The organism is Actinomadura coerulea (assembly GCF_014208105.1).
Classification (GTDB): Bacteria; Actinomycetota; Actinomycetes; order Streptosporangiales; family Streptosporangiaceae; genus Spirillospora; species Spirillospora coerulea.
This window is the reverse complement of the sequence record NZ_JACHMQ010000001.1, coordinates 2,878,667-2,989,654: the sequence shown is the minus strand read 5'-3', so window position 1 is coordinate 2,989,654 and position 110,988 is coordinate 2,878,667. Positions and strand designations below refer to the sequence as shown.

The window sequence follows — 110,988 nt, the reverse complement described above, 5'->3', positions numbered from 1 at the left end:
CGCTCGCCTGCGCGGGCGCGCCCGGGACGCGGGGGACGCGGGCGGCGCGGCGCGGCGGGGTCGTGGTCGACTTCGGTGACGCGGTCCTGCTGGACGCGGCCGGCCTCGTGCTGATGGCGCGGGCCGAGACGCGGGCGCAGCTGCTCGGCTGCCCGCTGCGGGCGGTGGTGCCGGCCCTGTCGGCGCACGTCCGGCGGGCGCTGCACCTCACCGGGCTGGACCGGCTCGTCCCCGTGTTCGCCGACGTCGGGTCGGCGACGGCCGCGCCCGTCCCGGAGCCCGCGCGGGGGGAGGTCGACACCACGCACGTGCTCGACGCGATCCGCGCGCTGCATCCCGGGGACGCCGGCCTCACCCCGACGCCGCCCGCGCCGTCCGAGCTGATGATCACCACGGCCGAGGCCGGAGACGGCGACCACACGGTCGTCCACCTGTCGGGGGTGCTGGACGAGGTGACCGTGCCGCGGCTCGGCGAGACGCTGACCACGCTGGTCGAGGGCGACATGCGGCACCTGATGGTGCGGATGCACGACCGTCTCGGCGTCCGCTGCGACCCGCTGCCGATCCTGCTCGGCATCCGCTGGCGCGTCGCCGCCGAGGGCGGCTGCCTGGCGCTGCCGGCGATGCCGGCCAAGCTCCGCGAGATCGTCGACCGAGAGGGCCTGGGCGCGGTCTTCACCGGCTGCCGAGCGATAAGCGGAGCCGCCGGATAAACGCCGTCGACTTGCGGCGTGTTGCCCTTCTGCGAGCGCCCATAGGGGCAACACGCCGCAAGTCAACGCTTTCGAGAACCCCGCGCACCCTCGAAGGTCAGGATGTGTGCGGGGTTTTTTCGTGGGTCTAGGCGGACGTAGTTCGATCCGCGCCATGTGTAGGTGGTGCCGTCGAGTTGGTCGGTGACGGTGTGGGGTTGGTCGGGGTCGTCGGGGAGGCCGAGGGCGGGGAGGTCGAGGTGGATGGTGGCTTCGCGGGGTTGGTGGGGGTTGAGGTTGACGATGGTCAGGACGGTGTCGTCGAGGTGGCGTTTGGAGAAGGCGAGGAGTTCGGGTTGGTCGATGTGGTGGAAGTGCAGGTTGCGGAGTTGTTGGAGGGCGGGGTGGGTGTTGCGGAGTGTGTTGAGGGTGGTGATGAGGGGGGCGATGGTGGTTTCGGTGCGGTCGGCGGTTTCCCAGTCGCGGGGGCGGTACTGGTATTTCTCGGAGTCGCGGTATTCCTCGCTGCCGGGGCGTACGGGGGTGTTCTCGCAGAGTTCGTAGCCGGAGTAGATGCCCCAGGTGGGTGAGAGGAGGGCGGCGAGTACGGCGCGGATCTCGAAGGCGGGGCGGCCGCCGTGCTGGAGGTATTCGTTGAGGATGTCGGGGGTGTTGGTGAAGAGGTTGGGGCGCATGTAGGCGGCGGCGGGGCCGGTGAGTTCGCGCATGTACTCGGTGAGTTCTTCGGCGCTGTTGCGCCAGGTGAAGTAGGTGTAGGACTGGTGGAATCCGATTTTGGCGAGGGTGTGCATCATGGCGGGGCGGGTGAAGGCCTCGGCCAGGAAGAGGACGTCGGGGTCGGTGGTGTGGATGTCGGCCAGGAGCCGTTCCCAGAAGGCGACGGGTTTGGTGTGGGGGTTGTCGACTCTGAAGATGCGGACGCCGTGGTTGGTCCAGTGGTGGATGAGGTCTTTGACGGCGGTGTAGAGGCCGTCGGGGTCGTTGTCGAAGTTGAGGGGGTAGATGTCCTGGTATTTCTTGGGCGGGTTCTCGGCGTGGGCGATGGTGCCGTCGGCGCGGGTGGTGAACCATTCGGGGTGGTCGTGGACCCAGGGGTGGTCGGGGGAGCATTGCAGGGCCAGGTCGAGGGCGATTTCCAGGCCGCAGTCGCCGGCGTGGGCGACGAAGGCGTCGAAGTCGTCGAGGGTGCCCAGGTCGGGGTGGACGGCGTCGTGGCCGCCGTCGGGTGATCCGATGGCCCAGGGGGAGCCGGGGTCGTAGGGGCCGGCGTCCAGGGTGTTGTTGGGGCCTTTGCGGTGGCTGGTGCCGATGGGGTGGATGGGTGGGAGGTAGACGACGTCGAAGCCCATGTCGGCGATCGCGGGGAGGCGTTTCATCGCGGTGCGCAGGGTGCCCGAGGTCGGCCCGCGCCGTCCCAGGGGGTCGAAGGCGGCGCCTTCGGAGCGGGGGAAGAACTCGTACCAGGCCCCGTACAGGGCCCGCTGCCGGTGCACCACCAGCGGGTACCAGTCGCTGACCGTCAGCAGATCCCGCAACGGATAACGCTGCAACACGTCCAGCACGGTCGGATCCTCGGTCGCGGAGAGCCGCTCCAGGGCGTCCTCGTCCTCGTCCGACAGGAACCGGGCGACCCGGGCCAGGACACGGCGGTCCTTCGACGGCGCCTCGCGCGCCGCCCGCGTGAACAGCGCGACGCCCTCGGCGAACATGAGCTCGACGTCCTGCCCGCGCGGAACCTTGATCCGGGCGTCGTGGCGCCAGTGCGCGATCGGGTCCCCCCAGGCCTCCACCCGGAACGACCACGACCCCATCTCCGTCGGCGTCACCAGTGCCGACCACCGGTCCAGCCCCGCCCCGACCTCGCTCATCCGCCGCGGCGCCAGCTCCTCGCCCTCCGGCGTCCGCAGCACCACCGCCGCGCCCAGCCGCTCGTGCCCCTCCCGGAACACCGTCGCCGACACCTCGACGGTCTCACCCACCACCGCCTTCGCCGGCCACCGCCCGCACCCGACCACCGGCGCCACGTCGACGATCGGGATGCGGCCGAGCTCCGCCTCCAGCTTCACCTGCATGTGCCCGCTCCCGCTCGTCATGCCGTCCCGGCCCGGTCCGCCGTGACGTTCCGGCACCGGTCGCAGAGATCCATGCCCCGTTCGCAACTCACCGGCATCCGCGAAATCACAAGATCACGTAAAGAACCGCCCGACCGCGGTGCGCCCGTCCGGGTCGGGCGACCGGTGGGCGGCCGGCTCGTCGCGGCGCTAGGTTTGGGCGGAAACCGAGGATCTTGGAGGTGCCGCCGTGGCCGAGGGACCGGAGATCGACACGAACGTTCCGCATTCGGCGCGGGTCTGGAATCACCTGCTCGGCGGAAAGGACAACTACGAGGTCGACCAGCGGGCCGCCGAGCAGTTCCGGGCCATGTTCCCGCAGATCGTCGACATCGCCCTCGCCGACCGCGCGTTCCTCGGCAGGTCCGTCCGCCACCTCGCGGGCGAGGCCGGCGTCCGCCAGTTCCTCGACATCGGCACCGGCCTGCCGACCATGGACAACACCCATGAGGTCGCGCAGCGCGCGGCGCCGGACGCGCGCATCGTCTACGTGGACAACGATCCCCTGGTGCTGACCCACGCGCGGGCTCTGCTCAGCAGCAGCCCCGAGGGCGCCTGCGACTACATCCACGCCGATCTGCGCGAACCGGGCGACATCCTGGCGAAGGCCGCCGCGACGCTCGACTTCGGAGAGCCGGTGGCGATCATGCTGCTGGGCATCATGCACTTCGTCCACGACGACGGCGAGGCCCGCCGCGTCCTCGACGTGCTGCTGGACGCCGTGCCGTCCGGAAGCCACGTGGTGATGACGCACGCCACCCTGGACTTCGACGCGGGGGAGACCGCCCAGGCCGAGGCGCAGCAGGACTGGAACGAGAAGTCGGCCAATCCGATGGTGCCGCGCACGCGCGCGGCCGTCACCCGCTTCTTCGACGGCCTCGAACTCCTGGACCCCGGAGTCGTCTCCATGTCCAGGTGGCGTCCCGAGCACACTCCCTGGGGCGAGCCCGCCGAAGTGGCCGGTTACGCCGCCGTCGCCCGCAAGCCCTGACCCTTCCCGCGCGGGGAGGCGCGGGCGCCGGCGGAGGGCGCGCTAGCTAGCCGGCGGCACGGATGACCGAGGCGATGCCGCCGGACGTGGTGACGAGGCGCTGGTACTCCGGCCTGCGCAGCTCCCCGCCCATGAACGGGTACGGGTTGCGGTGCACGGCCGGGCTCGGCTCCTCGCTGAGCGCGGCGAAGTGGACCTCGCGGGCGCCGGTCTCCGCCACGACCCGCGCGACGTTGCGGTCGGTGACGCCGCCGCCGGGCATCACGATGACGCGGTCCCCGGCGTGCCGCACCAGCTCGGCGATCAGCGGGGCGCCCTCCAGCGCGCTCGCGTCCTGCCCGGACGTCAGGACGCGGGCCACGCCGAGCCCGGCGAGGACGTCCAGCGTGCCGAACGGGTCGGCGGCCATGTCGAAGGCCCGGTGGAAGGTGACGGGCAGCCCGTCCGCCGCCGCCATGAGCCGCTCGACGACGGGGAGGTCGACCGTCCCCTCGGGAGTGAGGGCGCCGATCACCACGCCGTGCGCGCCGGCCTCCCGGACCAGCGCGACGTCGTGCTCCATCGCCGCGACCTCGTGCTCGTCGAAGATGAAGTCGCCGCCGCGCGGGCGGATGATGACGTGCACCCTGATCGACGACACGGCGGCGAGCGCGGCGCGGACCGTGCCGAGGGTCGGGGTGAGCCCCCCGTCGAACAGCGCCGCGCACAGCTCGACGCGGTGGGCGCCCGCCTTCTCGGCGGCGACGGCCCCCGCGACGCTGTCGATGCAGATCTCGTAGGTGAGGCTCACGGACGTCCTTCCGGAATGGTGCGGATCTCTCCCACCGGGCGTCCGCCGCCGAGGACGGGGACGGCGCCCAGCGGGTCGGCCTGGGTGGTGTCGGCGCCGAGCGCGGCGAGCGCGCGCAGCGCGATGGCGGTGGTGGCGCGGGGGCTGCCGTCGATGACCTTCACCGCGACGGCGCGGCCCTCGGCGGTGGCGGCGACGAGCACGCCCTCGGCGCCGCCCTTGACGACCGAGCCGGGAAGCGCCCGCATGAGCTCGGTGTTGACGTGCCCCGTCCCGCCCACGTACTCGGGGTGGGCGCGCATCGCGTCGGCGACCGGGCGGGCGTCCTCGTCCAGGACGAGGGACCGCGCGGCGCGGGCCAGCCCGGTCAGGGTGAGCCCGAACAGCGGGGCGCCGCACCCGTCGATCGCGACGGGCGAGGGGTCCTCCACGGCGCAGTCGGCCATCACCTGCCGCACCAGCCGCTGCAGGGGGTGCGACGGGTCGAGGTAGGTGTCGAGCGGCCAGCCGTTGGCGGCGCACGCGGCGAGCATGGCGGCGTGCTTGCCGGAGCAGTTCATCCGCACCCGCGACTCGCCCTCGCCCGCCCTGACCAGCGCGTTCCTGGTCGCCTCGTCCTCGGGCCAGGACGGCGGGCAGCGCAGGGCGTCCACGCCGACCCCCGCGTCCGCGAGGATGCCCTCGACGGCCTCGACGTGGAAGTCCTCGCCGGTGTGGCTGCCGGCCGCGATCGCGAGGCGCTCGCCCGCCAGCGGCGCGCCCGCCTTCAGGCAGGCGAGGGCCTGGAACGGCTTGGTCGTGGAGCGCGGCAGCACGGTCTCCGCCACGGCGCCCCGCGCGTGCGCGAGGGAGCCGTCCGGGGCGAACCCGGCGACGCTGCCGTAGTGGCGGCTCTCGGCGAAGCCGTTGCGCACGACCTCGGCCAGTACTTCGTACATGTCGGTCCTCACGGTCGCGCCGCCGCGGCGGCCTCGCGGACGGCGCGGGACGGACGGGTCCGCTGCCGCGCCTCCAGCGTCCGCGCGAGCTTGGCCAGCGACGCGTTGATCACCAGGTAGATCAGTGCGATCACCAGGTAGGTCTGGATGAGCAGGTGGTTGTAGTTCGCCAGCACCTTCCCGCTGTAGAGCAGTTCGGCGTAGCTGACGACGTAGCCGAGCGAGGTGTCCTTCAGCAGCCCGGCGGACTGGCTGACCAGCGACGGCAGGACGCGCCGCGCCGCCTGCGGCAGCACGACCAGGCGCATCGCCCGCCCGCGGGTCAGGCCGAGCGCGAGGCCCGCCTCCAGCTGCCCGCGCTCCACCGACCGGATCCCCGCCCGGAAGATCTCCGCGAACGCGGCGGCGTTGGACACCGTCAGCGGGACGACGAGCTTCCAGAACAGCGGGAGGTCGAGGCCGTACTTCGGCAGCGCGAACAGCACGACGTAGACCAGCAGCAGTGCCGGGACCGTCCGGACGATCTCGACGTAGGCCGCGGACGGGACGCGCAGCCACCGCGCCGGCGACAGCCGCCCGAGGGCGAGCGCGATGCCGGCAGCCATGGCGAGGGCGATCGACACCGCCGCCGCGTAGAGCGTGGAGCGCAGTCCCTCCAGCAGGTACCGCCACATCGGCCACGTCCCGTACGGGCGCCACCGGTCGGCGGCGAGCTGGCCGTTCTCGCCGAACTGGCGCAGCGCGAGCGCCACCAGGACGGCGCCGCCGAGCAGGGTCAGCGCCGTGGCGACGCGGATGCGGCGCCGGGCGCGAGGGCCCGGCTCGTCGAACAGCAGGCGCGAGGAGCTCATCGCAGGATCGCCAGCTTCCGTTCCAGGCCGCCGGTCACCAGGCCGAAGACCGCCGACAGCGCCATGTAGGCCAGTCCCGCCGTCACGAAGATCCAGATCGGCTGCGCCTCGGCGAGGTTGACCCGGTTGGCGGCGGCGGTCAGCTCGACCACGCCGACCGCGGCGGCCAGCGCCGTGTTCATCAGCGTCATGATCGCGATGTTGCCGAGCGGCTGGACGACCGTCCGCAGCGCCTGCGGCAGGACGACCAGCCGCAGCGACTGGACGAACGTCAGCCCGAGCGCGCGGGCGGCCTCGCCCTGCCCGGCCGGCACCGCGTTGATCCCGGAGCGGATCGCCTCGGCCGTGTACGCCCCCTGGTAGAGGGCGATGACGACGGCCGAGGTGGTGAACAGCCCGGCGATCACCCCGATCTCGGGCAGCCCGAAGACGGCGATGACGAGCCACACCAGCAGCGGGATGTTCTGCAGCACCTCGACGTAGGCCATCCCGGCGGCGCGCAGTACGCGCACCGGGCTGACCCGCATCGCGGCGACCGCGGTCCCGGTCGCGAGGGCTCCGGCGAGGGCCAGCAGCGTCAGCTCGACGGTGAGCAGCAGGCCGTCGCCGAACTCCCCGAGGTGGTCGGTGATGACGTTCATGACAGGGCGGGGCCTCCGCTCACTCCGAGCCCGGGGCCGAGCCGATCGCGGGCGGCTGCGGCGCCTCGCCCTGCACGACCGTCCCGATCGAGTTCTTCCAGACCTTCGCCCACAGGCCCGACTGCTGGATCTGCTTGAGCCAGTCGTTGACGAACTGCTTCATCTGCGCGTCGCCGTGCTTGAGGCCGATGCCGTACGGGTCGCTGGTGAACGGCTTGCCCTGGATCTGGATGGACGGGTCCTGCTTGGCGGTCGCGAGCAGCACGGCCTCGTCCTGGACGTAGGCGTCGCCGCGGCCCTGCTTGAGGGCCTGCACGCACTCGGGGTCGCTGCCGAACGTGACGATCTTCGCGCCGGGGGCGGCCTTCTTGATGGCCGGGATCGCCGGGGTGTTGGCGCCCGCGATGACGGTCTTGCCCTTCAGGTCGGCCGGGGCCTTGATGCCCGTCTCGTCCTTCTTGGTGGCGATGACCAGGCCGGAGCTGTAGTACGGCCCGGCGAACGCGACCTGCTTGGCGCGTTCCGGAGTGATGCTGTAGGTCTGGAACACCACGTCCACGGTGCCGTTGGCCAGCAGCGCCTCGCGGGTCTCCGACGCCGAGTTGACGATCTTCACGTTGGGCTTGCCGATGATGTACTTGGCGAGCAGCCGGCCGAAGTCGGCGTCCAGCCCCTCGACCTTCTTGGTCGCCGGGTTCTGCTGGGAGAGCAGCGGCGCGTCCAGCGAGCCGCCCACCACCAGCTCGCCGCGCTGCTTGATCTTCTCCATGGTGGAGCCGGCGGGCAGGCTCGCGGCGACCGGGGCCGAGGCCGCCAGGTCGTCGCCCTTGCCGCCGCCGGAGCCGGGCACCGCGGAGTCGGAGTCGCCGCCGGAGCAGGCCGCCAGGCCCGTCAGCGACAGCGCGGCCACCGCGGCCACCGCCGCCCGCCGCATCCCCGCAGGGGTACGCACCATGATCATCAACCTTTCTCGGGTGGCGCGCCATGGGCGGCGCGCCGGGGTAGCACTAGTGGCTGAGGACCTTGGCCAGGAAGTCCCGGGCCCGGTCGCTGGCGGGGGAGTCGAAGAAGGCGGCCGGCGTCGCGGTCTCGACGACCTCGCCGTCCGCCATGAACACGACGCGGTCGGCGACCCGGCGGGCGAAGCCCATCTCGTGGGTGACGACCACCATCGTCATCCCGTCGCGGGCGAGGCCCGTCATCACGTCGAGGACCTCGCCGACCATCTCGGGGTCGAGCGCCGAGGTCGGCTCGTCGAACAGCATCGCCTTCGGCCGCATCGCGAGCGCGCGGGCGATCGCGGCGCGCTGCTGCTGGCCGCCGGACAGCTGCGCGGGCAGCTTGCCGGCCTGCTCGCCGATGCCGACCCGGTCGAGCAGTTCGCGCGCGGTCCGCTCGGCCTCGGAGCGCGAGACGCCGCGCACCCGGGTGGGCGCGAGCGTCAGGTTCTCCAGGACGGTCTTGTGCTGGAACAGGTTGAACGACTGGAAGACCATGCCGACGTCCGCGCGGAGGCGGGCGAGGGCGCGGCCCTCGGCGGGCAGCTCCTCGCCGTCGATGCGGATGACGCCGGCGTCCGGCGTCTCCAGCCGGTTCAGGCACCGGCAGAGCGTCGACTTGCCCGACCCGGACGGGCCGATCACCACGACGACCTCGCCGCGGGCCACGTCCAGATCGACCTCGCGCAGGGCGGTGTGGTCGCCGAAGCGCTTGTACAGGCCGCGAACCTCGATCATTCGGTCACCTACGTCCCAACTTCCTTCGATATCGAAGTCAAAGAGGACGATAGAGCGTCAAATCGACGTAAGTCAACGCGTTGCCGTACCAAGTTCGCGCATGCTATCTATCTGGGGTGCGTAACAGCAGAGACGACGGACCGGCGGCACTCGTGCGGCTGGTGGCGACCGGCCAGGCGGAGTCGCGGGCCGAGCTCGCCCGGCTCTCCGGCCTCGCCGCCTCCAGCGTCTCGCTGCGGGTCGAGCAGCTCATCGAGGCCGGCCTGTTCGCAGAGGAAGGCGCCGGGGCCTCGCGCGGGGGCCGGCGGCCCCGCCGCCTTCGGCTCGCCCGCGAGGCGGGGGTGTACCTGGTCGCCGACCTCGGCGCGCACCACGCCCGCCTCGCGGTCGCCGACCTCGCGGGGACGCCCCTCGCGCTGTCCGACCTCGCCTGCGACATCGCCCTCGGGCCCGAGGAGACGCTGGCGGCGGTCCTGCGCAGCCTGCACGCCCTCGCCCGCGAGCACGGCCTGCGGGACGTCCCCGTCCGCGGCGTCGGGATCGGGCTGCCCGGCCCGGTCGACCCGGCGACGGGCCAGGTCGTCTCGCCCTCGCGCATGCCCGGCTGGAACGACTTCCCCGTCCGCGACTACGTGGCCGGCGGCGCCGGCGTCCCGGCGCTGGTCGAGAACGACGCGAACCTCATGGCCGTCGGCGAGCACCGCGGGTCATGGCCGGGCCTCGACAACGTGATGGTCATCAAACTCGGCAGCGGCATCGGCTGCGGCGTCATCGTCGACGGGCGGCTGCACCGCGGGCGCGGCGCGGCGGGCGACATCAGCCACGTCCGGATCCTGTCCGAGGCCACCGTCGACTGCTCCTGCGGACACCCCGACTGCCTGGAGGCCCACGCCAGCGGCGCGGCTCTCGCCGCGTCCCTCGGCGCCCAGGGCATCGAGGTCGACAACCCGTCCCGGATCGTCGACCTCGTCACCGACGGCGTCCCGCAGGCGACCAGCGCGGTGCGCACGGCCGGGCGCCTCATCGGCGACGTGCTGACCGCGCTCGTGAACTTCTTCAACCCCGACGCGCTCGTCATCGGCGGCAGCCTGTCCAACGCCGAGCCGCTCGTCGCGACGATCCGGGGCGTCATCTACGAGCGCTGCCTGCCGCTCGCCACCCGCAACCTGGAGATCGCCACCTCCCGCGCGGGCCGCGACGCCAGCATCCTCGGCGCGGGCCACCTGCTCCTCGGCGTCGCGGACGAGTGGATCGACCGCGCCCTGGAGCGCTGAGGCGGCTACCCGCTCGCCGACGCCGACAGCGCCTCGCGGGCCGTCGCCACGTCCGGGGCGATCGCCACGCGGCGCTGGAGCCCCGCCACCTCCGACACCCGGCGGACGATCCCGCGCGGCGGCAGCACCACCCACATGGGCACCCCCAGCTCGGTCGCCCGCATCTGCGACCGCGTGATGACGTTCAGCCCGTTGGAGTCGCAGAAGGTGCAGCCGGTCAGGTCGAGGATCAGGGCGGGCGTCCCGTCGTCCAGGAGCCGGACGGCCTGCGCGAGGACCGCCTCGCCGTTGCTGAGGTCGACCTCGTCCGGGAACGTCAGCGTCCCGCAGGTCTCCGTGCGCTCCACGCGTCCCACTCCGAGATCCATGACTCGCCCCAAAGCCGATTTCCTCACCTGGATGACAACGGGGGGTACTTCACTGCGACTGTAAGCTCCAAAGCTGGACGAAACCTGAAAGAAAGAGTCAAGTCTAGGACCTCCCTCATCCATATCGCCGACGAACCCGTTCACTAGTGATTGATCCTGTTTTGCCGTCCTGGAGGACGCGTGCCGGAGCCGCGCCGTCCCGCCGCCGCCCAGCCGCTCCGGACACGAACTTGACGCTCGGGCCCGGGCCCCGGATGACCGCGCCGGAAATCTTTGATCAAAGCGTGCTCGTCGCCGCTCGGACGGGCGGGGAACCGGCCGCACCGCCCAGGCCGCCCCGGTCTGGACACCGCCCTTGTCACCTCAAAGCTCTATATTTCCCCCTACGCCGGAAGGCGTCGCGGAACCGGAGGTGGGAATGAGCTCGGACCCGGTCGTCATCGACGGCGGCGACCGTTCCTGCGTGCGCCTCCTGCTCGAACTGCGCGGCCGTATCGCGGACCTGGCGCCCGGTACCGTCGTCCACCTCGTCGCCGCCGATCCGGCGGCCCCCATCGACCTGCCGGCCTGGTGCCACCTCACCGGCCACGACTACCTGGGCCCCGTGGACGGCGCCGCCGCCCCCACCTACGCGCTGCGGGTGGCGGCAGACGCCCGTCCGACGTCCGCGGAATCCCCCTGGCGCCCGCGCTGACCCGGCGTGCTACCCCTCGCTCCTCGCCTTCGCCGCTTCCACCGCGTCCGCCATGGCGGTGTCGCCCTGGGCCCGGTAGCCCGCGACGACGCCCGCGATGTCGGCCTCGGGGCGGTTCTGGCTCATCTTCGCCTTGGCCTCGACGCGGGTGACGCGCAGTTCCAGACCCACGATCGCGCGCAGCTGCCCGGCGACGAACGCGGGCGGTGCGTCGTCGACGGCCCAGGACGGGGCGCGGCCCCGCTCGTGGCGGTCGGTCAGGCGGCGGACCATCGACTCCACCCACGCCGTGTCGTCGTGCACGACGAGGTGCCCGTAGACGTGGGCGGTGAGATAGTTCCACGTCGGCACGACCCGCCCGTGCTCGGCCTTGGACGCGTACCAGGACGGCGACACGTACGCGTCCGGCCCGTGGACGATCAGCAGCGACTCCCCGGCGGCGGGCTCGCGCCACTGGTCGTTGTTGCGCGCCACATGCGCCAGCATCGCGCCGTGCTCGCCCACCGACGGGTCGTACAGGACGGGCAGGTACGTCGCGACCAGCCCCCGCGGGGAGGCGGTGACGAGGTCCGCCGCCCCGCATCCGGCCAGCAGCTCCCTGACCTCGGCGTCGTCCGCCGAGAAATGCGCCGGTACGTACATGGGGGCGACGCTACCCCACGGCGTTGTCGGCGCCGCGTGCGAAGCTGGAGAGGTGAGCGCCGAAGAAGAGCGTGACGGGGTTCGGCTGACGAACCTCGACCAGCCCCTGTTCGAGGGGGCGGACGCGACGAAACGCGACCTGGTCGACTACCTGGACGCCGTCGCCGGATGCCTGGTCCCGCAACTCGAAGGCCGGCCGCTGTCGGTCAAGCGCGTGCTGCGCGGCCAGAAGCCGTTCATGCAGAAGAACACGCCGAAGTACACCCCGTCCTGGGTGCGGACGGTGGCGGTGTGGGCGGCGACCTCGCAGCGGGAGGTGTCCTACGCGCTGTGCGACGACCGCCGCACGCTGCTGTGGTTCGCGAATCAGCGCGCCGTCGAGTACCACCCGCCGCTCGTGCGCGCCGAGACGTGGGACAGGCCCACCCACCTGGTCCTCGACATCGACCCGCCCGGCGAGGACGCGTTCGCCGCCGCGGTCGCCGCCGCCCACCTGGTGCGCCGCGCGATGGACGACTCGGGCCTGCGGGGCGCCGTGAAGACCAGCGGCGCCAAGGGCGTCCACGTGTTCGTGCCCCTGGACGGCGCCACGCGCGCCGAGGACGTCGCCGCCGCGACGCGCGCCCTGGCCGCCCGCGCCGAGCGGCTCGACCCCGCCCTGGCCACCACGGCGTTCATCCGCGAGGACCGCGGCGGCAAGGTGTTCCTCGACTCCACCCGCGCGGGCGGCGCGACCGTCGTCGCCGCCTACAGCCCGCGGATCCGTCCGGGCGCGCCCGTCTCGTTCCCGGTGCCCTGGGACGAGCTCGACCGGGTCGCGCCCTCGGACTTCACGATCCGCACGGCCCCCGCCCTGCTCGCCGGCCGCGACGTCTGGACGGAGCTCATGCCGGAGCCGCAGCCGGTCCCCGCCGACCTCGTCGAGCAGGGCCGCACGATCCCGATCGCCCGGGTCCAGGCGATGCACGAGGGCAAGCGCCGGGCCCGGGCGCGCCGCGACGGCTAGCGGAGGCGCTCAGGAACCGAGCACGACCGGCAGGGCCCGGTGGCCGTTGGAGATGAACGACTCGACCGGACGCAGCTCGGCGGGGTCGACGGCGAGCGCCATGTCCGGGAAGCGGCCGAAGAGCGCCGGCAGCGCGATCTCGGCCTCCAGGCGCGCGAGGTGGGAGCCGACGCAGTAGTGCACGCCGTGCCCGAACGCGATGTGCTCCTTGTTCGCCCGCCTGACGTCGAACAGGTCGGCGTCGTCGCCGTGCAGGGCGAGGTCGCGTCCCGCGGCGGCGTAGACGGCGAGGATCGCCTCGCCCTTGCCGATCGTCACGCCGTCGACGTCGATGTCCTCCACGGCGTAGCGCAGCGGCAGGTTCGCGACCGGCGCCTGCCAGCGCAGCGCCTCCTCGATGACCTCCGTCCACGGCACCTCGCCGGACCGGACGAGCGCGTACTGGTCCGGGTGCGTCAGCAGCGCCGTGATCGCCTGGTCGAGCAGGTTCACCGTCGTCTCGTGCCCGGCGGAGATCATCAGGATCAGCGTGTCGACCAGCTCCTGCTCGCTCAGCCGCGAGCCGTCCTCGTCGCGGGAGGAGATGAGCACGCCGGCCAGGTCGTCGGCGGGCTCGCGGCGCCGGAACGCCACGAAGTCCTGGAGGATGCCGTACATCTCGGTCTGGTTGGCGAAGGCCTCCTCGGCGGTCAGCGCCGTGTTGAACACGCCGTCCACGCAGCGGCGCAGCGCGGGCCGGGTCTCGTCGGGGACGCCGAACAGCCGGCAGATCACCTCGATGGGCAGCGGGTAGGCGAACGCCTCGCGCAGGTCGGCGCGGCCTCCGGGAGAGGCGGCCAGGCCGTCCAGGAGCGACCGGGTGATCTCCTCGACGTCCGGCCGCAGCGCCTCGGTGCGGCGCGGGGTGAACGCCCGCGAGATGATCGTGCGGAGCCGCCGGTGGTCGTCGCCGTAGGCGGTGAACATGTTCCGCACCGAGACCCACAGGCTCAGCGGCCAGTCCTCGGCGATCTCGCCGTCGATCCATTTCGTCCAGTGCAGGTTCGGGTCCTTGGACACCCGCGGGTCGGCCAGCAGTCTTTTGAGCTGCTCCTGGCCGGTCACCGCCCAGGCGACGACGCCGCCGGGCAGTTCCACCGGGGTCACCGGCCCCCGCGCCCGCAGCTTCGCGGCCTCTCCCTGGACGTCGCTGCCGGCGGGGTCGATGACGAGCGGGATCTCCATTGAGGTCCTCTCCAAGCGGATATGGAACATGTCCGTAACGACATGTATGCGATGAGCGACGATGCCAACGTAAGGGGTCGTGGCGCCATACCGCCAATTCACCTGGAAACGGACGCGTCCCGCCTGTTTCGGCCTTTCCTTAAATGACCGTGCAGCAAATCCTCATTTCAGCCGGCGGTCGAGGCGAGGCCGGGAGGGGCGGCGGCGAGGGCCGCCTGGACGGCCTCGACGAGCGCCAGGGCCGATTCTTCGGTCAGCTCCACCGCGACGCGTGCGGAGGGTCCCTCCCCGGCGTTGGTGAAGTCGATGTTCACGGTGTGCTCGTGGCAGGCGTGGTACGGGTGGTCGACGTAGACCGCGCCGCCGGTCAGCGTGAACCAGCCGCTCGCGCCCTTCGCGGCGCCGTCCAGCTCCATCGTCACCGTCTGGTAGGTGCACATGGGGTCTCCTCTCAGGCGCCCAGGTGGCGGTCGAAGAAGGCGAAGATCCTCTGCCAGCCGTCCTTGGCGGCGGCGGGACGGAACGCGGGCCGTTCCACGGCGAAGAACGCGTGCCCCGCGCCGGGGTAGGTGTGGAACTCGTGCTCCTTGCCGAGCCTGGTCAGCTCGGCGTCCAGCGCGGCGACCTCCTCGGGCGCGGGGAACCGGTCCTCCTCGCCGAACAGGCCGAGCAGCGGGCACGACAGGCCGGGCGCCCTGGAGACGATCGACCGGGCGGAGGTCGGGTAGTCCTCGGGCGGGTCGTCGACGACGAAGGCGCCGTAGCAGTCGACGGCCGCGTCGAGGTCCAGCTCGCAGGCGGCGAGGAACGCGTGCCGCCCGCCCGAGCAGTGGCCGATCACACCGACGCGGCCGTTGGCGTGGTCGAGCGAGTTCAGATGCGCGGCGGCCCCGGCGACGTCGCCGACGAGCTGCTCGTCCGGGACGCCGCCCTTGGCGCGGGCGGCGGCCGCCTGGTCGTCCGGGCTGACTCCCGCGCCCTCGCGCGAGTACAGGTTCGGGGCGATCGCGGCGAACCCGTGCGCGGCGAACGTCCGGACGAACTCCTTGGTGCCGGGGTCGTAGCCGGGCATGTGGTGGATCACCACGACGCCGCCGCGCGGGGCGTCGCCCAGCGGCCGCGCCAGGTACGCCTCCAGCACGTCGTTCCCGTACCCGGTGATGGAGACCGTTCCGGCCCACATCGCGTCTTCCATGCTCGGCGCTCCGTTCCTCAGCGGGGTGAGAGCACACGCCGTGCTCCCGCCGGCGTGCGGACCGTGACAGTCTCTCCTACCCCGCGAGGCTCAGGCGTTCAACGTCCCCGCGCCGAGCAGGCCGAACAGCAGGAGGCCGACGACGATCCGGTAGACCACGAACGAGGTGAAGCTGTGCCGTGCCACGAACCGCAGCAGCCAGGCGATGGAGGCGTAGGCCACGACGAACGACACCAGCGTGCCCACCGCGAGCGGCAGGACGCCGGCGCCCGAGCCGAGCGCGGACGGCAGTTCGTAGATGCCGGCGCCGGTCAGCGCGGGGATGCCCATGAAGAACGACAGGCGGGTCGCGGCGACCCGGTCGAGGCCGAGCATGAGCCCGGTCGACATCGTCGCGCCCGACCGGGAGAAACCGGGGAACAGCAGGGCGAGGATCTGCGAGGAGCCGATCAGCATCGCGTCGGTGAGGGACGTGTCGTCCTCGCCGCGCTTGTGCTTTCCGAGCCGGTCGGCCGCGAACATCACGGCGCTGCCGCCGATCAGCGACCCGGCGACCACCCACAGGGAGGCGAGCGGGCCCTCGATGAGCGGCTTGGCCGCGACCCCGACGATCACGACCGGGATGGTGGCGTAGACGACCCACCAGGCGAACTTGTAGTCGTGGTGGTAGCGCTCGGACGGCCGGGCGATCCCGACGCCCCACGCCTTGACGATCCGGACGATGTCGGCGAAGAAGTACACCAGCACCGCCGCGATCGCGCCGACCTGGATCACCGCGGTGAACCCGACCACGGCCTTGTCGTCCACCGGGATGTCCATCAGACCCTCGGTGATCTTCAGGTGCCCGGTCGAGGAGACCGGGAGGAACTCGGTCAGGCCCTCCACGATCCCGAGGACGATCGCCTGCCCCACATTGATCACGCTCAAGGACCCGGTTCCTCTCCGACCTGCGCTGGCTTCGCGCCGAGCCTACTGCCGCGCCGCGGCCGGGTCCCGTGACGGGAACGATAACTTCACTGATCGTTAACCGGGTGGACGGACCGCGGACATGCCCGGTCCCGGGGTCTCCTGGATCACCCGGCGGCGTCCGGCGCGGCGTCCGCCGCGCCGTGCACGGCGGCGACCGCCGCGAGATCCCGCCAGGCGTCGCCGGGGCGCAGGGTCTCCTCCGGATCGCCGTTGAAGGGATCGAGGAGGACCGTGCCCGCGCCCAGCAGCCGCAACTGCTCCAGGTCGCCCGCGACCTGCTCCACGGTGCCCTCGCCGGCGAGCCGGTCAGGGCCGGTGACGGGGGAGGGCGTGAGGCGCAGGGCGATGCGGGGCTCCAGGGCGGGCACCGGACGTCCCTGCTCGTCCGCGACGGCCTTCAACCGCTCCAGCGCGCCGCGGAGCCAGGGAAGGGTGAAGCGCAGGGGGTGCCACGCGTCGCCGATGCGCACGGCCCGCCGGAGCGCGGCGTCGCTGTTGCCGCCGACCCAGAGCGGGATGCGCCCCGCGCGGTAGTCGCCCTCGTCCTCCCACGCGGCGCGGATCGCCTGGAGGTACTCGTCGGTGAGGGCGCCGCGCCGGGTGAACGGGACGCCGAGCGCCGCGAACTCCTCGCGGGCCCAGCCGACCCCGGCGCCGAGGACGAGCCGCCCGCCGCTCAGGTCGTTGAGGTTGGCGGCCATGCGGGCGACGAGCAGCGGATGCCGGTACGGGACGACCAGCACGGTGGTGCCGAGCCGCACCCGCTCCGTCACGCCGGCCAGCCAGGACAGCGTGGTGAACGGCTCGTAGAACGGGGCCGGGTACTGCGCGGCGACGTCACCCGTGATCGCGACGTGGTCGGAGACCATGAGCAGGTCGAAGCCGAGGCCCTCGACCGTCCGCGCCCACTGCCGCAGGACTCCCGGGTCGGTGCCGGGGCCGAAGTTGGGGACGTTCACACCTAGGCGCATCGACCCAGGCTATCGGCGCCGAGGACGGGCCTCCCGCCCGGTCAGGGACGGGGCCAGGGGCTTCCGGCGAGGCGCTCGATGTCGGTGTTGAAGCGCTGCAGGAAGGAGGCGAAGGCCTCGACCTCCTCCGCCGTCCACTCCGACATGATCTTGTCGATGCCCGCGGTGATCTGGCCGCGCTCGCTGTCGAGGCGGCGCTCGCCCTCGGCGGTGATGCGGAACTTGCGGGCGATGCCGCCGGCCGGGTCGGGGATGCGCTCGACGAGGCCGTCGCGCAGCATGGCCGAGGTCTGCCGGTTCAGCGTCGAGGGGTCCAGGTCGAACGCCTCGCTGAGCTGCCGGATCGACATGGGGCCCTCGATGCGGATGCGGCTGAGCAGGATGTAGGCGCTGCGCTCCAGCAGCCCGCCCTCGCGCCGGGAGCGGCGGGTGGCCAGGCTGTGCCGCCCGAGCAGCATGGTCTCGTACTCGATCAGTTCCGTGGGCTTGTGCATGCCGGTCCTTCTCCCGTGCGCGGTCCGCCCGGGTCGCTCCTGCCTCGATGCTCGCACCCCATGACTACCACAGGGATGTGCACCGTACATAAGTTGTGTATCCACCACATCGTATGTATGGTGCACAGGTTCCCCGACCCGACAGAAGGGATGTCACGTGGACGAGTCCGCGCCCGCCGTCCGACCCGGCGGGATCGTCGGCGTTCTCGCCGTGGGCGGCATCGTCGCCGCGTTCATGCAGACCCTCGTGGTGCCGCTGATCGCCGAGCTGCCGCGGCTGCTGCACACCTCGGCCTCCAACGCGACCTGGGTGGTCACCGCGACGCTGCTGGCCTCCGCGGTCGCCATGCCGATGATCGGACGGCTCGGAGACCTGTACGGCAAGCGCCGGATGCTGCTGGTCTGCATGGTGCCCCTCATCGCCGGGTCGGTGGTCTGCGCGCTGTCCGGCTCGCTGATCCCGATGGTCGTCGGCCGGGGCCTGCAGGGCGTCGGCATGGGCATGATCCCGCTCGGCATCAGCGCGCTGCGCGACCTGCTGCCGCCCGAGCGGCTCGGCTCCTCGATCGCGCTGCTGAGCTCCTCCATGGGCATCGGCGGGGCGTTCGGCCTGCCGCTGGCGGCCGTCATCGCGGACAACATGAGCTGGCGGGTGCTGTTCTGGGGCTCGGCCGCGATGAGCGCGCTCGTCGCCACGCTGATCTACCTGCTGGTGCCGGCCACCCCCGTCCAGGCCAGGGGCCGCTTCGACGCCGTGGGGGCGGTCGGACTCGGGGCCGGCCTCGTGTGCCTGCTGCTCGGCGTCTCCAAGGGCGCCGACTGGGGCTGGACGAGCGGCACGACCATCGGGCTGTTCGCCGCCACGGTCGTCGTCCTGCTGGCGTGGGGCTGGTGGGAGCTGCGGACCCGCGACCCGCTGGTCGACCTGCGCGTCACCGCGCGCACCCAGGTGCTGCTCACCAACGCCGCCTCGGTCGTCGTCGGGTTCTCGATGTACGCCCAGTCGCTGATCGTCCCGCAGCTGCTCCAGCTGCCGGAGGCGACCGGCTACGGGCTCGGCCAGTCGATGGTCGCCGCGGGCCTGTGGATGGTGCCGTCCGGCCTGCTGATGATGGCGGTGTCCCCGCTCGGCGCCCGGCTCTCGGCGGCCCGCGGGCCCAAGATCACCCTGGTCGCCGGGAGCCTGGTGATCGCGCTCGGGTACGGGTCGTCCACCCTGCTGATCGGGGCCCCGTGGGGGCTGATGATCGTCACGGCGATCTGCGGCATGGGCGTCGGCCTCGCCTACGGCGCGATGCCGGCCCTCATCATGGGCGCGGTGCCGCGGTCGGAGACCGCCTCGGCCAACAGCTTCAACACGCTGATGCGCTCGGTCGGCACCTCGGTGTCGGCGGCCGTGGTCGGGGTCGTGCTGTCCCAGATGACCATCGACCTCGGCGGGCACGTGCTGCCGTCCGAGGACGGCTTCCGCGCCGGCCTGCTGATCGGCTGCGGTGTGGCGCTGCTCGCCGGGATCATCGCGCTGGCCATCCCCGGGCGCGGGCGCTCGGTCACCGCCGCGGCCGGGCAGGCCGCCCCGGCGGAGGAGCGCGCCGCGTTCAAGGCCTGACGCCGACCGGCACGGGCGCCTGGCAACACGGCGCCTGGCAACACGGCGCCTGGCAACACGGCGCCGGTCAGGTGCGCGCCGGGGACTCGCGCCGCAGGAGGTAGGTGTCCATGATCCACCCCTTGCGGGCGCGGGCCTCGGCGCGCACGGCGCGGATCTCCTCGGCCACCTCCGCGACCGGGCCGGAGACGAGGATCTCGTCGGGGGTGCCGAGGTAGGCGCCCCAGTAGATGTGGTAGCCGTCGCCCGCCTCGGCGAACGCGCAGTGCGCGTCCAGCATGACGAGCACGTCGTCGGCGGTGGCGCCCTCGGCGGCGAGGCGGCGTCCGGTGGTGATGTGGACGGGGCGCCCCACCCGCGTGAGCCCGACGCGGTGCCGCGCGGTGAGCGCCGAGACGCTGCTGATGCCGGGGACCACCTCGCACTCGAACTCGGCCTCGACCTCCTCCAGCGCCGCGAGGGTGCTGTCGTAGACGCCCGGGTCGCCCCAGACGAGGATCGCGCCGGTCTGCCCGTCGGCCAGCTCGCCGGTGACGAACGACTCGTAGATCCGCGCGCGCCGCGACCGCCAGTCCTCCACGGCGGCGGTGTAGGCGGAGGCGTCCCGGTCGCGCTCGGGGTCGCGGGCCTCCACGACGCGGTACGGGTGCCGGCCGTGCGCCGCGATGAGGTCGTGCCGCAGCCCGGCCAGGTCGTGCTTGGCCTCGCCCTTGTCCACGACGAGGAAGGCGTCGGCGGCGGCGATGGCCTTGGCCGCCTGGAACGTCAGGTGGTCGGGGTCGCCCGCGCCGATGCCGATGATCAAAAGCCGCTTCACCGCGCCAAGTGTGCCAGAGCGCTCCTATAGGCTTGATCACCCCGTTCGACGAGGAGGCCAGTGGACGCGCGTGTCATCACCGTCGTGGGAATCGGCGCGGACGGTTGGGACGGGCTCGCGGAGGAGTCGCGCGAGGCGCTGCGGGCGGCGGAGGTCCTGTTCGGCAACCGCAGGCAGCTCGACCTCGTCCCCGGCGGCGACGGCGAGCGGGTCGCCTGGCCGTCGCCCCTGCTCCCCGCGCTGCCGGGGCTGATCGAGCGGCACGAGGGGCGCGCGATCGCCGTGCTGGCGAGCGGCGACCCCATGTTCCACGGGATCGGCTCCACCCTCGCCGGGATGCTCGGCGCCGACCGGCTCCGCGTGCTGCCTCACCCGTCGTCGGCCTCGCTCGCGTGCGCCCGGCTCGGCTGGCCGCTGGACCGGGTGGACGTCCTCAGCATCGTGGGCCGTCCCGCCGCGACGCTGAACGCGGCCATCGCCCCCGGGCGGCGGCTGGTCGTGCTCGGTGCCGGGCGGGAGGCCCCGATCATCGTCGCCGCGATGCTGTCCGGCCGCGGGTTCGGCCCGAGCCGGATGGCCGCGCTGTGCGACCTGGGTTCGGCCGAGGAGACGATCCGGCACGGCATCGCGGAGGAGTGGACCGAGCCCGCCGCCTCCGCGCTGACCCTCACCGCCGTCGAATGCGTCCCCGGCCCGGACGCGGCGCCGCTGCCCCGCACCGCCGGGCTCCGCGACGACGCCTTCGAGCACGACGGGCAGATCACCAAGAGCGAGGTCCGCGCGGTGGCGCTGTCGCGCCTCGCGCCGCTGCCCGGCGAGCTGCTCTGGGACGTCGGCGCGGGCTCCGGCAGCGTCGCGATCGAGTGGGCGCGGGCGCACCCGGCCTGCGAGGCCATCGCGATCGAGAACAGCCCCCGCCGGGCCGAGCGGATCGGCGCCAACGCGGCCGCGCTGGGCGTGCCGCGCGTGCGGGTCGTGGAGGGCGAGGCCCCGGACGTGCTGGACGGCCTCCCCGAACCGGACGCGGTCTTCATCGGCGGCGGCCTCACCGGCCCCGGGGTGCTGGAGCGCTGCTGGGACGCCCTGAAGCCGGGCGGACGCCTGGTCGCCAACGCCGTGACCCTCGAGTCCGAGGTCAGGCTGGCCGAGGCGCGCAGGTCGCGCGGCGGTGAGCTGATCCGCGTCAGCGTCGAGCGCGCCGGACCGCTCGGCGGGTTCACGGCCTGGCGTCCGGCGATGCCCGTCACGATCTGGACGGTCGGGAAGGACCCGCAATGACGGTGTACTTCGTCGGCGCGGGGCCCGGCGCCGCCGACCTCATCACGGTGCGCGGCCTGCGGGTCCTGGAGTCCGCGCCGGTCTGCCTGTACGCGGGGTCGCTGGTGCCGGCCGAGCTGCTGGAGGCGTGCCCGCCCGGCGCCCGGCTCGTCGACACCGCGGACATGACGCTGGACGGGATCGTCGCCGAGCTGACCGCCGCCCACCGGAGCGGCCTGGACGTCGCGCGGCTGCACTCCGGCGACCCGTCGGTGTTCAGCGCGGTCGCCGAGCAGATGCGCCGCCTCGACGCGGCGGGCGTGCCGTACGAGGTCGTCCCCGGCGTGCCCGCGTTCGCGGCCGCGGCGGCCTCGCTCGGCCGGGAGCTGACCGTCCCCGGCGTCGGCCAGACCGTGATCCTGACCCGCACGGCCGTCCGCGCCACCCCGATGCCCGACGGCGAGGACCTCGCCACCCTCGGCGCGAGCGGCGCCACGATGGTGCTGCACCTGGCCGTCCAGCGCATCGAGGAGGTCGCCGCCGAGCTGCTGCCCCGCTACGGCGCGGACTGCCCGGTCGCCGTCGTCGCCCGCGCCAGCCGCCCGGACGAGCTGGTCCTGCGCGGCACCCTCGCCGACATCGCGGCCCTGGTGCGCGAGGCCGGGGTGCGGCGCACCGCGGTGATCGTCGTAGGCCGCGTGCTCACCGCGTCGGCGTTCCCCGACAGCCACCTCTACAGCGCCGGGCGGGACCGGGCGTGCGGCGCGTCCTGATCCTCGGCGGGACGGCCGAGGCCCGCGCGCTCGCGGCCCGGCTGACCGGCGTGCACGTCGTCTCCTCGCTCGCCGGGAGGGTGTCGGACCCCCGCCTGCCCGCCGGCGAGGTCCACATCGGCGGGTTCGGCGGCGCCGAAGGGCTCGCCGCGTGGCTGCGCGAGCACCGGATCGACCGCCTCGTCGACGCGACGCACCCGTTCGCGGAGCGGATGACCGCCTCCGCCGCGCGCGCGTCGCGGCTGACGGGCGTGCCGCTGCTCGCGCTGCGCCGCCCCGGATGGGACGAGGAGGACGGCGACGACTGGCGGCGCGTCCCGTCCCTGCCGGACGCCGCCGCGGCGCTGCCCGGCGGCGCCCGCGTGTTCCTCACGACCGGCCGCCGCAGCCTCCCGGTGTTCGCCGGGCGGACGGACGCGTGGTTCCTCGCCCGGTCGGTGGACCCGCCGGAGCCGCCCGTCCCGCCCAACGTGCGGGTCCTGCTGGCGCGCGGCCCCTACACCGTGGACGGCGAGCACGCCCTGATCCGCGAGCACCGCCTGGACGTCCTGGTCACCAAGGACAGCGGCGGCGCGATGACCCGCGCGAAGCTCACCGCCGCCCGCGAGGCCGGGCTGCCGGTCGTGATGGTCGACCGCCCGGCCCTTCCCGAGGGCGTCCGGGCGACCGCCGACGCGGCGGCCGCCGCGGACTGGGCTCAGGGGTAGCGGCGCGGGGTGTAGACCACGCCCCGCCCGGTCACCCGGGTCGTGGACGACCCGACGATGAGCAGGCAGCGCATGTCGACGCGGCCGGGGTCCAGCTCGCCGAGCGTCGTCACCGCCACGCTCTCCTCCGGCCCGCCGACGTCCCGCCCGACCACCACCGGCGTCCCGGGGGAGCGGTGCTTGAGCAGCAGGTCGCGCGCCGCCGGGAGCTGGTCCCGGCGGCGGCTCGACGAGGGGTTGTAGAGGGCGATCACCAGGTCGGCCTCGGCGGCGGCCGCGAGCCGCCGTTCCACCACGTCCCACGGCTTGAGGATGTCCGACAGCGACAGGACGCAGAAGTCGTGCCCGAGGGGCGCGCCGGCCCGGGCGGCCACGGCGTGCGCCGCCGTCAGCCCCGGCACGACCCGCACCGGCACCTCCGCGAACTCGTCGCCGGCCGCGGCCTCCAGGACGGCCGTCGCCATCGCGAACACGCCGGGGTCGCCGGACGAGACGACGGCGACCCTCGCCCCGTCGCGCGCGAGTTCCAGCGCGTGCCGCGCCCGGTCGGCCTCCACCCGGTTCCCGGATCCGTGCCGCCGCTGCCTCGGGTTCGGCGGCACCCGGTCCAGGTAGGGGCCGTAGCCGACGAGGTCGGTCGCGGACGCCAGGACGTCCTGCGCCTCCGGGGTCAGCCACGGCCGCCCCGCGGGCCCGAGCCCGACGACCCACACCCCGCCGGCCCCCTCCGGCCGCGCCGGGGGAGGCGCCGCGAACGAGCGCTCCGCCGGGCTCGTCAGCAGCGCGAGCGCCATGTAGGGAACGTCCGCCGGATCGACGTCGGCGAGCGGGAGGACGCGCTGCCGGTCGCTGGCGGCCCGCTCGACGTACCAGCCGTCGCCCAGCCGCCCCGCGTCCTCGAACGCCTGCCTGACCTTGGGGAACGTCCGGCCGAGCTTGAGGACGGCCGCCGCGTCCGCGGTGCGCAGCCGCTCGGCCAGCTCCTCGCCCGGCAGAGTCCCGGGCAGGACGGTCAGCGTCTCCTCCCGCTCCACCAGCGGGCGCCCCGCCGCGGCCGACGCGGCGCTCAGCGACGTCACGCCCGGCACCACCTCGGCCGGGTAGTGCGGCGCGAGCCGCTTGTGCAGGTGCATGTACGACCCGTAGAACAGGGGATCGCCCTCGCTCAGCACCACGACCGTGCGCCCCGCGTCGAGGTGCGCGGCGAGCCGGGCGGCGCAGTCGGCGTAGAACTCCTCCAGCGCCCCCTGGTAGCCGCCCGGATGGTCGGTGGTCTCCGTCGTCACCGGGTAGACGAGCTGCTCCTCGATCCGCCCGTCCCGCAGGTAGGGCCCGGCGATGGCCCGGGCGATGCTGCGGCCGTGCCGCGCGCAGTGGAAGGCCACCACGTCCGCCTCGCCGATCAGCCGCGCCGCCTTCACCGTGACCAGCTCGGGGTCGCCGGGCCCGACGCCCACGCCGAACAGCCGTCCCGCCATCACTCCGCCTCACTGGCGATGGCGTTGACCGCCGCCGCCGTCATCGCGCTGCCGCCGCGCCGCCCGCGCACCACCAGGTGGTCCAGGCCGCTCGCGGCGAGCGCCTCCTTGGACTCGGCCGCCCCGATGAACCCGACCGGGGTCCCGAGGACCGCCGCCGGGCGCGGCGCGCCCTCCTCCACCAGCTCCAGGAGCCGGAACAGCGCGGTCGGCGCGTTGCCGATCGCGACGACCGCGCCGCCGAGCCGGTCGCGCCACAGCTCCAGCGCCGCCGCGCTGCGCGTCGTGCCGAGCCGCGCGGCCAGCTCGGGCACGCCCGGTTCGCCCAGGGTGCACACGACCTCGTTGCCGGCGGGCAGCCGCGCGCGGGTCACGCCGGAGGCGACCATCCGCGCGTCGCACAGCACGGGCGCGCCGGCCAGCAGCGCCGCCCGGGCCTGCGCCACGACCCCCGGCGACCAGGCCAGATCCTCGACGAGATCGGTCATGCCGCAGGCGTGGATCATGCGGACCGCGACCCGCGCCACGTCATCCGGCAGTCCCGACAGGTCGGTCTCCGCGCGGATCGTCGCGAACGACCGCCGGTAGATCTCGGCGCCGTCCCGGACGTAATCGATCACTGCTGTCCCTCCGCCGTCCTCAGCTCGACCGGGCCGCGGGGCATCCCGCAGCGCCGCTCGCATCCCGTCCAGTGGACGGGGGTCTCGGGCGCGCGGCTCAGGCCGTCCACGAAGCGCCGCGCCTCGCCCTGCACGTCGCCGCGCGACTTCGCGCATCCGGGGCTCCCGGTGCAGGCCGTCACACCGACCCAGGGGGAGGCGGGGTCGGTCGCGAAGCCCGCCGCCGCGAGCGCCGCCGACGCGCGGCCCGCCTCGTCCCGGTCCAGGTCCCGCACCACCACGCTGCGCCACGGCGTCACCCGCACCTCGTCCGCGACCGCGGCGAGCGCCTCGGCCTGCGCGCCCGACATCCTGCCGAGCGGAGGCACGGCCTCCAGCGCGGTGAGCCCGTCCCGCTGCGGGAGCAGCCCGGCGTGCGGCGGCGCGGGATCCGGGCGCGGCGGCGTGTCCCGCACGGCCGCGCCGAGCCGCCGCGCGACGAGCCGCGCGCCGTCCGGCACCTCCGCGAGCCGCCAGGCGCCGCCCCGGATCTCCAGGAACGCCTCCGCCGCCGCGAGCAGCGCCGCGACGGGATCGCCCGGGACGGTTCCGAGCCGCGTCCCGGCCAGCCGCAGGCCGTCGGGGGTGTGGGCCGCGTCGGCGTCCAGCGCGGTCGTGTCGCCGGTGCCGTCGTCGAGCGCGAACAGGAACCGCCCCGGCAGCCGGGCCAGCTCCGCACGCGCGCGGAGCGCCTCGTCCAGCGCCGTGACCAGCGGGTCCGTGGCGAGGACGCCGCGCGGGCCGCGCCCGCCGAGCGGGGACGCGACGATGTTGCGCACCCGCTCGTGGGTCGCCGACGGCAGCAGCCCGGCGGCCTCCAGCCGGGCCGCGAGGGCCGCGGTGTCGCGGACCCCGCGCACCTGGAGGTTGCCGCGGGACGTGAGTTCGATCACGTCCCGACCCAGCTCGCGGGCGGCGGCGCCGAGCACGGCGAGCTGCGCGGCCGACACCGCGCCGCCGGGGACGCGGACGCGCGCCAGCGGCCCGTCGGCGGCGTCGTGGGCGCGCAGCGCCCCGGGGCACGCGTCGGGACGGGCTCTGACATTCGGCACGGGGAGGATGTTAACCACAGTTTGCAGGGCGACCGCGCTGCCGTACTCTTCTGATCAGACGATGGCAATGGGAGGAAGCCGGTGCGAATCCGGCGCGGTCCCGCCACTGTGACCGGGGAGCGAACCCCGCTGTAGGCCACTGTCCGCGAGGACGGGAAGGCCGGGGCGAGCGTCGATCCGGGAGCCAGGAGACTCCTGCCGTCGCGACACCCGCGACCGGGGCGAGGACCCCAGGGGGAGGATGCGCCGTGCCCGAGCACAGCCGCACGGTCCTGTTGCTGTCGACGTCCGACACCGATCTGCTGAGCGCCCGCGCGTCCGGCGCCGCCTACCGGCTCGGCAACCCGGCGCGGCTCACCGCCGCCGACCTGCCCGGGCTGACCGAGGGCGCCGACCTCGTCGTGGTGCGGCTGCTCGGCGGCCGGCGCGCCTGGGAGGACGGCCTCGACGCGCTGCTCGCGGGCCCCCGGCCGGTCGTCGTCCTCGGCGGCGAGCAGGCCCCCGACGCCGAGCTGATGGAGCTGTCCACGGTCAGCGGGGGCGTGTGCGCCGAGGCGCACGCCTACCTCGCGCACGGCGGGCCCGCCAACCTCGCCGAGCTGCACGCGTTCCTGTCCGACACCGTGCTGCTGACCGGGCGCGGCTTCGCGCCGCCGGCCGCGGCGCCGGCCTGGGGGCGGCTCGACCGCGCCGCCCGCGACGGCGGCGGGCCCGTGGTCGGCGTGCTCTACTACCGCGCCCACCACATGGCGGGCAACACCGCGTTCGTGGAGGCGCTCTGCGCGGCCGTGGAGGACGCCGGCGGGCGCGCCATGCCGGTGTTCTGCTCGTCGCTGCGCACCGCCGAGCCCGACCTGCTGGACACGCTCCGCCAGGCCGACGCGCTGGTGGTGACCGTGCTCGCGGCGGGCGGGTCGCGGCCCGCGACGGCCGGGGCGGGCGGCGACGACGAGGCGTGGGACGTGGGCGCGCTCGCCGCGCTGGACGTCCCGATCCTCCAGGGCCTCTGCCTGACCACGAGCCGGTCCGACTGGGAGGGCTGCGACGACGGGCTGTCCCCGCTGGACGCGGCGTCGCAGGTCGCGATCCCCGAGTTCGACGGGCGGATCATCACCGTCCCGTTCTCGTTCAAGGAGGTCGACGAGGACGGGCTCACCGTCTACGCCGCCGACCCCGAGCGGGCGGCCCGGGTCGCCGGGATCGCCGTCCGGCACGGCCGCCTGCGGCACACCCCGGCCGCCGCCCGCCGCCTCGTCGTGATGCTGTCGGCGTACCCGACCAAGCACGCCCGCGTCGGGAACGCCGTCGGCCTCGACACCCCGGCGAGCACCGTCCGGCTGCTCGCCCGGCTCCGCGGCGCCGGGTACGACCTCGGGGAGGGCTTCCCCGGCGTCGACGAGCAGGACGGCGACGCCCTCGTCCACGCGCTCATCGCGGCGGGCGGACAGGACGAGGACTGGCTCACCGAGGAGCAGCTCGCGGGCAACCCCGTCCGCATCTCCGCCGCGTCCTACGAGCGCTGGTACCGCACCCTGCCCGCCGACCTGCGCGAGGGGATGGAGCGGCACTGGGGCCCGCCGCCGGGGGAGCTGTTCGTCCAGGACGGCGACATCGTCCTCGCGGCCCTGCGCGCCGGGAACCTCGTCGTCATGGTGCAGCCGCCGCGCGGCTTCGGGCAGAACCCCATCGCGATCTACCACGACCCCGACCTGCCGCCCAGCCACCACTACCTGGCCGCCTACCGGTGGCTGTCGGACGAGTTCGGCGCGCACGCGATCGTCCACGTCGGCAAGCACGGAAACCTGGAGTGGCTGCCCGGCAAGGCGGCGGGGATGTCGGCGTCGTGCGGCACCGACGCGGCGCTCGGCGACGTCCCGCTGGTCTACCCGTTCCTCGTCAACGACCCCGGCGAGGGCACGCAGGCCAAGCGCCGCGCGCACGCCGTCCTCGTCGACCACATGGTCCCGCCGATGGCCCGCGCCGAGACCTACGGCGACATCGCCCGCCTCGAACAGCTCCTGGACGAGCACGCGACGATCGCCGCGATGGACCCGGCGAAGCTGCCCGCGATCCGCGCCCAGATCTGGACGCTCATCCAGGCCGCCAAGCTCGACCACGACCTCGGCCTGGACGACCGCCCGCACGACACCGAGTTCGACGACTTCCTCCTGCACGTCGACGGCTGGCTGTGCGAGGTGAAGGACGCGCAGATCCGCGACGGCCTGCACGTCCTCGGCCAGGCGCCCACCGGTCCGGCCCGCGTCGACCTGGTGCTGGCCATGCTCCGCGCCCGCCAGATGTGGTCGGGGCGCGAGACGCTGCCCGGCCTGCGGGAGGCGCTCGGCCTCAGCGAGGCCGGCGGCGAGTCGCTCGCCGACGTGGACGCCGCCGAGGCCGCCGCCCGCGCCCTCGTCCAGGCCATGGAGGACGCCGGCTGGGCCGTGGACGCGGCGCGGGAGGCCGCCCGGGACGTTCCGGCGGGGAACCGCGAAGCCGTGACGCGGATCCTGGAGTTCGCCGCCGCGGAGATCGTCCCGCGGCTGGCCCGGACGACCGACGAGCTCGACCACGTCCTGCACGCCCTGGACGGCGGCTACGTCCCGGCGGGCCCGAGCGGGTCGCCGCTGCGCGGCCTCGTCAACGTCCTGCCGACCGGCCGCAACTTCTACTCGGTCGACCCGCGCGCCGTCCCGAGCCGCCTCGCCTGGGAGACCGGGCAGGCGATGGCCGACTCGCTCCTGGAGCGCTACCGCGCCGACCACGGGGAATGGCCGCGCTCGGTGGGGCTGTCGGTGTGGGGGACGAGCGCGATGCGCACCGCGGGCGACGACGTGGCCGAGGTCCTCGCGCTGCTCGGCGTCCGCCCGGCCTGGGACGAGGCGTCCCGCCGCGTCACGGCGCTGGAGCCGGTCCCGCTCGCCGATCTCGGCCGTCCGCGCATCGACGTGACCGTCCGCATCAGCGGCTTCTTCCGGGACGCGTTCCCGCACGTCGTCGCCATGCTGGACGACGCCGTCCGGCTCGTCGCCGGGCTGGACGAGCCGGACGCCGACAACCACGTCCGCGCCCACGTGCGGGCCGACCGGGAGCGGCACGGCGACGAGCGGCGCGCCACGATGCGCGTGTTCGGGTCCGCGCCGGGCGCGTACGGGGCCGGGCTGCTGCCGCTCATCGACAGCCGCAACTGGCGCGACGACGCCGACCTCGCCGAGGTGTACGCGGTGTGGGGCGGCCACGCCTACGGCCGCGACCTCGATGGGGTGCCCGCCCGCGCCGACATGGAGAGCGCCTACCGGCGGATCGCCGTCGCCGCCAAGAACGTCGACACCCGCGAGCACGACATCGCCGACTCCGACGACTACTTCCAGTACCACGGCGGCATGATCGCCACCGTCCGCGCGCTGACCGGCCGGGCCCCGGAGGCCTACGTCGGCGACAGCACCCGCCCGGACGCCGTGCGCACCCGGACCCTCTCGGAGGAGACCGCGCGGATCTTCCGGGCCCGCGTGGTGAACCCGCAGTGGCTCGCCGCCATGCGCCGGCACGGCTACAAGGGCGCGTTCGAGCTGGCCGCGACCGTGGACTACCTGTTCGGCTACGACGCCACCACCGGCGTCATGGCCGACTGGATGTACGACAGGCTCACCGCCGCCTACGTCCTGGACGAGGAGAACCGCGCGTTCATGGCGGAGTCGAACCCGTGGGCGCTGCACGGCATCGCCGAGCGGCTGCTGGAGGCGGCCGAGCGCGGCATGTGGGAGCACCCCGACCCGGCGGTCCTCCAGGGGCTCCAGGAGGTCTACCTCAAGACGGAGGGCGACCTGGAGGACGACACCAGCCGCTGAGCCGCCTGCGGGGACCCCGCCCAGTGCAGGTGCAGGTAGGAGGCGGTGATCCGGTCGTCGCCGTACCCGTCGCGGCCGTCCCGCCACCGGAACAGCGGTCCGGCATCGGTATCCAGCGCGGTCCGGTGGAACTCGTGGCCGTGGAACCGCTCGCCCGGACGGGTCAGCGGCGATTCCGCCACCGCGACCGCCTCCCGGTAGCCGAGCGTCAGCCGGGAGGTCATCCGCGCGCGGCCCGGCACCCGCCCGCACATCGCCCGCCCGTCGAGTTCCTCGCACAGGTAGAGGAGCCCGGCGCATTCGGCGGCGATCGGACCGGGGAACGCCGCGACCTCGGCGAGCATCGGCGCGTTGGCTGCCAGCTCGGCGGCGTGCACCTCCGGGAAGCCGCCCCCGATGACGAGCGCGCCCGCCCCGTCCGGCAGGGCCTCGTCCCGCAGCGGGTCGAACACGGCCACCTCGGCGCCCGCCGCGCGCAGCAGCTCCACGTGCTCGGCGTAGGAGAAGGTGAACGCCGCCCCGCCCGCCACCGCGACGACCGGCCGGCCCTCGACCGGCGCGACCTGCTCGGACGGGTCCCACGCGGGCCCCGGCAGCGGGGGAGCGGCGGCCGCCAGGCGGAGCAGGGCGTCCAGGTCGCAGGAGCGCTCCACCAGCGCGCCGAGCCGCTCCACCGCGCCGACGGCCTCCGAGCCCCGCTCGGCCGCCGGGATCAGCCCGAGGTGGCGGGACGGGGCCACGACGGCGTCGTCCCGCCGGATCGCGCCGAGCACCGGCACGCCCGTCGACTCCAGCGCGCCGCGGCACAGCTCCTCGTGCCGCTCCGACCCGACCCGGTTGAGGACGACGCCGCCGATCCGCACGCCCGGCTCGAACGTCGCGAAGCCGTGCACGAGCGCCGCCACCGACCGGCTCTGCCGCGCGGCGTCCACGACCAGCACCACCGGCGCCGCGAGCAGTCGCGCGACGTGCGCCGTGGAGGCGAACCCGGTGTCGCCACGCCCGTCGAACAGGCCCATCACGCCCTCGACCACCGCGACGTCGCAGCCGGCGGCGCCGTGCAGGAACAGCGGCGCCACCCGTTCCTCACCCGTGAGCCACGGGTCGAGGTTGCGGCCGGGCCGTCCCGCCGCGAGCGCGTGGTAGCCGGGGTCGATGTAGTCGGGGCCGACCTTGTGCGGCGACACGGCGAGGCCGCGCGCCCGCAGCGCCGCGATCAGCCCGGTCGCCACGGTCGTCTTGCCGCTGCCGGACGCCGGCGCGGCGACGACCAGCCGGGGGATCACCACTCGATGCCCCGCTGGCCCTTCTGCCCGGCGTCCATCGGATGCCGGACCTTGCCCATCTCCGTCACCAGGTCGGCGGCCTCGACCAGCCGGCCGGGCGCGTCCCGCCCGGTGACGACGACGTGCTGGGTACCCGGGCGCGCGGTGAGGGTCTCGACCACGTCGTCCAGGTCGAGCCAGCCCCACTTGAGGGGGTAGGTGAACTCGTCGAGCACATAGAAACGGTACGTCTCGGCGGCCAGGTCCCGCTTGATCTGCGCCCAGCCCTCGCGGGCGTCGGCCGCGTGGTCCTCCTCGCTGCCGGGGCGCTGGATCCACGACCAGCCCTCGCCCATCTTGTGCCAGGCGACCGGGCCGCCCTCGCCGCTCTCCCCGAGCACGCGCAGCGCCCGCTCCTCGCCGATCCGCCACTTGGCCGACTTCACGAACTGGAACACCCCGACCGGCCAGCCCTGGTTCCAGGCCCGCAGCGCCATCCCGAACGCCGCCGTCGACTTCCCCTTCCCGGGGCCGGTGTGGACGATCAGCAGGGGCCGGTTGCGGCGCTGCCGGGTGGTGAGGCCGTCCTCGGGGACGGACACGGGCTTTCCCTGGGGCATCTCAAGCCGCCTTTCCGCCGCGCCCGCGGTGGGCGCGGACGATCCCGTCGAGGTCGCCGAGCGGGACGAGCCGCGCCCCGAGCCGGGCCGCGAGCCGTCCCGCGAGGCCGAGCCGGACCGGGCCGTCCTCGCAGTCCACGACGATCCCGGCGGCGCCGGCCAGCAGCCGGGCGGCCCGGTCCACGTCGCCTTCCGCGGTCGCCCGCCCGTCGGTGACGACCACGAGCAGCGGCCGCCGCGCCGGATCGCGCAGCCGTTCGGCGCGCAGCACCTCGGCGGCGCGCGCGAGCCCGGCGGCCAGCGGCGTGCGGCCCCCGGTCGGCAGGGCCCGCAGCCGCGCCGCGCCCGCCTCGACCGACGACGTCGGCGGCAGCGCCAGCTCGGCGGTCCGCCCCCGGAAGGTGACCAGGCCGACCTTGTCGCGGCGCTGGTAGGCGTCCAGCAGCAGGCTGAGGACGGCCGTCTTCACCGTCGTCATGCGGCGCCGCGCGGCCATCGAGCCGCTGGCGTCCACGACGAACAGCACGAGGTTCCCCTCGCGGCCCTCGCGGACCGCCTCCCGCAGGTCGTCCGGGCGCAGCACGAGGCCGGCGCCGGACCGGCCGCGCGCCCGCTGCTGCGGCGCGGCGGCCAGCAGCGTCGCCACCACGTGCGGGTCGCGGACCCTCGCGGCCGGGCGCCGCGCCCCGGTGACCCGGCCCCGCGCCGTCCGCGACCGCGACCGCCGTCCCGCGGCGCCCTCGCCGACGCCCGGCACCTCCAGCAGCGGCACGGCGTGCGGCGCGGCGGCCGCCGCGACCCGCTCGCCGCCCCCGCCGCCGGGCCGCTCGTCCTGCGCCGGGCCCGCGTCCTGCTCTGGGCCCGCGTTCTGCGACGGACCCGCGTCCGGGGAGGAGCCCGCGTTCTGTTCGGGGCCCGTGTTCCGCGACGGTCCCGCGTCGTGCGGTGAGTCCGCGTTCCGCTCGGGGCTCGCGTCCTGTGACGCGGCAGGGCCCCGCCGCCCTCCGTCCTGCGGCGGGGACGGGGGCTCGCCGCCGCCCCCGCCGCCGTCCGGGGGAGGAGCATCGGGGGAGGTGCTGTCGAGCAGCTCGTCGAGCAGCGACTCGTCCAGTCCGGGGGCGTCGAACGGGTCCCGGCGGCGGCGGTGCGGCAGCGACAGGCGGGCCGCCGCGCGCACGTCCTCGCCGGCCACCTCGCCGCGTCCGTGCCAGGCGGCGTGGGCGAGCGCCGCGTTGGCCGTGACCAGGTCGGCGCGCAGACCGTCGACCTCGAAGCCCGCGCACACGGCCGCGATCTGCTCCAGCCGCTCGTCCGGCAGCCGGACCCCGGCGAGCCTCTCCCGCGCGGCCGAGATGCGCTCCGCCAGCTCCGCCTCGGCGTCCTCCCAGCGCGCGGCGAACGCGGCGGGGTCCGCCTCGAACGCCAGCCGCCGCCGCACGACCTCGGCCCGTTCCCTCGGGTCCCGCGACGCCCGCACCTCGACCGTCAGCCCGAAGCGGTCGAGGAGCTGGGGACGCAGCTCGCCCTCCTCGGGGTTCATCGTCCCGACCAGCAGGAACCGGGCCGCGTGCCGCACCGACACCGACTCGCGCTCCACGTAGCAGGTGCCGAGCGCGGCGGCGTCCAGCAGGAGGTCGACCAGATGGTCGTGCAGCAGGTTCACCTCGTCCACGTACAGGACGCCGCGATGCGCCGCCGCGAGCAGCCCCGGCTCGAACGCCTTGACGCCCTCGGTGAGGGCCCGCTCGACGTCCAGCGACCCGGCGAGCCGGTCCTCGGAGGCGCCCACCGGCAGCTCCACCAGCGCGGACGGCCGCCGCTCGGACGGGCCGCCCGGCTCGTGCGGCCCGTCCGGGCAGGACGGGTCGGGCGCCGCCGGGTCGCAGGCGAACCGGCAGCCCGGCACCGCGTCCACGGCGGGGAGCTGCGCGGCCAGGGCCCGCACGATCGTCGACTTGGCGGTTCCCTTCTCGCCGCGCACCAGCACGCCCCCGACGCGCGGCGAGACGGCGTTGAGCAGCAGCGCCAGCTTCAGATCGTCCAGCCCGACGACGGCGCTGAACGGATAGGCGGTGTTCACACCTGGACCTTCCGGTTGACATGGGCGACCCGCCAGCCGCTCCCGGCGGCGGCGAGCCTCGTGGTGGACAGCGGCGCGAGGTCGATCCGGTCGGCCGCGAGGACGCCGGCGCCGAGCGCGTGGGCGAGCGCCGCCCGGATCACGCCCGCGTCGCAGACGGCGATGCCGGACGGGCGGCCGCCGAGCCACGCCGCGACCCGCGCCGCGAGCGCGGACCGGCTCTCGCCGCCGTGGGGCGCGGCGTCGGGGTCGGTCAGCCAGGCGGCCAGCGCGTCCGGATCGGCCTCCGCGAGGCGGAGGCCCGCCCAGGAGCCGTGGTCGGCCTCGGCGAGCGCCGCGACCGGGCGGGCGTCGAGGCCGAGCGCGGCGCAGGTCTCCCGGGCGGCGCGGGCGGGCGACGTCCACGCCGCCCCGTCCGGCAGTGCACCGGCCAGGGCCCTCGCCCTCGCCAGGCCCGACGGGTCGGCGGCGGGGTCGGCGGGGAAGCGGGCCTGCCGCATCCCCGCCGACGTCGCGTGCCGGACGAACAGCACGCCGGTCAGGGCGGCCCGCTCACGCCGGCGCTGGGGCGCGGGCGGCCCGGTCGCAGAACCACCCGAACAGGGTCCCGAAGGACGCCCAGAACACCAGCTGCGTCCCGAGCGAGGTGATCCGGAACTGCCACAGCAGCGTGGCGGGGAACCCGTCCGGCACCTCGTCCACGGCCGGCAGCAGCAGCGACGCCACCGCCACCGGGACGACGAACGCCAGGACGGCCGCCGGCCACCGCGCCCACGGCCCGCCGCGCACGCCGCGCACCGTGGTCACCGCGATGGCGGTGGACAGCAGCCCGACCCCGATCATCGCCAGGTACAGCAGCGTCCGGGTGTTGATCGTCTCCGGGTCGCCCACCGCGGGCGGGTTCGCCGGATACTTCAGGAACGGCACGACGATGACGGCGGCGAAGGCCGTCCCGGCTGTGGCGAGCGCCAGCGCGGCGTCCGACCGCGGTCCGACGCGTCCCCGCAGCCCCGCGAAGGCGAGCGAGAACACGCCGCCCACCGCGAGGCCGTACAGCCCCGTGGCGAGGAAGAGCCCGGCCTTCTGCGTGCCGCGACCCACCTCGTCGCCGTGCTCGTGTGTTCCGGACTCCTTCCCGTGTGTTCCGGCCCTCTGTTCGGGTGTTCCGGTTTCGTGCCCGTGCGTTGCGGACCCGGGCTCGGCGGCCGCGCCGTGCTCGTGCACGGCGGCGGCCTTCTCCAGAGCGATGGCGTCGTCGATGCGGGGTTCGCCGACCGCGAAGGCGAAGACGCCCGCGACGAGACCGGCCAGCAGGCCCAGAAGAAGGCCCCTGACCAGCAGGGTGCGTACCATGCGGCGGTCTAGTGGCAGGGCACGCCGAGCAGGTGCCGCCCGTCGTGCATCAGCTCGTGGAGGTAGCCGCCGGTCTGCGACACGGCGCCGTTGTCCATCAGGACGAGGTAGCCGAGCAGCAGCAGCGCGGGCACCGCGAGCAGCCAGGGAACGAGGTGGGAAAGGGGGATGTGGCGAGCCGACAGCGTGCTCACGGAGCCTCCGTAGGGGATCTTGCGCGTCCCGGACAATGAGGTCGCGATCACCCGAGCGACCTGGCTCCCGGGATCGTCGTCCCGGATACAGTGGCGCGTCCGCACCGGCATCTCACCGGATTTCCCTCGGGCAACCGTGAATCAGCCGAACGCTACGGGCCCCTCGATCGCCCTGTCAACAGCGAGCCCCCGCCCCCGCACCGCCCGTGAAACCGGATACATGGCCAGCAAGGGGCCGAAATCCGGCTTGTTGCCATGAAGAGCGACTCACCTATCATGGCGATTTTCGTCTCGCGTCCCCCCGCTGTCGAGAACGACGACGTAGGAGCTCCCCGCATGATGACCCAAGAGACCGGCCCGCCCTCCTCCCTCGACGAGGTCAGGGGCTGGTTCCCGAAGATCGACCAGCTGCTCTTCACCTGGTTCCTGGAACGCCAGGAGAGGCTCGGTGAGCGCGGCGACCTGGTGGAGCTCGGCTCCTACCTCGGCAAGAGCGCCATCCTGATGGGCCGCCACCTGCGGGAGGGTGAGACCTTCACCGTGTGCGACCTGTTCGACAGCGACGCCCCGGACGACTCCAACCAGGCGGAGATGCGGGGGTCCTACTCCAGCCTCACCCGCCGGGCGTTCGAGTCGAACTACCGCGCCTTCCACGACCGGCTCCCGGAGATCGTCCAGGGCCCGACCTCGCTGATCCTGGACCACGTCCAGCCGGAGACCTGCCGGTTCGTGCACGTGGACGCGTCCCACCTGTACGAGCACGTGCACGCCGACATCCAGGCCGCCCACGTGCTGCTCCCCGCCGGCGGCCTCATCGTGTGCGACGACTACCGGTCCGAGCACACCCCCGGGGTCTCCGCCGCGGTGTGGGAGTCGGTGGCCACCGACGGCCTGCGCCCGATCTGCGTCACCACGCAGAAGCTCTACGGCACCTGGGGCGACGCCGACGCCGTCCAGGACGACCTCCTGGACTGGCTGGCGGCGCGGGACGACGCCTGGCACGAGGTCCAGCAGGTCGCGGGGCGCCGGCTCGTCCGCGTCAAGGGCAGGGGGGCGACGCGTCCGCCGAACGAGGTGGGCCGGCTCAAGGAGCGGCTCGCGCGGGCGGACAAGCGCCTCGCCCGCGCGGAGGACAGGCTGGCCCGCGCGCGCGGCGAGCTCGAGGCCGTCCGCGGCTCGGTCAGCTTCCGGCTGGGGCGGGCGGCCACCGCCCTCCCGCGCGCCCTGCGCGGCCGCCGGCCGTAGCCCGCCCTCGGCACGACGATAGAACGCGTTCTAGTATCGGCCGCATGCGACACGGCATCGTGCTCTTCACCAGTGACCGGGGCATCACGCCCGCCGCCGCCGCGCAGGCCGCAGAGGAGAACGGGTTCCACACCTTCTACGTCCCCGAGCACACGCACATCCCGGTCCGGCGCCACGCCGCGCACCCGGGGACGGGCGACGAGACGCTGCCCGACGACCGCTACACGCGCACGCTCGACCCCTGGGTCGCGCTGGCGTCCGCGGTCACCGTCACCTCGACCATCCGGCTCGCGACGGCCGTCGCGCTGCCGGTGGAGTCGGACCCGATCACGCTCGCCAAGACCGTCGCCTCGCTCGACCACCTGTCGGGCGGCCGGGTCACGGTCGGCGCGGGCTTCGGGTGGAACACCGACGAGCTCGCCGACCACAACGTGCCCGCCGACCGGCGCCGGACGGTGCTGCGCGAGTACGTGGAGGCGATGCGGGCGCTGTGGACGCAGGAGCAGGCCTCCTACGCGGGGGAGTTCGTCTCGTTCGGGCCGTCCTGGGCGTGGCCGAAGCCCGTGCAGGCCCACGTCCCGCTGCTGATCGGCGCGGGCGGCGGCCCGAAGACCCTCGCGTGGATCGCCGCCCACGCCGACGGCTGGATGACCACCCCGACCGAGCGCGACATCCTCCCCAAGGTCGCCGCCCTGCGCGCGGCCTGGGCGGACGCCGGGCGCGCGGGCCGGCCCGAGGTCTGCGTCCTGGCCGCGGCGCGCCCCTCGGCCGAGGACGTCGCCGCCTGGGAGGAGGCGGGCGTCACCGAGATCATGTGGGGGCTGCCGGACCGGCCGGCCGGCGAGGTGGTCGCCTTCCTGTCCCGCCACGCCGCCCGTCTCGGCCTGTGATGCGGGCGGAACGGCGCATTCCCGAGGGCCTTTAATCTATTTTGTCGGACTCGTCCGAAATGCCGGAGACAATGGCGCGGACGCGCCGGTCAGCGCTTTCGGCCGACCCCCGCATAGCACCATTGCCGGTCGGCGCTGGGCGGCACGGCCGTCCCCGGATCGGGGCGCCACATCGACAGGGTGGTGAGGCCGGGCTCCACGAGCTCGAAACCGTCGAACAGGCCCGTGACCTCCGCGCGGCTGCGCAGGGTGATCTGGTACGTGGCCCGCTCGTACACCGCGCCCGCGTGCCGGACCCTCCTGTCGGCGTCGAAGTCGCCGGTGACGTGCGACACCGCGAGGTGGCTGCCCGGGGCCATCGCCTCGCGCAGGCGCGCCACGATCCCCGGCGGGTCGTCGCCGTCGCCGATGAAGTGCAGCACGGCCAGCATCAGCACGGCGACGGGCCGGTCGAAGTCGATGAGCCTCTTCAGCTCGGGGTTCCCCAGGATCTCGTCCGGACGGCGGGCGTCGCCCTGGATGACGGTCACCCCCGGCGTCCCGGCCAGCAGCGCCCGCCCGTGGACCAGCACAACGGGCTCGACGTCGACGTACACGACGTGGGAGTCCGGCGCGACCTGGTGGGCGATCTCGTGCACGTTGCCCTGGGTGGGCAGGCCCGAGCCGATGTCGATGAACTGCCTGATCCCGGACTCGGCGAGGAAGCGCACCGCCCGCCGCAGGAACGCGCGGTTCTGGCGGGCCATGAAGGGGGTGTCGGGGGCGTGCTTGACGACCTCCTCCACGGCCTCCCGGTCCGCGGCGTAGTTGTCCTTTCCACCCAGAAGGTAGTCGTACATCCGCGGGACGTTCGGCGTGTGCGGATCGACGGTGTCCAGCGTCCTCTCCCCGGTTCGCGGCGTCGCGACTTCCGGCCTGGGAAATGTCGCGAAGTTACCCGGGACATGTAAGCATTGCGATCAACTCGGAAACAACCGAAACGACGATGCCGACGCGGAGGGCGCGAATGCGAAGCGACGCCGGAACCCCATCGCCGATCCCCGGTCCGCCCACGCGGGACGACGGGGCGGCGGCCATCGCGGAAGCCGGCGGGCTGCACGAGTACCAGCTGAGGCTGCACGCCGAGTACGGGCCGGTGGTGCGGTTCCCGCTGCCCGGCGCCGGGTCGGCGGTGTCGGTGGCCGACCCGGTGCTGCTGGAGGCCACCGCCAAGATCAACAAGCGGCCGGAGAAGCTGTTCGAGTTCCTCGCGCCCCTCCAGGAGTCGGGGAACCTCCAGACGATCCCGGCCGACGAGCACGGCCCCTGGCGCCGGGTCATGCTGTCGGTGCTGGCCGGCCGCCCCTCCCACGAGGCGCACTTCGCCCGCTTCACCGCGCTCGCCGCCGAGATGGCCGACCGGTGGGAGGCGCACGACGGCCCGGTCGCGCTCCAGCGGGACCTGAGCGAGCTGTCGCTGCGCATGATCTGCCAGTACGCGCTCGGCAGCGGTCTGGAGTCCCCGGACTCGGCCGCGCGGGTCGTGTCCGCGTTCGAGACCGTCCTCACCGAGTACATGGGGCAGGCCGGGGGCGAAACGGGCGGCCGCGCGCGGGAGGCCCTGGCCTACCTGCGCGCCACCGTCGACCAGGTCCTGACCGCGCACCGCGAGCGCGGCGACTCGGCGCCGGCCGGGCGCAGCGACCTGATCGCCGCACTGGCGGAGGCGGGCGAGTCCCCGGCGCGCATCCGCGACACCGTCCTGATGACGATGCTCGCCGCCCACCACACCACCGGCGTCGCCATCTCCTGGACGCTGTACCTGCTGGCCCGGCACCCGGACGCCGCCGAGCGAGTCGCCGAGGAGCTGGACCGCGAGCTCGGCGACCGGTCCGTCCCCGAGTACGGCGACCTCAGGCGGCTGACCTACCTGGACATGGTGCTCCGGGAGACCATGCGGCTGTACCCGCCGGGACCCTACGGCGCGCGGGAGGCCACCGAGGACATCGAGCTCGGCGAGTACACCGTCCCGGCCGGGACGACCGTCTTCTACCCGTTCTGGGCCGTGCACACGAACCCCGAGTACTGGCCCGACCCGCACCGGTTCGACCCCGGCCGGTTCGCGCCGGGTGCGGCGGCGGGCCGCCCGCGCCTGGCCTACATCCCCTTCGGGATCGGCCCGCGCGGCTGCGAGGGCGCCGCGCTCGCGACGGTCGAGGCGCAGCTCGTCCTGGCCGTCCTGCTCAAGCGCTTCGCCTTCCGGCCGGTCCCCGGCCAGACCGTGACGCCCATCGAGCGCTTCGTCCTCTGGGCCGCCGAGGACATCCACATGACCGTCACCCCGCGCGAGTCCGCCTGAGCCGGCGGTGGTAGAACGACCGGATGGAGTTCTTCTGCTACCACCGTGACCGTGCCGGCTCGATCGGGCTCCGCGAGGAACTGGGGGAGCAGCACTGGTCCTACATGGACCGGTACGACAAGGAGCTGATCGCCCGGGGCCCGACCTTCGTCGGCGACGTCCCCACGGGCAGCGTCCACATCGTGGACCTGCCCGACCCCGCCGCCGCCCGCGCGTTCGCCTTCGACGAGCCCAACTACCAGGCGGGCGCCTACCGGGACGTCATGGTGCGCCGGTGGCGCAACGCCCTGGGCCGCACCATGTGGGACTTCCCCGGCGGCCGGACCGGCGGCGACCGCTTCCTCGTCATCGGCCTGGGCGAGGGGGAGGCCGCCGACCTCGACGTCCCCGCGAGCGACGACCTGATCGCCTACGGCCCCCTCCTCTCCGACGACGGCGGGGCCTGGCTCGGCACGGCCGTCCTGCTCCGCGCCCCGGACGCGGGCGCGGCCCGCGCCGTGCTCACCGAGGACCGCTACGCGGCCGTCGAGGTCCACCAGTGGGAGTTCGGCGGACGCCGCTGACCCCGCCCGCCCGCGGTCAGACGTTGCGCAGGACCGACACGACGACGCCGAGGACGGCGGCCCCGTCGCCGTCGATGACGTCGTAGGCGGGGTTGCGGGGTTCGAGCAGGACGTGGCCGTCGCGGCGCCGGTAGACCTTCACGGTGGCCTCACCGTCGATCATGGCGGCGACGATCTGGCCCGAATGGGCCTCGGGCTGCCGGCGGACCACGACGATGTCGCCGTCGCAGATCGCGGCGTCGACCATCGAGTCGCCGCGCACGCGCAGGCCGAAGACGGTGCCGCGCCCGGTGAGCTCGCGGGGCAGCAGCAGCGTGTCGTCGGCGTGCTCCTCGGCCAGGATGGGGGTGCCCGCGGCGATGTCCCCGACCACGGGCACGGGCACCTGGCCGCCGGCGGACTCCCGTGCGGGGCCCTCCCGCAGGAACGCACGCACGTCGATCGGACGGGCCACCGCGTCGCCGCGCCGCAGGAAGCCCTTGTCCTCCAGGCTCGCCAGGTGGCGCGACACCGACGACGGCGACCGCAGGCCGACGGCGTCGCCGATCTGGCGGGTGCTCGGCGCGTACCCGTACCTGACCGCCCAGTCGCGGATCATGGCCAGGATCCGCTGCTGGCGCTGGGGCAGCGCGGAGGCGTCCAGGTCCCCGAACGGGTCGAGCTCGCTGTAGGCGGTCACCCACGGAATTGTAGGGGCGCGGCGGCGGGCGGAGCGGCCGGGACGCGCGGCGGTGGCGGCCCTCAGGGGCGCATGGCCGCCTCCAGCGCCGCCGCCTCGAACCCGGCGGCCAGTTCCACGACGTCCTCGGGGGCGCGGGACGGGGAGCCGGCGTCGAACGGAGGCGCCGGGTCGTACTCCGTCCAGAGCTGGACGGCCTGGGCGGTGCGCGTGTCGGTGAGGAACTCCACCAGCCGCAGCGCCATGTCGATCCCGCTGGAGACGCCGGCGGCGGTCACGATGCGGGCCTCCCGCTCGACCACCACGCGCTCCCGGGCCGGGACGGCGCCGAACAGGGGGAGCTTGTCCAGGTGCCGGTAGTGGGTGGTCGCGCGCAGCCCGTCGATCAGGCCCGCGGCGCCGAGGACGAGGGACCCGGAGCACACCGAGGTCGTCCAGCGGGTGGAGGGATGGACGTCGCGCAGCCAGGCCGGGAGCGCACCCTCCAGCACGTGCACGGTCCCGGGCCCGCCGGGGACGACCACCACGTCCGGGCGCGGCGCCTCGTCGAGGCCCACGGCGGTCAGCCGGAGGGTGCGGCAGTCGTCGAGCACCGGGCCTGCCCGCTCGGCGGCGAGCACCACCCGGATGCCGGGCGTGAGGGCCAGCATCTGGTACGGGCCGATGACGTCCAGGGCGGTGAAGCGGTCGTAGAGCGGGATGACGACCGTGGTCTCGTGAGAAGTCATGACGGCGGCTCAGTGGCAGTACTCGCGGCGGCGCCGGAGCAGCACGGCGAGCATCGCGACCATCATCAGCACGTGCGCGGCCGTCATGAACGCCATCCCGCTCATGACGCCGGCCCACACGAGCGGGACCAGCGCCGCCGGCACGTACATCGCGGCGCACATCTCCAGCGTGCAGGCCCAGCCGTGGCGGCGCAGGCGCATCCAGGCGGCCATGCCGACCGCCATGTCGGTGGCCATCAGCAGGTAGCTGGCGCCGGGATGCGCGTCGAACGCGACCGTGAGCCCGGCGAGCGCCCGGAGGCCGCCGAAGACGAGCATCCCGGCGAACATGGCGAGCACCATCTCGACGTAGTGCAGGGTGAGCCGCCGCCAAGCGGTGCGCGGCCGCGCGGGGGCCTGGGGATCGGGGTCCAGAGTGCGGGACGTGGTAGCCATGGCATCACTCTCGGCGCGCCGGGACCCGTCCGCCAGCCCCGGACGCGGACAGGTCCGAAATCTTGGGGTGACGGTCTATCGGACATAGGTGATAGGCGCCGTACCGCGCACTACCGTGACGGTATGCACGAAATGCGTCGCGTCCTCGTGGTGGGCTACCCGGCGGCCGAACTGCTGGACATCGCCTGCGTCGTCTCGGCGCTCCAGGTGGCCAACTTCCTGAACGGGCGCGGCGTGTACGAGGTCTCGCTGGCCTCGCCCGGCGGCAGGCCGATCCACACCGGGACGGGCCTGACGCTGCAGGCGCAGCGGTCGCTGGAGCGCACCGCCGGGCCGCTCGACACGCTGGTGGTGTCGGGCGGTATCGGCTTCGTCGACGCGATGGAGGACGAGCGGCTGGTCGCGCACGTGCGCAGGCTCGGCCTGGAGTCCCGCCGCGTGGCGTCGGTGTGCACCGGCGCCGGGGTCCTCGCCGCGGCCGGTCTCCTGGACGGCCGGCGGGCGTCGACCCACTGGGAGCACGCCGGCTTCCTGGCGCGGCGGTTCCCGGCCGTCGACTTCGACAGCGGGCCCATCTTCGTGTCCGACGGGAAGGTCTGCACGTCCGCCGGCGTGACCGCCGCTCTGGACCTCACCCTGTCGTTCATCGAGGCCGACGTGAGCCCGGACCTGGCCCGGGGCGTGTCGCGGCAGCTGGTGACGTACCTGCAGCGGCCCGGCAACCAGGCGCAGATGAGCATGTTCACCGCGCCCTCGGCGCGCAACTCGCTGGTCCGGGACGCCGCCGCGCACATCGCCGGGAACCCGGCCGCGGACCTGTCGACGGCGGCGCTGGCGGCCCGCGCGGGCGTCAGCCAGCGCCACCTGGCGCGGCTGTTCCTGGCCGAGCTCGGCATGACCCCGGGCCGGTTCGTGCGCCGGGCGCGCGGCGAGGCGGCGGCGCACCTGCTGACCGGCACGGCGCTGACCGTGGAGACGATCGCGGCCCGCTGCGGCTTCGGCAGCGAGGAGGCGCTGCGCCAGGCGTTCCGCGGCCTGTACGGCGTCTCCCCGTCCCACTACCGCGCCACGCAGAGCACCACGGGGTGAGCCGGTTCCGCGTCCGCGGGTTCGCGCGATCGAGCACCCCCGGGACCAGGGGAATGTTTAGATCGAGGCCGGCGCGGTAGCGAGCGGACCGATTGCTCCGGTCGCCTCGGGAGACGAGACATGCCACTTTCAGACCAGCCCCCCCGCGACCAGGCACGCCCGCCCGAGGACCCGGCCGGCGACCAGGCGGCCGAGCCCCCGCCCCACACCGCCGCCCGCTACGCCTCCTTCACCGCGGCGACCTCGGCCACGCCGGCCGCGCGCTCGCCGCTCACCGCGTCCGCCCCCTCCTGACCCTCACCGCTCGCTCCGCGTCGCGTCGCCGGCGGTGCCGCTCGCGCCCGTCCCGAGGTGGCGGACGCGCCGTTCGACGTCCCTGCGCGCGCCGCCGGTGTCGGGCGCCGGATCCGACCCGAGGGTCCCGGCGGCCTGGCTCGCGCCCGTCCCCACGCCCCGGACGCGCCGCTCGACATCGGCGTGCGCCCGCTCGCCCGCCGACTCCGGCGCGCGGTCGCCGACGGCGCCGTGCCCGCCCGTCCCGAGGTGCCGGACGCGCTCGCGCACGTCGGTCCCGGCCTCGCCCCCGCCGGGCCCGGCCTCGGTCTCGAGCATCCCCGGCCGGTCGCTCGCGCCGGTGCCGACGCGCTGGACGCGCCGCTCGACGTCCGTCTCGGCGTCCATGCCACTGGTCTCCTCGTGCACGGCTTCCCCCCGGCGTCCGTCCCGGCCTCATGTCCCGAAGACTGCTGATACCCGCTCTGACCAGGCAACAAGCCCTCCGCCGAGCAAAGACGCCGCGCGAGCGCGCGGACCTCGGCGGGCCGCGCTGCTCTGGGCGGATCCGCCCACAGCAGCACAGGCTGTGAGCGGTGCGCGGGCGGGCGCAGAGTGAAGGGCATGAGCGAGGAACAGACAATCCCGTTGTTCAACGAACGAGTGCGGCGCGAGCTCTACCAGCAGCGCGTCCTCGTCCTCGACGGCCCGCTGGACGACGACAACGGCACGCTGCTGGCGACCCAGCTGATGATCCTGGCGAGGGAGGACGCCTCGACCGACATCGCGCTGTGGATCCATTCGCCCGGCGGGTCGGTGCCGTCGATGCTGGCGATCCGCGACGTCATGCGGCTGATCCCGTGCGACGTGTCCACGCTGGTGCTCGGCATCGCCTACAGCGCCGGCCAGTTCCTGCTGTCGTCCGGCACGCCCGGCAAGCGCCGCGCCATGCCGCACGCCCGCGTGCTGATGCACCAGGGCTCCGCCGGGATCGCGGGCGCCGCCGTCGACATCGAACTGCAGGCGAACGACCTGCGCCACACCCGCGACACGGTGCTCGGGCTCATCGCCGAGGACACCGGCCAGCCCATCGAGCAGGTCTTCGAGGACTCGCTGCACGACCGCTGGTACACGGCGCGCGAAGCGCTCGACTACGGCTTCGTCGACGCGATCGTCAGCACGTTCGACGAGGTCATGCCCGCCCGCCGCCGGCCCGTGGGGCTCGGCGCCCCGTCCGGAGGAACCGCACGATGAGCACCTACACGATCCCGAACGTCATCGCGCAGCACCCCCGCGGCGAGCGCGTCATGGACGTCTACTCGCACCTGCTGACGGAGCGGATCATCTACCTCGGCACCGCCATCGACGCGGGCGTCGCGAACGCCCTCGTCGCGCAGCTGCTGTACCTGGAGTCCGACAGCCCCGAGCGCGACATCCAGCTGTACATCAACTGCGAGGGGGGAGACCCGAGCGCGATGCTCGCCGTGTACGACACGCTGCGCTACATCCGCCCGCAGGTCGCGACGACGTGCGTGGGGCAGGCGGTCGCCGTCGGCGCCGTCCTGCTCGCCGCGGGCACTCCCGGCAAACGCGCGGCGCTGCCCCACACCCGCGTCGTCCTGCACCAGCCGATGGGGCAGGGCCGCGGAGCGATCCCGGACCTCATCCTCCAGGCGGACGAGGTCGTCCGGGTGCGCGCCGACATCGAGAGCATCCTGTCCCGGCACACCGGGCAGGACGTCGCGACCCTGCGCGCCGACACCGACCGCGACCGCGTCTTCACCGCGAACACGGCGCTGGACTACGGCCTCATCGACCACGTGATCGAGGAGCGGCAGCCGATGCCCGCGTAGCGGGCCGCCTACGCGGCCAGGGCGTACGCCGCCCGGCAGGTCGGGCCGGCCGGAGCCGCGCCGGCCGGCACGGCCAGCAGGGTCGTCGCGATCGCGAGGGTCAGGTCGCCGAGCGTCACGTCCAGGGCGCCGGCGACGGCGGCGATCATCTCGCTCGACGGCTCCTTGACGCCGCGCTCCATCTCCGAGAGGTACTGCGGCGAGACCCCGGCGCGGCGGGCGGTCTCCACCAGTATCTCGCCGCGTTCGAGGCGCAGCCGCCGCAGGGACCGGCCGAGCGCGTCGCGCCACAAGGGCTCGGCCGGGCGCGCCGCCGCCGGCTCGCGGGACGCCTCGTCGGCGGGCATGTCGTCGGCGGGCATGTCATCGGCAGGCGTGAGCTGTCGCGCGGTCTCGGCCATGCGCACATCGTAGATCGGCCTCGCCGCCGGACCCCAGGGATTCCGCCCACCGCAGAACGGCCGGGGCGGGGCGGCTGCCATCCTGGGAGCGTGCGCGTACTGGTCGTGGGAGCAGGGATCATCGGGGCCGCGCTGGCGGACCGGCTCACCCGCCCGGCGTCCGGCGCCCCCGTCCGCGTCACCGTGGTGGAGGCGGAGGCGCCCGGTGCCGGGACGTCCGGCACGAGCTACGCCTGGATCAACGCCAACGACCCCGCGGACCCGGCCTACCACCGGTTCCGGACGGCGGCGATGTCGGCCTGGCGCGACCTGGCGGCCGGCTTCGGCGACCCGGCCTGGTACCGGCCGTCGGGCAACGTCACCTGGGCCGCCGACGACGGCGCCAGGGAGCGGCTGGCCGGCCGGGTCGCCCGCCTGTCCGGCCTCGGCTACGCCGCCGACCTGATCACTTCCGACCGCTTCCGCCGGCTGGAACCGCACGCCGCCGCCCCACCGGACGCGCTCATCGCGCACTACCCGGGCGAGGCCCACCTGCACGGAGGCCCCGCCGCGCGGGCGCTGGCCCTGCGCGCCCGCGACTCCGGCGCCGAGCTGGTGACGGGCCGCCGCGCGGTGCGCCTCAACACCGGCGGCGACCGCGTGACCGGCGTGCGGCTCGACGACGGCCGCGACCTGGACGCCGACCTGACGGTCTGCGCGGCGGGCCGGCACAGCCCCGCACTCCTGGCCACCGCCGGGGTCGGACTCCCGGTGGTCGACCCGTCCGAACCCGGCTCGGCCGCACCGTGCCTCGTCGCCACCACCTCGCCGGCACAGGGCGCCCTGAACGGCCTCGTCCACGCCCCCGGCCTGTCCGCCCGGCCCGCGGAGAACGGGGGACTGGTCCTGGAAGCCGACGATCTGGACGCCGGAATCGACGAGTCGGCCTCCCCGGCGCTCATCCAGGAGGCCGGCCGCGAGCTGCTCGCCCGCGCGCGGGCGCTCGTCCCCGCCCTGACCGCGGAGGTCGCCGAGGTGCGGCGATGCGTCCGCCCGCTGCCGGTGGACGGCTACCCGCTCATCGGCTTCCAGCGCCCCGGCCTGTACACCGCCGTCACCCACAGCGGGATCACACTCGCCCCCCACCTCGCCGCCCTGGTCGCTGAGGAGATCGCCGGGAGACCGTCCCCCGAACTCGCCCCCTACCGCCCGGACCGCCCGGACCCGGCGCTCTAGAGAGTTCGCGCCAGACTTACCGTGTACGGACAGGGTGCGCCGGGAGGAAGATCCATGAGTTCACGGACCGACGCGGACGAGGCGGACGAGCGGGCCCGCGTCCCGCTGAGCCGCGGGCGGGTGCTGCGGGCGGCCGTGCGCCTCGCCGACCGCGACGGCCTCGAAGCGCTGACCATGCGCCGGCTCGCGCAGGAGGTCGGGGTCGAGGCGATGTCGCTTTACCACCACGTCGCGGGCAAGGAGGCCGTCCTCGACGGCGTGGTCGAGGTGGTCCTCGACGAGATCATGAAGGCGGTGGAGGAGGCCGAGGCCCCGCCCCCCGAGCGGGACTGGCGCGGGGCGCTGCGCGCGCGGGTCCTGGCGGCCCGGGCCGTTCTTCTCCGCCACCGCTGGGCCCCGGGCCTGCTCGGCGCCCGCAGCACCGTGAACCCGGCCGTCATCGCGTACTACGACCAGGTCGTCGGCCTGCTCCGCGCGGGCGGCCTCTCGTTCGACCTGGCCCACCGCGCCCTGCACGTCCTGGGCAGCCGCGCCCTCGGGTTCGCCCAGGAGCTGTTCCAGCCCGGCGAGACCCCGGCCGCCGGCGACCCCGCCCTGATGGAGCAGATGGCCGGCCTGTTCCCCAACCTCGCCGGGATGCTGGCGGACGCCGTCCACGACGATCCGGACGGCACCCTGGGTTTCTGCGACGACCAGTTCGAGTTCGAGTTCGCCCTCGACCTGATCCTCGAAGGGCTGGAGAGGCGCCGCGCCGCCGGTAGGTGACCCTCCGGCCTTCCGCGAGCGCACCGGACCCCCCCAAGGCCCGGTCCGGCGACCCCCTTGACCGCCTTACGGCGTACGACTACCTTACGACGTATGAGAACCTTACGGCGTACGCTGGACGCCTCCTCCGCCCTCTCTCACCCCGGGGCCGCCATGAAGGCCTGGACCTGGGACAGCTACGGCCCGCCCGACGTGCTGGCCCTCAAGGACGTCGACGAACCCGGCATCGGCCCTGACGAGGTGCTCGTCCGGGTGCGTGCGGCGGCCGTCAACCCCTACGACTGGCGCCACCTGCGGGCCGATCCCAAGCTGGTGCGGCTCAGCTGCGGCCTGCGCCGGCCGAGGCCGGGCCTCGTCCTCGGCGCCGACCTCGCCGGCGTCGTGGAGCGGACGGGCGGCGCGGTGACGGGGCTGCGTCCCGGCGACGAGGTCTTCGGGGAGGTCCGCCTCGGCTCGTTCGCCGAGGCCGCCGCCGTCCCGCGGGACCGGCTGGCCGTCAAGCCGGCCCGCCTCACCTTCGAGCAGGCGGCGTCGGTGTCGATGGCCGCGCACACCGCGCTGCAGGGGCTGCGGGACACGGGGAGGGTCTGCGCCGGGCAGCGGGTCCTCGTCAACGGAGCCTCCGGCGGCATCGGGACGTTCGCCGTCCAGCTCGCCAAGGTGTTCGGAGCCGAGGTCACCGGCGTGTGCGGCACCCGCAACCTCGAACTGGTCCGCTCCCTGGGCGCGGACCATGTCGTGGACTACACCCGCGAGGACTTCACGCAGCGGAAGGGACGGTACGACCTGCTCATGGACATCGTGGGCGACCGGCCGCTCGCCGAACTGCGGCGCTGCCTGACGCCCCGCGGCACGCTGGTGATCGTGGGCGGGATCGCCTCGCCGCGCGGCGGGCTGCTCGGCCCCGCCGGGCAGATCGTCCGCGGCGCTCTGGCCTCCCCCTTCGTCAGCCAGCGCATCGGCCACGTCGGCTGGAAGCCCAACGCCGCGGACCTGCGGTTCCTGGCCGGCCTGATGGAGCAGGAGCGGGTCACGCCCGTCATCGACCGGACCTACCCGTTCGCCGAACTCCCCGACGCCCTCCGCTACGTCGAGCGCGGCCACGCCCGGGGCAAGGTCGCCATCGCCCTCTGACCGCGGCCGGGGGAGTCAGGCCATCGCGATGGCGGCGATCCCGGCCAGCACCACGACCGAGCCCGCCAGGCGGCGGACGGCGTTCGCCTCGCCCAGCACCCGCCACGCGGCCAGTCCGCCGAGCACGATGCTCAGCTCGCGGGCGGGAGCGACCAGGCTGACCGGCGCGATCCGGAGCGCGAAGAGCACGAGCAGGTACGCCACCGGCGACAGCAGGCCGATGATGAGCACCTCGCGCCGGTGGCCGCGCCACAGCCGGGCGACCCGCGCCCTGTCGCGCAGCGCGTACGGCGCGAGGAGCAGGCTCTGGGCGAGCGCGCCGGAGCCGAAGTAGACCAGCGGCGGGACCGCCAGTTCCGTGACCGAATGCGCGTCCCACAGCGTGTAGCCCGCGATCACGGCCCCGGTGAGCACCCCGTAGAGGACGCCCGCGCGCCGCCGCGCCGGGGAGGCGCCGTCCTCCGCCGGTGCGCCGCCGCTGACGACCAGGACGCCGACGATCACCAGGAGGGCGCCGGCCAGGCCCGGCGGGCCGGGGTCCTCTCCGAGGAAGAGCACCGCCACCAGAACCGACAGCAGCGGCCCGGTACCCCTGGCCAGGGGATAGACCACCGACAGGTCGCCGACGGCGTACCCGCGCTGGAGCACGATTCCGTACGCCACGTGCAGGACCGCTGTCACCAGTGCCGCGAGCAGCCATGTCCATTGCGGACGCTGAGCGTCCAGCACCAGGAAGACGGCCGCCGCCGGAGCGAACACAACGGCCGAAACGGTGTAGTAGAGGAAGACGAAGGGCGCCCCTCCGTCACCGACCCGCTTCGCGGAGAAGTTCCAGAACGCGTGCACCACGGCGGCGACCAGAACGAGCGCGAGGGCCCAGCCGTTCACAAAGAGACCTTCCCCCAATACTTCGCGCCGGCGGAACCCCTGGGCAATGCGGCGCCATCGTACTCGCGCCGGCGCGGGGGAAGCGGTGACCGGTTGTGGACCTTGAAGGGTCCCGTATCGCCGCTAGATTGAACATGAATTTCGCTCAAATTTCGTGATTCGTGGGGCCGCAGGCCGAGCGGGCGCTCGGCGGAGGCTTCCGGGACGAGGGTCGACTGATGGGCAGACGGTTTCTCGGCAGGCTCTGGCTGGTCGTCGCCACCGCGTCCGGGCTGGTCCTCGGGCTGATGGTGAGCGCGGACGCGCACATCGAACGTCCCTCCTACTGGCCGCTGCCCGGCCCGGACTGCTCGGTCAGCCCGTGCGCGGGCGGCGCGGTGCCCAAGGCCAGGAGCCTGGCCTCGTCGCTCACGGCGACCAGGGGCTCCACGACCCGCGTGGTGTGCCGCCCCGACTCGCTCAAGCGGCTGGAGGCCTCGATCCGGCGGGCGCGGAAGTCGGGCTACGACATCCGGCCGCACGACCACCGGCGGTTCAGCGCCGCGGAGGCGCGGGAGCTCACGCGGATCAACCGGGCGCTGGCCTCGCGGTGCCGGTACGGCGAGATCCAGCCCGCGGTGACCGACTCGGGCAACAACGACAGGGTCGTGGTCCTGCCGGGCATCTACACCGAGCCCACCTCGCGCGCGAAGCCCACCCACGACAAGGCGTGCGACCCGTACAAGCTGAGCACGGGGGCCTACTCCTACCTCGGCGAGTTCAAGTGCCAGAACGACGCCAACCTGATCGCCGTCCTGGGCCGCTCGCCCGGTTCCGGCAAGGACCCGGACCCGCCGCTGGTCGACCGGCACGGCATCCCCAACCGGGGCGCGTGCGTGCGCTGCAACCTCCAGCTCGAGGGGTCCGGCGTCAGCGCGGACGACGTGGTGGTGGAGGCGGGCGACCCCTCGTCCGGCAACGGCGGCCCGCGCCGCTCGGTGAAGGACGTGGGCATCCGCGCCGACCGGGCCGACGGCTTCGTCCTGCGGAACGTGACCGTCCGGCACGCCGAGGAGCACGACATCTACGTGCTGGAGAGCAACGGGTACCTGCTCGACCGCTTCAAGACCTTCTACGCGGGCGAGTACGGCGTGCTCACCTTCGTCGAGGACCACGGCGTGATGCAGAACTGCGAGGCGGCGGGCAACGGCGACTCCGGGCTCTACCCCGGGTCGGGTGCCAAGACGTCGGCCGGCCGCGACCCGAAGGTCTATCCCACGGCGCGCTACAGCCAGGAGATCCGCTACTGCGACTCCCACCACAACACCAGCGGCTACTCCGGGACGGACGGCAGCGGCACCTGGCTGCACCACAACAACTTCTACGGCAACGCGCTCGGCTTCACGACCGACGTGTTCACCGCGGCGGGGCATCCCGGCTTCCCGCAGCAGGGCGACCTGATCGAGAAGAACGACTTCTACTCCAACAACTTCAACCCCTACCTGCCCGGCAGCGACGTGGTGCCGACCGTGCCGGTCCCCGTCGGGACCGGCATGTGGATCGCGGGCGGCGACGACAACGTCGTCCGCGACAACCGGTTCCGTGACAACGACAGGCGCGGCGCCATGCTGTTCGCCGTTCCCGACGCCTTCGTCTGCGGGCCCGGGAACGGCCCCATCACCGGCTGCGACCCGCTGAAGCTGTCCACGTCGCACCGCAACTCGTTCCACGGCAACACGATGTCCGGCAACGGCGTCGACTTCTGGTGGGACGCCTTCCCGGGCAACGTGGGCAACTGCTGGTACTCCAACGGCGACGCGACCGGCTCCCCGAAGAACCTGCCCGACTGCCTGAACGGCAAGGTCCCCTGGCTGAGCATCGGTCTCGGCAACCTGGAGAACGAGGCCGAGCTGTTCGTCTGCATGTCCGACCTGAAGCCCGGCGGCCCGTGCCCCTGGTTCAAGTCCCCGGCCGCCGGGAAGGCGGCGCCCGCCGGCGGCCACGACCACGGCGCGGCGGGAGAGCTCGACGACGCGCTGCTCGCGGCGGTGACGTGCCGCTCCTGGCAGGGGATGGACACCGATCAGCGCGATCACATGCTGACCAGGATGCAGGTGTTCATGGGCGGCCAGATCGACCACCCCGGGGCGCGCGGCACGACCCTCAGCAACCGGAAGGCGACCAGCGTCCTCGACAACGCCTGCGGCCTCTCCTTCGCCGGAGAGTTCAAGCTGTACAAGCTCTACGCCCGCGCGGCGGCGTTCACCCCGCAACTACGACGCTGAGGCGCCCGAGAAAATACGTCGACCATCGCGGCGACCTCTGGAAAGGTGGGGGACCGTCCACCCCGGAGGAACGCCCATGCCGCGTGCCGTCACGCTGATCCGCTCTGCGTCGCTGTCCTCCGTCGCCGAGTACGCCTACGCGGCGACCGCCCCGGCGGATGCCCGCCTCATCTTCCTCGCCGGTTCGTGCCCGCTGGACGAGGACGGCTCCACCGCCGCGATCGGCGACTACGCCGGGCAGGCGGCCAAGGCCCTGGAGAACATGCGGACCGCTCTGGCGGACGCCGGGGCGTCACTCGACGACGTCATCAGTACCCGCGTACTAGTCGCGTCCTCTCGGCAGGAGGACCTGGGGGCGGCCTGGAAAGTGGTCCGGGACGCGTTCGGCGATCACGACGTCCCGAGCACGCTGATGGGCGTCACCGTCCTCGGCTACCACGACCAGCTCGTGGAGATCGAAGCCGTCGCCGCCGTCCTCGACTCCTGACCACGGCCGTCAGTTCCCCGGGCCGCTCAACCACGGCCAGGGGAGGGGGAGATCGCTAAGCCCAGCCACGTGAGTCCCAAGGACGCGCCAGACAGCTCAGCCCGCACGCAGGGGGCGTGGGGGACGGAGTCCCCCACATCGGGGGTCTGGGGGTCGCCCCCAGAAAAGCATTGCGGGCCATCGGGGAAGGCGCAAAGCGCCGACCACGACAGCCCGACTCGTGGGCGATACTGGGATTGAACCAGTGGCCTCTACCGTGTCAAGGTAGCGCTCTCCCACTGAGCTAATCGCCCTTGCGTGTGCTGCGAGGTGGAGACGGGATTTGAACCCGTGTACACGGCTTTGCAGGCCGTTGCCTCGCCTCTCGGCCACTCCACCAGAGCGAGGCCTGACGGGGGCCTCTCAGAGCGGACGACGGGATTCGAACCCGCGACCCTCACCTTGGCAAGGTGATGCTCTACCAACTGAGCCACGTCCGCGTGCCGGTCCGGGGGTCGCCCCCCGGGCTCGCACGAACAACTCTAGCGGAATCCTGGAGTGCTTGCGTACCGGTCGGATTCGGAGTCGGTGAGCTCGGCGTGCAGGGTGTTCCAGAAGTCGAGTTCGCCGTCCTCTTCGAGGTGGGCGATGCGGCCCCAGAACTCGCGGTCCTCGGCGGCGTGGGCGGCGGCGAGCGAGATGGCGGGCATCAGGGTGGTGCCGGCGTCGGCGGCGTCGAGGTCGGCGGGGGTGACGTCGGCCGGGAGGGCGACGGGGGTCGCGGGGCGGTGGTGCTTGCCGCGCTTGCGGACGCGGATGGGCGGGGACGTGGGGGCCTTCGCGGCGGCGGCGCGGCCGGCGGCGAGGGCCACGGTGCCGCACAGGACGAAGGCGAGGATTCCGCCGAGGACGACTTCCTGGGCGGGGACGTGCTCAGGGGCGGGCGCGGGCGCGGGGGTGTGCTGCTCGTGGGTGCGCGTCGCGGCGGCGGGGGCGCCGACCTGGTCGACGGTGGGGGCGGGGGCGGCGTGCTTCGGCGTGTACTTCGCCTCGACCTTGATCTTGGACGGGTAGCCGAAGCCGACGACGGAGTCCATGTCGCGGGTCTTGCGCATGAGCTTGTAGCCGTCGGCGTTGCCCTCGATGGTGTGGAGCGTGCGGCCGTCGACCTTCTCGACGATGCCGACGTGGTCGATCTGGTCGATGTCGCCGGAGCCGTTCCAGTCGTAGAAGACGATGGCGCCGGGTTCGGGGTCGTGGCCCCAGGCGTCGTTCTTCTTGAACCACTTGGCGTGGTCGACGGTGGAGGCGAACTGCCCGGCCTGGCCGGTGACGTCGGCCTTGTCGGCGGCCCAGGCGAGGAACATGTCGCACCAGGGCGCCGTCGTGAAGTACTCGTCGTGGTCGCCGTCGATGTTCTTGCGGTACCACTCGCCGAACTTGGTGTAGCCGTCGCCCTTCTCGGTGTACCCGAGCTCCTTGGTGGCGATGTCGAGCAGCTTCTTGCCGATCGGGTCCATCTCGCTCCTGACGCGCCTCGCTCGTTCGGGCGAGGTGGCGCCCGACCGGGGGACGGAACGCGCCCCGGTCGAAGGTCACGTTCCGATCTCGACGGAATGTAGCCGAGGTAAACGGTGGGCGGCAAGCTGTTCCGTGGAACCGGTCAAAAGGGACTACTCAGTAGTAGCCTCGCGGGAGGACGGCGACCGGACAGGGCGCCGCGCGCAGGACCTTGAGAGCCACCTCGCCGAGGAAGACGCGGTGGGCGGCCGCGTCCTCGCTGGACGCGCAGACGAGCAGCTCGCCCTCGGGCCAGTCCACGTCCTCCAGCGCGTCCGCGACGTCGTCGCCCTCGGCCACCTCGGCGGTGACGTCCTCGGGGACCAGGTCCGCGGAGTCCACGGCGAGCCGGATGGCGAGGGCGAGGTCGTCGCGGAGCGGCTCGGGGTTGACGTCGCCGATGGCCAGGGTGACCAGCCGGAGCGGCACCTCCAGGCGCTCGGCGGCCTGGGCGGCGCGGATCACCGCCTCGTCGCACTGGGGCCGCCGCACGTACATGACCGTGATCCGGGCCAGCTCGTCGGGCGGCCGGTGGCCGGACGGGGCGAGCATCACGGCCTCGGTCGCCGAGTGGAGCAGGTGGTCGGCGGCGGCGCCGACGCCGATCCGGCCGCGGGCGCCGCCCTCGGGGGAGCCGACGACGATCAGGTCGGCGCCGATCCGGCTGGCGAGCACGGTCAGGCCGCGCCCGACGCTGCGGCCCTCCTGGACGAGCAGGTCCGCGGGCTCCCCGTCCAGGAGGCCGGCCACCTGCTCCAGGAGGGCGCGGGCCTCGCCGGCCGCGGCGGGCAGGTCCGGCGGATGGACGGTCGCCACGCTCAGCCGGCCGCCGGTCAGCGCGACGATCCCGCGGGCGAGGTCGAGTGCCTCCCGGCCGCCCGCGTCGGGGACGTATCCGGCGAGCACGTGTTCACCGATCATGTCCGAAGCATTCCCCCTCCGGGCCCGGACAGACCAGAGTGACTTTTGGGGTACTTTTGCCGAGTTATCTAACTTATGGGGGGATTGATGGGTGGCGAGGTACCCGACCTCGAAGCCGGCCGCTGGACCATCGACCCGGTCCACTCCGAGATCACCTTCTCGGTCCGGCACCTGATGACGACGGTTCGCGGCTCGTTCCCGGACTTCGAGGGGGAGGTCGTGGTCGGGAGGGACCCGCTGGAGTCCACCGCCCGCGCGGAGATCCGGATGGGCTCGATCGACACCCGCAGCAGCGAGCGGGACGAGCACGTCCGCTCGGCCGACTTCCTGGACGTGCGCCGCCACCCGGTGATGAGCTTCACCGGTACCGGTGTGGAACGCGCCGCGATCGGCCGCCGGGCCCGCACGCCCCGCTACCACCTGCACGGCGACCTGACGATCAAGAACGTGACCCGTCCGGTCCGGCTGCTGACCGAGTTCCACGGCGTCGGCCCCGACCCGTGGGGCGGCCTCCGCGCGGGCTTCACCGCGACCGCCTCCATCAGCCGCCGCGACTTCGGCATCGAGTTCAACATCCCGCTCCAGGGCGACCGGGTCATGCTCGGCGACGAGATCGCGATCGCGCTGGAGATCCAGGCCGTGTTCGCCGCCGTCGAGGTCCCCTCCCCGGGCGCCGAGGTCCCGCTCGACCGCTGACCGCCCGCCCGAGCGGCCCGGCCCGCCGCGGCTAGCCGCCGGCGCGGGAGGCGCGGGTCAGGCCCAGGAGCTCGCGGGCGGGACCGGCGGGGCGCCGGCCCGCCGGCCAGACCGCGCGCAGCGGGCGTGCGAGGTCCAGTTCGGGGACGGGGACGCAGACCAGCCGCCCGGCGGCCACCTCGTCGGCGACCGCCAGATCGCTCACCACGACCGGCCCGGCGCCGGAGACGGCCGCCGCCTTGAGCGCGGTGGTGGAGGCGAGTTGCAGCATCGGCGGCGCCGTCCCGCCGTGCGCGGCCAGCGCCCGGTCCAGGACCTCGCGCGTCCCCGAGCCCTCCTCGCGCAGGACGAGGGGCGTCCGCGCGAGCTCGGCGGCCGGGACCCCGGAGCGCCGCCGCGCCCAGGGGTGGCCCGGGCCGACCACGACGACCAGCCGGTCGGTGGCGACGACGGTGCCGTGCAGTCCGGCCGGCGTGCGCGCCCCCTCCACGAACCCGAGGTCCGCGGCGCCGCCGCGCACCTGCTCGGCCACCACGGTCGAGTTGGCGGTGCGCAGGGTCACCGCGACGCCGGGGCGGACGGTCCTGAGGGTCACCAGCCAGCCCGGCATCAGGTACTCGGCGACCGTGAGGCTCGCCACCACGCGCAGCCGCCCGTCGCGCCGCTCGCGCAGCGCGTCGAGCCCCGCGTCGAGCGCCTCCGCCGCCGCGACCACCTGCCGGGCCCACTCGGCGACCAGCGCGCCCTCCTCGGTGGGACGGGAGCCGCGCGGCGACCGTTCGAGCAGCGCCACGCCGATCAGTCGCTCCATCGAGCGGATCCGGGCGCTGGCGGCGGGCTGGGTGACGCCGAGCTCGGCCGCCGCGCGCCCGACGCTGCCCAGGCGGACGACGGCGAGCAGCAGTTCGAGGGCGCCGAGGTCGGGGACGCGGTGCGAGACGGCCATGACCGCGATTCTACGGACCCATAGGGCCACTTTATGACCCCATAGAGCCATGACCTCTACTGATGACGGTCAATGCGGTGGAACCTGGACATCATGAGCCTCCCCACCCCGAACCGCGCCCTGCTGGGCGCGCTCGACCGCCCGACCGAGGCGTTCCGGCATCTCGGTCCGAACTGGTACGCGGCCGTCATGGGCACGTCGATCGTTGCGAACGGGGCGAACGCGCTGCCGGTGGACGTCCCCGGCCTGCACGCCTTCGCCGTGGTCGTGTGGGCGGGCTCGCTGCTGATGCTCCTCGCGCTCATGGCGGCGCGCGCCGTCCACTTCGTCCGGCACGCGGACGTGGCGCGGTTCCAGCTGCTGGACAACCCCGCCACGGCCGTGTTCTACGGCTGCCCGCCGATGGCGATGCTCGCCGTCGGCTACGGGACGCTCATGCTCGGCCCCGAGGTGATCGGAACCCAGGCGGCGATCGCCCTGGACGCCGTCCTCTGGACGCTCGGGACCCTCTACGCGGTGCTGGCCGCCGCCGGCGTCCCCTACCTCATGATCACCCGGCACGATCCGGGGCCCGCGAACCCGACCTGGCTGCTGCCCGTCGTCGCCCCGATGGTGGCCGCGGCGCTCGGCCCCGCGCTCGTCCCGCACCTGCCGGAGGGGCAGGCCCGCGCCACCATGCTGTTCGGCTGCTACGGCCTGTTCGGCGCGAGCCTGCTGGCCACGCTGGTCCTGCTGCCCGGGATCTGGTCGCGGCTCGCCGGCGGCCCGTCCTCGCCGGTCGCCCTCACCCCGACGCTGTTCCTCGTGCTCGGGCCGCTCGGGCAGTCCACCACGGCCGTCGTGCAGATCGCGAACGCGGCGGGGCAGGCCGCTCCCGGATACGCGGCGGCGGCGCGCGCGTTCGCCGTCCTCTACGGCGCGCCGGTGATGGGCTTCGCGCTGCTCTGGCTGGTCATCGCGGCGACCGCGAACCTGCGGGCGCTGCGCGGCGGCATGCCGTTCGCGATGACGTGGTGGGCGTTCACCTTCCCGGTCGGCACGTGCGTGACCGGCGCGTCCGGCCTGTCGCGGATCACGGGTCTGGACGCGCTGACCGACGTGGCCGTGCTCCTCTACCTCCTCCTCGTCGCGGCCTGGGCCGTGGCCGGCGTCCAGACGGTCCGGGGCGCGCTCAGCGGGCGCCTCTTCCTGCCCGCCGTCCCGCGCCCGGCGCCGCTGCGACCGGTTCCCGCCGCCTAGGAGGCGGTGCGCGCGACCGGAGGTCCGGCGGGGGCCGATCGCCGCCTCCCCCCGGCCCGCCTGGCGTCCTCGCCCCCCGGGAGGGGCAGGAATACCCGCCGGCGGGCCGGGGTTCGGTAGGATGATTGAAAGTTCTACTATTTGGAGGCCGGCATGCAGTTCGGGATATTCACGGTCGGCGACGTCACCCCCGACCCGACCGACGGCCGCGTCCCGACCGAGGCCGAGCGGATCAAGGCCATGGTGGCGATCGCGCTCAAGGCCGAGGAGGCCGGCCTGGACGTCTTCGCGACCGGCGAGCACCACAACCCCCCGTTCGTGCCGTCCTCCCCGACCACGATGCTCGGCTACATCGCGGCGCGCACCGAGCGGCTGATCCTGTCCACCGCGACCACGCTGATCACCACCAACGACCCGGTGAAGATCGCCGAGGACTTCGCGATGCTCCAGCACCTCGCCGACGGCCGGGTGGACCTGATGATGGGGCGCGGCAACACCGGACCCGTCTACCCCTGGTTCGGCAAGGACATCCGCGACGGCATCCCGCTCGCCATCGAGAACTACCACCTCCTGCACCGGCTGTGGCGCCAGGACGTCGTCGACTGGGAGGGCAAGTACCGCACGCCGCTCCAGTCGTTCACCTCGACGCCGCGGCCGCTGGACGGGGTCCCGCCGTTCGTCTGGCACGGCTCGATCCGCAGCCCGGAGATCGCCGAGCAGGCCGCCTTCTACGGCGACGGCTTCTTCGCCAACCACATCTTCTGGCCGACGGACCACTTCCAGCGCCTGATCGGCCTGTACCGGCGCCGCTACGAGCACTACGGGCACGGCTCCGCCGACCAGGCGATCGTCGGCCTCGGCGGGCAGGTGTTCATGCGCAGGAACTCCCAGGACGCCGTCCGCGAGTTCCGCCCGTACTTCGACAACGCGCCCGTCTACGGGCACGGGCCCTCGCTGGAGGAGTTCTCCTCGGAGACGCCCCTCACGGTCGGCAGCCCGCAGCAGGTCATCGACAAGACGCTGACGTTCCGCGACCACTTCGGCGACTACCAGCGCCAGCTGTTCCTGATGGACCACGCGGGGCTGCCGCTGAAGACGGTCCTGGAGCAGATCGACATGCTGGGGGAGGAGGTCGTGCCCGTGCTGCGCAAGGAGTTCGAGTCGCTGCGCCCGGCGCACGTCCCGGCGACCGCCCCGACCCACGCTTCCCGTCTCGCCGAGGGGGTCCGATGACCACGCTCGCCGTCGTCTCCGCCGGGCTCGGGCAGCCCTCGTCCACCCGGCTCCTGGCCGACCGCCTCGCCGAGGCGGCGGCCGGCGCCCTCCGCGGGGACGCGACCGTCGAGACGATCGAGCTGCGCGACCACGCGCACGCCATGGTCGACGCGACCCTGACCGGCTTCCCGTCCGGGACGTTCCGCGCCGCCGCCGAGACGGTGGCGAACGCCGACGGCCTCATCGCCGTGACACCGGTCTTCAACGCGTCCTTCAGCGGGCTGTTCAAGACGTTCTTCGACGTCCTGGAACGCGGCTCCCTGGAGGGCACGCCGGTGCTGCTCGGCGCGACCGGCGGCACCGCCCGGCACTCCCTGGCGATCGATTACACGATGCGGCCCCTGTTCGCGTACCTGCGCGCTAGCGTCGTCCCGACCGGCGTCTACGCGGCGTCCGAGGACTGGGGGAGCGCCGAGACCGCCCTGCCCGAGCGCGTCGCCCGGGCCGGCGCCGAACTGGCCGCCCTGGTGGAGGCCCGTCCGGCCCCGGCGAAGGACGACCCGTACGAGGCGCCCGTTCCGTTCGAGCGGCTTCTCGCGGGATACTGAACTTGAGATTTGGCTTATATAAGCCGAGCCTGTAACTTGGGTTACGTGCACGCGTTTCTTGTGGTGGGCGACCCCGTCCGGCGCCGGATCCTCGAGCTGCTCGCCGAGGGCGAGCGCTCGTCCGGCGAGGTGACGGCGGTCGTCCGGCAGGAGTTCGGGATCTCCCAGCCCGCCGTGTCCCAGCACCTGAAGGTGCTGCGCGACAGCGGATTCGCCGTCGTGCGGGCGGAGCGGACGCGCCGGCTCTACGCTGTCGACTCAGCACCGCTGCAGGAGTTGGACGCGTGGCTCGAACGCTTCCGCCGGCCCTGGACGCCGCGTCTGGACGCCCTGGCGACCGAGATCGCCCGCGGGAAGCGCGCACACCGCACGCATCAGGACGACCCAGGGAGCGAGACATGATCGAAGTCACCGGCCAGATCAACACGGTCACCCGCACGGTGGGCGAGAAGGCGCTGGAGTCCGGCACCGCGAGGACCGCGACGATCACCAGGGTCTACGACACCGGCGTCGACGACCTGTGGAACGCCGTCACCGACCCCGAGCGGATCTCCCGCTGGTTCCTGCCGGTCTCCGGCGACCTGCGGCTCGGCGGCCGCTTCCATCTGGAGGGCAACGCCAGCGGGACGATCGAGCGCTGCGACCCGCCGAAGGGGTTCGCGGCGACGTGGGAGTACGGCGGCCAGACCACCTGGATCGAGGTCCGGCTGACCCCCGAGGCGGACGGCCGGACCCGGTTCGAACTGGAGCACACCGCCCTCGTCGACCCTTCGCAGAACCAGTTCGGCCCGGGCGTCGTCGGCATCGGCTGGGACATGGGGCTCCTCGGCCTCACCATCCACGTGGAGTCCGGCGAGGACGCCCGGGCCAAGCTCGGCGACTCCTGGGCCATGTCCGAGGAGGGCCGCGAGTTCGCGCGGCAGGCCGGCGAGGGCTGGTACGCCGCCGACGTCGCGGCCGGCGCCGACGAGGCCACCGCCCGCACCGCGGCGGACTTCACCATCGCCATGTACACCGGGGAGCAGTGACCTCCGGCGCCGAACACGCCCGGCGTCCGCCCCGCCTTTCGCGGAGTCGTCGTTGAGACACGCCCTGTAGCCGCCTTCGGTCGCCGACGGTGATCGGGAAGGCAGAATGGCGGGGTGGACGTCAGGGTCGGTGTCCGCGTCGAGGGGGTCGTGCAGGGCGTCGGTTTCCGGCCGTTCGTGCACGGTCTCGCGACCGGCCTCGGGCTGTCGGGGCTGGTCGGCAACGACGCGGGCGGCGTTTTCATCGAGGTCGAGGGCGACCCCGACGAGGTCGGGCGGTTCCTGGACGGGCTGCGCACGCGCCCGCCCCGGCTCGCCCTCGTCGAGCGCGTCACCACACGGGAGCTGGACGCCGTGGGGCGCGGCGGCTTCGCCATCGTGGGCAGCGACGCGTCGGGCGAGCGCCGGGCCCTCGTGTCGTGGGACGCCGCCACCTGCGACGACTGCCTGCGCGAGATGCGCGATCCGGGCGACCGGCGCCACCGGTATCCGTTCATCAACTGCACCGGCTGCGGGCCGCGCTTCACGATCGTCACGGGCGTTCCCTACGACCGTCCGAACACCACCATGGCGGGCTTCGCGATGTGCGGACCGTGCGCCGCCGAATACGGGGACCCGGCCGACCGCAGGTTCCACGCCCAGCCGGTGTGCTGCCCGGCCTGCGGCCCGTCCCTCGCCCTGCGCCCCCACGCCGACGTGCCCCTGGAGGCCGCGCGGACGATGCTGGCGCAGGGCGGGGTCCTCGCGGTCAAGGGCCTCGGCGGCTACCACCTCGCGGCGCGGGCGGCGGACGCCGGTGCGGTCGCCGCGCTGCGCTCCCGCAAGCACCGCGAGGCCAAGCCGTTCGCCGTGATGGTCCCCGACCTGGAGGCGGCCCGGGGCCTGTGCGAACTCTCGGAGGCCGAGGAGGACCTGCTCACCGGGCCGCGGCGCCCGATCGTGCTCGCGCGACGCCGGCCGGACGCCGCCCTCGCGGACGCGGTCGCACCGGGCAACGGGTCCGTCGGCCTCATGCTGCCCTACACCCCGCTGCACCACCTGCTCGTCACCGAGCCCACCGTCCTGACCAGCGGGAACGTCTCCGACGAGCCGATCGCCTACCGCGACGAGGACGCCGTCGAGCGGCTCGCCGGCATCGCCGACGCCTTCCTCCTGCACGACCGCCCCATCCACACCCGCACCGACGACTCCGTGATGCGGACGTTCCGCGGCCGGCCGCTCCCCGTCCGCCGGTCCCGCGGCTACGCGCCGGAGCCGATCCCCGTCCCCGTGGGTCGCCCGGTGCTGGCGTGCGGCGCGGAGCTGAAGAACACGTTCTGCCTGACCCGCGACGGCCGGGCGTTCGTCTCCCACCACATCGGCGACCTGGAGAACCACGAGACGCTCCGCGCCTTCGAGGAGGGCATCGGCCACTTCCGGCGGCTGTTCGGCATCGCGCCCGAACTGATCGCCTACGACCCGCACCCGGAGTACCTGTCCACCAAGTACGCGCTCGACCAGGACCTGCCGGGGATCGCCGTCCAGCACCACCACGCGCACATCGCCTCCTGCCTCGCCGACAACGGCGCGACCGGCCCGGTGATCGGCGTCGCGTTCGACGGCACCGGGTACGGGACCGACGGCACCCTGTGGGGCGGCGAGTTCCTGGTCGCCGACCTGCGCGGCTTCGAGCGCGCCGGGCATCTGGAACCGGTTCCGCTGCCCGGCGGCGCCGCGGCGATCCGCGAGCCGTGGCGCATGGCGGCGGCCTACGGGGTCCCGGACGACCTGCCGGTGGCCCGCCGCCCCGGCTGGGCCGCGGTGACCGCCATGGCCCGGCACGGCGTCAACGCTCCGCCGACCTCCAGCATGGGCCGCCTCTTCGACGCGGTCGCCGCCGTCCTCGGCGTCCGCGACCGCGTCGACTACGAGGGGCAGGCCGCCATCGAACTGGAGCAGTGCGCCGATCCCGCCGAGACCGGTGTCTACCCGGCGACCCTGAGCGGCACGGCCGGCTTCACGGTCCCGGGCGGCGAGATCGTGGACGCGGTGGTGAGCGACCTCAGGGCCGGCGTCCCCGTCCCGGTGATCGCCGCGCGGTTCCACAACGGCGTCGCGGCTCTGGTCGTCGACGCCGCCTCCCGCATCAGGTCGGAGACGGGCATCGGCACGGTCGCGCTCTCCGGTGGGGTGTTCCAGAACATGCTCCTGCTCGACCGCGCCGTCTCCGGCCTGACCGACGCGGGCTTCGACGTGCTGACGCACCACCGCGTCCCGCCCAACGACGGCGGCATCAGCCTCGGCCAGGCGGCCGTCGCCACCGCCCGCGGCTGACGCGGGGACCGGGCTGGCCGGATCCGGATGTGCCGCCGCTTGCACCGGCGACACCTCACCGATGGACCGTGCCCACCAGGCGCGCGGCACCGGAGGCCGGGACGGTGTCAGAGGTTGCCCAGGACCCGGGTCGGGGTGATCTCGATGACGACGCGGTTCGGGTTCGGGCGCGGGGGCTTGTAGCGGGCGGTGTAGAGCTCCTCCGCGCGGGCCACCGAGGCGGGGTCGGTCCGCAGGACGGCGCGGCCCTCGATGGTCGACCAGCGGCGGCCGTCCACCTGCGTGACCGCGACGGGCAGGCCGGACGCGCCGGCGTCGCGGACGTGGCGGGCCTTCGCCGAGGAGGCCGAGGTGATCACGCGCACGGTTCCGGCGTCCAGCGTCGCCCCGACGGGGACCGAGTGCGGGGTGCCGTCCGGGCGGAGGGTGACGAGGGTGCACACATGGCGTTCCCGCCAGAAGGCGATGAGGCGCTCGTCGGCGAGGTCCAGCCGGTGTCGTCCGTCCACCGGAGTAAGCCTATCCAGACTGGCCGGTTTCGACGGGTTTATGATTAGTTAGCGTAAGAAACTATCTGATACGGGGGAGGGTGCGGCGTGCCGTCCAAGCACTATCCGTGGATCGCGCTGAGCAACACGACGCTCGGCATGCTGCTGGCCACGCTCAACTCCTCGATCGTGATCATCTCGCTGCCGGCGATCTTCCGCGGCATCCATCTGAACCCCCTGGAACCGGGCAACGTCAGCTACCTGCTGTGGATGCTGATGGGCTACATGCTCGTCTCGGCGGTGCTGGTGGTGACGCTCGGGCGGCTCGGGGACATGTTCGGGCGCGTCCGGATGTACAACGCCGGGTTCGCGGTCTTCACGGTCGGGACGCTCGTGCTGGCGCTGGACCCGCTGCACGGGGGAGCCGGGGCGCTCTGGCTCATCGGCTGGCGGGTCTTCCAGGGGATCGGAGGCGCCATGCTCATGGCGAACTCGGCCGCGATCCTCACCGACGCGTTCCCCGCCCACCGGCGCGGCATGGCGATGGGGGTCAACCAGGTCGCGGGCATCGCCGGGACGTTCATCGGCCTGGTCGCCGGCGGGCTGCTGAGCGAGATCAACTGGCGGCTGGTGTTCTTCGCCTCCGCGCCCATCGGGATCCTCGGGACCGTCTGGGCGTACCGGAGCCTGGTCGAGACCGCCAAGCGGGCGGTCGGCGCGAGGATCGACTGGCTCGGCAACGTGACGTTCGCGGTCGGGCTGACCGCGCTGCTCGCCGCGATCACCTATGGGATCCAGCCCTACGGCGGTCACGACATGGGCTGGACGAACCCCTGGGTGCTCGCCGGGATGATCGGCGGCGCCGCCGTCCTGGCGCTGTTCTGCTGGATCGAGACCAGGGTCGAGCAGCCGATGTTCCACCTGAGCCTGTTCCGCGTCCGGGCGTTCGCGGCCGGCAACCTGGCCGGGCTGCTCGCCGCGATCTCGCGCGGCGGGATGCAGTTCATGCTGATCATCTGGCTGCAGGGCATCTGGCTGCCGCTGCACGGCTACGACTACGAGGCCACCCCGCTGTGGGCGGGCATCTACCTGCTGCCGCTCACCGCCGGCTTCCTGGTCGCCGGGCCGATCTCGGGACACCTGTCGGACTGGCACGGCGCCCGCGCGTTCGCCTCCGGCGGCCTGGTGCTGTCGGCGCTGGCGTTCGCCGGGCTGCTGGTGATCCCGACCGACTTCGGGTACACCACCTTCGCGCTGCTGATCTTCCTCAACGGGATCGGCTCCGGGCTGTTCGCCGCCCCCAACACCACCGCGATCATGAACTCGGTCCCGGCGGACCAGCGCGGCGTGGCCTCCGGGATGCGCGCCACCTTCATGAACGCCGGCATGGTGCTGTCGATCGGCGTGTTCTTCTCACTGATGATCGCGGGGCTGGCGGACACGCTGCCGAGGACGCTGACGCGGGGCCTGACCGAGCACGGCGTCCCCGCCGGGCCGGCCGCGCAGGTGGGGCAGCTGCCACCGGTCGGCACGCTGTTCGCCGCGTTCCTCGGCTACAACCCGATCCAGAACCTGCTCGCGCCGTTCCACGTGCTCGGCGGGCTCGCGCCGGACGACGTGGCCACGCTCACGGGCCGCTCGTACTTCCCGCACCTGATCTCCGAGCCGTTCCACCACGGCCTGGTCATCGTGTTCGGCATGGCGATCGCGATGTCGCTGGTCGCGGCGCTGGTGTCGCTGCTGCGCGGGCGCCGGTACGTGCATGACGACGACGCCGGCGAGCCCGCCCTGCAGAAGGCGGGCCGCGGCACCGCCTGACCCCGGCCCCGGCCGAAGGCCTCCCGCTAACGCGGAACGGCCGCCCGCGGTGGCGGGCGGCCGTTCCGGAACGCGCGGAAGAGCGCGGCGTCAGACGCGCCAGGACTGGACGAGCGCGTCCAGCGTCACCTGGTCGTAGACGATGCCCTGGGCCTTCAGCTCCTGGGCGACCAGCTCACCGTCGCCGTGGTGCTTGGCCAGAAGCCGGTACACCGCGTACGGGAACCAGTGGTTGTCGCTGATCCGCTGGATCTCCGCCTCGTCGCAGCGGTAGCCCTCGGCCCTGACCTCGGCGAGCGTCGCGGCGACGTCGCCGTGGCGGCGTTCGAGGATGTCGATGACGAGGGACCGCAGGTTCTCCGGCGCGGGCCCTGCGGGCACGTCCTCCTCGGGGACGGTGCCGTAGGAGCTGCGCCCGTTGAGGCTGCCGCGCGACGCCGCGCTGACCACCGCCAGCTCCGGCTCCGGCTCGGGGGCCGGGGCCGGGGCGGGCTCGGGGGCCGCGGTCGCGGCGGGAGCCGCGGCCGGAGCGGAGGCGGCCGGTGCGGCCGGAGCCCGTGCCGCCTCGCCCGCGGGCGCGCCCTTGGCCTCGGCGGACCTGCCCGCGGTCCCGGACTCGATCGCCTTGCCGGAGTACCCGGGCACCTGGATCTGCGGGAACGGGCCGGTGTTGCGCAGCGGCATCAGAGTGATCTGGTTCAGCGTGACCGGCCCGGCGATCGCGCGCGTCTGCGGCTCGGGCTGCTTGGCCTCCTCCTCCTCTGTCCGCTGCGACACGTACCGGTGCAGCGTCCGCAACAGGACGAACAGGCCGAGCATCGACACGATCGGCGGGACCGCGGCCGTCGCCTGGAAGGAGAAGGTCTTGTGGCCGACATGGCCGACGTTGAAGATGAGGCTGGCCGTCCAGCCCGCGAGGGCGATGGTCAGCGGCAGGCAGAAGTCGAGCCAGCTCATCAGGGCCCGGCGCTTGATGACGAAGGCGTCTATGGCCAGCAGGAACAGCCCGAGTTCCCCGACGATGATGAACAGGTCGACCAGCAGGGGGAACGACTCGGCCTTCCAGCCCCGCAGGCCGTGTTCGAGGGCCCAGTGGTAGAGACCGGCATAGGACTGGGCGAAGCCACCGGCGGTGGCGGTCAGGACCGCGGCCGCCATGAAGGCGATGGCCCCCCACCGTGTGATGACCTGTGCCCGGTTGGCAGCGCTCATGTGGCGTGTGCTCCCAGATTCCTTACACAACCAAAAGTGATCGGTGGGAGACTATCCATTCCTTTGCCGTTTCGTGGGCGAATCGCATCACGTCTCGGTCCCGTTCCCCGCGAAACGGCGCGGCGCGCCGGGGGAACCTCACGAAAAGCCGCAGGCGGGGGCCCCGCGGTCACATGGGCGGGAGCCCCCGCCAAGGCGCGCCGGTGCCTTGGCGGGGGCGGGATTCCGCGGGAGCGGTGACGGAATCCGGCCGCGGAACCCCCGGTCAGGGAACCTGGAGGACGAAGTCGAACTTCGCGGTGCGTCCGCTGGGACCGGTCTGGACCTTCATGAGCAGCGCCGGGTCGTAGAGCATGTCGGAGCTGTTCCGGGGCTCGTTCGGGAAGTACAGCTGCGTCGTCAGGATCTGCTGGTAGGGGGCCTGGGCCTTGACGTGGATGTGCCGGGTGCGGCCGGGGTAGAGGCCCGGAACGATCGTCGTGAGGGTGAATCGTCCCGCCGCGTCCGTGTATTGATGCCCACGGAGCTTGTAGCCGTAGTTGTCGTAATTGCCGTAATAATCCGCCTGCCAGAAGTCGAGCAGGGCGTGGGCCACCGGCGTGCACGACATCGAGTAGACGATCCCGGACACCGTGAGGGGGGTCCCCGGCATGCCGGGCGTCACGATCGACGCGCGCTCGGGGGAGCCGGGCTTGAAGTAGGGGCCCTCCATCTGCGAGTGCGTCGGGGTGTCGTCCCCGTCGTCGCACTTGGGCGTCGGGGTGAGCGGCCGCTGCCCGGTGCGGGCCTGCGCGGGCGCGGTCACCGCGGACACGGCGGTGGGCAGCGCGAGCGCGCCGATGCCCGCCGCGCCCGCGGCGACGATGAAGTTCTTGCGGCTGATGCCGTTGTCCTGGCCGCCGGTGCCGGGTTCGCGGCCGGTGCCGGTTTCCTGCTCGTCCGCTGGCATGGGGGTTCCTCTCGGGGGTCGTCCGGGATCTTCCGGTTGGCGGGGCTCCCTGGGAGTCGGTCCGCGACATGTATAAGCCGCCGGGGAAGGGGCGGTCTTGCCCCTGCGTGCCGTGACTTTGGCGCCGAGTGCCAAAGCCCGCCCGAAGCGTCGTGCTGACTCGCTCATTGACCTTCCTGACGCGCCGTAGAAGCCTTGCGGGTGGCGTCCGAGACCCGCCCGCCGACCGGAGGAGCGTCATGCCCACGCTCGTTGACACCTCGGACCACCCTGCCCGCGACCAGGCGGACCTCTGGCGCCACATGATCAGTTCGGCCTTCGGGCCGTTCCACGTGCAGCCGCGCCTGCCCGGCGGGTTCGCCGCCCGGCTGATCGGCCGGGCGCTGGGCCCGGTGGAGGCCGGCGACGTGCGCGCGCCCGCGCACGCGGTCCGGCGCAGCGCCCCGCAGATCGCCCGTGACACCCGCGAGTGCTACAAGCTCGGCCTGGTGCTGCGCGGCTCGTGCGTGCTGCGGCAGAACGGCCGCCGGGCCGTGGTCGGGGCGGGAGACGTGGTGTTCTACGACCTCACCCGCCCGGTCGAGATCTCCTTCGACGCCCACCACATCTTCACCGTGGTGATCCCGCACAGCGCCGTCCCGCTGCCGCGGGAGCGCCTCGCCGCGTTCGGCGGCACCCTGCTCGGCGGGCGGGGCCGGACCGGGCGGCTCGTGTCCTCCTTCCTCGGCGCCCTGGCCGAGAGCGGCGCCGAGGACGAGGAGCGGGGCGCCGCCGGACCGGCCGCGGGGTGCGGGACCGCGGCCGGCGCGTTCGGCGGGGCGGCCGACGAGATCTACGCCCACCACCTCGGCGGCGCCCTGGTCGAGCTGGTCACCGGCGCGGCCAGCGAGTGGCTGGGCGCGCCGGCGTCCCCGTCGCCGGAGGGAGCGGAGATGCTGCGGGCGATCGAGGAGTGGATCGAGGCGCGCCTGCACGACCCGTCGCTGAGCCCCGCCGCGATCGCGGCCGCGCACCACATCTCCGTCCGCCAGCTCTACCGGGTGTTCGCGCCGACCGGGACGACCGTCGCCCGGTACGTCCGGACGCGCCGCCTGGAGCACTGCCGCCGCGAACTCGGCGACCCGTTCCTCGGCACGCAGCGGATCGGCGCGATCGCCAACCGCTGGGGCCTGCCGGACGCCGCCGCGTTCAGCCGCGCGTTCCGCGCCGCCTACGGCCAGACCCCCAGCGACTACCGCGCCCGCACCACCGGCATCAGGCGGGACGGCTAGCGCCCCCGAATCCCCGCCGGCGTGAATCGATTCCCGGATCCCGGGAAGGCGAAGAAGAGGACCTGGAACGCGATGGAGGACGCGGAGGGGGACGCGCCATGCGAGGTCGGGAGGGCCGCGCCGCCGCCGACGTGCGCGGAGCCGCGCTGCCGCTGGAGTACGCGGAGGATCTGGACCCGCTCCTCGACCGGATCGGGGACGCCCGGTGCGTGCTGGTCGGCGAGGCCAGCCACGGGACCCACGAGTACTACGCGTGGCGGGCGGCGCTGACCAGGCGGTTGATCGCCGAACGCGGGTTCGGGTTCGTCGCCGTCGAGGGCGACTGGCCCGACTGCCGCCGGGTCGGCCGCTGCGTGACGCTGGCGCCGGGCGCGCCGGGGGACCCGCGGGACGCCCTGAACGCCTACGAGCGCTGGCCGACGTGGATGTGGGCCAACGAGGAGACCGTCCGGTTCTGCCGGTGGCTGCGCGACCGCAACGCGGGCCTTCCGCCGGGCGAGCGGGCCGGCTTCCACGGCCTGGACGTCTACAGCCTCTGGGAGTCGCTGCGGGCGGTCGTCGACCACCTGGCGGAGCATCGCCCCGAGTACCTGGACACGGCGCTGAAGGCGTACCGCTGCTTCGAGCCGCACAGCGGCGACCCGCGGTCCTACGGATGGAACACGGCACTGGTCCCCGAAGGGTGCGCGGCCGAGGTCGGGGAACTGCTGGCCGCGCTGCGCCGCCCGGCGCGCTCGGGGGAGGCGGGCGACGCGGAGGAGGAGTTCGACGCCCTGCAGAACGCCGAGGTGGCGGCGGGCGCCGAGCACTACTACCGCACCATGCTCGACGGCGGGCCGGAGCCGTGGAACGTCCGGGACACCCACATGGCCGACACGCTGGACCGGTTGATGGGATTCCACGGCGGAAAGGCCGTCGTGTGGGCGCACAACACCCACGTGGGGGACGCGCGGGCGACCAGCATGGCGGGCGCCGGGATGGTCAACCTCGGCCAGCTCGCCAGGGAGCGCCACGGGGACGACGCCGTCGTGCTGGTCGGTTTCGCGGGCGGCCCGGGCGAGGTCGTCGCGGCACCGGCCTGGGGCGCGCCGATGGAGGTCATGCACGTCCCGCCGCCCGCGCACGGCTCGCTGGAGCAGGTGCTGGCGGAGTCGGAGCTGCACCGGGCGATGTTCGTCGTGCCTCCGGAGCGGGACAAGCCCGCCTTCTTCACCGACACGCTCGGGCACCGCGCGATCGGCGTCGTCTACGACCCGGACCGGGACCCGCGCCAGTACGTTCCGACACGGCTCGCCGAGCGCTACGACGCGCTGTGCTGGTTCCGCGCCACCTCGGCGCTCCAGCCGCTGCATCTGGAGGCCGCGCGCCGTGGTGAACTGGAGACGATGCCGACCGGTGTCTAGTAGTCAGGCAGTCCGAGGAGCCGCGCCATGTCCTTGACCAAGCAGCCGGGCCCGCTCGCCGGTTCGCCCGGAGACGAGGTCAACTTCACGATCGACGGGCCGGCGCACCGGCTGTTCATGCACGAATTCCCGCGCCGGGTGCGCGCCCGCTTCGCGGGGGAGACGGTGCTGGACACCGAGCGCGGGAGGCTCCTGCACGAGACCGGGCTGCTGCCCGTCCTCTACGTCCCCGAGGAGGACGTGCGCACCGACCTGCTGGAGAAGACCGCCCACTCGACGCACTGCCCGTTCAAGGGCGACGCCGCGTACTGGACGGTGCGGGTGGGCGACCGGGCGGCCGAGAACGCGGTGTGGGGCTACCCGGAGCCGAAGCCGGAGGCGGCGTGGCTGCGCGGGCACATGGCCTTCTACTGGGGCCGTATGGACGCCTGGTTCGACGAGGACGAGGAGGTCCACGGCCATCTGCGCGACCCGTTCCACCGCGTCGACGTCCGCGCCACGTCGCGGCGCGTGCGGGTGCTGCTCGGCGGCGAGGTGGTCGCCGAGACGGGGCGGCCGATGCTGCTCTCGGAGACGGGGCTGCCCAACCGCTACTACATCCCGGCCGAGGACGTCCGCCGCGACCTGCTGACCCGCGGCGAGAAGCGGACGTTCTGCCCCTACAAGGGCGAGGCGACGTACTGGTCGCTGGCCGGCGCCGAGGACGCCGCCTGGTCGTACGAGAGCCCCCTGGAGGACGCGGGGAAGATCGCCGGGTACCTGTCGTTCGACCACGAGGCCCTGACGGTCGAGGCCCAGCCGCCCCCGGCCGCCTGACCTCCGCCTGCCGCCCGCCCGGTGACGCGGCCGCGGGCGCGTATTGCGCTCGCGGGGCGGCGGCCTCCTGCCGCATGATTTCGGCATGGTTGACACCTCCCTTTATGCGGCGTTCGTTGTCGCCGCCCTGGCGCTCTGCGTCACCCCCGGACCCGACATGATGTTCATCGTCGCGATGGGCGGGCGCGGCGGCCCGGTCACGGGCCTCATGGCGGCGGCGGGCGTCGCCACCGGCGCCCTGACGCACGCCGTCGCGGCGACGCTCGGCCTCTCGGCCCTGTTCACGGCGCTGCCAGCGCTGTACCACGTGCTGCGCTGGGCGGGCGCCGCCTACCTCCTCTTCCTCGCCGTCAAGTCGTTCCGGGACCGCGGCGAAACCGGCGAGGAGGGCGCGGCCCCCGTCGGCCCGGGGCGGCTCCGCGCGTTCTGGCAGGGCGTCGTCACGAACCTGCTGAACCCCAAGGTGATCCTCTTCAACATCGCCTTCCTGCCGCAGTTCGTGAACCCCTCCATGGGGCACCCGATGCTGCAGCTGCTCGTGCTGGGCGTCACGCTCGTCCTGATCGGCCTGGTCGTCGACGGAGGCGTCGGCCTGCTGTCCGGCCGCCTCGCGAACCTGCTGCGGCGCAGCCGCCGCGTCGCCCGCGGGCTGAACATCTTCAGCGGCACCGTCTTCACGGGGCTCGCCGTGCGCCTTATGGCCGTCCCCAAGTAAGGGCCTGCGGGTTTACAGTTCTGGTAACCCCGAGCAAAGGAGGCGGCTGTTGGTACCGTACGCGGCGTCCTCTCCGCCTTCCGCGTTCTGGTCGGCGCTCGAACCCGCGCAGCGGACCGCGCTGCGCGACGCCGCGCGTCCCCGCACGTTCCCGGTCAAGGCGCCGCTGGTGTACCAGGGCGACGAGTCCGACCATGTGATCATCATCGAGCGGGGCTGGGCGAAGGTGACCTCCGCGACCGAGGACGGCCACGACGTGGTGCTGGCCGTCCGCGGCCCCGGCGACCTGCTCGCCGAGAGCGCGGTGCTCGGCGGGCGGCCGCGCGCCGCGACCGTCACCGCGCTGTCCCCGATCCGCGCCCTGGTCGTGCCCGCGGCCCGCTTCACCGGGTTCCTCGACGCGCACCCGGACGTGTGGATGCTCGTCACCGGTACCTTCGTCCAGCGCATGGACGACTCCGACCGGCGGCTGACCGCCCACATCACGAGCCGGGGACCGGAGCGCCTGGCGGCCCTGCTCGCCGACCTGGCCGAGCGCTCGGCCCAGCACGCCCCGCCCGCGGCGGACGGGTCGATCGAGATCGGGCCGCCGCTGTCGCAGGAGGAGCTCGGCAGCTGGATGGACGCCTCCCGGGAGACGGTCGCCCGCGCGCTCAGCGGGCTGCGCCGCGAGGGCCTGATCCGCACCGGCTGGCGCAGGATCACCGTGGTGGACCTGGCCCGCCTCCGCGCGTTCGCCAAGGAGCACGACTGACCGGCCGCCCGTCCCCCCGCTCTAGGATTCCGGTCATGAGCGGCGACGGCTACCACCACGGCAACCTGAGGCGGGCCGTGCTCGACGCCGCGATCGAGGCGATCGCCGAGGCGGGCCCGGCGACGTGGAGCCTGCGCGAGCTGGCGCGCCGCGCCGGGGTGTCGCACGCGGCGCCCGCGCACCACTTCGGCGACAAGACCGGCGTGCTGACGGCCGTCGCCGCCGAGGGGTACGCGCTGTTCGCCGACGCGCTGGAGGCCGCCGGGAGCGACCTTTACGGCGTCGGGCTCGCCTACGTGCGGTTCGCCGTCGAGCACCGGGTGCACTTCGAGGTCATGTTCGCGCCCGCGCTCTACCGCCCCGACGACCCGGAGGTGGCCGCCGCGCGCGAGCGCGCCGGCCGCGTCCTCGCCGAGGGCGTCCGCGGCGCCGTGCCCGGCCGTCCCGCCGACGACCGGACGGCCGGGATCGCCGCCTGGTCGATCGTGCACGGCTTCGCCCACCTGTGGCTGAGCGGCGCCCTGCGCGACCTCGGCGACGACCCCGTCGAGGCCGCAGGCCCGGTCATCCGCCTCCTGTTCGAGCGCTCCGGGTCAGTGTGACGCGGCCTTCTCCTCGACCGCCGGCCGCTCGCCGTCCGGTTCGGCCGGGCCTCGTTCGGGGACGACGGCCAGGTCGGCGCGGAAACGGCGGTTGAGAGCGGCCCGCACGCGTCCCCTGGCGGTGCGGCCGCGGGGGCTGTCGACGTCGTCCACGGGCGGCGGGACGTCCAGGTCGGCGGCGGGCGCGGGGCGCGGATCGGTGATCGCGGCGATCTCCTCGTCCGGGAGCGGGCGCTCGACCTCGCTGAACCCGCCGTCCGGCGACTGGCGGATGACGCCGGTCTCCAGCCCGTGGTGGGCCAGGCCGAGGTCGCGGCGTTGCAGGCCGACGCAGATCCGGTAGGTGACGGCGTAGGCCAGGACCGGTCCGAGGATGATGAGGAACCGGAAGAACCACGTCGTCCAGAACAGCGAGACGTCGAACTTGTCGGAGAGGACGTCGTTGCCGCCCGCGAGCCACAGCCCCCCGTAGAAGACCACGCCGCCGACGCCGATGCCGGTGCGGGCCGGGACGTCGCGCGGCCTGTCCAGCAGGTGGTGGATCTGCGAGTCGCCGGTCACCCAGCGTTCCAGGAACGGGTAGACGGCCAGCCCGGTGAACAGCAGCCCGGGCACCACGAGGGCCGGGACGACCACGCTCATCGCGACGGTGTGGCCCCAGACGCTGATCTCCCAGGACGGCATGATCCGCAGCGCGCCCTCCAGCCAGCCCATGTACCAGTCGGGCTGCGACCCGGAGCTGATCGCGCCGGGGTCGTAGGGCCCGAACAGCCAGATCGGGTTGATCTGGAAGAACGCGGCCAGCAGGGTCGTCACGCCCAGCACCCACAGGAAGAACGCCGTCGTCTTGGCGATGAAGACGGGGAAGAACGGGTAGCCGCGGACGGTCGTGTTCGAGCTGCCCTTGCCCGGGAACTGCGTGTGCGTCTGCCGCCAGGTCAGCACGACGGCGTGCAGCGGGATCAGCGCCGCCAGGATCCCGGGGATCAGCAGCACGTGGATGACGTACAGGCGGGGGATGATGTCGGTGCCCGGGTACTCGCCGCCGAACAGGAACATCACCGCGTACGAGCCGACCAGCGGGAGCGACGCGAGCACGCCCTCCAGGATGCGCAGGCCCGTGCCGGAGAGCAGGTCGTCCGGAAGCGAGTAGCCGAACAGGCCGTTCAGCATCACGAGCATGAACATGGCGATGCCGATCAGCCAGTTCAGCTCGCGGGGCTTGCGGAACGCCCCGGTGAAGAAGTTCCGCAGCATGTGCACGAGGATCGCGCCCATGAAGATGAGCGTGGACCAGTGGTGGATCTGCCGGACGAGCAGCCCGCCCCGCACGTCGAAGCTGATCTTGAGAGCGGAGGCGTACGCCTCGCTCATCTCCACGCCCTTCAGCTTCGTGTACGAGCCGTTGTAGACGACCTCGTGCATGCTCGGCTTGAAGAACAGCGTCAGGTACACCCCGGTCAGCAGAATGATCACGAACGAGTACATCGCGATCTCGCCGAGCAGGAAGGTCCACTGGTCCGGGAAGGCCTTGCGCAGCGCCTTGCGCGCGAAGCCGGTGGTGCCGAACCGCTCGTCCAGCGCCCGTACCGTGACGTCCAGTCCCCTGGGCGGCCTCCGCGTGCCGGCCCGCGCCCCGCCGGGCGCCCTCGTTCCCGCCATCGTCCGCATCCCTCCGTCGCGCTCTGGGCAGTCGCGCTTCCGGGCATGAGACCGACCCTGGGCCGCGAATGTGACATTCCGGGATGTGGGCCGCGTCACATGACGAGACGGTCATGCGGGGTTCTCGGCGGGCGGGCTCAGCGCCCTCGGGCGGCGAGCCCGCCGCGGCGCAGGTAGCGCGGACGCCAGCGCGCCCGGTAGCAGAGCCGGATCGGCGGCGGCAGCAGCCCCAGCACGGCGCGGCGGGTACCGTCCGGGGCGCCGTCGAGCAGCCAGGGCAGGAACACCCCGAGCCCGCGCAGCCCCAGCCCGCGGCGGAGCTCCACGTCGAAGGCGCCCCATTCGAACGGGGTGAGGGTCTCCTGGATCAGGGGCAGGACGTTGGACTCCTTGAAGTCCAGCAGCGCGTCCACCGAAACCCGCAGATCGCGCGCGTACCGGGCGAACGCGCCGCGGTCGCGGTGCTCCAGCGCCGCCTCCAGGCCGTCGATCAGCGGGACGGCCTTCAGGGCCAGCGACGCCATGGCGTCGAGGACCACGCCGACCCGTCCGGGCCCGTCGGCGTCCTTGGCGTACATGACGGTCCAGAGGGCGTTCTTCTCGGCGCGGTCCTGAAGGCTCCAGTGGGCGGTGAACAGGGTCCAGCCGTCCGCGGCCCGGGCCCACCCGAAGGCGGAACCGGGCCGGGCCGCGACCTCCAACCGGGCGGTGTCGCGGCGGAAGGCGTCGTAGGCGGCGTACAGCATCGTCAAATCGAACTTCCTCGCCACGCTGTCCATGCCGCCTCCCAAGCTCTCCGCGCCCGTACCGCTCACAGAGAAAGATGGACCGGACGCACCCGAATGTGACGCGATGCGGAGCCTGACCTTCTGTGATCTGCCCCACGGGCGGCGCGATATGCGAGGGAGGAGACGGCCCGGCGGTCGGCGCGCCGGTGCCCGGCGATACGGAGAGCGTTGAGGAAGGCCGCGCCCTGGTTGGAAGTCGCACACACAGCGCTGAGCACCCGCCCGGTCCGGTACGTTACTGGGCGTTTCCAGCGCACGAGGAAGGGGCCGGGCATGGCTGTGGACGCGGCGGGGATCGACATCGCCTCCCTTCTCCTGCGGGTGTCCGTCGGAGGCACCCTCGTGGCGCACGGCTGGAACCACGCGTTCGGCGGGGGGAGGATCGAGGGCACGGCGGGCTGGTTCGAGTCGATGGGGCTGCGGCCGGGGCGGCTGCACGCGCTGATGGCGACGGGCACCGAACTGGGCGCGGGCCTCCTGCTGCTGCTCGGCCTGCTCACACCGCTGGCCGCCGCGGGCGCGGTGGGCACGATGGCCGTCGCGCTCATCACCGCGCACCTGCGGAACGGCTTCTTCATCTTCCGCCCCGGGCAGGGCTACGAGTACGTGGTCATGATCATCATGGTGGCGTGCGCGGTGGGCGCGCTCGGCGGCGGCGCGGCGTCCCTGGACCGCGTCCTCGGGCTCGACGCCGACCTGTCGGGGTGGACGGGGCTGGCCGTCACCGCCCTGGCCGGGGGCCTCGGCGCCGCCCTCCTGCTGGCCGCCTTCTGGCGCCCCGGCAGGCGCCCCGCCCCGGCGCCGGAGGACTGAACGCGCGCGGCGCCCGCCCGGCCGGACCGCGCCCGGGTCGGATAACGTCACGAGCGTGCGACCCTCCATCTCCGAAGAGCCCGAAGCCCGGCTGGAGTCCCTCCATTCCGTCCTGGACCTGCTGGACCTGGAGGAACTCGACCGGGACCTCTACCGGGGCGCCCTCGTCTTCGACGACCCGTACCCGCTGTACGGCGGGCAGGTCGCGGCGCAGGCGCTGCGCGCGGCGGGCGGCACCGTCCCGGAGGGGCGGCTGCCGCACTCGCTGCACGGCTACTTCCTGCGCGGCGGCGACGCGGCACGGCCGACGATCTTCCGGGTGGACCGGGACCGCGACGGCCGCTCGTTCTCGGCGCGCCGCGTGGTGGCGCTGCAGGGCGGCGAGGTCATCTTCAGCATGTCGGTGTCGTTCCAGCGGCCCGCCGACGACGAGGACCGGCAGGTGCACCCGGCGCCCCGGGTCCCCGGGCCGGAGAACCTCCCGGCGTCGCCGGTCCCGCGGCTCTTCTCCATGGAGAGCCGCGTGCCGCCGCAGCCCTACGAGGCGGCCGACTTCCCGACGCGGCTGTGGTCGCGCTGCACCGCGCCGCTGCCGGACGACGACCTGCTCCACGCGTGCGTGCTGACCTACCTGTCCGACATCTCCAGCGGGCTGATCGCGCTGCACGACGGCGCGGCCCGGTCGGGGTCCAGCCTCGATCACGCCGTCTGGTTCCACCGGCCGGTCCGCATGGACGACTGGGTGCTGATGGACCTCGTCCCGCAGACGGTCGCCGCGGGGCGCGGCTGGTACACCGGAACGATCCACGCCGGGGACGGCGTGCTCGTCGCCAGCCTCACCCAGGAGACCCTCTTCCGCACGCCGCGCTCCTGACATGGGCCGGGCCGGCCCCGCACACGGGAGGCCGGCCCGCGGCCGGGCTACCGCCAGGCGTCGTTGGTGGTGCGGCTCGACGTGCCGGTTGTGTAGGTGCGGTTGGCTCCGCTCTCCCACGTCACGGCTCCCGCGTCGGTCCGGGACCGCGCGCCGCGAGGCGTTCCCGCTGGGGAACGACGGTGTACTTGGGGTCCTCGGCCGACTGCACGCCCGCGTGGAAGACGCCGAAACGCGTGCAGGCCGAACTCGCCAGAAGCGCCGCCCCGCTCAGCGCCGCCGCGGCCCGGCTGCGCCCGCCGAGCAGCACGCAGCCCGCGGTGCCCGCGGCCGAGAGGACCTCGCCCGCGCGCATGTAGGCTCCGGCCCTGCCCCGCCGGTAAGGTTCGGCGGCCAGCCCGGCCCGGCGCTCCAGCACCGCGGCCGCGGCCAGTTCCAGGCCGGCGCCGAACACGGCGGCGGTGCGCATCGGGGCGTTCTCCCGGACGGGGGCGGCGACCAGCGCCATGCCGGCCGCCGCGGCGGCGGCCGAGCCGACGAAGACGAACGGAAGCTCGCGGTGCGCCTCGTGCCAGGCGGGGACGGCGGTGTCGGCGGCGAGTACCGCGGTGTAGGCGGCGACGGCCGGGCCGAGCACGGCGGCCCCGGCGGTGGCGGCGCGGCCGAGGCGCGGGAGCAGCCCGGTCACCTCCAGCGCGGCGGCGGCGCCCGCGGCGGGGCCGTAGGCGGCCAGCAGCCAGGAGCCGACGCTCATCGGCGACGTCGGCTTCATGACGCGCAGCATGTTGTAGAACCGCTCCGGCCGCCCGAGGTCGTGGACCAGCGCGGCCGTGGACCCGCCGATGGCGGCCAGCGAGGAGATCTTCAGCGCCCGCGCGGCCGCCGTGCGCCCGGTCAGCTGCGCGCCGGCGGCGAGCACCGACCCCGCGCCGGCCAGCCCGCCGAGGAAGAAGTACCCCGCGATGTCCAGGGACTTCCACACCGGCGGGTTCAGGATGGGCTTGCCGTAGTAGGAGGTGAACTCCGCCTCCGGCACCATGGCCTTCTCGCCGCGCCCGCCCCGGCGCCGTCCCCGGCCGCGCAGGCCCTTGCCGATCTGGGCCTCCCGGCCGGGCCGCTCCCCGCGCACGCCCTCCTTGCCGACCTCCGACGAGCTCATCGCGCGCCCCCCTCGCGGCCGTGCGCGGCGAAGACGGTGGCGAGCCCGCCGAGCAGCGCGGCGGCGGCGACCCCGGCGTGCCGCCACATGGACGGCAGGTCGCGGGTGGTGACGACCGGATCCGGCGGCAGCCCGTACACCTCCGGCTCGTCCAGCAGGAGGAAGAAGGCGCCGTCGCCGCCGACGCCGTCGTCCGGGTCCTGCCCGTAGAGGCGGGCGTCCTCGACGCCGAGGCCGTGGAGCTGGTCCACGCGCATCGCGGCCCGCTCGCGCAGCTCGTCCAGCGGGCCGAACTGGATCGAGTCGGTCGGGCACGCCTTCGCGCACGCGGGCTCCTGCCCCACGCCGATCCGGTCGTAGCACAGGGTGCACTTCCAGGCCCGCCCGTCGCCCTTGCGCTGGTCGATGACCCCGTATGGGCAGGCGGGCACGCAGTAGCCGCAGCCGTTGCAGATGTCCTCCTGGACGACCACCGTGCCGAACTCGGTGCGGAACAGCGACCCGGTCGGGCACACGTCGAGGCACGCGGCGTGCGTGCAGTGCTTGCACACGTCGGAGGCCATCAGCCAGCGCATGCCGCCCGCGCCCGCCGCCGCCCCCTGGTCGGCGGCCCCGTGGTCGACGCCGGTCTCGTTCTGGCCGATCGGCTTGCTCTGCTCGATGAACGCGACGTGCCGCCAGGTGTCGGCGCCGAGGCCCTGCGTGTTGTCGTAGGACATGCCGGTGAACTCGAGGCCGTCCTCGGGGACGGCGTTCCACTCCTTGCACGCCACCTCGCACGCCTTGCAGCCGATGCACACCGACGTGTCGGTGAAGAAGCCCATACGCGGCGGGTGGTCGGCGTAGCCGGAGTCGGCGGCGACATCAGGATCCGCGCCGGCGAGCAGGTTCCGTCCTATCAAGCTGCCCATTTCCACGACTCCCATCGACGACACCGGCCCCTACCCGACTTCCCGGGGAGGCGCCGCCTACACACCGCCCGCCGTCAGGCGTTCATCGCCTTCCACTGGCGGTCGGCGACGGGGCGCCAGGTGTCGTGCCGCTCGTGGAAGAGCGCCCGCCTCTAACCGGCGGCCCCCCCGAGCCGGGGCCGCGTCCTGCCCGCGGCGGGGAAGAGGCGCAGCCAGGCGTCGCCGGGCCCTGGCCCGCGTACCTCGACGGGCTCGAACTCCGGTCCGGCCCCGGCGATCCCCCGGTGCACGGGCGCGGAGACGATCAAGCCGAGGGCGGCCGCGACGCCCGCGAGCCGCCGCCGCAGGACGTCCGACTCCAGCAGCCGGGCGGCGCGGGCGAGCGCCGCCCCGCTGACCCCCTCCGGCCCCGCGTGCACCGGTCCCGCGTCGACCGCGACCCGCACCTGGAAGCGCCGCCCCTCGGCCGCGTCCCCGTTGTGCCGGTCGACGCGCTCGGCGAGCGCCCGCACCAGCGGATCCGCCGGGGCGCTCACCGGGACCCCGGGCGGGACCACGATCAGCACCCCGTCCCCGCGGTCCTCGCGGTGGCAGGCCGCCCAGGAGACGTCGGCGGCGGCGAAGGACTCCTCAAGCGACCGGAACAGCACCCGCCGGATGGCCGCCCGGTCCGCCTCGGTCCTGTCCGGGGAGCCGAACCCCACCACGTCGGCGAACACGACCGTGCAGTCCTGCCCCGTGAGGAACGGGGAGCCGGACACGGCCGGCGGGCGGGACTCGCCGCCCGCCGTGAGCCGCTCCAGCCGGACCGGGTCGAGGACGTCGATCGTGCCGTCCCCGGCGTGGACGAGTCCCGCGCCGTCCCACTCGTTGAGCACGCTGGCCACCGCCGCGGGCGTCGAGGACGTCCAGCCCGCCAGCTCGGTCCCGGTCAGCGGGAGCGCCCCGTCCCGCGCCCGCGACAGCGTGGTGAACAGCGCGGCCAGCCGGCGCTCGGTGTCGGCGAGCTCGGTGCCGGAGGTGCGGGCCGCGGCCTCGACGGTGCGGTCGTGCGCCTGCTTCTCCAGCACCGACTGCACCCCCGCGCGGCGCTCCACGACGCGCCGGAAGTCCGACGCGGCGACGACGAGCGCCTCCACGGTGTCGAGCGCGATGACCGTCGCCGTCCAGGCCTCGCCCTCGAACAGCGCCCGCTCGCCGATGAGATCGCCGGGGCCGCGGACCGCCACGATCCGCTCCTCGCCCGCCCGGTCGACGCGGACCTTCGTCCACCCCGACAGCAGGACGACGACGTAGTCGGCCGGATACCCCTGCCGCAGGATCGGCGCGCCCGGCCCGAAGGCGCGCGGGCGCGCGGCGCCGCGGACGGCGTCGCGGTCCTCGGAGCCCAGCGCGTGCCAGAAGCTGTCGCGGAGATTCCCGGCCCGGGCGGCGGAGCGCTCGCGGACCCCCTGCGCCCGGGCCGCCGCGGCCCCGGCGCGCGCGGACGCGGCCAGCGGCGCCACGAACAGGGCCAGGACGGCGAACGTGAACCCGGCGAGCAGCGCCGCCGCGGACGTCCCGGTCTCCGCGGCCGCCCATGCCGTGCACACCGCCCCGAGGGCGCCGAACGCCACGGCCCCCCGCGCGAGCGCCCGCCCCGGATCCGCCGCGGGGGAGTGCGCGGGCCCGGCCCTGTCCGCGGCGAAGGCGGGCGAGGCGTCGGAGAACGCCTCCAGCAGCCGCCGCGTCCGGCCCGCACCGCCCGGCGGCGCCGCGCTCGGCCCGCCGGTGGCCGGCGCGTCCGAGAACGCCTCCAGCAGCCCGCGCCAGCCGCGATCAGGACTCGGCATCGCTTCCCCCGCTCATCCGGCCCGGCCGGGCCCGTCGTCTTCGCCGTCGCCGCCCGGGCCCGGCGGCAGCGCCCAGAGCGCGTACCGGCCGAGCTTCGCCATGACCGCCGGTGCGCTCGCGCCGCACGCGAACGCGAGCCACGGCGCGTCGACCAGGTCGCTTGCCGCGGCCGCCGACGTCACCATCGCGGCGAGCGCGCAGTGCAGCGCGCAGGCGAACAGGTAGTACCGGCCGCCCGGCCCCTTGGGGTAGCGCCACGGAGGCCCCTTCACGCGCCGGTTCGCCTCAAGGAACGCCAGCGTGCGGTTGGCCGCGGCCCCCATGACCCCCCACACGACGAACTGCCACATGACCCGACGGTAGGGTCCGGGCCGACGGCAGACCGTGACACGCCGCACAAAACAACACAGAACCCACTACAGGGTCTCGCGGCGGCGGGTCCGCTACGCTGCGCCGCATGGGTCCTGAGGAAGCCGGCGCGAAGGTCAAGCTCGCCACCACCCGGTACGAAGACCTCGCGGCGCAGGTCGAGGCCGCGAGGGAGGACCTGTTCGACGCCTACGCGGCCGCGGCCCGCGAGGGCCTCGGTCCCGAGGAGCTGGCCGACGGATCCCCGTTCACCGCCGACCGCATCGCCCGCGCGCTGCGGGAGCGCGGCGTCGGGCCCGGCTAGCTGTGCAGCTAGCGGGCGAGGTGGCGGGAGATCACCAGGCGCTGGATCTGGTTGGTGCCCTCGAAGATCTGCATGACCTTGGCCTCCCGCATGAAGCGTTCGACCGGGAAGTCGCGGGTGTAGCCGGCGCCGCCCAGGACCTGGACGGCGTCCGTGGTGACCCTCATGGCGTTGTCGGTGGCGACCAGCTTGGCGACGGACGCCTCGCGGCCGTAGGGGCGGCCCGCGTCCCTGAGCCGGGCGGCGGCGAGGTAGGTGGCGCGCGCGGACCCGACGGCGGCGGCCATGTCGGCCAGGACGAAGGCGAGCCCCTGGTGGTCGATGATCGCCTTGCCGAAGGCCTCGCGCTCCTTGGCGTAGGCGACGGCGGTGTCGAGCGCGCCCTGGGCGAGGCCGGTGGCGACGGCGGCGATGCCGAGGCGGCCGGCGTCGAGGCCGGCGAGGGCGATGGACAGCCCCTGGCCCTCGTGGCCGATCAGGTGGTCCGCGGGGACGCGCGCGTCCACCAGGCGGACGGTCGCGGTGGTGGAGCCCATCAGGCCCATCTTGTCCTCGGGCTCGTCGAACTCCAGCCCGGGGGTGTCGGCGGGGACGTGGAAGCACGAGATGCCTCGTGACTTCTCCTGCGACGTGCGCGCCATGACGGTGTAGAAGTCGGCCTTGCCGCCGTGGGTCGTCCACGCCTTGGCGCCGTTGAGGACGTAGGAGTCGCCGTCGCGGACGGCCCTGGCGCGCATCGCGGCGGGGTCGGAGCCCGCGTGCGCCTCCGAGAGGCAGTAGGCGCCGAGGCTCTCGCCGGAGAGCATGCCGGGCAGCCACCGCGCGCGCTGCTCGTCGGTGCCGAAGGCGAAGAGGGGGAAGCAGGACAGCGCGTGGACGCTGACGCCGACGCCGACGCTCGCCCAGGCCGTCCCGATCTCCTCCAGGACCTGGAGGTAGATCTCGTAGGGCTGGGCGCCGCCGCCGAACTCCTCCGGGTACGGCAGCGTCAGCAGGCCCGCCCGGCCCAGCGTCGTGAACACCTCCCGGGGGAACGTCCCGGTGCGCTCGGCGTCCGCGGCGCGCGGCGCGAGCTCCTTGGCCGCGATCTCGCGGGTGAGCGCGATCAGGTCCTCGGACTCGGCGTTCGGCAGGTGCCGGGTGGCGGGCATGGGCGGTCTCCTTTCGGCACCGCCAACCGTACCAAAGGCGGTACCGGCGAACCCGTTTTGGTACTGTCGCCGTCATGACCTCGGTGGACGAGCGGGTGACCCGGGCCTCGCGGCGGCGCGAGACGCTGATCGACCGGCTCATGGACCTCTTCCTGGAGCGCGGGTTCGCCGAGCTGGGCGTCGCGGACCTGGCCGCGCTGCTGCGCTGCTCCAAGAGCACGCTCTACTCGGTCGCGGCGAGCCGGGAGCAGATCATCACGGCCGTCGTGCGGGCGTTCTTCCGCCGCGCCACCGAGCGCGTGGAGGCCGCGCTCGACGGAAGTGCCGACCCGCGCGAGCGGGTCGGCGCCTACCTGCGGGCGATCTCGGTCGAGCTGGCCCCCGCGTCCGCCGCGTTCTTCGCCGACCTGGACGCGTTCGCCCCCGCGCGGGAGATCTACAAGAGCAACACCCGGTACGCGGTGCGCCGCGTGCAGGGCCTCGTGCGGGAGGCGGCGCCGGGCGGCGACGCCGCGTTCGTCGGCGCCGTCGCCGGGCAGGTGATGGAGTCCATCCACCGCGGCGAGATCAAGGCGCAGACCGGGATGGACGACTCGGCCGCCTACGCTGCGCTCGCGTCCCTCATCGTGGCCCGGATGGCGGCCGGCTAGCTCCGGGCCGTCTGCAGGGCGTGCTCGACGAGCGCCACCAGCACGCCCCGCGCCACCTCCCGGCTCCGCACGTCGCACATCATGACCGGCACCTCCGGATCGACGTCGAGGGCGTCGCGGATCTCCTCCACGCCGTAGCGGCGGGCGCCCTCGAACCGGTTCGCCGCGATGACGAACGGGATCTCCCGCTGCTCGAAGAAGTCGATGGCCGCGAAGCTCGTGCTGAGCCGGCGGGTGTCGACCAGCACGATGGCGCCGACGGCGCCGTAGGCGATCTGGTCCCACATGAACCAGAACCGCTCCTGGCCCGGCGTGCCGAACAGGTACAGCCGGACGCCGCCGGAGAACGTCAGGCGCCCGAAGTCCATCGCCACGGTGGTGGTGGTCTTGCCTTCCACTCCGCCGAGGTCGTCGACGCCGACGGACGCGTCGGTGAGGACCTCCTCGGTGCGCAGCGGGCGGACCTCGCTCACCGCGCTCACCAGCGTCGTCTTGCCGACGCCGAAGCCGCCGGCCACCAGGACCTTCAGGGTGTGGAGCGGGACGTCGTCGTCGCGCCCGTGCGCGGTGGCGGCCGGGTCAGAGGCGGCGGAGTTCATCGAGCACTCTCATGAGGATGCGGGGGTCGGGGCGTTCGGTCTGCGCGGCCTGCGGCATCTCCTCGATCAGGCCGTACTGGTGCAGGTCCTCCAGCAGGATCTGCACGACCCGCAGCGGCAGGTCGGTCTCCGAGGCGAGGTCGGCGGGCGTGGAGGGCCGCCCGCACAGCTCCAGCAGCCGCCGCTGCTCGCGCGACAGCCAGACCCGGTCGGCCGGGGTCCGCCCGGTCGCGACGAGGACGGTCACCAGGTCCAGGACGAGCCCGCGGGGGCGGGTGCGCCCGCGGGTGACCGCGTAGGGCCGGACGACGGGGCCGGCGTCCGACCCGACCCAGCGCTCTCTCGGGCTCTCCACGGCCGGCTCTAGCCTGACGCGCCCGAGCGCACCGGCGGATCCTGCGACTCGGCGCCGCGCGGCTGGGCGGCCAGCGTCCGCCGCACCCGCTTGATCAGCATGGTCGTCTCGTAGGCGACCAGCCCCGCGTTGCCGCCGGCGTCGCTCAGTACGGCCAGGCAGCTCCCGTTGCCCGCGGGCATGACGAAGAACAGCATGCCGTCCAGCTCGACGACGGTCTGCCGCACCTGCTTGGCCTGGAAGTGCTCGCGGGCGCCGTTGGCCAGGCTGTGGAAGCCCGACGACAGCGCCGCGAGGAACTCGGCGTCCTTGCGGGTGACGTCCCCCGAGGCGCCCATGACCAGGCCGTCCCTGGACAGCAGGACGGCTTGGCGGACCTCCCCGACCCGCTGCACCAGATCGTCGAGCAGCCAGTCGAGCTCGCCGGTGGCGTTGCCCTGCCGCATCATGACTCCCCCCATTCATCGCGTGGATCCAGCTCGCCCGGTTCGTCGTCGACCCTGCCGCGCAGCCATCCCGACTGCAACGACGCCATCAGGTCGCGGCTGAGCTCCGGGCTCGGTTCTTCGAAATCGTCCTCGTCCGCCGCGGCGGCGGGCCTGCCGGGCCGCGGCGCGGAACGCCCGCGCAGCTGCGGGGCCAGGGAACGCTGCCGCACCCGGCGCGGAAGCCGTCCCGTGACCTCGCTGTCCTCCCGCGGGTCCGGCGGCGGGTCGAGCGGCGGGTCGGAGGGCGGCGCCGGCGGCGGCACCGCGCCCGGCCCGGCGGGCAGGCCGGCGAGCTCCTCGGACGGCCGCTCCCGGACGATCCGGCCGGGCAGCGCCGGACGCGCCGGGCGGCCGAGCCGTGCCTGCACTCCGCCCCCGCCCGCGTGCGCGGCCGAGCCGACCGGCTGCGGCGTTCCGGGCGCGTGGCCGCGCGCCGTGCGCCAGTCGTCGTCGAGGACGACCAGTGCGTGCGGCACGAGGACGATCGCGGTCGTGCCGCCGTACGGGGACGGCAGGAGCGAGACCTGGATGCCGTGCCGGGCGGCGAGGCGCGCGACGACGAACAGGCCGAGCCGCTCGGTGTCGACCAGGTCGAACTCGACGGCGCTGCCGAGCCGCCGGTTCAGTTCCTCCAGCTCGTCGGGCTCCAGGCCGACGCCCCGGTCGACGACCTCGACGGCCAGCCCGTTGGCGACCGTCTCGACCTTGACGGTGACCTCCGTGGTCGGCGGGGAGAACGACGCCGCGTTCTCGATCAGCTCCGCCAGCAGGTGGATGACGTCGGCGACGACGTCGCCGCTGACCGCGGCCGAGGACGCGCCGGTCACCTCCACCCGCGTGTAGTCCTCCACCTCGGCGATCGCGGCGCGCACCACGTCCTCGGCGGCGACCGGGTGGTCCCAGGCGCGGACGGTCGGCGACCCGGACAGGATGACCAGGCCCTCGGCGTGCCGCCGCATGCGGGTGGTCAGGTGGTCGAGGCGGAACAGGTCGTCGAGCTCCTCGGGGCTGGACGCGCGCCGCTCCATCTGGTCCAGCAGCCGCAGCTGCCGGTGCAGCAGCGACTGGCTGCGCCACGACAGGTTGATGAAGACCCGGTTGATGCTGGCGCGCAGCTCGGCCTCGCCGACCGCGGTGCCGACGGCCGTGCGCTGGACGGCGTCGAACGCGTCGGCCACCCGGGCGATCTCCCTCGTCCGCCCCCGCTCCGGGCGCGGCGCCTCGGCGTCGACGTCGACCTTCTCGCCGCGCCGCAGCCGGGCCACGACCGCGGGCAGCCGCTCGTGCGCGAGCCGCTGCGCGAACGCCTGCAGGTCCCGCAGCTCCCGCGCGAGCCTCCGGGCGAACAGCACCGAGAGCGTGACCGAGGCGGCCACGATCAGCAGGCCCACGACGCAGACCAGGAAGAACCGGAGCATGATCCGGTGCCCGGCGGGCTCGACGACGTCGTCGTTCAGGACGTCGCCGAGGCGGGCGGAGGAGGTGAACCACAGCGGGCTCAGCTCCTGCGTGGCCGTCCGCCACTGCCGGACGCCGGGGTTGAGGCCCTGCCAGCGGATCTGGGTCTCGATCAAGGTGAAGCTGCCGTAGGCGGTCGAGGTGGCCAGGTCCTCGACGACCCGGGACAGCTCGCCGGTCACCTCGACGCGGGCGAGCGAGAAGAACTGCTCGCGGTTGCCGGCCCAGCCCGCGAAGGCCATGCGCTCGGCCGCGGTCAGCCGGCGCGCCCCGACCGCGGACATCAGGGCGTCCTCGCGCAGCATGAAGTCGCTCGCCCACGAGAAGTGGGTGATCCCGGCGCTCTGCCGGTACACCGCCGTGTCGTTGACGCTGATGAAGGTCGTCAGCAGCCGGAACGTCGAGTCGGAGAAGCCGCTGTAGGCGTCGATGGCCTGCACCGTGCTGGCCGCGTGCTGGGTGATCTGGGTCCGCAGCGGTTCGAGCTGGTCGAGGCTGTCGTCCAGCGCCTCCATGCGCTCCCAGAGCTCCGGGCCCATCGCGTCCTTGAGGCGGGGCTTGAAGGCCGCCGAGCGGAAGGCCGCCACGGCGGTGTCGGTCTTGCCCGCGAGGTCCTCGTAGGCCCGCCCGTCGGCGGCGGTCCGGGCCGTCAGGACGGCCACGGCGGCGGCGCGCTCGCGCTGGAGCGCGCCGATGACGCTTCCGGCCGGCAGCCCGACGTCCTTGTACATCCGTGTGAACTCCGACCGCTCCAGTGCGGCCGACAGCGTCGTCCCCGCCGAGAACACCCACAGCGACACCAGAGCGGCGAGCGGGATGGCGAGGAGCATCGCGATCCGCCGGCCGACCGGCTGCGTGCGCCGCCGCTCATGGGAGCCATGAAGCTGCTCGGCCTTCGTCACCGGCCCACACTCCTGATCGTCTTCGAACCGGCCGTCCCCGACCGACCTGGCGGGACCGGAGCATACTTAGTTCGATTTGCCGGGGACCAGAGGTCTCACCTGCGGCGACTTGTGACCTTTCGCGTGCACCGCGTTAACGGTTGCGCTTCGGGCGGGTATGCAGCGGTTCGCTGGCGCCGTGCAGGGCACGGCCCTTCCGGCCGCGCCCTGTCCGCCCCTTGTGAGCGTCATCGCAGGTCAGTCCATTGGCCGCAATTAATGATCTTGTAATGGGCGGTCCTTGGGCGGCCTCTCGATCGCGTCGGTGGAACGCGGTGAAGGGCCCGCGGGGGTAATCGGCGGGGCCATGTCAACCGTGTTAACCCGGTGAAGAACGAGGCCAATATTGGCCGTTTCGATGCTGAGTCGTGTCTTGTTGCGAGAAATGACTGGTGTCAGGCTTCGGTTTACTTTGTCCCCCCATCAACGGAGACCGAGCATGCGCAGAGCCGCGCTAGCCGTCCTCGTCGGGCTGTCGCTCGCCGCCACCACCGTGGCCGCGGCGCCCGCCCAAGCCGCCGGCCCGGCCCAGTCCAGGCTGGCCCAGCTCGTCAAGCTGAGCGACGTGCGGCACCACCAGCTGAACCTGCAGAAGATCTCGGACGCCAACGGCGGCAACCGGGCCGCTGGACTGCCCGGCAACAAGATCACCATCAGGTACATCGCGGACCAGCTCAAGCGGGCCGGATACGCGCCGGTGGTCCAGAACTTCGAGTTCGACTTCTGGCAGGAGGTGTCGGAGCCGGTCCTCGCCGAGACCGCGCCCGAGCCGAAGACGTTCACGCCGCACGGCGACTTCGAGACGCTCCAGTACTCCGGGTCGGGTGACGTCACCGCCCCCGCGACCCCCGTCGACCCGGGGGCCACCGGCTCCGGCAGCGGGTGCGAGGCGGGCGACTTCGCCGGGTTCCCGAAGGGCCACATCGCGCTGATCCAGCGCGGCGGCTGCTTCTTCTCCCTGAAGACCGACAACGCCGTCGCCGCCGGCGCGGCCGCCGTCGTCATCTACCAGCTGCCCGACCAGCCGGGCCCGGTCGGGGGGACGCTGACCACGCCCTACGGACTCCCGGTGGTCGGACCGACGAACGCGGTCGGCAGGGCCCTCGTCCAGCAGGCGCAGAACGGCGGCGTCACGCTCCGGGTCAAGACCGACACCCTGAACCAGAAGCGCCAGGCCGCGAACGTCATCGCCGACACCAGGCGCGGCAGGGCCGACAACGTCGTGGTGGTGGGCGCGCACAACGACAGCGTCACCGCCGGGCCCGGCATCAACGACGACGGCTCGGGCACCGCGACGCTGCTGGAGATGGCCAAGCAGATCAACAAGCTCGGCTCCAAGGTCCGCAACAAGGTGCGGTTCGCCTTCTGGGGCGCCGAGGAAGAGGGACTCCTCGGCTCGCAGTACTACGTCGACGACCTGCCGCAGGCCGAGCGCGACAAGGTCGCGCTGATGCTCGACTTCGACATGCTCGCCTCGCCCAACTACGTGAACTTCGTCTACGACGGCGACAACAGCGCGGGCGGGAACAACGTCGAGGCCCCCGCCGGGTCCGGCGCGATCGAGAAGGCGTTCGTCGACTACTTCGGCAAACGGAGGCTGCCCACCGACCCGACCCCGTTCAACGGGCGCTCGGACTACAACGCCTTCATCACCGTCGGCATCCCCGCCGGCGGCCTGTTCACCGGCGCCGAGGGCATCAAGACCCCCGAGCAGGCGAAGCTGTACGGCGGCACCGCGGGCCTCGCCTACGACCCGTGCTACCACCAGGCCTGCGACCGCTACGACAACGTGAACCTGAAGGGCTTCGACCAGATGATCGACGGCACCGCCGCGGTCACGGAGCTGTTCGCGCACAGCACCCTGACGGTCAACGGGAACGAGCTCGCCCGCGGGCGGGCGCGGTCCGGCCAGCGCGTGACGCCGGACGTCGTCGGCAACCGCGCGACCCGGTAGGACCCGTCACACCGGGGGACGCGCCCGGCCCCGGGCGCGTCCCCCGCCATGTCCGCCCGGCGGTGGCGGGGGCGCCGTCAGAATGAGCGGTCCGGTCAGAGCAGCGCCTCGGCGATCGACCGCAGGGCGGGACGGGGGTCGCCGCCGGACTCGGTCAGCACCTGGACGGCGACGTTGTCGGCGCCGGCCTCCAGATGGGCGGCCGGCCGCGCGGAGACCGCCGCCGCGTCGCCGTGCGCGACGAGCGCGTCCACGAGCGCGTCGCTGCCGCCGCCGGCGAAGTCGTCGGCGGTGAACCCCAGCCGCTCGAAACTGGCGACGTAGTTGCGCAGGGCGAGGTAGCGACCGAGGGTCTCCCTGGCGATCGCGCGGGCGCGCACCGGATCGGGTTCGAGCACGACCTTCTGCTCCGGCGCCAGCAGCGGGCCCGTCCCCAGGATCTCCCGGGCCGACCGGGTGTGCTCGGGCGTGGTCAGGTACGGGTGGGCGCCCGCGGCGCGCTCGGCCGCCAGCCGCAGCACCTTCGGCCCCAGCGCGGCGAGGACCCGGCCCTCCACGGGGACGTTCCCGGCGTCCAGCCGGTCGAGGTAGTCCACGATCGTCTCGTACGGGCTGCGGTACTCCTGGTCCCGCTCCCGGTGCCCGATGCCGGCGCCGAGCAGGAACCGGCCGCCGTGCAGGTCGTTCAGCCGGTGGTAGGCCGCGGCCGCCTCCTCGGCGGGCGTGCTCCACATGTTCACGATGCCGGTGGCGACCACGATGCGGCCGGTCGCGGCCAGGAGCCGCCCGGCGATGTCCGGATCGGCCGGCGAGCCTCCGATCCAGACCGTGCCGTAGCCGAGTTCCTCGACGTCCCGAGCCAGTTCCGGGGTCAGCTGGGGCCAGGGGAGCCAGATCCCGAGCCGTCCAAGTTCGATCTTGGTCATGCCGTCCCCAACACCTCCGCCGCCGGTTTCATGCCTCCTGCCCCGGCTGCCAGGATGTGACACATGACGGACCGGCCACGCCTGCTGCTCCTGGACGGCCACTCGCTGGCCTACCGGGCGTTCTACGCGCTGCCGGTCGAGAACTTCACCACCACCTCCGGGCAGCCGACCAACGTCGTGTACGGCTTCGCGAACATGCTCGCCAACGTGCTGCGGGACGAGCGCCCCACGCACGCGGCCGTCGCGTTCGACGTCTCCCGGCAGACGTTCCGCACCGAGGCGTTCCCCGAGTACAAGGCCACCCGGGCGAGGTCGCCGGGGGAGTTCGGTGCCCAGCTGCCAATCCTGGACCGGCTGCTCGCCGCGATGAGCGTGCCGGTGCTGCGGGCGCCCGGCTACGAGGCCGACGACGTCATCGCGACTTTGGCGACGGCGGCGGAGGCGGACGGCATGGACGTGCTGATCGTCACCGGCGACCGGGACGTGCTCCAGCTCGTCAGCGACGACGTCACGGTCCTGTACTTCTACCGGACGGCGTCGGAGATGATCCGCTACACGCCCGGCGCGGTGCGCGAGCGGTACGGGCTCACCCCGGCGCAGTACCCCGACTTCGCGGCGCTGCGCGGCGACCCGTCCGACAACCTGCCGAGCATCCCCGGCATCGGGGAGAAGACGGCCGCCAGGTGGGTCCGCGAGTACGGGTCGCTGGACGCCCTGCTGGAACACGCCGGCGAGGTCAAGGGCAAGGCGGGGGAGAAGCTGCGCGCCGCGGCCGCCACGGTCGCGCTGAACCGGCGGCTGACCGAGCTCGTCCGCGACCTGGACCTCCCGGTGGCGCCCGCCGACCTGCGGCGGCGCCCGTACGACCTGGCGGCCTTCACCGCCCTGCTGGACGAGCTGGAGTTCCGCAACGCCAGCCTCAGGCAGCGCCTGTTCGCGGCCGACCCGGGCGGCGGACGCCCCCCGCGCGACGCCGGGCCGGAACCCGTCCAGGGGCGGGAGCTCGGGCCCGGCGAGCTGGCCGGCTGGCTGGGGTCGCACGCGACCGGCCTGACCGGGCTGGCCGCCGACCACACCTGGACGCGCGGCGCGGGAGGCATCGAGCGGATCGCGCTGGCCGCCGGCGACGGGAACGCGGCGTCGTTCGAGCCGTCCGCCCTCACCACGGCGGACGAGCGGGCCTTCACCGCCTGGCTCGCCGACCCCGGCCGCCCCAAGGCGCTGCACGACGTGAAGTCGCTGCTGCGCGTGTTCGCCGAGCGCGGCTGGCGGCTCGAAGGGGTCGCCACCGACACCGCGATGGCCGCCTACCTCCTGCTGCCGGGCCTGGCCGCCTACGGGATCGCCGACCTCGCGGGCCGCCATCTCGGGCGCCGCCCGACCGCCGAGGGCGCGGCGGGGCTGATGCTGGGTGCCCGCGCCGTCCTCGACCTCGCCGGCGTGTTCGCCGCCGACCTGGCGTCCACGGGCATGGACGAGGTCATGCGGGACGTCGAGCTGCCGCTCTCACGCCTGCTCGCCCGCGCCGAACGCGCCGGCGTGCACGTCGACGCGGACCTGCTGCACGAGCTGGAGCGGTACTTCTCCGACGGGATGGAGCGCGCGGCCGACGAGGCCGCGGAGATCGCCGGGCACCGCTTCAACCCCGCCTCGACCAAGCAGCTCCAGGAGGTGCTGTTCGGCGAGCTCGACCTGCCCCGGACCAAGAAGATCAAGTCGGGGTACTCCACCGATCTGGACGCGCTGACCTGGCTCGCCGCCCGGACCGGCAACGGCCTGCCGCAGGTGCTGCTGCGCCACCGCGACCAGGCGCGGCTGCGCTCCACGGTCACCGGGCTCATCCGCGAGATCGGCGCCGACGGCCGCATCCACACCGACTTCCAGCAGACCGTCGCCGCGACCGGCCGGCTCACCTCCGCCGACCCGAACCTCCAGGTCATCCCCATCCGGACGGAGGAGGGGCGGCGCATCCGCCGCGCCTTCACGCCCGGCGGCGGCTACGAGTCGCTGATGACGGCCGACTACGGCCAGCTCGAACTGCGCGTCATGGCGCACCTGTCGCAGGACCCCACGCTCCTGGCGGCGTTCGAGTCCGGCGAGGACCTGCACACCACGATGGCCGCGCGGGTCTTCGGCGCCCGCCCGCAGGACGTCACCCCGGACATGCGCCGGAAGATCAAGGCGATGTCGTACGGGCTGGCCTACGGGCTGTCGGCGTTCGGCCTGGCCAGGCAGCTCGGCGTCCCGGTGGCCGAGGCGCGCCCGCTGATGGACGCCTACTTCGAGCGGCTCGGCGGCGTCCGCGACTACCTCGACCACGTCGTCGCCGAGGCCCGGGCCACCGGTTACACCCGGACGATCCTCGGCCGCCGCCGCTACCTGCCCCACCTGAACAGCGACGACCGGCGGCGCCGCGAGACGGCCGAGCGGATGGCGCTCAACGCCCCGGTCCAGGGCTCCGCCGCGGACATCGTCAAGATCGCGATGTTGCGGGTGGACGAGGCCCTCACCGCCGCCGGGCTGGCCAGCCGCCTGCTGCTCCAGGTGCACGACGAGATCGTCCTGGAGGTGGCGCCCGGCGAGGCCGGCGTGGTGCGGGAGATCGTCCGCACCGGGATGACGACGGCCTACCCGCTCGCGGTCGGCCTGGAGGTCGCCATCGGCTCCGGCCCCGACTGGAACGCCGCCGCCCACTGACGTGGCGCGGCGGTTCGTGGGTAGTGCTCCCCTGGGGAGGGATTCATGGAGATCGACATGATCGTCGAGATCCCCCGGGGATCGCGCAACAAGTACGAGATGGACCAGCGGCTCGGCCGCATCCGGCTCGACCGGATGCTGTTCACCTCGACGCAGTACCCGGTGGACTACGGCTACATCCCGGACACGTGGGCCGAGGACGGGAGCCCGCTGGACGCGATGGTGATGCTGGAGGAGCCCACCTTCCCCGGGTGCGTGGTCAGGGTGCGCAGCGTCGGGGTGTTCTGGATGCACGACGAGGGCGGCCCCGACGCCAAGATCCTCACCGTGCCGGCCGGAGACGTCCGCTACGCCGGGATCCGCGACCTGAGGGACGTCCACCAGCACGTCCTCGACGAGATCGCCCACTTCTTCGACATCTACAAGAGCCTGGAGCCCGGCAAGGGCACCGACGTGCGCGGCTGGCAGGACCGGGAGGTCGCCGACCGGACGATCGAGCGGGCCGCCGAGCGCGCCCGGGAGGTGGCCGGGAACGCCGCGACGTGATCGGGTGGACGCGTGAGGGAGAGCGAACCGGTCGTCGTCGTCGGCGCGGGGCCCGTCGGCCTCGTCGCGGCGCTGCTGCTGGCGCGGCACGGCGTGCCGTCCGTGGTGCTGGAGGCCGCCGCCCGCCGCGACCCGTCCGGATCCCGGGCCATCTGCTTCCAGCGCGACGTGCTCGACGTGCTCGACCGCGTCGGGTGCGCCGAGGCGATGATCGCGCGCGGTGTGACGTGGACGACCGGCCGCACCTACCACCGCGGGGACGAGTTGTTCGCCGTCTCCTTCGCCGACGCCGGGCACGGCGCCGTGCCGCCCTGGATCAACATCTCCCAGGCGGAGGTCGAGGCGCGGCTGCGGGACCTGGCGGCGGCCGAACCGCTGGTGGAGGTCCGGTACGGGCATCGCGTCACAGGACTCCGCCAGGACGGCGACGGCGTCGAGGCACGCTGCGAAGGAGCCGGAGGGGCCGTGCGCGGCACCCATCTGGTCGGCGCGGACGGCGGGCACAGCGCCGTCCGGGAGCTGCTCGGCATCGGCTTCCCCGGCCGCACCTTCACCGACCGGTTCCTCATCTGCGACATCCGTGCGGACCTGCCGTTCCCGAGCGAGCGGCGGTTCTTCTTCGACCCCGAATGGAACCCCGGGCGCCAGGTCCTCGTGCATCAGTGCCCGGACCGGACGTGGCGCATCGACTGGCAGGTCCCCGCCGATCACGACCTCGACGCCGAGCGCGGGTCCGGCGCGCTGGACGCCCGCATCCGCCGGATCACCGGGGACGTCCCGTACGAGATCGTCTGGGCCACCGTGTACCGGTTCCACGAGCGGGTCGCGGCGGCGTTCGCGTCCGGCCGCGCTTTCCTCGCCGGGGACGCCGCCCACCTCTACGCGCCGTTCGGCGCCCGCGGCCTGAACTCCGGCGTGCAGGACGCGGAGAACCTCGCCTGGAAGCTCGCGTTCGTCCGGCACGGCTGGGCCCCGCCCGCGCTGCTGCGCAGCTACGACGCCGAGCGCCGGGCCGCCGCCGGGGAGAACCTGCGGGTGACCACCCGCACGATGGAGTTCCTCGTCCCGCGGACCCCGCGCCAGCGGGCCAGGCGGCTGGCGGCCCTGGAGGCCGCCCGGACGCACCCGGACCCCCGCACGATCGTCGACTCCGGCAGGCTCGCCGAGCCGTTCTGGTACCTGGACTCGCCGCTGACGACCCCGGCCGGGCCGGTGGAGGACTTCCCGCGCGCTCCCGGGGCCGACCGCCCGCCGCTGCCGGGCGTCCTGTGCCCGGACGGCCCGTGCGTCGTGGACGGCGAGCCGACCCGCCTGCGCCGCCTGTTCGGCACCCGGTTCGTGATCCTCACCCAGGGCGGGCCCGCCGGAAGGCTGCCGACCGACGTCCCGCACCAGGTCCACGCCCTGGAGGCGATCGACACCAGCGGGGAGCTGCGGGCGGCGCTGAACGCGGGCCCGGAAACGGTGCACATCGTCCGCCCGGACGGTCATCTGGCCGCCGTACTGCCGGCCTACGACCCCGACGCGGCCGTCGCCGCCCTGCGCCGCGCCTGCGGGCGCTCCTAGCCCGCGTCCAGGACGGCGCGGGCCGCGTTGTGGCCCGGGATCCCGCTGACGCCTCCGCCCCGCCTGGCGCCCGCCCCGCACACCAGCACGCGCGGGTGCTCGGTCTCGACGCCCCACCGCCCGCGTTCCCCGGCGGCCTCCGCGAACGGCCACGACAGGTCGCGGTGGAAGATGTGGCCGCCCGGGAGGCCGACCGCGTCCTCCAGGTCGACGGGCGTCTTGGCCTCCAGGCACGGCGCGCCGTCCGGGGCGCGCAGGAGGCAGTCCTCGATCGGCTCGGCGAGCACCGCGTCGAAGGACGCCAGCGTCGCGCGCAGCGCCGCCGCGCGCGAGCCTTCGGGGTCCGCGCGGAACAGCCGCGCGGGCATGTGCAGGCCGAACAGCGTCAGCGTGTGGGCCCCGGCCTCCCGCAGTTCCGGTCCGAGGATGGACGGATCGGTCAGCGAATGGCAGTACACCTCGGCGGGCGGGACGGACGGGATGCGGCCGCCGAGGGCCTCGCGGTAGGCGCTGTCGATCTGCTCCCGGCCCTCGTTGATGTGGAAGGTGCCCGCGAACGCCTCCTCCGGCCGGACGGACGGGTCGCGCAGCCGCGGCAGCCGCGAGAGCACCATGTTCACCTTCAGCTGCGACCCCTCGGCCGAACCCTCCCGGGGCATGTTGACCAGCACCCACCTGGCCGAGACGGCGTGCTCGGCGCCGTCGGCGTCCCGGAACGTCACCTCCCCGGCGGGGTCGACGTGCAGGACCTCCATCCCGGAGCGCAGCTCGGCCCCGGCCGCGCGGGCGGCGTCGGCCAGGGCCCCGGTCACCGCGCCCATGCCGCCGACGGGCACGTTCCAGTCGCCGGTCCCGTTCCCGATGACGTGGTAGAGGAAGCACCGGTTCGCCAGCAGCGAGGGATCGCCGGTGTCGGCGAACGTGCCGATCAGCGCGTCGGTGAGGACGACGCCGCGCACGGTGTCGTCGGTGAAGCGCTCGTCCACGACGTCCCCGATGGGCCGCTCGAACAGGTCGCGCCACGCCTCCGCGTCGTCCACCGCGTCCCGGAGTTCCGCGCGGTCGCGCAGCGGCTCCAGCAGGGTCGGCGCGACGCGTCCGGCGACATGCCCGGCCATCGCGTAGAAGCGCCGCCAGGCGCCGGCGTCGGCCCGCAGGGACGCCGCCGTCCGCGCGGGATCCCCGTTGTCGATCAGCAGGCCGCCGTCGCCGACCGGCGTGTACGAGGCGAACCGCCGTCCGCGCAGCTCGACGCCCAGCCCGAGGTCCCGGACGATCCGCGACGGCAGCAGGCTCACCAGGTAGGAGTACCGCGAGAGCCGCGCGTCCACGCCGGGGAAGACGCGCGCCGAGACCGCCAGCCCGCCGAAGTGCCCGAGCCGTTCCAGCACCAGCACGCGCCTGCCGGCGCGTGCCAGGTAGGCGGCCGCGACCAGGCCGTTGTGCCCGCCGCCCGCGATGATCACGTCGTACATGACCACAGGGAACCACACGGGCCGCCGGACACGCGGAATCCTGTTGGCCGGTGCGGGCCGCGGGAGGATGATGGGGCGAGTGAAGATCCGGCTTTCTGGGGGTGTGGTGGCGTCCGGGCGCCATGCCTGGATCGCCCGCCCCTCCGGCCCGCAGAGGCTCCTGGACGGGGCGGCCGCCCACCCGGGGAAGCCCGTGGCTCTGGGGCCCGAGGAGGCTCCGGCGGATGAGGTGGCGAACGCCGTCCGGGAGCTGTCGCTGCTCGTCGCCGACGGGGGCGCCGTCGCGGCGGGAGCGGGCGTCGACCTCGGCGCCGGGTTCCGCTCCGCGCGGCTGGAGGGGGCACGCGGAGACCAGCGGGACGCCGTCCTGGCCGCGCTCCGGGCGGTCGGCCTCCACGGCGCGCACCGCCTCGGCGAGCGGGCCGGCGTGCTCGTCGCGCTCTTCGGGCCCGCGGTCACCAAGCGGGTCGGCGCGGCCGCCGGGCGTGCCGCCGAGGAGGGGCGCTGGGCGGCGCTGCACCTGGCGTCCGCGGCCAGCGACGTCCTCGGCCCCGAGCAGATCGAGCGGGTGCTCGCCCTGGAGGCGCCCGGAGGCGTCGACCTCACCCCGGGCGGATCGCCGTCCGTGCTCGCGGGGTACCTGCGGCAGGTGCTCGGGCCGGTGCCCGCGCCCCGCAGGCTCGCGCTGGTCCTGGACCTGTGGGAGCGGGTCGCCGAGCACCGGGCCGGGCTGGCCCGCCGGGAGGCGCGGTTGGCCACGCAGAGCCGCCGCGACCGGCTCGAGGACCTGCGCGCGCGCCGCCGCCACCACGACGACGAGCACATCGTGTGGCAGGTCCGCATGGACCTGAGCGACGAGAACCCCTCGCTCGCCGACATCGCCCGCTGGACCCCCGGCCGCTGGTACTGGCACGAGCGCCTCCAGCGCGCCTTCGCGGACGCGATCGCCGCCACCGCGCTGCTCCGGACGGCCGTGGCCGTCGCCGACCACGGCCTGGAGGACGGCCTCGAGCGGTCGGCCCCGGTGCTGCGCGCGGCCGCGTCCCTCATGCCCGACTGGGCCGCCGGGAAGGCGGCGCGGCGCGTGCCGGGGCTCACCGGCCTCCCCGCGCGTCCCGGCGCCTACGTCCGCGACCTCGCGCACAGGCTCGCCGCCGGCAGGCCGATGGACGCCAAGACCGTCGGCTATGTCAGGCCGCGCCTGGCCTGCGCCCGCGACTTCGCGCTCATCGTCTTCGAGGACATCGGGCGCCTGATGGGTGACATGGTCGGGACCCACGACGACCTTCTGCGCGAGTGGTCGCCCAGTCTGGAGAGCTGGCGCGAGGCGGCCGGGTACGACCGTCCTCCGGCCGAATGGGACGGCATTCCGCAGTGGAGCGGGCCGATGCTGGGCGACGCCGAGCCGCTGCGCCGCAGGCTCGCTCCCGGGCAGGACCCGGCGACCGTGGAGACCGCCGCCGACCTCCTCTGGTACACCGACCTGATCGACGCCCTCGCCCGGCTGCACGGGCACGAGCGGGCGCAGCCCACCCCCGGCACCGGCGATCCCTGGTTCGACCACGACCCGCCGCCGGCCGGCGAGCCGCTGACCCCGCGCCTCGACTCGCTCATGGCCGCCGTCTCCGGCGCGGCGCAGCTGGTCGCGCTCGGCGGTGTCCCGCCCCGGGCGCCCCGGACCTGGGAGGCCCTCACCGCGGGTCTGATGTCGGCCACCGCGATCGCCGAGGCCCTCACCGGCGACTTCGCCGTCCCGACGCCGCTCGCCGCCCTGGACGGCGCGACCGTCCCCGGGACCCGCCTCCGGCTCAAGATCGCCCACAGCGCCCGGGAGGTCGCCGAATGGGCGGACCACATGGGCAACTGCATCGCCGGACCGGCCTACGTCGAGGAGGCCAAGGAGGGCCGGAGCGGTCTCGCGGGCCTCTACGACGCCGACGGCCTGCTGGTCGTGAACGCCGAACTGATGCCGCTTCGGCCCGCCTCCCGCGGCTGGCGGGTCAGCGAGATCGCGGCGAGGTTCAACGACGCGCCGGACGAGACCCTCGAACGGCGTTTCCGCGACTGGGTCGCCGCGATCCCCGGTCCCGCCGAGGACGAGGCCGCGCCGGTGCCGGAGGAACTCCCGCCGCCGCGTCCGGCCCGGCGGCGCCCCGCGCCCCGCCTCGTCGAGGAGGCCGGGCCCGCCCTCGGCGGGCTCGCGCTCCGGTCGTACGCGGGGTCCGCCCCGGAGGCGCTCGGCGCCCTCGCCGCCGTGGCCGGGACCGGGCCGGACGCCGCGCTCGCCCGGCTGCGCCGCTTCGGCGGCCCGCAGCTCACGGGGGCCGTCGGCCGCGCCCTGGACGAGGGCGCCGCCGATCTGGTCCGGCTCTGGACGGCCTCCGGTCACCGCCCCCTGCGGTCCGCGCTCGACGCCCTCGAACCGGCGCTGCGCGACCGCTACGACCAGCTCCCGCTCCTGCTCGGCGAGCCGCCGCTGCCGAAGACGCTGCGCAGGCTCGTCAAGCGCCCCGACGTCGCCGACGCCTACTCGCTCGACCTGGTGGCGCGCCGCGTCCGCCGTGCGATCGGCGCCCTCGCGCTCCAGGACGCCCCGGTCATCGCCCGCGCCTTCGCCAAGCCGACGGCGGAGGAGCCGCTGTGCGCGCTCGCCGTCGCCACCACCTGCGCCGCGCCGGACATCGGCCTCGTGCCCGTCATGCCGCCGCGCACCACCACCGTCCCCGGCTTCCCGGCCACGACCCTGGAGGACGAGGAGGGCCCCTGGCAGCGCGCCCTGCCCGCCGCCCGTGACCTGGGCGCTGACACCGCCGTGTTCTGGGACGAGATCGCCGAGCACGGTCTCCGCGTCCCGGCGTCCTGGCTGGCGCACGGCGGCTGGGCGGCGCTCTGGTCCCGCGCCCACACCCGCCGCCGCTGACCCGGCGGCCCGGGGAAGGCGCTACGGGCGCGGAGCGGGCCGGCGGAAGATGGTGACGGAGTGCCCGACCTCGTCGATCGGCTCGCTGGTGCGGATCAGGGGCGTCAGCCGCGGGTCGTTCTTGACGAGCCAGCTGTCGGAGACGACCAGCAGCCCGCGCACGTCGCCGGGCGGCGCGGTGAGCGGGTCCCGCGCGCGGATGCCGTAGGCGGACGGGACGCCGCTGCCCTTGAACACCAGCCAGACCGGCTCGCCCGGGTACCGCTCCCGGAGGCGGTCGGCGAGCCGCCCGAGGTCCTGTCCCCAGTCGACGTTGGAGTCGTGCAGGCGCAGGTGGGTCCTGGACGGTCCGCCGAACGCCTCGTTGGAGTACGGCAGGTAGTAGGGGAAGGTGCGCAGCGAGCTGACCGCGACGAACATCAGCAGTGCCACCGTCGCGGCCCTGGCCCACCGCCACGGGTAGAGGACCGCTCCGCCCGCCGCCACCGCCAGAAAGACCGGGACGACGATGGCGTAGCGGACGCCGAGGTCGCGGGACCCGGTCATCGCCACCGCCAGCAGGACGGCCGTGGGCGCGAGAAGGTACGGCGCGGCCGGACGCAGCCGGGGCAGCGCCGCCGTCGCGGCGACGCCCGCCGCCCACAGGACGAGCATCCCCAGGGGCGTCTTCACCAGCAGCGCGGCCGGCAGGTAGTACCAGCGGGAGCCCCGGTAGACGTCACCGAACAGGAAGCCGGTCCACCGCATGTCCTCGAAACCGAACTGCGCGCGCATCCCGTCCTGGAAGGGCCGGGGGAACGGCAGCCAGCCGACGGCGAGGCCGCGCGGCCCGCCGACGGACGGCAGGTCGGCGGGCGCGGCCCAGCGCAGGCGCGGGTCCACCGCGAGGTAGCTCGCCCACACCACCGCGACGGCCAGGACGCCGACGCCGGCCGCCGACAGCACGGCGGTCGCCACGGGACGGCGCGGCGGGCGGGACGTCCAGACCGACACCGCCGCCAGGACGAGCAGGACCGGCAGCGCGGGCAGCGCGCTCATCTTGGTCGCCACGGCCCCGCCGAGCGCCGCCCCGGCGAGCGGCAGGCAGAGCCGCGGCCCGCGCCTCGCGCGCCAGAGCAGCCACACCGACGTCAGCAGGAGACCGGCCGTGGGGACGTCCAGCGTGGCCAGCGACCCGTGCGCGATGACGTCGGGGGAGAAGGCGTAGAGGGCCAGTGCGGTCAGGCCGCCGGCCGGCCCGGCGAGGTCGCGGGCGAACGCGAACACGACCAGCCCGAACAGCAGGGTCAGCGCGATGACGGGGAGCCGCCCCGCGAGCAGCATCCGCTGAGGGTCGTTGCCCCACCGGTACAGGAACTGCCTTCCGAGCCTGTAGTCGCTGCCGGTGAAGGAGGCGCGCAGGTGCGGCCCGGCGAGCACCGCGCCCGCCCCGATGACCAGCTTGCCGAGCGGCGGGTGCTCGGCGTTGTGGCGCAAGTCGTGCTCGCGCAGGTACACCACGCCCGTGCTGATGTAGACGGGCTCGTCGACGGTCGGGCTCTGCTGCACGGCGGTCGTGACCATCGCGGCGCCCATCTGGGCGAGCAGTACTGAGACGACCGCCGCGAGCAGCCACCGCCGGCGCAGTGCGCCGAACCGGCCCGGCGCCGCCTCCGCCGTAGGCGCCGCGGGCCGTCCGGGCTCCGCGGACAGCGAGGTCACGCCGCCACCCCTTCCCGAAGAGCGTCCGCCCGATCTCCGTTCAGCCTCCGAACGCGGTCAAGAAACGGTCGCGGAACGCGCTCATCGGCCATACCGGGGTCTCCCTGCCGGGGCGCAGGCCGTCCTGCCAGCCCCATCCGGAGATCCTGTCAAGGACGGCGCCGTCCTTCGCCACGATGGTGATCGGGACGTCCCGGCTCGCGCCCGGGCCCGTGATGAGCGGCGCGGGCTGGTGGTCGCCGAGGAAGACCAGCACGGTGTCCTTGTCGCCGTAGGTCTCCAGGTAGGAGACAAGCGTGTTCAGCGTGTACTCGATCGATGCCCGGTACTCGGCGCGGATGCGGCCGGGCGCGGGCCATGGCGCGTCGTAGCCCTTGCCCATCCCGTTGAAGACGGAGCCGTCGCCGACCTGCTCCCACGGGACGAGCCGCGGCACGGACGCCCACGGGGCGTGGCTCGACACCAGCGCCGTCTCCGCCATCACCGGCGCCCGGTCGTCCTTCGCCAGCTCGGTGCGCTGGAGCGTCGACAGGGTGTACTGGTCGGGCATCGTGGCGAAGCTGAAGCGCGGGCCGCGGTAGCCGAGGTTCCGGTCGTCGTAGACCTTGTCGTACCCGTAGAAGGACGCCTCCGGCCAGGCCCGGGTGATCGCCGGCATGAGCGCGACCGTCCGGGAGTCCGCGCGGTGGAACGCCCCGTTCAGCGTCAGCCGGTCGCTGTTCACCAGGGCGCGGTACCGCTGCTGGTTGTTGACCCACAGCCCCGACAGCAGCGTGGCGTGCGCCAGCCAGCTTCCGCCGCCCGCCGTGGAGGACGTGAGCCAGCCGCTGCGCGCGAAGAACCCCGCCTTGCCGAGCCGCCGGGTCCCCTCGTCGAGGACCGCCCCGACCTGCGGCGCGTACTCCGGGCTCTCCACCGCCGACCGCCCGTAGCTCTCCACGAACGCCAGGACGACGTCCTTGCCGCGCAGCCCGGTCAGCAGCTTGCCGGACGGCGTGCCGCGGAACCTGTCCACGGCGGCGGCCCTGGCGAACTCCTCCCGGTCGTTCAGGCTCGTCCGGACCTGGCGCGCGTGGTCGTAGGCGAGGACCGCCGCGCTCCTGGACGCCACCGGCACACCGTGGACGAACTGCGCCCCGAGGGCGGCGCAGGCGAGCCAGACGGTCCCCAGCACACCGGCGGCACAGGACGCCGAGCGCCGGTGCCGGACGGCCACGCCGCTCAGGCGCAGCGTCGACAGCGCCGTCAGCACGACCGCACCGACCGCCAGCACCACCGCCAGCACGGCGGCCGCGACCGCCCCCGCCTGCCCGGACGACTCCTTGACGAACTCCACGGCCGGCCCCAGCAGCGGCCAGTCCAGCACCAGGTCGAACGGCCGGACGAGCACCGCGTCGAACCCGATGTCCAGCACCTTCAGCACGAGCAGCAGCCCGAGGACCGCCCCCGCCGCCCCTGCCGCGTACCGCCTCGCCCTGGCCGGGAGCACGAGGATCAGCGCGACGCCGGCGACGCCCTCGATCGGGACGCGCACGAACGCTCCCGGAGCAAGCCGGGCGAACTCGGCCGGCGCGACCAGCGCGACCAGCACGAGCAGGAACGCGGCGCCGGTCACCGCCCGCGCCGCCGCACGCCGCCGTCTCGGCCGCTCGCCGGCCTCGCCCGCACCGGTGGGTTCTGTGATCCGCTCCAGGCGGCTGTCGGTGGTCAGGTCGTCCTCCCAGGTTCGGCCCCCGCCGCGTACGCGACACCCCACAGCACGTCCGCCCCGCGGCCGCCGGTTCAAAAAGATCTCATTTCGGCGGGCCCGGGATGTAGAGAACGCGGGCACGGCTCCGATCCACTGGTGAGAGGCGCCGCAGGGGCGCCCGGCCAAGGAGGCACCGCAATGGGCAAAGTCACCTGTGACATCGGGATATCGGTCGACGGTTTCGTCGCGGGCCCGGACCAGTGCCTGGACAAGCCGCTCGGCGAAGGAGGCGAGCGGCTGCACCGGTGGATGTTCGAGGAGGCCGAGGCCAGCGCCGAGGAGATCGCGAAGATCACGTCGGCCGGGGCCTACATCATGGGCCGCCACATGTTCGGCCCCGACCGCGGGCCGTCGTGGAACCCGGACTGGACGGGCTGGTGGGGCGAGGAGCCGCCCTACCACGCGCCGGTGTTCGTGCTGACGCACCACCCGCGCGAGAGCGTCGTGATGAAGGGCGGCACGACGTTCCACTTCGTCACCGACGGGATCGAGTCGGCGCTGGCACGGGCGCGGGACGCCGCGGGGGACCGGGACGTCTCGATCGCCGGGGGAGCGAGCACCGTGAACCAGTACCTCGCGGCGGGCCGGATCGAGGAACTCCGCCTGCACGTCGCCCCCGTCGTCCTCGGGGTCGGGGAGCGGCTGTTCGAGGACGTCGGCGACCTGGCGCTGGAGCCGGTGGGCGTGACCCAGACGCCCATGGTCACCCACGTCACCTACCGGGTCGGACGCCCGCGCGGATGACGTGCAGGAGGCGGGCGACCTCGGCGGCGACCGCGTCGCGGCCGGCGGAGACGTAGCGGCGCGGGTCGACCAGGCCGGGATCGGCGGCGAGCCGGTCCCGGACGGCGGCGGTGAACACCTTGTTCAGCTGCGTCGCGACGTTGATCTTGGTCATGCCGTGCTCGACGGCGGCGGCGAGCCCGTCGTCGGGCACCCCGGACGACCCGTGCAGGACCAGCGGGACGGGCACCGCCGCGCGCAGCCGGGCGACGAGCGCGAGATCGAGGACGGTGTCGCGGGTCAGCATCGCGTGGGACGTGCCGACCGCGACCGCCAGGGCGTCCACGCCCGTGGCGGCCACGTACTCCGCGGCCTCCCGCGGGTCGGTGCGGGCGTGCGGTGCGTGCACGCCGTCCTTCCCGCCGATCTCGCCGAGCTCCGCCTCGACCCACACCCCCTCGGCCCGGCAGCGGGCGGCGACCTCGGCGGTGCCCGCCACGTTCGCCTCGTGCGGGAGGCCGGACGCGTCGAACATCACCGACCCGAACCCGAGGGCGACCGCCTCGCGGACGAGGTCCGCCGAGGTGGCGTGGTCCAGGTGGACGACGACCGGGACGGACGCGGCGCGGCCGAGCGCCAGCACCGCCCGCCCGATCGGGGCGAGCGCGCCGTGGTAGGCGACGCAGTTCTCGCTGATCTGGAGCACCACGGGCGCGCCCGCCCGCTCCGCGCCGGCGACGATCGCCTCGGCGTGCTCCAGCTGGATCACGTTGAACGCGCCCAGCCCGCGGCCCTGCGCGGCCGGTGCGGCGACGACGTCACTCATGGGGGCGAGCGGCATGGTTCTCCTCGGTCCGGAGGGTGACACGGGGCAGCAGCGCGGGGAGCCCGGCGGGGTCGATCTCGCCGGCGACGGGGGAGCGGACCGCGCAGGCGGCCAGCGCGACGGAGCGGCGGAGGCGGTCCGGCCAGGGCAGGCCGGCGGCCAGGCCCGCCGCCAGCCCCGCCACGAGCGCGTCCCCGGCGCCCGTCGGGTTGCCCGGGACGGGGCGGTCGAGCGCGGCGCGCAGGACGCCGTCCGGGGTCGCGGCGAGGACGCCGTCGGCGCCGAGCGAGGCGACCACCGCGCCCGCGCCCGCCTCGCGGAGCGCGCGGATCCCCGCGGCCGTGTCGCCGGTGCCGCTCGCGCGGGCCAGCTCCTCGGCGTTCGGCTTCACGATGCCGGGCCCGCCGGCGAGCCCGAGGCGCAGCGCCTCCCCGTCCGCGTCCAGGATCACCGGGGCGGGCGCGATGCGGGCGAGCAGCGCGTAGGCGTCCGGGGGGACGCCCGGCGGCAGGCTGCCCGACAGGACGACCACCGCGGCGTCCCGGGCCAGGGACTCGAAGGCGGCGCGGAACGCCGCCCACTCCGCGCCGGTCACCCGCGGACCGGGCTCGCAGAACATCGTCGCCTCGGCGCCGACGACGGTGACCGTCCGGCGCGACTCGGCGGCGACCGGCGTGAACGCGGCGGGCACGCCGAGGGAGCCGAGGCCCTCCTCGATGCGCCGCCCCGCGTGGCCGCCGGCCAGGCCGGCGGCCACGACCTCGTGCCCGAGGGCGTGCAGCACCCGGGCCACGTTGACGCCCTTGCCGCCGGGCCGCGAGTGCACCGCGGCGACCCGGTGGACCGCGCCGAGCCGCGCGTCCGGCACCTCGTAGGTGTCGTCGAGCGCGGCGTTCAGCGTGACCGTGAGGATCATGCCGCCGGACCGCCGGGCGCGGCGTCCAGGACGACCGAGCGGGTCAGGTGGCGGGGGCGCTCCGGGTCCAGGCCGGCGGCGTCCGCCCGCGCGACCGCGAGCCGCTGCACCCGGACCAGCTCGGCGAGCGGGTCGGCGGCCTCGGCGCGCAGCAGCCCGCCCGTCGCGGCGACCTCCTCGCCGAGGCCGTCCGGGAGCCCGCCGAGCATCCACACCGCCCGGCCGGGGCCGGTGATGCTGATCGGCCCGTGCCGGTACTCCATCGCGGGGTAGGCCTCGGTCCAGAAGCACGCGGCCTCGCGCATCTTCAGGGCGGCCTCCCGCGCGAGGCCGACCGTCCAGCCGCGGCCGAGGAAGGTGATCTGCTCGACCTCCAGCAGGCCGGGCGGGAGCGGGTCGGCCACCGCGGCCTCGGCGGCGGCGATCGCGGACGCCAGGTCCTCGCCGAGGTGCGCGCGCAGCAGCGCCAGCTGGGTGGTGGCGAACCGGGTCTGCACGACCGACTCCTCGTCGGCGAAGTCGAGCACGACCAGCCGGTCGGCGCTGCCGGCCACCGGGGTGTCCGGGTCGGCGGTGATCGCGGTCGTCGGGACCGAGCCGCCGAGCCGGTCCAGGACGGCGAGGACCTCGGTCGTCGTCCCGGACCTGGTGAGCGCCAGCACCCGGTCGTAGCGGCGGCCGGGCGGCATCTCCGAGGCGGCGAACGCGTCGGTCTCCCCGTGCCCGGCGCCCTCGCGCAGAGCCGCGTACGCCTGCGCCATGAACAGGGAGGTGCCGCATCCGACGACCGCCACCCGCTCACCGGGGGCCGGCAGCGCGTCGCGCAGCCCCTCGGCCAGCCCGGCGGCCCGCCGCCAGCACTCCGGCTGTGCGGAGATCTCGGTCATGATGCGGTTACCGGCCATGAGTCCTCCCGAAGTCCGATCTTTCGGGCACCTTATGCTCACTTGTGCTCGGAAATGAAGACTAGAGAGCAGAAAACATCATTAACGGGCGGAGGGGTGCAGCCGCACCCCGCGGACGAAGCGCACGTCCAGGTCGTCGCCCGCGCCCGTCGCGATCCGGAAGTCGGTACCGCCAGCGAGGCCGTTCGCGAACGCGGGCCGGGGGAGCCGGAACGTCGCGGTCTTCCATGCGCCGTCGCCCGTGCGGCGCACCGCCGGCCCTGAGACGCTGCCCGACCTCGTCCACCACCTCTGACCCGCGGGGCGAAGTTAGTTCATGACATGATTTAAGGTCGAATTTATGGATCTGGCCGAGTGCCTTCTTTGTCGGGTTTGACGTTTCGTCCTGACAAAGCTCCGAGACGCCTCGGACGCTCCGTCCGCGACGCCTGTGGAACGTTCCGGAACCTCGACAGCGTCCGCTGACTCCACCGGTGTCCTGACCGGGTCCGCGCACGTCAGAGAAGTGAATGACGGACTTCGCGCAGGTTTCCGCCGGGGTGATGACGGATGTCGCGCAGCGGTGTTACGTTCCACCGCGTGACATCGAGCATCCGACGGGCGCAGATCGTGTCGTCCCTGCGTGCCAAGGGCGCCGCCTCCGTGCGGGAGCTGGCCGAGACCCTTCAGGTCAGCGAGTCAACGATCCGCCGCGACCTCGACGTGCTCGACCGCAACGGCGAGCTGCTGCGCACCTACGGGGGAGCGGCGCTGTCCCCGCGCCCGGCGGCGCCGGAGATCTCCTTCGCGGCGTCGGCCGAGCACGACAGCGCCGAGAAGGCGGCGGTCGCCGAGCGGGCGGCGAGGCTGGTGGAGGACGACATGGTCGTGGTCCTCGACATCGGCACCAGCACCCGGCTCCTGGCCCGGCACCTGCGCGGCCGGCCCGTCACCGTCATCACCGCCAACCTGGCGGTGCTGGACGAACTGCGCGACGACGACGCCGTCCGGCTGTGCCTGCTCGGCGGCGTGGTGCGGCGCAACTACCTCTCGCTCGTCGGCTCGCTCACCGAGACCGCGCTCCGCCAGGTCCGCGCCGACCTGGTGTTCCTGAGCTGCACCGGGGTGCGGCCCGACGGTCATGTCATGGACGACATGGAGGTCGAGACGCCGATCAAGCAGGCGATGCTGGAGTCGGCGGACCGGGTGGTGCTGGTCGCCTCCGAGGCCAAGTTCCCCGGCACCGGCTCCCTGCGCGTGTGCTCGCTCGACCGTGTCGACGCGCTCGTCACGACGGCCGGGGCCGACCCCCGGACTCTGGAGGTCTGCCGGGAGGCGGGCGGAAAGGTGTACATCGCATGAAGCTGGCCATTCTCGGCGGTGGCGGGTTCCGGGTGCCCTACGTGTACCAGGCCCTGCTGCGCGACCCAGGCTCCCCGCGCATCGAGGAGGTCTGGCTGCAAGACTCCGACGCCGGCCGCCTGGCGGGTATGGCCGAAGTCCTCGCGGCGCTCGCCGGCGGCGCCGAGGACGCCCCGCGCGTGTTCACCAGCACGGGGCTCGACGAGGCCCTGGAGGGCGCCGACTTCGTCTTCGCCGCCGTCCGGGTGGGCGGCCTGCGGGGACGGGTGTGCGACGAGCGCGTGGCGCTGGACCTGAACGTGCTCGGCCAGGAGACCACCGGCCCCGGCGGGATCGCCTACGGGCTGCGCACCATCCCCGTGATGCTCGACGTCGCGCGTCGCGTGAAGGCCCTCGCGCCGGACGCCTACGTCATCAACTTCACCAACCCCGCCGGGATGATCACCGAGGCGATGCAGGGCGTGCTCGGCGACCGGGTGCTCGGGATCTGCGACACCCCGTCCGGCCTCGGCATGCGGGTGGCCGCCGCGCTCGGCCTGGACCCGGACCGGATCCGGCTCGACTACGTCGGCCTGAACCACCTCGGCTGGATGCGCCGCGTCCTGCATGACGGAGTGGACGTCCTGCCCCGCCTGCTGGCCGACGACGACCTGCTCGGGACGCTGGAGGAGGGTGTGGTCTTCGGCCGCGAGTGGCTGCGCGACCTCGGCCTCATCCCCAACGAGTACCTGTACTACTACTACTTCAACCGGGAGGCGGTCCGCGCCACCCTGGACGCGCCGCAGACGCGCGGCGAGTTCCTGCTCAAGCAGCAGGAGGCGTTCTACGAGCGGATCGCGGCGGCGTCCGGCGGCGCGGCCATGGAGCTGTGGCGCGAGACGGTCGCCTCCCGCAGCGCGAGCTACATGGCCGAGATGAAGGGCGCGCGGACCGGCGAGGCGCTCGACGACCACTCCGGCGTCGACCCCGCCGAGGAGGGCTACGCCAGGGTCGCGCTGAACGTGATGGCCGCGATCAGCCGCGACGAGCCCGCCTCCATGATCCTCAACGTGCGGAACGGCGCGACCGTCACCGCGCTGCCCCCGGACGCGGTCGTCGAGGTGCCCGTCACCGTCGACGCCCGCGGCGTCCACCCGCTCCCGCTCGACCAGCCCGACCTGCACCAGGCCGGGCTGATGCAGCAGGTCAAGGCCGTCGAGCGGCTGACCGTCGGCGCGGCCGTGACCGGCTCCCGGACCGAGGCCGCCAAGGCCTTCGCCCTGCACCCCCTGGTCGACTCGGCGCGGATCGGCCGGCAGCTGCTCGACGGCTACATCGACCGGATCCCCGAGGTCGCCGCCGTCTTCTCCCGTGAGGAGTCGTCATGACAGTGGAAATCCTGGACGGGAGCCCGCCCGCGGACCACCCCGCGACGGGCGGGGCCGCCGCCCCCGGGCAGCCGCCCGAGCCCTCCATGGCCGACCCGTGCACCGAGCGCGTCCCGGCGGGCGAGCTGCTGCGCGGCGGGGACGGCCCCGGCCCGGCGCCCGAGCTGGACGTCTTCCTGAGCGGCCAGGTCTTCATGGACATGATCTTCACCGGGCTGCCGGGACTGCCGCCGCCCGGCACCGAGATCTTCACCGAGGGGCTCGGCTCGGCGCCCGGCGGCGCCGCCAACATCGCGGTGGCGATGAGCCGGCTCGGCCTGCGGGTCGGGCTCGCGGCCCCGTTCGGCGACGACATGTTCGGCTCCTACCTGTGGCGGACGCTCGCCGAGCAGGAGGGCATCGACCTCGGGCACTCCCGCCGCATCAAGAGCTGGCCCACCCCCGTCACGGTGTCGCTGGCCTACGACTCCGACCGCAGCATGGTCACCTACGCCAGGCCCCTGCCGGACCTCGATCCCGGCGAGCCGGGCGACGCGGAGGCGGTGCTCGGCTCCCCGCCGCCTGCCGCGCGCGCCTGCTTCGTCGACATCGAGCATCCGGTGCCGGGCTGGGCGAGGGAGATGCGGCGGGCGGGCGCCTCGGTGTTCGCCGACATCGGCTGGGACGCGACCGAGACGTGGTCCAGTGAGGTCCTCGACCGGCTGGAGCACGTGGACGTGTTCCTGCCCAACGCCGTCGAGGCCATGGCCTACACCCGCACGACCACGCCGGAGGACGCCGCCCGCGCCCTGTCCGAGCGGGTCCCGGTCGTCGTCGTCAAGCGCGGCGGCGCGGGAGCCATCGCGATCGACTCGGCGACCGGCGAGGTCGCCGAGACCGACGCGCTGCCGGTGCGGCCGCTCGACGCGACCGGCGCCGGCGACGTGTTCGGCGCCGGGTTCCTGTTCGGGACGCTCGCCGGCCTGCCGCTTCTGGAGCGGCTGCGGTTCGCCAACCTGTGCGCGGGCCTGTCGGTCCGGCACCGCAGCGGATCGCTCGGCGCACCGTGCTGGGGGGAGATCGCCGCGTTCGGCGAGTCCGGCGAGGTGCCCGAGTCCGTCCTCGAACCGTACGCCTTCGTCGTCGACTTCATCCCCGACTCGGCGACCGACACCGTCGTCCGGGCCGAGCCCACCCTCCGGGCCGACCACTAGCGCGCCGTCCCCGACCGGCGCGGACGCAGCAGGACAGAGAGCAATAGGGAGCCGTAAGAATGCCGACACTGACGAGACGAGGGGCGGCCGCGGCGGTCGCGGCCCTCGCGACCATGCTCGCGGCGGCGTGCGCCCCGGGCTCGTCCGGCGACGAGCCGGAGAGCAAGGCGCCCGCCGCGGTGAGCACCGACGTGGCCAAGGCCGGGAACGTCACGCTCACCGTCTGGGACCAGGAGGTCCAGGGCGGGCAGAAGAAGCAGATCGAGGAGCTGAACAAGCGCTTCGAGGCCAAGTACCCCAACGTGAAGATCAAGCGGGTGTCGCGGTCGTTCAGCGACCTGCAGAAGACGCTCCGGCTCGCGCTGTCGGGCGGCAGCCCGCCCGACGTCGTGGAGGCCAACCAGGGGTACGCGTCCATGGCGCAGTACGTCAAGGCCGGGATGCTCCTCCCGCTCGACTCCTACGACCAGGTCTACGGGTGGCGCAAGCGCTACCCCAAGGGCCTGACGGACCTGAACAGCGTCACCAAGGACGGCAAGCTCATCGGGTCCGGGAGCCTGTACGGCGTCTCGCTGAACGGTGAGATCGTCGGGCTCTACTACAACAAGGAGAAGCTCGCCAAGCTCGGCGTGCAGCCGCCGAAGAGCTGGGCGGAGTTCGACCAGGCGCTCGCCACGGCCAAGGGCAAGGGCGAGGTCCCGATCGCGTTCGGCAACCTGGAGAAGCTGCC

108 protein-coding genes, 3 tRNA genes and 1 riboswitch (2 of these 112 only partly in view) are annotated in these 110,988 nt (G+C 74.0%); of the genes, 51 read left to right on the top strand and 60 right to left on the bottom strand.

Translation table 11 applies throughout. The features are described from left to right. Window positions 1–713: the 3' portion of an STAS domain-containing protein gene (locus BKA00_RS13910; RefSeq protein WP_185025290.1), read on the top strand. The gene continues 127 nt to the left of window position 1, outside the view; 713 of the gene's 840 nt are visible here — the last part of the coding sequence; the start codon falls outside the window, past its left edge; its stop codon occupies window positions 711–713. 62 nt (window positions 714–775) lie between these two features. On the opposite strand, the gene BKA00_RS13905 is transcribed toward BKA00_RS13910, so the two are convergent. Beyond that, complete coding sequence (locus BKA00_RS13905; RefSeq protein ID WP_185025289.1) at window positions 776–2,785, bottom strand: alpha-1,4-glucan--maltose-1-phosphate maltosyltransferase; 2,010 nt, start codon at window positions 2,783–2,785, stop codon at window positions 776–778. Window positions 2,786–3,014: 229 nt separating this feature from the next. On the opposite strand from BKA00_RS13905, the gene BKA00_RS13900 reads away from it, so the two are divergent. Further along, window positions 3,015–3,815, top strand: coding sequence for an SAM-dependent methyltransferase (locus BKA00_RS13900; RefSeq protein WP_230299033.1), 801 nt, complete (start codon window positions 3,015–3,017; stop codon window positions 3,813–3,815). A gap of 46 nt (window positions 3,816–3,861) precedes the next feature. Here BKA00_RS13900 and BKA00_RS13895 read toward each other — a convergent pair whose 3' ends face one another. From BKA00_RS13895 to BKA00_RS13870, 6 genes are read right to left on the bottom strand one after another with little or no spacing between them, the layout of a single operon-like run. Continuing rightward, window positions 3,862–4,605 carry a copper homeostasis protein CutC gene (locus BKA00_RS13895; protein ID WP_185025288.1) on the bottom strand — a complete coding sequence of 248 codons (744 nt, stop codon included), beginning with the start codon at window positions 4,603–4,605 and terminating at the stop codon, window positions 3,862–3,864. Continuing rightward, window positions 4,602–5,543: an asparaginase gene (locus tag BKA00_RS13890; RefSeq protein ID WP_185025287.1), complete on the bottom strand. Its 942-nt coding sequence runs from the start codon at window positions 5,541–5,543 to the stop codon at window positions 4,602–4,604. The genes BKA00_RS13895 and BKA00_RS13890 overlap by 4 nt, the downstream gene beginning before the upstream one ends. A gap of 8 nt (window positions 5,544–5,551) precedes the next feature. Continuing rightward, on the bottom strand, window positions 5,552–6,394 hold the full coding sequence (locus BKA00_RS13885; RefSeq protein ID WP_185025286.1) for an amino acid ABC transporter permease: 843 nt from the start codon (window positions 6,392–6,394) through the stop codon (window positions 5,552–5,554). Continuing rightward, window positions 6,391–7,035, bottom strand: coding sequence for an amino acid ABC transporter permease (locus tag BKA00_RS13880; RefSeq protein ID WP_185025285.1), 645 nt, complete (start codon window positions 7,033–7,035; stop codon window positions 6,391–6,393). The genes BKA00_RS13885 and BKA00_RS13880 overlap by 4 nt, the downstream gene beginning before the upstream one ends. Window positions 7,036–7,054: 19 nt before the next feature. Then, on the bottom strand, window positions 7,055–7,990 hold the full coding sequence (locus BKA00_RS13875) for a glutamate ABC transporter substrate-binding protein (protein WP_185025284.1): 936 nt from the start codon (window positions 7,988–7,990) through the stop codon (window positions 7,055–7,057). A 52-nt stretch (window positions 7,991–8,042) separates the two neighbouring features. After that, on the bottom strand, window positions 8,043–8,771 hold the full coding sequence (locus BKA00_RS13870; protein ID WP_185025283.1) for an amino acid ABC transporter ATP-binding protein: 729 nt from the start codon (window positions 8,769–8,771) through the stop codon (window positions 8,043–8,045). A 116-nt stretch (window positions 8,772–8,887) separates the two neighbouring features. On the opposite strand from BKA00_RS13870, the gene BKA00_RS13865 reads away from it, so the two are divergent. Beyond that, window positions 8,888–10,045, top strand: a complete 1,158-nt coding sequence (locus BKA00_RS13865; protein WP_230299032.1) for an ROK family protein — start codon at window positions 8,888–8,890, stop codon at window positions 10,043–10,045. 5 nt (window positions 10,046–10,050) lie between these two features. On the opposite strand, the gene BKA00_RS13860 is transcribed toward BKA00_RS13865, so the two are convergent. After that, the gene (locus tag BKA00_RS13860; RefSeq protein WP_185025282.1) at window positions 10,051–10,413 is read right to left on the bottom strand and encodes an STAS domain-containing protein; all 363 of its coding nucleotides are present in this window, start codon (window positions 10,411–10,413) and stop codon (window positions 10,051–10,053) included. Between the two features lie 418 nt (window positions 10,414–10,831). On the opposite strand from BKA00_RS13860, the gene BKA00_RS13855 reads away from it, so the two are divergent. Continuing rightward, entirely contained in the window at window positions 10,832–11,107 is a 276-nt protein-coding gene (locus BKA00_RS13855; protein WP_185025281.1) for a sulfurtransferase TusA family protein, read from the top strand. Between the two features lie 9 nt (window positions 11,108–11,116). On the opposite strand, the gene BKA00_RS13850 is transcribed toward BKA00_RS13855, so the two are convergent. Further along, window positions 11,117–11,749 carry an FMN-binding negative transcriptional regulator gene (locus tag BKA00_RS13850; protein ID WP_185025280.1) on the bottom strand — a complete coding sequence of 211 codons (633 nt, stop codon included), beginning with the start codon at window positions 11,747–11,749 and terminating at the stop codon, window positions 11,117–11,119. Window positions 11,750–11,801: 52 nt separating this feature from the next. Here BKA00_RS13850 and ligD point away from each other — a divergent pair, with 52 nt between their 5' ends. Beyond that, window positions 11,802–12,755 (top strand): non-homologous end-joining DNA ligase, encoded by a 954-nt coding sequence (ligD, locus tag BKA00_RS13845; protein WP_185025279.1) that lies wholly within the window; start codon window positions 11,802–11,804, stop codon window positions 12,753–12,755. 9 nt (window positions 12,756–12,764) lie between these two features. Here ligD and BKA00_RS13840 read toward each other — a convergent pair whose 3' ends face one another. From BKA00_RS13840 to BKA00_RS13815, 6 genes are all read right to left on the bottom strand, one after another. Next, window positions 12,765–13,994 (bottom strand): cytochrome P450 family protein, encoded by a 1,230-nt coding sequence (locus BKA00_RS13840; RefSeq protein ID WP_230299031.1) that lies wholly within the window; start codon window positions 13,992–13,994, stop codon window positions 12,765–12,767. Window positions 13,995–14,146: 152 nt separating this feature from the next. Further along, entirely contained in the window at window positions 14,147–14,419 is a 273-nt protein-coding gene (locus BKA00_RS13835; RefSeq protein WP_185025278.1) for a DUF6295 family protein, read from the bottom strand. Window positions 14,420–14,430: 11 nt separating this feature from the next. Next, window positions 14,431–15,174: a dienelactone hydrolase family protein gene (locus BKA00_RS13830; protein ID WP_185025277.1), complete on the bottom strand. Its 744-nt coding sequence runs from the start codon at window positions 15,172–15,174 to the stop codon at window positions 14,431–14,433. Window positions 15,175–15,264: 90 nt separating this feature from the next. Further along, the gene (locus BKA00_RS13825; protein WP_230299040.1) at window positions 15,265–16,095 is read right to left on the bottom strand and encodes an undecaprenyl-diphosphate phosphatase; all 831 of its coding nucleotides are present in this window, start codon (window positions 16,093–16,095) and stop codon (window positions 15,265–15,267) included. Window positions 16,096–16,247: 152 nt separating this feature from the next. After that, entirely contained in the window at window positions 16,248–17,114 is an 867-nt protein-coding gene (locus BKA00_RS13820) for an LLM class flavin-dependent oxidoreductase (RefSeq protein WP_185025275.1), read from the bottom strand. A 41-nt stretch (window positions 17,115–17,155) separates the two neighbouring features. Continuing rightward, a complete protein-coding gene (locus BKA00_RS13815; protein ID WP_185025274.1) occupies window positions 17,156–17,608 on the bottom strand; it encodes a MarR family winged helix-turn-helix transcriptional regulator in 453 nt (150 codons plus the stop codon). A 157-nt stretch (window positions 17,609–17,765) separates the two neighbouring features. On the opposite strand from BKA00_RS13815, the gene BKA00_RS13810 reads away from it, so the two are divergent. Further along, the gene (locus BKA00_RS13810) at window positions 17,766–19,217 is read left to right on the top strand and encodes an MFS transporter (protein ID WP_185025273.1); all 1,452 of its coding nucleotides are present in this window, start codon (window positions 17,766–17,768) and stop codon (window positions 19,215–19,217) included. Window positions 19,218–19,284: 67 nt separating this feature from the next. Here the strand turns inward: BKA00_RS13810 and cobF are convergent, their stop codons facing one another. Continuing rightward, window positions 19,285–20,034: a precorrin-6A synthase (deacetylating) gene (gene cobF, locus BKA00_RS13805; RefSeq protein ID WP_185025272.1), complete on the bottom strand. Its 750-nt coding sequence runs from the start codon at window positions 20,032–20,034 to the stop codon at window positions 19,285–19,287. 60 nt (window positions 20,035–20,094) lie between these two features. On the opposite strand from cobF, the gene cbiE reads away from it, so the two are divergent. From cbiE to BKA00_RS13790, 3 genes are read left to right on the top strand one after another with little or no spacing between them, the layout of a single operon-like run. Beyond that, window positions 20,095–21,312 (top strand): precorrin-6y C5,15-methyltransferase (decarboxylating) subunit CbiE, encoded by a 1,218-nt coding sequence (cbiE, locus tag BKA00_RS13800; RefSeq protein ID WP_185025271.1) that lies wholly within the window; start codon window positions 20,095–20,097, stop codon window positions 21,310–21,312. After that, entirely contained in the window at window positions 21,309–22,064 is a 756-nt protein-coding gene (cobM, locus tag BKA00_RS13795) for a precorrin-4 C(11)-methyltransferase (RefSeq protein ID WP_185025270.1), read from the top strand. The genes cbiE and cobM overlap by 4 nt, the downstream gene beginning before the upstream one ends. Next, complete coding sequence (locus tag BKA00_RS13790) at window positions 22,049–22,771, top strand: cobalt-precorrin-6A reductase (RefSeq protein WP_185025269.1); 723 nt, start codon at window positions 22,049–22,051, stop codon at window positions 22,769–22,771. The genes cobM and BKA00_RS13790 overlap by 16 nt, the downstream gene beginning before the upstream one ends. Here BKA00_RS13790 and BKA00_RS13785 read toward each other — a convergent pair. Genes BKA00_RS13785 through cobG form a run of 3 tightly spaced genes read right to left on the bottom strand, consistent with a single transcriptional unit; the run spans window position 22,762 to window position 25,960 of the window. After that, complete coding sequence (locus BKA00_RS13785; RefSeq protein ID WP_185025268.1) at window positions 22,762–24,249, bottom strand: precorrin-2 C(20)-methyltransferase; 1,488 nt, start codon at window positions 24,247–24,249, stop codon at window positions 22,762–22,764. The two genes, BKA00_RS13790 and BKA00_RS13785, sit on opposite strands and share 10 nt — an antisense overlap. Continuing rightward, window positions 24,249–24,869, bottom strand: coding sequence for a precorrin-8X methylmutase (locus BKA00_RS13780; RefSeq protein ID WP_230299030.1), 621 nt, complete (start codon window positions 24,867–24,869; stop codon window positions 24,249–24,251). The genes BKA00_RS13785 and BKA00_RS13780 overlap by 1 nt, the downstream gene beginning before the upstream one ends. Continuing rightward, window positions 24,866–25,960: a precorrin-3B synthase gene (gene cobG, locus BKA00_RS13775; RefSeq protein ID WP_185025266.1), complete on the bottom strand. Its 1,095-nt coding sequence runs from the start codon at window positions 25,958–25,960 to the stop codon at window positions 24,866–24,868. The genes BKA00_RS13780 and cobG overlap by 4 nt, the downstream gene beginning before the upstream one ends. A gap of 45 nt (window positions 25,961–26,005) precedes the next feature. After that, window positions 26,006–26,177: riboswitch (cobalamin riboswitch) on the top strand. Window positions 26,178–26,208: 31 nt separating this feature from the next. On the opposite strand from cobG, the gene cobN reads away from it, so the two are divergent. Continuing rightward, entirely contained in the window at window positions 26,209–29,805 is a 3,597-nt protein-coding gene (gene cobN / locus BKA00_RS13770; RefSeq protein ID WP_230299029.1) for a cobaltochelatase subunit CobN, read from the top strand. Here the strand turns inward: cobN and BKA00_RS13765 are convergent. The 6 genes from BKA00_RS13765 to BKA00_RS13740 are packed head-to-tail and all read right to left on the bottom strand — an operon-like array spanning window position 29,760 to window position 35,317. After that, window positions 29,760–31,091 (bottom strand): cobyrinic acid a,c-diamide synthase CobB, encoded by a 1,332-nt coding sequence (locus BKA00_RS13765; protein WP_230299039.1) that lies wholly within the window; start codon window positions 31,089–31,091, stop codon window positions 29,760–29,762. The genes cobN and BKA00_RS13765 overlap by 46 nt on opposite strands. After that, complete coding sequence (gene cobO / locus BKA00_RS13760; protein ID WP_185025265.1) at window positions 31,088–31,690, bottom strand: cob(I)yrinic acid a,c-diamide adenosyltransferase; 603 nt, start codon at window positions 31,688–31,690, stop codon at window positions 31,088–31,090. The genes BKA00_RS13765 and cobO overlap by 4 nt, the downstream gene beginning before the upstream one ends. Before the next feature lies 1 nt (window position 31,691). Further along, a complete protein-coding gene (locus BKA00_RS13755; RefSeq protein WP_185025264.1) occupies window positions 31,692–33,770 on the bottom strand; it encodes a VWA domain-containing protein in 2,079 nt (692 codons plus the stop codon). Further along, the gene (locus BKA00_RS13750; RefSeq protein WP_221493146.1) at window positions 33,767–34,303 is read right to left on the bottom strand and encodes a histidine phosphatase family protein; all 537 of its coding nucleotides are present in this window, start codon (window positions 34,301–34,303) and stop codon (window positions 33,767–33,769) included. The genes BKA00_RS13755 and BKA00_RS13750 overlap by 4 nt, the downstream gene beginning before the upstream one ends. A gap of 19 nt (window positions 34,304–34,322) precedes the next feature. Then, complete coding sequence (locus BKA00_RS13745; RefSeq protein WP_185025263.1) at window positions 34,323–35,123, bottom strand: CbtA family protein; 801 nt, start codon at window positions 35,121–35,123, stop codon at window positions 34,323–34,325. 8 nt (window positions 35,124–35,131) lie between these two features. Further along, the gene (locus tag BKA00_RS13740) at window positions 35,132–35,317 is read right to left on the bottom strand and encodes a CbtB domain-containing protein (RefSeq protein ID WP_179835852.1); all 186 of its coding nucleotides are present in this window, start codon (window positions 35,315–35,317) and stop codon (window positions 35,132–35,134) included. A gap of 336 nt (window positions 35,318–35,653) precedes the next feature. On the opposite strand from BKA00_RS13740, the gene BKA00_RS13735 reads away from it, so the two are divergent. Then, entirely contained in the window at window positions 35,654–36,562 is a 909-nt protein-coding gene (locus BKA00_RS13735) for a class I SAM-dependent methyltransferase (RefSeq protein WP_185025262.1), read from the top strand. 44 nt (window positions 36,563–36,606) lie between these two features. Next, window positions 36,607–37,452: an LLM class F420-dependent oxidoreductase gene (locus BKA00_RS13730; RefSeq protein WP_185025261.1), complete on the top strand. Its 846-nt coding sequence runs from the start codon at window positions 36,607–36,609 to the stop codon at window positions 37,450–37,452. A gap of 89 nt (window positions 37,453–37,541) precedes the next feature. Here the strand turns inward: BKA00_RS13730 and BKA00_RS13725 are convergent, their stop codons facing one another. Beyond that, the gene (locus tag BKA00_RS13725; RefSeq protein ID WP_268248237.1) at window positions 37,542–38,330 is read right to left on the bottom strand and encodes an SAM-dependent methyltransferase; all 789 of its coding nucleotides are present in this window, start codon (window positions 38,328–38,330) and stop codon (window positions 37,542–37,544) included. A 128-nt stretch (window positions 38,331–38,458) separates the two neighbouring features. Here BKA00_RS13725 and BKA00_RS13720 point away from each other — a divergent pair, with 128 nt between their 5' ends. Both BKA00_RS13720 and BKA00_RS13715 read left to right on the top strand, forming a co-directional pair. Further along, a complete protein-coding gene (locus BKA00_RS13720; RefSeq protein WP_185025259.1) occupies window positions 38,459–39,790 on the top strand; it encodes a cytochrome P450 in 1,332 nt (443 codons plus the stop codon). A gap of 23 nt (window positions 39,791–39,813) precedes the next feature. Next, window positions 39,814–40,353 (top strand): YciI family protein, encoded by a 540-nt coding sequence (locus BKA00_RS13715; RefSeq protein ID WP_185025258.1) that lies wholly within the window; start codon window positions 39,814–39,816, stop codon window positions 40,351–40,353. A 16-nt stretch (window positions 40,354–40,369) separates the two neighbouring features. Here BKA00_RS13715 and lexA read toward each other — a convergent pair whose 3' ends face one another. From lexA to BKA00_RS13700, 3 genes are all read right to left on the bottom strand, one after another. After that, on the bottom strand, window positions 40,370–41,032 hold the full coding sequence (gene lexA / locus BKA00_RS13710; RefSeq protein WP_185025257.1) for a transcriptional repressor LexA: 663 nt from the start codon (window positions 41,030–41,032) through the stop codon (window positions 40,370–40,372). A gap of 62 nt (window positions 41,033–41,094) precedes the next feature. Continuing rightward, the gene (locus BKA00_RS13705) at window positions 41,095–41,760 is read right to left on the bottom strand and encodes a DJ-1/PfpI family protein (RefSeq protein ID WP_185025256.1); all 666 of its coding nucleotides are present in this window, start codon (window positions 41,758–41,760) and stop codon (window positions 41,095–41,097) included. A gap of 9 nt (window positions 41,761–41,769) precedes the next feature. Then, the gene (locus tag BKA00_RS13700; protein WP_230299028.1) at window positions 41,770–42,195 is read right to left on the bottom strand and encodes an LPXTG cell wall anchor domain-containing protein; all 426 of its coding nucleotides are present in this window, start codon (window positions 42,193–42,195) and stop codon (window positions 41,770–41,772) included. Between the two features lie 123 nt (window positions 42,196–42,318). Here BKA00_RS13700 and BKA00_RS13695 point away from each other — a divergent pair, with 123 nt between their 5' ends. Then, window positions 42,319–43,284, top strand: coding sequence for a GlxA family transcriptional regulator (locus BKA00_RS13695; RefSeq protein ID WP_185025255.1), 966 nt, complete (start codon window positions 42,319–42,321; stop codon window positions 43,282–43,284). Window positions 43,285–43,404: 120 nt separating this feature from the next. Then, a complete protein-coding gene (locus tag BKA00_RS13690) occupies window positions 43,405–43,578 on the top strand; it encodes a hypothetical protein (protein ID WP_185025254.1) in 174 nt (57 codons plus the stop codon). Window positions 43,579–43,581: 3 nt separating this feature from the next. Here BKA00_RS13690 and BKA00_RS13685 read toward each other — a convergent pair whose 3' ends face one another. Further along, entirely contained in the window at window positions 43,582–43,965 is a 384-nt protein-coding gene (locus BKA00_RS13685) for a hypothetical protein (protein WP_185025253.1), read from the bottom strand. Window positions 43,966–44,181: 216 nt separating this feature from the next. Between BKA00_RS13685 and BKA00_RS13680 the strand changes: the two genes are divergently transcribed. Next, window positions 44,182–44,811, top strand: coding sequence for a ClpP family protease (locus tag BKA00_RS13680; RefSeq protein WP_185025252.1), 630 nt, complete (start codon window positions 44,182–44,184; stop codon window positions 44,809–44,811). Further along, complete coding sequence (locus BKA00_RS13675) at window positions 44,808–45,410, top strand: ClpP family protease (RefSeq protein ID WP_185025251.1); 603 nt, start codon at window positions 44,808–44,810, stop codon at window positions 45,408–45,410. Before BKA00_RS13680 ends, BKA00_RS13675 begins: the two co-directional genes overlap by 4 nt. 8 nt (window positions 45,411–45,418) lie before the next feature. On the opposite strand, the gene BKA00_RS13670 is transcribed toward BKA00_RS13675, so the two are convergent. After that, window positions 45,419–45,811 (bottom strand): helix-turn-helix domain-containing protein, encoded by a 393-nt coding sequence (locus BKA00_RS13670; RefSeq protein ID WP_230299027.1) that lies wholly within the window; start codon window positions 45,809–45,811, stop codon window positions 45,419–45,421. A 90-nt stretch (window positions 45,812–45,901) separates the two neighbouring features. On the opposite strand from BKA00_RS13670, the gene BKA00_RS13665 reads away from it, so the two are divergent. From BKA00_RS13665 to BKA00_RS13655, 3 genes are all read left to right on the top strand, one after another. Further along, window positions 45,902–47,026, top strand: a complete 1,125-nt coding sequence (locus BKA00_RS13665; protein WP_185025250.1) for an NAD(P)/FAD-dependent oxidoreductase — start codon at window positions 45,902–45,904, stop codon at window positions 47,024–47,026. Between the two features lie 54 nt (window positions 47,027–47,080). Next, window positions 47,081–47,791, top strand: a complete 711-nt coding sequence (locus BKA00_RS13660; protein ID WP_185025249.1) for a TetR/AcrR family transcriptional regulator — start codon at window positions 47,081–47,083, stop codon at window positions 47,789–47,791. Between the two features lie 153 nt (window positions 47,792–47,944). Continuing rightward, complete coding sequence (locus BKA00_RS13655; RefSeq protein WP_185025248.1) at window positions 47,945–48,925, top strand: NAD(P)-dependent alcohol dehydrogenase; 981 nt, start codon at window positions 47,945–47,947, stop codon at window positions 48,923–48,925. Between the two features lie 15 nt (window positions 48,926–48,940). Here BKA00_RS13655 and BKA00_RS13650 read toward each other — a convergent pair whose 3' ends face one another. Further along, window positions 48,941–49,813: a DMT family transporter gene (locus tag BKA00_RS13650; RefSeq protein WP_185025247.1), complete on the bottom strand. Its 873-nt coding sequence runs from the start codon at window positions 49,811–49,813 to the stop codon at window positions 48,941–48,943. A gap of 218 nt (window positions 49,814–50,031) precedes the next feature. Here BKA00_RS13650 and BKA00_RS13645 point away from each other — a divergent pair, with 218 nt between their 5' ends. Continuing rightward, a complete protein-coding gene (locus BKA00_RS13645; protein WP_185025246.1) occupies window positions 50,032–52,077 on the top strand; it encodes a right-handed parallel beta-helix repeat-containing protein in 2,046 nt (681 codons plus the stop codon). 76 nt (window positions 52,078–52,153) lie between these two features. After that, window positions 52,154–52,564 carry a RidA family protein gene (locus BKA00_RS13640; RefSeq protein WP_185025245.1) on the top strand — a complete coding sequence of 137 codons (411 nt, stop codon included), beginning with the start codon at window positions 52,154–52,156 and terminating at the stop codon, window positions 52,562–52,564. Window positions 52,565–52,785: 221 nt separating this feature from the next. On the opposite strand, the gene BKA00_RS13635 is transcribed toward BKA00_RS13640, so the two are convergent. The 5 genes from BKA00_RS13635 to BKA00_RS13615 form a co-directional block, all read right to left on the bottom strand. Beyond that, window positions 52,786–52,857: transfer RNA gene (locus tag BKA00_RS13635), tRNA-Val, on the bottom strand. A gap of 14 nt (window positions 52,858–52,871) precedes the next feature. Then, window positions 52,872–52,942 (bottom strand) — tRNA-Cys (locus BKA00_RS13630). A gap of 28 nt (window positions 52,943–52,970) precedes the next feature. Then, window positions 52,971–53,043 (bottom strand) — tRNA-Gly (locus tag BKA00_RS13625). Between the two features lie 42 nt (window positions 53,044–53,085). After that, the gene (locus BKA00_RS13620) at window positions 53,086–54,063 is read right to left on the bottom strand and encodes a CHAP domain-containing protein (RefSeq protein WP_185025244.1); all 978 of its coding nucleotides are present in this window, start codon (window positions 54,061–54,063) and stop codon (window positions 53,086–53,088) included. Between the two features lie 157 nt (window positions 54,064–54,220). Next, a complete protein-coding gene (locus BKA00_RS13615; protein ID WP_185025243.1) occupies window positions 54,221–55,024 on the bottom strand; it encodes a universal stress protein in 804 nt (267 codons plus the stop codon). A gap of 87 nt (window positions 55,025–55,111) precedes the next feature. Between BKA00_RS13615 and BKA00_RS13610 the strand changes: the two genes are divergently transcribed. Continuing rightward, a complete protein-coding gene (locus BKA00_RS13610; RefSeq protein ID WP_185025242.1) occupies window positions 55,112–55,720 on the top strand; it encodes a YceI family protein in 609 nt (202 codons plus the stop codon). Window positions 55,721–55,751: 31 nt separating this feature from the next. On the opposite strand, the gene BKA00_RS13605 is transcribed toward BKA00_RS13610, so the two are convergent. After that, window positions 55,752–56,666 (bottom strand): LysR family transcriptional regulator, encoded by a 915-nt coding sequence (locus tag BKA00_RS13605; protein ID WP_185025241.1) that lies wholly within the window; start codon window positions 56,664–56,666, stop codon window positions 55,752–55,754. Between the two features lie 93 nt (window positions 56,667–56,759). Here BKA00_RS13605 and BKA00_RS13600 point away from each other — a divergent pair, with 93 nt between their 5' ends. The 6 genes from BKA00_RS13600 (at window position 56,760) to hypF (ending at window position 63,069) form a co-directional block, all read left to right on the top strand. Continuing rightward, window positions 56,760–57,905, top strand: a complete 1,146-nt coding sequence (locus BKA00_RS13600; RefSeq protein WP_185025240.1) for a TDT family transporter — start codon at window positions 56,760–56,762, stop codon at window positions 57,903–57,905. 153 nt (window positions 57,906–58,058) lie between these two features. Beyond that, window positions 58,059–59,138, top strand: coding sequence for an LLM class flavin-dependent oxidoreductase (locus BKA00_RS13595; protein WP_185025239.1), 1,080 nt, complete (start codon window positions 58,059–58,061; stop codon window positions 59,136–59,138). After that, complete coding sequence (locus tag BKA00_RS13590) at window positions 59,135–59,728, top strand: FMN reductase (protein WP_185025238.1); 594 nt, start codon at window positions 59,135–59,137, stop codon at window positions 59,726–59,728. Before BKA00_RS13595 ends, BKA00_RS13590 begins: the two co-directional genes overlap by 4 nt. Window positions 59,729–59,773: 45 nt before the next feature. Then, window positions 59,774–60,130, top strand: a complete 357-nt coding sequence (locus BKA00_RS13585; protein ID WP_185025237.1) for a metalloregulator ArsR/SmtB family transcription factor — start codon at window positions 59,774–59,776, stop codon at window positions 60,128–60,130. After that, window positions 60,127–60,756, top strand: a complete 630-nt coding sequence (locus BKA00_RS13580) for an SRPBCC family protein (RefSeq protein WP_185025236.1) — start codon at window positions 60,127–60,129, stop codon at window positions 60,754–60,756. Before BKA00_RS13585 ends, BKA00_RS13580 begins: the two co-directional genes overlap by 4 nt. A gap of 114 nt (window positions 60,757–60,870) precedes the next feature. Next, window positions 60,871–63,069, top strand: coding sequence for a carbamoyltransferase HypF (gene hypF / locus BKA00_RS13575; protein ID WP_185025235.1), 2,199 nt, complete (start codon window positions 60,871–60,873; stop codon window positions 63,067–63,069). 107 nt (window positions 63,070–63,176) lie between these two features. On the opposite strand, the gene BKA00_RS13570 is transcribed toward hypF, so the two are convergent. Next, window positions 63,177–63,578: a pyridoxamine 5'-phosphate oxidase family protein gene (locus BKA00_RS13570; protein WP_185025234.1), complete on the bottom strand. Its 402-nt coding sequence runs from the start codon at window positions 63,576–63,578 to the stop codon at window positions 63,177–63,179. A gap of 87 nt (window positions 63,579–63,665) precedes the next feature. Here BKA00_RS13570 and BKA00_RS13565 point away from each other — a divergent pair, with 87 nt between their 5' ends. Beyond that, a complete protein-coding gene (locus tag BKA00_RS13565) occupies window positions 63,666–65,375 on the top strand; it encodes an MFS transporter (protein ID WP_230299025.1) in 1,710 nt (569 codons plus the stop codon). A 90-nt stretch (window positions 65,376–65,465) separates the two neighbouring features. Here BKA00_RS13565 and BKA00_RS13560 read toward each other — a convergent pair whose 3' ends face one another. Together BKA00_RS13560 and BKA00_RS13555 are read right to left on the bottom strand one after the other, a co-directional pair. Then, window positions 65,466–66,587 (bottom strand): DUF2637 domain-containing protein, encoded by a 1,122-nt coding sequence (locus tag BKA00_RS13560; RefSeq protein WP_185025233.1) that lies wholly within the window; start codon window positions 66,585–66,587, stop codon window positions 65,466–65,468. A 265-nt stretch (window positions 66,588–66,852) separates the two neighbouring features. Then, window positions 66,853–67,536 carry a dioxygenase family protein gene (locus BKA00_RS13555; protein WP_185025232.1) on the bottom strand — a complete coding sequence of 228 codons (684 nt, stop codon included), beginning with the start codon at window positions 67,534–67,536 and terminating at the stop codon, window positions 66,853–66,855. A 239-nt stretch (window positions 67,537–67,775) separates the two neighbouring features. On the opposite strand from BKA00_RS13555, the gene BKA00_RS13550 reads away from it, so the two are divergent. From BKA00_RS13550 to BKA00_RS13525, 6 genes are all read left to right on the top strand, one after another. Beyond that, window positions 67,776–68,807, top strand: a complete 1,032-nt coding sequence (locus BKA00_RS13550) for an AraC-like ligand-binding domain-containing protein (protein ID WP_185025231.1) — start codon at window positions 67,776–67,778, stop codon at window positions 68,805–68,807. 98 nt (window positions 68,808–68,905) lie between these two features. Further along, the gene (locus tag BKA00_RS13545) at window positions 68,906–70,210 is read left to right on the top strand and encodes an erythromycin esterase family protein (RefSeq protein ID WP_185025230.1); all 1,305 of its coding nucleotides are present in this window, start codon (window positions 68,906–68,908) and stop codon (window positions 70,208–70,210) included. Window positions 70,211–70,237: 27 nt separating this feature from the next. Next, the gene (locus tag BKA00_RS13540) at window positions 70,238–71,026 is read left to right on the top strand and encodes a DUF427 domain-containing protein (RefSeq protein ID WP_185025229.1); all 789 of its coding nucleotides are present in this window, start codon (window positions 70,238–70,240) and stop codon (window positions 71,024–71,026) included. Between the two features lie 85 nt (window positions 71,027–71,111). Next, window positions 71,112–71,741: a LysE family translocator gene (locus tag BKA00_RS13535; protein ID WP_185025228.1), complete on the top strand. Its 630-nt coding sequence runs from the start codon at window positions 71,112–71,114 to the stop codon at window positions 71,739–71,741. A gap of 49 nt (window positions 71,742–71,790) precedes the next feature. Next, window positions 71,791–72,495, top strand: a complete 705-nt coding sequence (locus tag BKA00_RS13530; protein ID WP_230299024.1) for a Crp/Fnr family transcriptional regulator — start codon at window positions 71,791–71,793, stop codon at window positions 72,493–72,495. A 35-nt stretch (window positions 72,496–72,530) separates the two neighbouring features. Then, window positions 72,531–73,097, top strand: coding sequence for a TetR/AcrR family transcriptional regulator (locus BKA00_RS13525; RefSeq protein WP_185025227.1), 567 nt, complete (start codon window positions 72,531–72,533; stop codon window positions 73,095–73,097). Here BKA00_RS13525 and qcrB read toward each other — a convergent pair. Together qcrB and BKA00_RS13515 are read right to left on the bottom strand one after the other, a co-directional pair. After that, window positions 73,089–74,759, bottom strand: a complete 1,671-nt coding sequence (gene qcrB, locus BKA00_RS13520) for a cytochrome bc1 complex cytochrome b subunit (RefSeq protein ID WP_185025226.1) — start codon at window positions 74,757–74,759, stop codon at window positions 73,089–73,091. The two genes, BKA00_RS13525 and qcrB, sit on opposite strands and share 9 nt — an antisense overlap. Window positions 74,760–74,896: 137 nt before the next feature. Next, complete coding sequence (locus BKA00_RS13515; protein WP_185025225.1) at window positions 74,897–75,538, bottom strand: hypothetical protein; 642 nt, start codon at window positions 75,536–75,538, stop codon at window positions 74,897–74,899. A 282-nt stretch (window positions 75,539–75,820) separates the two neighbouring features. On the opposite strand from BKA00_RS13515, the gene BKA00_RS13510 reads away from it, so the two are divergent. Both BKA00_RS13510 and BKA00_RS13505 read left to right on the top strand, forming a co-directional pair. Further along, window positions 75,821–76,360, top strand: coding sequence for a DoxX family protein (locus tag BKA00_RS13510; protein ID WP_185025224.1), 540 nt, complete (start codon window positions 75,821–75,823; stop codon window positions 76,358–76,360). A gap of 55 nt (window positions 76,361–76,415) precedes the next feature. Continuing rightward, a complete protein-coding gene (locus BKA00_RS13505) occupies window positions 76,416–77,234 on the top strand; it encodes an acyl-CoA thioesterase (RefSeq protein ID WP_230299023.1) in 819 nt (272 codons plus the stop codon). A gap of 121 nt (window positions 77,235–77,355) precedes the next feature. On the opposite strand, the gene nrfD is transcribed toward BKA00_RS13505, so the two are convergent. The 4 genes from nrfD to BKA00_RS13485 all read right to left on the bottom strand — a co-directional run bounded on the left by nrfD (window position 77,356) and on the right by BKA00_RS13485 (window position 81,487). Further along, window positions 77,356–78,393 (bottom strand): NrfD/PsrC family molybdoenzyme membrane anchor subunit, encoded by a 1,038-nt coding sequence (nrfD, locus tag BKA00_RS13500; protein ID WP_185025223.1) that lies wholly within the window; start codon window positions 78,391–78,393, stop codon window positions 77,356–77,358. Then, entirely contained in the window at window positions 78,390–79,217 is an 828-nt protein-coding gene (locus tag BKA00_RS13495) for a 4Fe-4S dicluster domain-containing protein (RefSeq protein ID WP_230299038.1), read from the bottom strand. The genes nrfD and BKA00_RS13495 overlap by 4 nt, the downstream gene beginning before the upstream one ends. A gap of 239 nt (window positions 79,218–79,456) precedes the next feature. Next, entirely contained in the window at window positions 79,457–81,136 is a 1,680-nt protein-coding gene (locus tag BKA00_RS13490) for a cyclic nucleotide-binding domain-containing protein (RefSeq protein ID WP_185025221.1), read from the bottom strand. 12 nt (window positions 81,137–81,148) lie between these two features. Next, the gene (locus BKA00_RS13485; protein WP_185025220.1) at window positions 81,149–81,487 is read right to left on the bottom strand and encodes a hypothetical protein; all 339 of its coding nucleotides are present in this window, start codon (window positions 81,485–81,487) and stop codon (window positions 81,149–81,151) included. Between the two features lie 107 nt (window positions 81,488–81,594). On the opposite strand from BKA00_RS13485, the gene BKA00_RS13480 reads away from it, so the two are divergent. Further along, window positions 81,595–81,810, top strand: a complete 216-nt coding sequence (locus BKA00_RS13480; protein ID WP_185025219.1) for a hypothetical protein — start codon at window positions 81,595–81,597, stop codon at window positions 81,808–81,810. Between the two features lie 8 nt (window positions 81,811–81,818). On the opposite strand, the gene BKA00_RS13475 is transcribed toward BKA00_RS13480, so the two are convergent. Then, entirely contained in the window at window positions 81,819–82,961 is a 1,143-nt protein-coding gene (locus BKA00_RS13475) for an acyl-CoA dehydrogenase family protein (protein WP_185025218.1), read from the bottom strand. 74 nt (window positions 82,962–83,035) lie between these two features. Between BKA00_RS13475 and BKA00_RS13470 the strand changes: the two genes are divergently transcribed. Then, complete coding sequence (locus BKA00_RS13470; protein ID WP_185025217.1) at window positions 83,036–83,611, top strand: TetR/AcrR family transcriptional regulator; 576 nt, start codon at window positions 83,036–83,038, stop codon at window positions 83,609–83,611. Here the strand turns inward: BKA00_RS13470 and BKA00_RS13465 are convergent. The 4 genes from BKA00_RS13465 to BKA00_RS13450 are packed head-to-tail and all read right to left on the bottom strand — an operon-like array spanning window position 83,608 to window position 87,413. Then, window positions 83,608–84,210, bottom strand: coding sequence for a GTP-binding protein (locus BKA00_RS13465; protein ID WP_185025216.1), 603 nt, complete (start codon window positions 84,208–84,210; stop codon window positions 83,608–83,610). The two genes, BKA00_RS13470 and BKA00_RS13465, sit on opposite strands and share 4 nt — an antisense overlap. Beyond that, complete coding sequence (locus tag BKA00_RS13460) at window positions 84,191–84,565, bottom strand: DUF742 domain-containing protein (protein ID WP_185025215.1); 375 nt, start codon at window positions 84,563–84,565, stop codon at window positions 84,191–84,193. Before BKA00_RS13460 ends, BKA00_RS13465 begins: the two co-directional genes overlap by 20 nt. A gap of 8 nt (window positions 84,566–84,573) precedes the next feature. Next, window positions 84,574–85,014 carry a roadblock/LC7 domain-containing protein gene (locus BKA00_RS13455; protein WP_338072124.1) on the bottom strand — a complete coding sequence of 147 codons (441 nt, stop codon included), beginning with the start codon at window positions 85,012–85,014 and terminating at the stop codon, window positions 84,574–84,576. Continuing rightward, window positions 85,011–87,413 carry a sensor histidine kinase gene (locus BKA00_RS13450; protein WP_185025214.1) on the bottom strand — a complete coding sequence of 801 codons (2,403 nt, stop codon included), beginning with the start codon at window positions 87,411–87,413 and terminating at the stop codon, window positions 85,011–85,013. Before BKA00_RS13450 ends, BKA00_RS13455 begins: the two co-directional genes overlap by 4 nt. A 478-nt stretch (window positions 87,414–87,891) precedes the next feature. On the opposite strand from BKA00_RS13450, the gene BKA00_RS13445 reads away from it, so the two are divergent. Next, complete coding sequence (locus tag BKA00_RS13445) at window positions 87,892–89,406, top strand: M20/M25/M40 family metallo-hydrolase (RefSeq protein WP_185025213.1); 1,515 nt, start codon at window positions 87,892–87,894, stop codon at window positions 89,404–89,406. A gap of 95 nt (window positions 89,407–89,501) precedes the next feature. On the opposite strand, the gene BKA00_RS13440 is transcribed toward BKA00_RS13445, so the two are convergent. Continuing rightward, window positions 89,502–90,332: an LLM class F420-dependent oxidoreductase gene (locus tag BKA00_RS13440; RefSeq protein WP_185025212.1), complete on the bottom strand. Its 831-nt coding sequence runs from the start codon at window positions 90,330–90,332 to the stop codon at window positions 89,502–89,504. A gap of 63 nt (window positions 90,333–90,395) precedes the next feature. On the opposite strand from BKA00_RS13440, the gene polA reads away from it, so the two are divergent. Genes polA through BKA00_RS13425 form a run of 3 tightly spaced genes read left to right on the top strand, consistent with a single transcriptional unit; the run spans window position 90,396 to window position 95,141 of the window. Continuing rightward, entirely contained in the window at window positions 90,396–93,029 is a 2,634-nt protein-coding gene (gene polA, locus BKA00_RS13435) for a DNA polymerase I (protein WP_185025211.1), read from the top strand. A gap of 45 nt (window positions 93,030–93,074) precedes the next feature. Further along, window positions 93,075–93,575, top strand: a complete 501-nt coding sequence (locus BKA00_RS13430) for an inorganic diphosphatase (protein WP_185025210.1) — start codon at window positions 93,075–93,077, stop codon at window positions 93,573–93,575. Window positions 93,576–93,587: 12 nt separating this feature from the next. Next, window positions 93,588–95,141, top strand: a complete 1,554-nt coding sequence (locus BKA00_RS13425) for an FAD-dependent monooxygenase (protein ID WP_185025209.1) — start codon at window positions 93,588–93,590, stop codon at window positions 95,139–95,141. Here the strand turns inward: BKA00_RS13425 and BKA00_RS13420 are convergent. After that, window positions 95,138–96,616 (bottom strand): phytoene desaturase family protein, encoded by a 1,479-nt coding sequence (locus BKA00_RS13420; protein ID WP_185025208.1) that lies wholly within the window; start codon window positions 96,614–96,616, stop codon window positions 95,138–95,140. The two genes, BKA00_RS13425 and BKA00_RS13420, sit on opposite strands and share 4 nt — an antisense overlap. Before the next feature lie 79 nt (window positions 96,617–96,695). On the opposite strand from BKA00_RS13420, the gene BKA00_RS13415 reads away from it, so the two are divergent. Next, on the top strand, window positions 96,696–99,536 hold the full coding sequence (locus BKA00_RS13415; RefSeq protein WP_185025207.1) for a hypothetical protein: 2,841 nt from the start codon (window positions 96,696–96,698) through the stop codon (window positions 99,534–99,536). A gap of 21 nt (window positions 99,537–99,557) precedes the next feature. Here BKA00_RS13415 and BKA00_RS13410 read toward each other — a convergent pair whose 3' ends face one another. Both BKA00_RS13410 and BKA00_RS13405 read right to left on the bottom strand, forming a co-directional pair. Beyond that, window positions 99,558–101,237 carry an ArnT family glycosyltransferase gene (locus tag BKA00_RS13410; RefSeq protein ID WP_221493144.1) on the bottom strand — a complete coding sequence of 560 codons (1,680 nt, stop codon included), beginning with the start codon at window positions 101,235–101,237 and terminating at the stop codon, window positions 99,558–99,560. 40 nt (window positions 101,238–101,277) lie between these two features. Continuing rightward, the gene (locus tag BKA00_RS13405) at window positions 101,278–102,993 is read right to left on the bottom strand and encodes an alkaline phosphatase family protein (protein ID WP_221493143.1); all 1,716 of its coding nucleotides are present in this window, start codon (window positions 102,991–102,993) and stop codon (window positions 101,278–101,280) included. A gap of 132 nt (window positions 102,994–103,125) precedes the next feature. Between BKA00_RS13405 and BKA00_RS13400 the strand changes: the two genes are divergently transcribed. Then, on the top strand, window positions 103,126–103,731 hold the full coding sequence (locus tag BKA00_RS13400; RefSeq protein ID WP_185025206.1) for a dihydrofolate reductase family protein: 606 nt from the start codon (window positions 103,126–103,128) through the stop codon (window positions 103,729–103,731). Here the strand turns inward: BKA00_RS13400 and BKA00_RS13395 are convergent. From BKA00_RS13395 to BKA00_RS13380, 4 genes are all read right to left on the bottom strand, one after another. Continuing rightward, window positions 103,700–104,551 carry a class II fructose-bisphosphate aldolase gene (locus tag BKA00_RS13395; RefSeq protein ID WP_185025205.1) on the bottom strand — a complete coding sequence of 284 codons (852 nt, stop codon included), beginning with the start codon at window positions 104,549–104,551 and terminating at the stop codon, window positions 103,700–103,702. The genes BKA00_RS13400 and BKA00_RS13395 overlap by 32 nt on opposite strands. Next, window positions 104,529–105,452, bottom strand: a complete 924-nt coding sequence (locus tag BKA00_RS13390; RefSeq protein ID WP_185025204.1) for a 1-phosphofructokinase family hexose kinase — start codon at window positions 105,450–105,452, stop codon at window positions 104,529–104,531. Before BKA00_RS13390 ends, BKA00_RS13395 begins: the two co-directional genes overlap by 23 nt. Then, window positions 105,449–106,357 carry an SIS domain-containing protein gene (locus BKA00_RS13385; protein ID WP_221493142.1) on the bottom strand — a complete coding sequence of 303 codons (909 nt, stop codon included), beginning with the start codon at window positions 106,355–106,357 and terminating at the stop codon, window positions 105,449–105,451. The genes BKA00_RS13390 and BKA00_RS13385 overlap by 4 nt, the downstream gene beginning before the upstream one ends. A gap of 81 nt (window positions 106,358–106,438) precedes the next feature. Further along, window positions 106,439–106,609 carry a hypothetical protein gene (locus BKA00_RS13380; protein ID WP_185025203.1) on the bottom strand — a complete coding sequence of 57 codons (171 nt, stop codon included), beginning with the start codon at window positions 106,607–106,609 and terminating at the stop codon, window positions 106,439–106,441. A 327-nt stretch (window positions 106,610–106,936) separates the two neighbouring features. Between BKA00_RS13380 and BKA00_RS13375 the strand changes: the two genes are divergently transcribed. The 4 genes in view from BKA00_RS13375 to BKA00_RS13360 are tightly spaced (at most 59 nt apart) and all read left to right on the top strand, a layout consistent with a single transcriptional unit that may run on beyond the window. Next, window positions 106,937–107,698, top strand: a complete 762-nt coding sequence (locus BKA00_RS13375; RefSeq protein ID WP_230299021.1) for a DeoR family transcriptional regulator — start codon at window positions 106,937–106,939, stop codon at window positions 107,696–107,698. Then, on the top strand, window positions 107,695–109,065 hold the full coding sequence (locus tag BKA00_RS13370) for a 6-phospho-beta-glucosidase (protein ID WP_185025201.1): 1,371 nt from the start codon (window positions 107,695–107,697) through the stop codon (window positions 109,063–109,065). The genes BKA00_RS13375 and BKA00_RS13370 overlap by 4 nt, the downstream gene beginning before the upstream one ends. Then, entirely contained in the window at window positions 109,062–110,258 is a 1,197-nt protein-coding gene (locus BKA00_RS13365; protein ID WP_230299020.1) for a carbohydrate kinase family protein, read from the top strand. The genes BKA00_RS13370 and BKA00_RS13365 overlap by 4 nt, the downstream gene beginning before the upstream one ends. A 59-nt stretch (window positions 110,259–110,317) precedes the next feature. Then, window positions 110,318–110,988 carry the start of an extracellular solute-binding protein gene (locus tag BKA00_RS13360; protein WP_185025200.1) on the top strand. Its footprint extends 688 nt past the window's final position, so 671 of the gene's 1,359 nt are visible here — the first part of the coding sequence; it begins with the start codon at window positions 110,318–110,320; its stop codon lies beyond the right edge, outside the window.

What these genes read in the sequence shown, in the direction of transcription:
- BKA00_RS13730 (WP_185025261.1), top strand. Translation starts at nt 36,607, where the DNA reads ATGCGACACGGCATCGTGCTCTTCACCAGTGACCGGGGCATCACGCCC.
- BKA00_RS13885 (WP_185025286.1), bottom strand. Translation starts at nt 6,394, where the DNA reads ATGAGCTCCTCGCGCCTGCTGTTCGACGAGCCGGGCCCTCGCGCCCGG.
- BKA00_RS13560 (WP_185025233.1), bottom strand. Translation starts at nt 66,587, where the DNA reads ATGAGCGCTGCCAACCGGGCACAGGTCATCACACGGTGGGGGGCCATC.
- BKA00_RS13715 (WP_185025258.1), top strand. Translation starts at nt 39,814, where the DNA reads ATGGAGTTCTTCTGCTACCACCGTGACCGTGCCGGCTCGATCGGGCTC.
- BKA00_RS13555 (WP_185025232.1), bottom strand. Translation starts at nt 67,536, where the DNA reads ATGCCAGCGGACGAGCAGGAAACCGGCACCGGCCGCGAACCCGGCACC.
- BKA00_RS13690 (WP_185025254.1), top strand. Translation starts at nt 43,405, where the DNA reads ATGCCACTTTCAGACCAGCCCCCCCGCGACCAGGCACGCCCGCCCGAG.
- BKA00_RS13420 (WP_185025208.1), bottom strand. Translation starts at nt 96,616, where the DNA reads ATGTACGACGTGATCATCGCGGGCGGCGGGCACAACGGCCTGGTCGCG.
- BKA00_RS13515 (WP_185025225.1), bottom strand. Translation starts at nt 75,538, where the DNA reads ATGGACAGCGTGGCGAGGAAGTTCGATTTGACGATGCTGTACGCCGCC.
- BKA00_RS13705 (WP_185025256.1), bottom strand. Translation starts at nt 41,760, where the DNA reads ATGACTTCTCACGAGACCACGGTCGTCATCCCGCTCTACGACCGCTTC.
- BKA00_RS13620 (WP_185025244.1), bottom strand. Translation starts at nt 54,063, where the DNA reads ATGGACCCGATCGGCAAGAAGCTGCTCGACATCGCCACCAAGGAGCTC.
- BKA00_RS13700 (WP_230299028.1), bottom strand. Translation starts at nt 42,195, where the DNA reads ATGGCTACCACGTCCCGCACTCTGGACCCCGATCCCCAGGCCCCCGCG.
- BKA00_RS13850 (WP_185025280.1), bottom strand. Translation starts at nt 11,749, where the DNA reads ATGTACGTACCGGCGCATTTCTCGGCGGACGACGCCGAGGTCAGGGAG.
- BKA00_RS13680 (WP_185025252.1), top strand. Translation starts at nt 44,182, where the DNA reads ATGAGCGAGGAACAGACAATCCCGTTGTTCAACGAACGAGTGCGGCGC.
- BKA00_RS13510 (WP_185025224.1), top strand. Translation starts at nt 75,821, where the DNA reads ATGGCTGTGGACGCGGCGGGGATCGACATCGCCTCCCTTCTCCTGCGG.
- BKA00_RS13385 (WP_221493142.1), bottom strand. Translation starts at nt 106,357, where the DNA reads ATGGCCGGTAACCGCATCATGACCGAGATCTCCGCACAGCCGGAGTGC.
- qcrB (WP_185025226.1), bottom strand. Translation starts at nt 74,759, where the DNA reads ATGGCGGGAACGAGGGCGCCCGGCGGGGCGCGGGCCGGCACGCGGAGG.
- BKA00_RS13475 (WP_185025218.1), bottom strand. Translation starts at nt 82,961, where the DNA reads ATGCCCGCCACCCGGCACCTGCCGAACGCCGAGTCCGAGGACCTGATC.
- BKA00_RS13660 (WP_185025249.1), top strand. Translation starts at nt 47,081, where the DNA reads ATGAGTTCACGGACCGACGCGGACGAGGCGGACGAGCGGGCCCGCGTC.
- BKA00_RS13905 (WP_185025289.1), bottom strand. Translation starts at nt 2,785, where the DNA reads ATGCAGGTGAAGCTGGAGGCGGAGCTCGGCCGCATCCCGATCGTCGAC.
- BKA00_RS13465 (WP_185025216.1), bottom strand. Translation starts at nt 84,210, where the DNA reads ATGAACTCCGCCGCCTCTGACCCGGCCGCCACCGCGCACGGGCGCGAC.
- BKA00_RS13835 (WP_185025278.1), bottom strand. Translation starts at nt 14,419, where the DNA reads ATGTGCACCTACCAGACGGTGACGATGGAGCTGGACGGCGCCGCGAAG.
- BKA00_RS13615 (WP_185025243.1), bottom strand. Translation starts at nt 55,024, where the DNA reads ATGATCGGTGAACACGTGCTCGCCGGATACGTCCCCGACGCGGGCGGC.
- BKA00_RS13870 (WP_185025283.1), bottom strand. Translation starts at nt 8,771, where the DNA reads ATGATCGAGGTTCGCGGCCTGTACAAGCGCTTCGGCGACCACACCGCC.
- BKA00_RS13490 (WP_185025221.1), bottom strand. Translation starts at nt 81,136, where the DNA reads ATGCCGAGTCCTGATCGCGGCTGGCGCGGGCTGCTGGAGGCGTTCTCG.
- BKA00_RS13695 (WP_185025255.1), top strand. Translation starts at nt 42,319, where the DNA reads ATGCACGAAATGCGTCGCGTCCTCGTGGTGGGCTACCCGGCGGCCGAA.
- BKA00_RS13525 (WP_185025227.1), top strand. Translation starts at nt 72,531, where the DNA reads ATGAGCGGCGACGGCTACCACCACGGCAACCTGAGGCGGGCCGTGCTC.
- BKA00_RS13610 (WP_185025242.1), top strand. Translation starts at nt 55,112, where the DNA reads ATGGGTGGCGAGGTACCCGACCTCGAAGCCGGCCGCTGGACCATCGAC.
- BKA00_RS13580 (WP_185025236.1), top strand. Translation starts at nt 60,127, where the DNA reads ATGATCGAAGTCACCGGCCAGATCAACACGGTCACCCGCACGGTGGGC.
- BKA00_RS13815 (WP_185025274.1), bottom strand. Translation starts at nt 17,608, where the DNA reads ATGCACAAGCCCACGGAACTGATCGAGTACGAGACCATGCTGCTCGGG.
- BKA00_RS13890 (WP_185025287.1), bottom strand. Translation starts at nt 5,543, where the DNA reads ATGTACGAAGTACTGGCCGAGGTCGTGCGCAACGGCTTCGCCGAGAGC.
- BKA00_RS13590 (WP_185025238.1), top strand. Translation starts at nt 59,135, where the DNA reads ATGACCACGCTCGCCGTCGTCTCCGCCGGGCTCGGGCAGCCCTCGTCC.
- BKA00_RS13545 (WP_185025230.1), top strand. Translation starts at nt 68,906, where the DNA reads ATGCGAGGTCGGGAGGGCCGCGCCGCCGCCGACGTGCGCGGAGCCGCG.
- BKA00_RS13495 (WP_230299038.1), bottom strand. Translation starts at nt 79,217, where the DNA reads ATGGGCTTCTTCACCGACACGTCGGTGTGCATCGGCTGCAAGGCGTGC.
- BKA00_RS13400 (WP_185025206.1), top strand. Translation starts at nt 103,126, where the DNA reads ATGGGCAAAGTCACCTGTGACATCGGGATATCGGTCGACGGTTTCGTC.
- BKA00_RS13365 (WP_230299020.1), top strand. Translation starts at nt 109,062, where the DNA reads ATGACAGTGGAAATCCTGGACGGGAGCCCGCCCGCGGACCACCCCGCG.
- cobM (WP_185025270.1), top strand. Translation starts at nt 21,309, where the DNA reads ATGACGGTGTACTTCGTCGGCGCGGGGCCCGGCGCCGCCGACCTCATC.
- BKA00_RS13430 (WP_185025210.1), top strand. Translation starts at nt 93,075, where the DNA reads ATGGAGATCGACATGATCGTCGAGATCCCCCGGGGATCGCGCAACAAG.
- BKA00_RS13655 (WP_185025248.1), top strand. Translation starts at nt 47,945, where the DNA reads ATGAAGGCCTGGACCTGGGACAGCTACGGCCCGCCCGACGTGCTGGCC.
- BKA00_RS13860 (WP_185025282.1), bottom strand. Translation starts at nt 10,413, where the DNA reads ATGGATCTCGGAGTGGGACGCGTGGAGCGCACGGAGACCTGCGGGACG.
- BKA00_RS13595 (WP_185025239.1), top strand. Translation starts at nt 58,059, where the DNA reads ATGCAGTTCGGGATATTCACGGTCGGCGACGTCACCCCCGACCCGACC.
- nrfD (WP_185025223.1), bottom strand. Translation starts at nt 78,393, where the DNA reads ATGAGCTCGTCGGAGGTCGGCAAGGAGGGCGTGCGCGGGGAGCGGCCC.
- BKA00_RS13855 (WP_185025281.1), top strand. Translation starts at nt 10,832, where the DNA reads ATGAGCTCGGACCCGGTCGTCATCGACGGCGGCGACCGTTCCTGCGTG.
- BKA00_RS13880 (WP_185025285.1), bottom strand. Translation starts at nt 7,035, where the DNA reads ATGAACGTCATCACCGACCACCTCGGGGAGTTCGGCGACGGCCTGCTG.
- BKA00_RS13480 (WP_185025219.1), top strand. Translation starts at nt 81,595, where the DNA reads ATGGGTCCTGAGGAAGCCGGCGCGAAGGTCAAGCTCGCCACCACCCGG.
- BKA00_RS13830 (WP_185025277.1), bottom strand. Translation starts at nt 15,174, where the DNA reads ATGGAAGACGCGATGTGGGCCGGAACGGTCTCCATCACCGGGTACGGG.
- BKA00_RS13735 (WP_185025262.1), top strand. Translation starts at nt 35,654, where the DNA reads ATGATGACCCAAGAGACCGGCCCGCCCTCCTCCCTCGACGAGGTCAGG.
- BKA00_RS13390 (WP_185025204.1), bottom strand. Translation starts at nt 105,452, where the DNA reads ATGATCCTCACGGTCACGCTGAACGCCGCGCTCGACGACACCTACGAG.
- polA (WP_185025211.1), top strand. Translation starts at nt 90,396, where the DNA reads ATGACGGACCGGCCACGCCTGCTGCTCCTGGACGGCCACTCGCTGGCC.
- BKA00_RS13445 (WP_185025213.1), top strand. Translation starts at nt 87,892, where the DNA reads ATGCGCAGAGCCGCGCTAGCCGTCCTCGTCGGGCTGTCGCTCGCCGCC.
- BKA00_RS13675 (WP_185025251.1), top strand. Translation starts at nt 44,808, where the DNA reads ATGAGCACCTACACGATCCCGAACGTCATCGCGCAGCACCCCCGCGGC.
- BKA00_RS13455 (WP_338072124.1), bottom strand. Translation starts at nt 85,014, where the DNA reads ATGATGCGGCAGGGCAACGCCACCGGCGAGCTCGACTGGCTGCTCGAC.
- BKA00_RS13440 (WP_185025212.1), bottom strand. Translation starts at nt 90,332, where the DNA reads ATGACCAAGATCGAACTTGGACGGCTCGGGATCTGGCTCCCCTGGCCC.
- BKA00_RS13550 (WP_185025231.1), top strand. Translation starts at nt 67,776, where the DNA reads ATGCCCACGCTCGTTGACACCTCGGACCACCCTGCCCGCGACCAGGCG.
- BKA00_RS13745 (WP_185025263.1), bottom strand. Translation starts at nt 35,123, where the DNA reads ATGGTACGCACCCTGCTGGTCAGGGGCCTTCTTCTGGGCCTGCTGGCC.
- BKA00_RS13535 (WP_185025228.1), top strand. Translation starts at nt 71,112, where the DNA reads ATGGTTGACACCTCCCTTTATGCGGCGTTCGTTGTCGCCGCCCTGGCG.
- BKA00_RS13640 (WP_185025245.1), top strand. Translation starts at nt 52,154, where the DNA reads ATGCCGCGTGCCGTCACGCTGATCCGCTCTGCGTCGCTGTCCTCCGTC.
- cobO (WP_185025265.1), bottom strand. Translation starts at nt 31,690, where the DNA reads ATGCCCCAGGGAAAGCCCGTGTCCGTCCCCGAGGACGGCCTCACCACC.
- BKA00_RS13605 (WP_185025241.1), bottom strand. Translation starts at nt 56,666, where the DNA reads ATGGCCGTCTCGCACCGCGTCCCCGACCTCGGCGCCCTCGAACTGCTG.
- BKA00_RS13485 (WP_185025220.1), bottom strand. Translation starts at nt 81,487, where the DNA reads ATGTGGCAGTTCGTCGTGTGGGGGGTCATGGGGGCCGCGGCCAACCGC.
- BKA00_RS13785 (WP_185025268.1), bottom strand. Translation starts at nt 24,249, where the DNA reads ATGGCGGGACGGCTGTTCGGCGTGGGCGTCGGGCCCGGCGACCCCGAG.
- BKA00_RS13600 (WP_185025240.1), top strand. Translation starts at nt 56,760, where the DNA reads ATGAGCCTCCCCACCCCGAACCGCGCCCTGCTGGGCGCGCTCGACCGC.
- BKA00_RS13540 (WP_185025229.1), top strand. Translation starts at nt 70,238, where the DNA reads ATGTCCTTGACCAAGCAGCCGGGCCCGCTCGCCGGTTCGCCCGGAGAC.
- BKA00_RS13470 (WP_185025217.1), top strand. Translation starts at nt 83,036, where the DNA reads ATGACCTCGGTGGACGAGCGGGTGACCCGGGCCTCGCGGCGGCGCGAG.
- BKA00_RS13670 (WP_230299027.1), bottom strand. Translation starts at nt 45,811, where the DNA reads ATGGCCGAGACCGCGCGACAGCTCACGCCTGCCGATGACATGCCCGCC.
- BKA00_RS13395 (WP_185025205.1), bottom strand. Translation starts at nt 104,551, where the DNA reads ATGCCGCTCGCCCCCATGAGTGACGTCGTCGCCGCACCGGCCGCGCAG.
- BKA00_RS13645 (WP_185025246.1), top strand. Translation starts at nt 50,032, where the DNA reads ATGGGCAGACGGTTTCTCGGCAGGCTCTGGCTGGTCGTCGCCACCGCG.
- BKA00_RS13820 (WP_185025275.1), bottom strand. Translation starts at nt 17,114, where the DNA reads ATGCGCCTAGGTGTGAACGTCCCCAACTTCGGCCCCGGCACCGACCCG.
- BKA00_RS13875 (WP_185025284.1), bottom strand. Translation starts at nt 7,990, where the DNA reads ATGGTGCGTACCCCTGCGGGGATGCGGCGGGCGGCGGTGGCCGCGGTG.
- BKA00_RS13370 (WP_185025201.1), top strand. Translation starts at nt 107,695, where the DNA reads ATGAAGCTGGCCATTCTCGGCGGTGGCGGGTTCCGGGTGCCCTACGTG.
- BKA00_RS13685 (WP_185025253.1), bottom strand. Translation starts at nt 43,965, where the DNA reads ATGGACGCCGAGACGGACGTCGAGCGGCGCGTCCAGCGCGTCGGCACC.
- BKA00_RS13720 (WP_185025259.1), top strand. Translation starts at nt 38,459, where the DNA reads ATGCGAAGCGACGCCGGAACCCCATCGCCGATCCCCGGTCCGCCCACG.